This is a genomic window from Brevundimonas sp. FV1ye7S (genome assembly GCF_058680995.1).
Window position 1 is genome coordinate 729581 of the sequence record NZ_CM178726.1, and the last position, 110602, is coordinate 840182.

The 110602-nt window shown below is 68.1% G+C and carries 114 protein-coding genes (2 of these 114 cut by a window edge); 63 read left to right on the forward strand and 51 right to left on the reverse strand.

The genetic code is table 11. From position 1 onward, the window contains the following. On the reverse strand, window positions 1-466 hold the beginning of the coding sequence (locus tag ACW18C_RS03425; RefSeq protein WP_492072799.1) for an FAD/NAD(P)-binding protein. The gene continues 1229 nt to the left of window position 1, outside the view; only the first 466 of its 1695 coding nucleotides appear in the window; it begins with the start codon at window positions 464-466; its stop codon lies off the left edge, out of view. A gap of 94 nt (window positions 467-560) precedes the next feature. Continuing rightward, the gene (locus ACW18C_RS03430; protein WP_492072800.1) at window positions 561-1463 is read right to left on the reverse strand and encodes an EamA family transporter; all 903 of its coding nucleotides are present in this window, start codon (window positions 1461-1463) and stop codon (window positions 561-563) included. 84 nt (window positions 1464-1547) lie between these two features. On the opposite strand from ACW18C_RS03430, the gene ACW18C_RS03435 reads away from it, so the two are divergent. Beyond that, window positions 1548-2030, forward strand: coding sequence for an Lrp/AsnC family transcriptional regulator (locus tag ACW18C_RS03435; protein WP_492072802.1), 483 nt, complete (start codon window positions 1548-1550; stop codon window positions 2028-2030). A 4-nt stretch (window positions 2031-2034) separates the two neighbouring features. Here ACW18C_RS03435 and ACW18C_RS03440 read toward each other — a convergent pair whose 3' ends face one another. Next, window positions 2035-3279, reverse strand: coding sequence for a carbohydrate porin (locus tag ACW18C_RS03440; RefSeq protein ID WP_492072803.1), 1245 nt, complete (start codon window positions 3277-3279; stop codon window positions 2035-2037). Between the two features lie 159 nt (window positions 3280-3438). Between ACW18C_RS03440 and ACW18C_RS03445 the strand changes: the two genes are divergently transcribed. Further along, a complete protein-coding gene (locus ACW18C_RS03445) occupies window positions 3439-5370 on the forward strand; it encodes a HAMP domain-containing methyl-accepting chemotaxis protein (RefSeq protein ID WP_008262143.1) in 1932 nt (643 codons plus the stop codon). A 238-nt stretch (window positions 5371-5608) separates the two neighbouring features. On the opposite strand, the gene ACW18C_RS03450 is transcribed toward ACW18C_RS03445, so the two are convergent. After that, a complete protein-coding gene (locus tag ACW18C_RS03450) occupies window positions 5609-5824 on the reverse strand; it encodes a hypothetical protein (RefSeq protein WP_492072804.1) in 216 nt (71 codons plus the stop codon). A 441-nt stretch (window positions 5825-6265) separates the two neighbouring features. Here ACW18C_RS03450 and cysK point away from each other — a divergent pair, with 441 nt between their 5' ends. The 3 genes from cysK to ACW18C_RS03465 all read left to right on the forward strand — a co-directional run bounded on the left by cysK (window position 6266) and on the right by ACW18C_RS03465 (window position 9096). Then, window positions 6266-7246 carry a cysteine synthase A gene (gene cysK / locus ACW18C_RS03455; protein WP_292150193.1) on the forward strand — a complete coding sequence of 327 codons (981 nt, stop codon included), beginning with the start codon at window positions 6266-6268 and terminating at the stop codon, window positions 7244-7246. 53 nt (window positions 7247-7299) lie between these two features. After that, complete coding sequence (locus tag ACW18C_RS03460; protein WP_035311058.1) at window positions 7300-8517, forward strand: DUF2336 domain-containing protein; 1218 nt, start codon at window positions 7300-7302, stop codon at window positions 8515-8517. Between the two features lie 150 nt (window positions 8518-8667). Then, window positions 8668-9096 (forward strand): Ros/MucR family transcriptional regulator, encoded by a 429-nt coding sequence (locus ACW18C_RS03465; protein ID WP_008260928.1) that lies wholly within the window; start codon window positions 8668-8670, stop codon window positions 9094-9096. 255 nt (window positions 9097-9351) lie between these two features. Here ACW18C_RS03465 and ACW18C_RS03470 read toward each other — a convergent pair whose 3' ends face one another. From ACW18C_RS03470 to ACW18C_RS03505, 8 genes are all read right to left on the reverse strand, one after another. Beyond that, window positions 9352-10467, reverse strand: a complete 1116-nt coding sequence (locus ACW18C_RS03470; RefSeq protein WP_492072806.1) for a DUF2336 domain-containing protein — start codon at window positions 10465-10467, stop codon at window positions 9352-9354. Continuing rightward, window positions 10464-11327 carry a hypothetical protein gene (locus ACW18C_RS03475; RefSeq protein WP_492072808.1) on the reverse strand — a complete coding sequence of 288 codons (864 nt, stop codon included), beginning with the start codon at window positions 11325-11327 and terminating at the stop codon, window positions 10464-10466. The genes ACW18C_RS03470 and ACW18C_RS03475 overlap by 4 nt, the downstream gene beginning before the upstream one ends. A 64-nt stretch (window positions 11328-11391) precedes the next feature. Next, window positions 11392-12147, reverse strand: a complete 756-nt coding sequence (locus tag ACW18C_RS03480) for an ABC transporter permease (protein WP_492072809.1) — start codon at window positions 12145-12147, stop codon at window positions 11392-11394. Continuing rightward, window positions 12144-12905 (reverse strand): ABC transporter ATP-binding protein, encoded by a 762-nt coding sequence (locus ACW18C_RS03485; protein WP_492072810.1) that lies wholly within the window; start codon window positions 12903-12905, stop codon window positions 12144-12146. Before ACW18C_RS03485 ends, ACW18C_RS03480 begins: the two co-directional genes overlap by 4 nt. Next, complete coding sequence (locus ACW18C_RS03490; protein WP_492072811.1) at window positions 12898-13941, reverse strand: ABC transporter substrate-binding protein; 1044 nt, start codon at window positions 13939-13941, stop codon at window positions 12898-12900. Before ACW18C_RS03490 ends, ACW18C_RS03485 begins: the two co-directional genes overlap by 8 nt. A gap of 44 nt (window positions 13942-13985) precedes the next feature. Next, window positions 13986-15173: a TonB family protein gene (locus ACW18C_RS03495; RefSeq protein WP_492072813.1), complete on the reverse strand. Its 1188-nt coding sequence runs from the start codon at window positions 15171-15173 to the stop codon at window positions 13986-13988. Between the two features lie 607 nt (window positions 15174-15780). Then, a complete protein-coding gene (locus tag ACW18C_RS03500) occupies window positions 15781-16761 on the reverse strand; it encodes a sensor histidine kinase (protein WP_492072814.1) in 981 nt (326 codons plus the stop codon). A 91-nt stretch (window positions 16762-16852) separates the two neighbouring features. After that, window positions 16853-17890 carry an alpha/beta hydrolase gene (locus ACW18C_RS03505; protein ID WP_492072815.1) on the reverse strand — a complete coding sequence of 346 codons (1038 nt, stop codon included), beginning with the start codon at window positions 17888-17890 and terminating at the stop codon, window positions 16853-16855. Window positions 17891-17919: 29 nt separating this feature from the next. Here ACW18C_RS03505 and ACW18C_RS03510 point away from each other — a divergent pair, with 29 nt between their 5' ends. After that, complete coding sequence (locus ACW18C_RS03510; protein WP_292150179.1) at window positions 17920-18099, forward strand: hypothetical protein; 180 nt, start codon at window positions 17920-17922, stop codon at window positions 18097-18099. Window positions 18100-18161: 62 nt separating this feature from the next. Here the strand turns inward: ACW18C_RS03510 and ACW18C_RS03515 are convergent, their stop codons facing one another. From ACW18C_RS03515 to ACW18C_RS03525, 3 genes are all read right to left on the reverse strand, one after another. Then, on the reverse strand, window positions 18162-18938 hold the full coding sequence (locus ACW18C_RS03515; RefSeq protein ID WP_492072817.1) for a hypothetical protein: 777 nt from the start codon (window positions 18936-18938) through the stop codon (window positions 18162-18164). After that, a complete protein-coding gene (locus ACW18C_RS03520) occupies window positions 18935-19129 on the reverse strand; it encodes a hypothetical protein (RefSeq protein WP_292150176.1) in 195 nt (64 codons plus the stop codon). The genes ACW18C_RS03515 and ACW18C_RS03520 overlap by 4 nt, the downstream gene beginning before the upstream one ends. A gap of 63 nt (window positions 19130-19192) precedes the next feature. Next, window positions 19193-21010: an ABC-F family ATP-binding cassette domain-containing protein gene (locus ACW18C_RS03525; RefSeq protein ID WP_492072819.1), complete on the reverse strand. Its 1818-nt coding sequence runs from the start codon at window positions 21008-21010 to the stop codon at window positions 19193-19195. Window positions 21011-21093: 83 nt separating this feature from the next. On the opposite strand from ACW18C_RS03525, the gene ACW18C_RS03530 reads away from it, so the two are divergent. From ACW18C_RS03530 to ACW18C_RS03570, 9 genes are all read left to right on the forward strand, one after another. Further along, entirely contained in the window at window positions 21094-21672 is a 579-nt protein-coding gene (locus tag ACW18C_RS03530; protein WP_492072820.1) for a TetR/AcrR family transcriptional regulator, read from the forward strand. After that, window positions 21669-22007: a DMT family transporter gene (locus tag ACW18C_RS03535; protein ID WP_492072821.1), complete on the forward strand. Its 339-nt coding sequence runs from the start codon at window positions 21669-21671 to the stop codon at window positions 22005-22007. Before ACW18C_RS03530 ends, ACW18C_RS03535 begins: the two co-directional genes overlap by 4 nt. 111 nt (window positions 22008-22118) lie before the next feature. Further along, window positions 22119-22592 (forward strand): YcgN family cysteine cluster protein, encoded by a 474-nt coding sequence (locus ACW18C_RS03540; protein ID WP_008259885.1) that lies wholly within the window; start codon window positions 22119-22121, stop codon window positions 22590-22592. Between the two features lie 228 nt (window positions 22593-22820). Next, window positions 22821-23249 (forward strand): hypothetical protein, encoded by a 429-nt coding sequence (locus tag ACW18C_RS03545; RefSeq protein WP_492072822.1) that lies wholly within the window; start codon window positions 22821-22823, stop codon window positions 23247-23249. Then, complete coding sequence (locus ACW18C_RS03550) at window positions 23221-23862, forward strand: terminase large subunit domain-containing protein (RefSeq protein WP_492072824.1); 642 nt, start codon at window positions 23221-23223, stop codon at window positions 23860-23862. The genes ACW18C_RS03545 and ACW18C_RS03550 overlap by 29 nt, the downstream gene beginning before the upstream one ends. 51 nt (window positions 23863-23913) lie before the next feature. Then, window positions 23914-24390, forward strand: a complete 477-nt coding sequence (locus ACW18C_RS03555; protein ID WP_492072825.1) for a phage terminase large subunit family protein — start codon at window positions 23914-23916, stop codon at window positions 24388-24390. A 201-nt stretch (window positions 24391-24591) separates the two neighbouring features. After that, window positions 24592-25761 (forward strand): phage portal protein, encoded by a 1170-nt coding sequence (locus tag ACW18C_RS03560; protein WP_492072827.1) that lies wholly within the window; start codon window positions 24592-24594, stop codon window positions 25759-25761. Beyond that, window positions 25758-25985 (forward strand): hypothetical protein, encoded by a 228-nt coding sequence (locus tag ACW18C_RS03565; RefSeq protein ID WP_008260383.1) that lies wholly within the window; start codon window positions 25758-25760, stop codon window positions 25983-25985. The genes ACW18C_RS03560 and ACW18C_RS03565 overlap by 4 nt, the downstream gene beginning before the upstream one ends. 179 nt (window positions 25986-26164) lie before the next feature. After that, window positions 26165-26566, forward strand: a complete 402-nt coding sequence (locus ACW18C_RS03570; RefSeq protein ID WP_492072828.1) for an HK97 family phage prohead protease — start codon at window positions 26165-26167, stop codon at window positions 26564-26566. 24 nt (window positions 26567-26590) lie between these two features. Here ACW18C_RS03570 and ACW18C_RS03575 read toward each other — a convergent pair whose 3' ends face one another. The 3 genes from ACW18C_RS03575 to ACW18C_RS03585 all read right to left on the reverse strand — a co-directional run bounded on the left by ACW18C_RS03575 (window position 26591) and on the right by ACW18C_RS03585 (window position 28086). Further along, window positions 26591-27031 (reverse strand): hypothetical protein, encoded by a 441-nt coding sequence (locus ACW18C_RS03575; protein ID WP_492072830.1) that lies wholly within the window; start codon window positions 27029-27031, stop codon window positions 26591-26593. A gap of 137 nt (window positions 27032-27168) precedes the next feature. Continuing rightward, complete coding sequence (locus tag ACW18C_RS03580; RefSeq protein ID WP_492072832.1) at window positions 27169-27588, reverse strand: DUF4844 domain-containing protein; 420 nt, start codon at window positions 27586-27588, stop codon at window positions 27169-27171. A 117-nt stretch (window positions 27589-27705) separates the two neighbouring features. Then, the gene (locus tag ACW18C_RS03585) at window positions 27706-28086 is read right to left on the reverse strand and encodes a hypothetical protein (RefSeq protein ID WP_492072833.1); all 381 of its coding nucleotides are present in this window, start codon (window positions 28084-28086) and stop codon (window positions 27706-27708) included. A gap of 125 nt (window positions 28087-28211) precedes the next feature. Between ACW18C_RS03585 and ACW18C_RS03590 the strand changes: the two genes are divergently transcribed. The 8 genes from ACW18C_RS03590 to ACW18C_RS03625 all read left to right on the forward strand — a co-directional run bounded on the left by ACW18C_RS03590 (window position 28212) and on the right by ACW18C_RS03625 (window position 32182). Continuing rightward, entirely contained in the window at window positions 28212-29465 is a 1254-nt protein-coding gene (locus tag ACW18C_RS03590) for a phage major capsid protein (protein WP_492072834.1), read from the forward strand. 173 nt (window positions 29466-29638) lie between these two features. Next, window positions 29639-29905 (forward strand): head-tail connector protein, encoded by a 267-nt coding sequence (locus ACW18C_RS03595; RefSeq protein WP_492072835.1) that lies wholly within the window; start codon window positions 29639-29641, stop codon window positions 29903-29905. A gap of 8 nt (window positions 29906-29913) precedes the next feature. Then, window positions 29914-30210 carry a phage head-tail adapter protein gene (locus tag ACW18C_RS03600; RefSeq protein WP_492072836.1) on the forward strand — a complete coding sequence of 99 codons (297 nt, stop codon included), beginning with the start codon at window positions 29914-29916 and terminating at the stop codon, window positions 30208-30210. After that, a complete protein-coding gene (locus ACW18C_RS03605) occupies window positions 30207-30617 on the forward strand; it encodes a DUF3168 domain-containing protein (protein ID WP_492072837.1) in 411 nt (136 codons plus the stop codon). Before ACW18C_RS03600 ends, ACW18C_RS03605 begins: the two co-directional genes overlap by 4 nt. Window positions 30618-30731: 114 nt before the next feature. Next, on the forward strand, window positions 30732-31142 hold the full coding sequence (locus tag ACW18C_RS03610; protein WP_035311442.1) for a phage major tail protein, TP901-1 family: 411 nt from the start codon (window positions 30732-30734) through the stop codon (window positions 31140-31142). After that, on the forward strand, window positions 31139-31477 hold the full coding sequence (locus tag ACW18C_RS03615) for a GTA-gp10 family protein (RefSeq protein ID WP_492072840.1): 339 nt from the start codon (window positions 31139-31141) through the stop codon (window positions 31475-31477). The genes ACW18C_RS03610 and ACW18C_RS03615 overlap by 4 nt, the downstream gene beginning before the upstream one ends. Beyond that, complete coding sequence (locus ACW18C_RS03620; protein ID WP_492072841.1) at window positions 31474-31662, forward strand: phage tail assembly chaperone; 189 nt, start codon at window positions 31474-31476, stop codon at window positions 31660-31662. The genes ACW18C_RS03615 and ACW18C_RS03620 overlap by 4 nt, the downstream gene beginning before the upstream one ends. Then, window positions 31652-32182 (forward strand): phage tail tape measure protein, encoded by a 531-nt coding sequence (locus tag ACW18C_RS03625; protein WP_372705247.1) that lies wholly within the window; start codon window positions 31652-31654, stop codon window positions 32180-32182. The genes ACW18C_RS03620 and ACW18C_RS03625 overlap by 11 nt, the downstream gene beginning before the upstream one ends. Before the next feature lie 53 nt (window positions 32183-32235). On the opposite strand, the gene ACW18C_RS03630 is transcribed toward ACW18C_RS03625, so the two are convergent. Further along, a complete protein-coding gene (locus tag ACW18C_RS03630; protein ID WP_492072842.1) occupies window positions 32236-32937 on the reverse strand; it encodes a DUF805 domain-containing protein in 702 nt (233 codons plus the stop codon). Between the two features lie 97 nt (window positions 32938-33034). On the opposite strand from ACW18C_RS03630, the gene ACW18C_RS03635 reads away from it, so the two are divergent. The 8 genes from ACW18C_RS03635 to ACW18C_RS03670 all read left to right on the forward strand — a co-directional run bounded on the left by ACW18C_RS03635 (window position 33035) and on the right by ACW18C_RS03670 (window position 43413). Continuing rightward, window positions 33035-33646, forward strand: a complete 612-nt coding sequence (locus tag ACW18C_RS03635) for a phage distal tail protein, Rcc01695 family (protein WP_492072844.1) — start codon at window positions 33035-33037, stop codon at window positions 33644-33646. Between the two features lie 109 nt (window positions 33647-33755). Further along, on the forward strand, window positions 33756-34400 hold the full coding sequence (locus tag ACW18C_RS03640) for a phage/gene transfer agent baseplate hub protein (RefSeq protein ID WP_492072845.1): 645 nt from the start codon (window positions 33756-33758) through the stop codon (window positions 34398-34400). Between the two features lie 179 nt (window positions 34401-34579). Next, entirely contained in the window at window positions 34580-34996 is a 417-nt protein-coding gene (locus ACW18C_RS03645) for an NlpC/P60 family protein (RefSeq protein WP_492072846.1), read from the forward strand. A 167-nt stretch (window positions 34997-35163) separates the two neighbouring features. Then, entirely contained in the window at window positions 35164-38892 is a 3729-nt protein-coding gene (locus tag ACW18C_RS03650; RefSeq protein ID WP_492072847.1) for a baseplate multidomain protein megatron, read from the forward strand. 89 nt (window positions 38893-38981) lie between these two features. Beyond that, window positions 38982-39902 (forward strand): DnaJ C-terminal domain-containing protein, encoded by a 921-nt coding sequence (locus ACW18C_RS03655; RefSeq protein WP_492072849.1) that lies wholly within the window; start codon window positions 38982-38984, stop codon window positions 39900-39902. 45 nt (window positions 39903-39947) lie between these two features. Further along, entirely contained in the window at window positions 39948-41105 is a 1158-nt protein-coding gene (locus ACW18C_RS03660; RefSeq protein WP_492072850.1) for a phosphoserine transaminase, read from the forward strand. Between the two features lie 134 nt (window positions 41106-41239). Next, the gene (locus ACW18C_RS03665; protein ID WP_035310453.1) at window positions 41240-42535 is read left to right on the forward strand and encodes an adenylosuccinate synthase; all 1296 of its coding nucleotides are present in this window, start codon (window positions 41240-41242) and stop codon (window positions 42533-42535) included. A gap of 74 nt (window positions 42536-42609) precedes the next feature. Then, the gene (locus ACW18C_RS03670) at window positions 42610-43413 is read left to right on the forward strand and encodes a response regulator (protein ID WP_008264315.1); all 804 of its coding nucleotides are present in this window, start codon (window positions 42610-42612) and stop codon (window positions 43411-43413) included. Between the two features lie 52 nt (window positions 43414-43465). Here ACW18C_RS03670 and rpoH read toward each other — a convergent pair whose 3' ends face one another. The 4 genes from rpoH to ACW18C_RS03690 all read right to left on the reverse strand — a co-directional run bounded on the left by rpoH (window position 43466) and on the right by ACW18C_RS03690 (window position 46319). After that, complete coding sequence (gene rpoH, locus ACW18C_RS03675; RefSeq protein ID WP_081836252.1) at window positions 43466-44353, reverse strand: RNA polymerase sigma factor RpoH; 888 nt, start codon at window positions 44351-44353, stop codon at window positions 43466-43468. 222 nt (window positions 44354-44575) lie between these two features. Continuing rightward, window positions 44576-44902, reverse strand: a complete 327-nt coding sequence (locus tag ACW18C_RS03680; RefSeq protein ID WP_492072851.1) for a hypothetical protein — start codon at window positions 44900-44902, stop codon at window positions 44576-44578. Window positions 44903-44986: 84 nt separating this feature from the next. Further along, window positions 44987-45292 carry a GNAT family N-acetyltransferase gene (locus ACW18C_RS03685; RefSeq protein ID WP_492072852.1) on the reverse strand — a complete coding sequence of 102 codons (306 nt, stop codon included), beginning with the start codon at window positions 45290-45292 and terminating at the stop codon, window positions 44987-44989. Between the two features lie 7 nt (window positions 45293-45299). Next, window positions 45300-46319 carry an RluA family pseudouridine synthase gene (locus ACW18C_RS03690; protein WP_492072854.1) on the reverse strand — a complete coding sequence of 340 codons (1020 nt, stop codon included), beginning with the start codon at window positions 46317-46319 and terminating at the stop codon, window positions 45300-45302. An 82-nt stretch (window positions 46320-46401) separates the two neighbouring features. Between ACW18C_RS03690 and ACW18C_RS03695 the strand changes: the two genes are divergently transcribed. Beyond that, on the forward strand, window positions 46402-47040 hold the full coding sequence (locus tag ACW18C_RS03695) for a DUF2799 domain-containing protein (protein WP_492072855.1): 639 nt from the start codon (window positions 46402-46404) through the stop codon (window positions 47038-47040). A gap of 4 nt (window positions 47041-47044) precedes the next feature. On the opposite strand, the gene fba is transcribed toward ACW18C_RS03695, so the two are convergent. From fba to gap, 4 genes are all read right to left on the reverse strand, one after another. Then, window positions 47045-48130 carry a class II fructose-bisphosphate aldolase gene (gene fba, locus ACW18C_RS03700; RefSeq protein WP_492072856.1) on the reverse strand — a complete coding sequence of 362 codons (1086 nt, stop codon included), beginning with the start codon at window positions 48128-48130 and terminating at the stop codon, window positions 47045-47047. A gap of 144 nt (window positions 48131-48274) precedes the next feature. Continuing rightward, complete coding sequence (locus ACW18C_RS03705) at window positions 48275-49471, reverse strand: phosphoglycerate kinase (RefSeq protein WP_492072858.1); 1197 nt, start codon at window positions 49469-49471, stop codon at window positions 48275-48277. 23 nt (window positions 49472-49494) lie between these two features. Next, window positions 49495-49788 (reverse strand): hypothetical protein, encoded by a 294-nt coding sequence (locus ACW18C_RS03710; protein WP_492072860.1) that lies wholly within the window; start codon window positions 49786-49788, stop codon window positions 49495-49497. A gap of 22 nt (window positions 49789-49810) precedes the next feature. Continuing rightward, window positions 49811-50818 (reverse strand): type I glyceraldehyde-3-phosphate dehydrogenase, encoded by a 1008-nt coding sequence (gene gap / locus ACW18C_RS03715; RefSeq protein ID WP_292148607.1) that lies wholly within the window; start codon window positions 50816-50818, stop codon window positions 49811-49813. Between the two features lie 249 nt (window positions 50819-51067). On the opposite strand from gap, the gene ACW18C_RS03720 reads away from it, so the two are divergent. The 11 genes from ACW18C_RS03720 to ACW18C_RS03770 all read left to right on the forward strand — a co-directional run bounded on the left by ACW18C_RS03720 (window position 51068) and on the right by ACW18C_RS03770 (window position 62753). Further along, window positions 51068-51220 (forward strand): hypothetical protein, encoded by a 153-nt coding sequence (locus tag ACW18C_RS03720; RefSeq protein ID WP_154725852.1) that lies wholly within the window; start codon window positions 51068-51070, stop codon window positions 51218-51220. Between the two features lie 90 nt (window positions 51221-51310). Further along, window positions 51311-53050, forward strand: a complete 1740-nt coding sequence (gene ilvD / locus ACW18C_RS03725) for a dihydroxy-acid dehydratase (RefSeq protein ID WP_492072862.1) — start codon at window positions 51311-51313, stop codon at window positions 53048-53050. Window positions 53051-53056: 6 nt separating this feature from the next. Continuing rightward, complete coding sequence (gene ilvC / locus ACW18C_RS03730; protein WP_492072863.1) at window positions 53057-54070, forward strand: ketol-acid reductoisomerase; 1014 nt, start codon at window positions 53057-53059, stop codon at window positions 54068-54070. Between the two features lie 19 nt (window positions 54071-54089). Next, complete coding sequence (ilvG, locus tag ACW18C_RS03735; protein WP_492072865.1) at window positions 54090-55802, forward strand: acetolactate synthase 2 catalytic subunit; 1713 nt, start codon at window positions 54090-54092, stop codon at window positions 55800-55802. Between the two features lies 1 nt (window position 55803). Continuing rightward, complete coding sequence (locus ACW18C_RS03740) at window positions 55804-56067, forward strand: ACT domain-containing protein (RefSeq protein ID WP_183196082.1); 264 nt, start codon at window positions 55804-55806, stop codon at window positions 56065-56067. Further along, window positions 56067-57314, forward strand: coding sequence for a 2-isopropylmalate synthase (locus ACW18C_RS03745; RefSeq protein WP_492072866.1), 1248 nt, complete (start codon window positions 56067-56069; stop codon window positions 57312-57314). The genes ACW18C_RS03740 and ACW18C_RS03745 overlap by 1 nt, the downstream gene beginning before the upstream one ends. Beyond that, window positions 57307-58719 (forward strand): 3-isopropylmalate dehydratase large subunit, encoded by a 1413-nt coding sequence (gene leuC / locus ACW18C_RS03750; protein WP_492072868.1) that lies wholly within the window; start codon window positions 57307-57309, stop codon window positions 58717-58719. The genes ACW18C_RS03745 and leuC overlap by 8 nt, the downstream gene beginning before the upstream one ends. Further along, a complete protein-coding gene (gene leuD, locus ACW18C_RS03755; RefSeq protein ID WP_492072870.1) occupies window positions 58712-59296 on the forward strand; it encodes a 3-isopropylmalate dehydratase small subunit in 585 nt (194 codons plus the stop codon). The genes leuC and leuD overlap by 8 nt, the downstream gene beginning before the upstream one ends. After that, window positions 59296-60402: a 3-isopropylmalate dehydrogenase gene (gene leuB / locus ACW18C_RS03760; protein ID WP_008264195.1), complete on the forward strand. Its 1107-nt coding sequence runs from the start codon at window positions 59296-59298 to the stop codon at window positions 60400-60402. Before leuD ends, leuB begins: the two co-directional genes overlap by 1 nt. A 215-nt stretch (window positions 60403-60617) precedes the next feature. Continuing rightward, a complete protein-coding gene (locus ACW18C_RS03765) occupies window positions 60618-61967 on the forward strand; it encodes an ammonium transporter (protein ID WP_292148622.1) in 1350 nt (449 codons plus the stop codon). A gap of 90 nt (window positions 61968-62057) precedes the next feature. After that, complete coding sequence (locus ACW18C_RS03770; protein ID WP_008259480.1) at window positions 62058-62753, forward strand: TorF family putative porin; 696 nt, start codon at window positions 62058-62060, stop codon at window positions 62751-62753. Window positions 62754-62804: 51 nt separating this feature from the next. On the opposite strand, the gene ACW18C_RS03775 is transcribed toward ACW18C_RS03770, so the two are convergent. From ACW18C_RS03775 to ACW18C_RS03785, 3 genes are all read right to left on the reverse strand, one after another. Continuing rightward, window positions 62805-65174, reverse strand: coding sequence for a glucan 1,4-alpha-glucosidase (locus ACW18C_RS03775; protein WP_492072872.1), 2370 nt, complete (start codon window positions 65172-65174; stop codon window positions 62805-62807). A gap of 9 nt (window positions 65175-65183) precedes the next feature. After that, the gene (locus ACW18C_RS03780; RefSeq protein ID WP_492072874.1) at window positions 65184-66719 is read right to left on the reverse strand and encodes an MFS transporter; all 1536 of its coding nucleotides are present in this window, start codon (window positions 66717-66719) and stop codon (window positions 65184-65186) included. 166 nt (window positions 66720-66885) lie between these two features. Further along, complete coding sequence (locus ACW18C_RS03785) at window positions 66886-68952, reverse strand: glycoside hydrolase family 97 protein (protein WP_492072876.1); 2067 nt, start codon at window positions 68950-68952, stop codon at window positions 66886-66888. 64 nt (window positions 68953-69016) lie between these two features. On the opposite strand from ACW18C_RS03785, the gene ACW18C_RS03790 reads away from it, so the two are divergent. Further along, window positions 69017-70069 (forward strand): LacI family DNA-binding transcriptional regulator, encoded by a 1053-nt coding sequence (locus ACW18C_RS03790; protein WP_232216275.1) that lies wholly within the window; start codon window positions 69017-69019, stop codon window positions 70067-70069. A 5-nt stretch (window positions 70070-70074) separates the two neighbouring features. On the opposite strand, the gene ACW18C_RS03795 is transcribed toward ACW18C_RS03790, so the two are convergent. After that, window positions 70075-71715, reverse strand: coding sequence for an alpha-amylase family glycosyl hydrolase (locus ACW18C_RS03795; protein WP_492072877.1), 1641 nt, complete (start codon window positions 71713-71715; stop codon window positions 70075-70077). Next, window positions 71712-73532 carry an alpha-amylase family glycosyl hydrolase gene (locus ACW18C_RS03800; protein ID WP_492072879.1) on the reverse strand — a complete coding sequence of 607 codons (1821 nt, stop codon included), beginning with the start codon at window positions 73530-73532 and terminating at the stop codon, window positions 71712-71714. The genes ACW18C_RS03795 and ACW18C_RS03800 overlap by 4 nt, the downstream gene beginning before the upstream one ends. A gap of 285 nt (window positions 73533-73817) precedes the next feature. On the opposite strand from ACW18C_RS03800, the gene ACW18C_RS03805 reads away from it, so the two are divergent. Together ACW18C_RS03805 and ACW18C_RS03810 are read left to right on the forward strand one after the other, a co-directional pair. Beyond that, window positions 73818-76628 carry a TonB-dependent receptor gene (locus ACW18C_RS03805; RefSeq protein ID WP_492072881.1) on the forward strand — a complete coding sequence of 937 codons (2811 nt, stop codon included), beginning with the start codon at window positions 73818-73820 and terminating at the stop codon, window positions 76626-76628. Window positions 76629-76843: 215 nt separating this feature from the next. Continuing rightward, the gene (locus ACW18C_RS03810) at window positions 76844-78118 is read left to right on the forward strand and encodes a sugar MFS transporter (protein ID WP_492072883.1); all 1275 of its coding nucleotides are present in this window, start codon (window positions 76844-76846) and stop codon (window positions 78116-78118) included. 71 nt (window positions 78119-78189) lie between these two features. Here the strand turns inward: ACW18C_RS03810 and ACW18C_RS03815 are convergent, their stop codons facing one another. Beyond that, the gene (locus ACW18C_RS03815) at window positions 78190-78654 is read right to left on the reverse strand and encodes a TetR/AcrR family transcriptional regulator (RefSeq protein WP_035306540.1); all 465 of its coding nucleotides are present in this window, start codon (window positions 78652-78654) and stop codon (window positions 78190-78192) included. Window positions 78655-78930: 276 nt separating this feature from the next. Between ACW18C_RS03815 and ACW18C_RS03820 the strand changes: the two genes are divergently transcribed. From ACW18C_RS03820 to ACW18C_RS03835, 4 genes are all read left to right on the forward strand, one after another. After that, entirely contained in the window at window positions 78931-80136 is a 1206-nt protein-coding gene (locus ACW18C_RS03820) for an efflux RND transporter periplasmic adaptor subunit (RefSeq protein ID WP_008260475.1), read from the forward strand. A 3-nt stretch (window positions 80137-80139) separates the two neighbouring features. After that, window positions 80140-83412, forward strand: coding sequence for an efflux RND transporter permease subunit (locus ACW18C_RS03825; protein WP_492072886.1), 3273 nt, complete (start codon window positions 80140-80142; stop codon window positions 83410-83412). Then, a complete protein-coding gene (locus ACW18C_RS03830) occupies window positions 83412-84845 on the forward strand; it encodes an efflux transporter outer membrane subunit (RefSeq protein WP_492072888.1) in 1434 nt (477 codons plus the stop codon). Before ACW18C_RS03825 ends, ACW18C_RS03830 begins: the two co-directional genes overlap by 1 nt. A gap of 211 nt (window positions 84846-85056) precedes the next feature. Further along, on the forward strand, window positions 85057-85260 hold the full coding sequence (locus ACW18C_RS03835; RefSeq protein WP_231492465.1) for a hypothetical protein: 204 nt from the start codon (window positions 85057-85059) through the stop codon (window positions 85258-85260). Window positions 85261-85280: 20 nt separating this feature from the next. On the opposite strand, the gene ACW18C_RS03840 is transcribed toward ACW18C_RS03835, so the two are convergent. The 7 genes from ACW18C_RS03840 to ACW18C_RS03870 all read right to left on the reverse strand — a co-directional run bounded on the left by ACW18C_RS03840 (window position 85281) and on the right by ACW18C_RS03870 (window position 93986). Beyond that, window positions 85281-85457: a hypothetical protein gene (locus ACW18C_RS03840; RefSeq protein ID WP_183196064.1), complete on the reverse strand. Its 177-nt coding sequence runs from the start codon at window positions 85455-85457 to the stop codon at window positions 85281-85283. A 50-nt stretch (window positions 85458-85507) separates the two neighbouring features. After that, entirely contained in the window at window positions 85508-86602 is a 1095-nt protein-coding gene (locus ACW18C_RS03845; RefSeq protein WP_492072891.1) for an HlyD family secretion protein, read from the reverse strand. A gap of 25 nt (window positions 86603-86627) precedes the next feature. Beyond that, window positions 86628-88352, reverse strand: coding sequence for an MFS transporter (locus ACW18C_RS03850; protein WP_492072893.1), 1725 nt, complete (start codon window positions 88350-88352; stop codon window positions 86628-86630). Next, the gene (locus ACW18C_RS03855; protein WP_492072895.1) at window positions 88352-88927 is read right to left on the reverse strand and encodes a TetR/AcrR family transcriptional regulator; all 576 of its coding nucleotides are present in this window, start codon (window positions 88925-88927) and stop codon (window positions 88352-88354) included. The genes ACW18C_RS03850 and ACW18C_RS03855 overlap by 1 nt, the downstream gene beginning before the upstream one ends. A 208-nt stretch (window positions 88928-89135) precedes the next feature. Beyond that, window positions 89136-89645 (reverse strand): GNAT family N-acetyltransferase, encoded by a 510-nt coding sequence (locus tag ACW18C_RS03860; RefSeq protein ID WP_492072897.1) that lies wholly within the window; start codon window positions 89643-89645, stop codon window positions 89136-89138. After that, the gene (locus tag ACW18C_RS03865) at window positions 89642-91711 is read right to left on the reverse strand and encodes a S46 family peptidase (RefSeq protein ID WP_492072899.1); all 2070 of its coding nucleotides are present in this window, start codon (window positions 91709-91711) and stop codon (window positions 89642-89644) included. The genes ACW18C_RS03860 and ACW18C_RS03865 overlap by 4 nt, the downstream gene beginning before the upstream one ends. Window positions 91712-91892: 181 nt before the next feature. Further along, a complete protein-coding gene (locus ACW18C_RS03870; protein ID WP_492072900.1) occupies window positions 91893-93986 on the reverse strand; it encodes a S46 family peptidase in 2094 nt (697 codons plus the stop codon). A gap of 209 nt (window positions 93987-94195) precedes the next feature. Here ACW18C_RS03870 and ACW18C_RS03875 point away from each other — a divergent pair, with 209 nt between their 5' ends. Genes ACW18C_RS03875 through ACW18C_RS03885 form a run of 3 tightly spaced genes read left to right on the forward strand, consistent with a single transcriptional unit; the run spans window position 94196 to window position 97158 of the window. Beyond that, window positions 94196-95365 (forward strand): ABC transporter permease, encoded by a 1170-nt coding sequence (locus ACW18C_RS03875; RefSeq protein ID WP_035309573.1) that lies wholly within the window; start codon window positions 94196-94198, stop codon window positions 95363-95365. Further along, the gene (locus tag ACW18C_RS03880; protein ID WP_035309575.1) at window positions 95362-96117 is read left to right on the forward strand and encodes an ABC transporter ATP-binding protein; all 756 of its coding nucleotides are present in this window, start codon (window positions 95362-95364) and stop codon (window positions 96115-96117) included. Before ACW18C_RS03875 ends, ACW18C_RS03880 begins: the two co-directional genes overlap by 4 nt. Window positions 96118-96144: 27 nt before the next feature. Then, window positions 96145-97158, forward strand: coding sequence for an HlyD family secretion protein (locus ACW18C_RS03885; protein WP_426026650.1), 1014 nt, complete (start codon window positions 96145-96147; stop codon window positions 97156-97158). 9 nt (window positions 97159-97167) lie between these two features. Here ACW18C_RS03885 and ACW18C_RS03890 read toward each other — a convergent pair whose 3' ends face one another. Both ACW18C_RS03890 and ACW18C_RS03895 read right to left on the reverse strand, forming a co-directional pair. Beyond that, window positions 97168-97965: a crotonase/enoyl-CoA hydratase family protein gene (locus ACW18C_RS03890; protein ID WP_492072903.1), complete on the reverse strand. Its 798-nt coding sequence runs from the start codon at window positions 97963-97965 to the stop codon at window positions 97168-97170. Between the two features lie 116 nt (window positions 97966-98081). Then, entirely contained in the window at window positions 98082-98234 is a 153-nt protein-coding gene (locus ACW18C_RS03895) for a hypothetical protein (RefSeq protein ID WP_492072905.1), read from the reverse strand. Between the two features lie 156 nt (window positions 98235-98390). Between ACW18C_RS03895 and ACW18C_RS03900 the strand changes: the two genes are divergently transcribed. Further along, complete coding sequence (locus ACW18C_RS03900; protein WP_492072907.1) at window positions 98391-98609, forward strand: DUF1289 domain-containing protein; 219 nt, start codon at window positions 98391-98393, stop codon at window positions 98607-98609. 75 nt (window positions 98610-98684) lie between these two features. Continuing rightward, complete coding sequence (locus ACW18C_RS03905) at window positions 98685-99200, forward strand: retropepsin-like aspartic protease family protein (protein ID WP_492072908.1); 516 nt, start codon at window positions 98685-98687, stop codon at window positions 99198-99200. Here the strand turns inward: ACW18C_RS03905 and pgsA are convergent. From pgsA to ACW18C_RS03925, 4 genes are read right to left on the reverse strand one after another with little or no spacing between them, the layout of a single operon-like run. Then, window positions 99197-99844: a CDP-diacylglycerol--glycerol-3-phosphate 3-phosphatidyltransferase gene (pgsA, locus tag ACW18C_RS03910; protein WP_008262640.1), complete on the reverse strand. Its 648-nt coding sequence runs from the start codon at window positions 99842-99844 to the stop codon at window positions 99197-99199. The genes ACW18C_RS03905 and pgsA overlap by 4 nt on opposite strands. Next, complete coding sequence (locus ACW18C_RS03915) at window positions 99841-100296, reverse strand: PIN domain-containing protein (protein ID WP_492072909.1); 456 nt, start codon at window positions 100294-100296, stop codon at window positions 99841-99843. The genes pgsA and ACW18C_RS03915 overlap by 4 nt, the downstream gene beginning before the upstream one ends. Beyond that, window positions 100293-100538 carry a type II toxin-antitoxin system Phd/YefM family antitoxin gene (locus ACW18C_RS03920; protein ID WP_372705215.1) on the reverse strand — a complete coding sequence of 82 codons (246 nt, stop codon included), beginning with the start codon at window positions 100536-100538 and terminating at the stop codon, window positions 100293-100295. Before ACW18C_RS03920 ends, ACW18C_RS03915 begins: the two co-directional genes overlap by 4 nt. Window positions 100539-100574: 36 nt before the next feature. After that, complete coding sequence (locus ACW18C_RS03925; protein ID WP_492072910.1) at window positions 100575-101195, reverse strand: carbonic anhydrase; 621 nt, start codon at window positions 101193-101195, stop codon at window positions 100575-100577. A gap of 68 nt (window positions 101196-101263) precedes the next feature. On the opposite strand from ACW18C_RS03925, the gene ACW18C_RS03930 reads away from it, so the two are divergent. Beyond that, the gene (locus tag ACW18C_RS03930) at window positions 101264-101500 is read left to right on the forward strand and encodes an antitoxin (protein WP_428156326.1); all 237 of its coding nucleotides are present in this window, start codon (window positions 101264-101266) and stop codon (window positions 101498-101500) included. A 9-nt stretch (window positions 101501-101509) separates the two neighbouring features. Continuing rightward, entirely contained in the window at window positions 101510-101881 is a 372-nt protein-coding gene (locus tag ACW18C_RS03935) for a PIN domain-containing protein (protein ID WP_492072911.1), read from the forward strand. Window positions 101882-101887: 6 nt separating this feature from the next. Here the strand turns inward: ACW18C_RS03935 and uvrC are convergent, their stop codons facing one another. The 5 genes from uvrC to ACW18C_RS03960 form a co-directional block, all read right to left on the reverse strand. Then, window positions 101888-103753 (reverse strand): excinuclease ABC subunit UvrC, encoded by a 1866-nt coding sequence (gene uvrC / locus ACW18C_RS03940; RefSeq protein WP_492072913.1) that lies wholly within the window; start codon window positions 103751-103753, stop codon window positions 101888-101890. A 16-nt stretch (window positions 103754-103769) separates the two neighbouring features. Beyond that, window positions 103770-104216, reverse strand: a complete 447-nt coding sequence (locus ACW18C_RS03945; RefSeq protein ID WP_372706011.1) for a DMT family transporter — start codon at window positions 104214-104216, stop codon at window positions 103770-103772. Between the two features lie 31 nt (window positions 104217-104247). After that, window positions 104248-105102 carry an alpha/beta hydrolase gene (locus ACW18C_RS03950; RefSeq protein ID WP_492072915.1) on the reverse strand — a complete coding sequence of 285 codons (855 nt, stop codon included), beginning with the start codon at window positions 105100-105102 and terminating at the stop codon, window positions 104248-104250. Window positions 105103-105154: 52 nt separating this feature from the next. Continuing rightward, window positions 105155-105625: an NUDIX domain-containing protein gene (locus ACW18C_RS03955; RefSeq protein ID WP_492072916.1), complete on the reverse strand. Its 471-nt coding sequence runs from the start codon at window positions 105623-105625 to the stop codon at window positions 105155-105157. 254 nt (window positions 105626-105879) lie between these two features. After that, entirely contained in the window at window positions 105880-106242 is a 363-nt protein-coding gene (locus ACW18C_RS03960; RefSeq protein WP_492042514.1) for a winged helix-turn-helix transcriptional regulator, read from the reverse strand. Between the two features lie 102 nt (window positions 106243-106344). Here ACW18C_RS03960 and ACW18C_RS03965 point away from each other — a divergent pair, with 102 nt between their 5' ends. The 6 genes from ACW18C_RS03965 to ACW18C_RS03990 all read left to right on the forward strand — a co-directional run. Then, window positions 106345-107166 (forward strand): SDR family oxidoreductase, encoded by an 822-nt coding sequence (locus ACW18C_RS03965; protein WP_492042515.1) that lies wholly within the window; start codon window positions 106345-106347, stop codon window positions 107164-107166. An 82-nt stretch (window positions 107167-107248) separates the two neighbouring features. After that, the gene (locus ACW18C_RS03970; protein ID WP_492042516.1) at window positions 107249-107659 is read left to right on the forward strand and encodes an ester cyclase; all 411 of its coding nucleotides are present in this window, start codon (window positions 107249-107251) and stop codon (window positions 107657-107659) included. A gap of 428 nt (window positions 107660-108087) precedes the next feature. Continuing rightward, window positions 108088-108855 carry an SDR family oxidoreductase gene (locus ACW18C_RS03975; protein ID WP_492072917.1) on the forward strand — a complete coding sequence of 256 codons (768 nt, stop codon included), beginning with the start codon at window positions 108088-108090 and terminating at the stop codon, window positions 108853-108855. A gap of 3 nt (window positions 108856-108858) precedes the next feature. Then, complete coding sequence (folB, locus tag ACW18C_RS03980) at window positions 108859-109257, forward strand: dihydroneopterin aldolase (protein WP_008259843.1); 399 nt, start codon at window positions 108859-108861, stop codon at window positions 109255-109257. Window positions 109258-109329: 72 nt separating this feature from the next. Continuing rightward, entirely contained in the window at window positions 109330-110418 is a 1089-nt protein-coding gene (gene murG, locus ACW18C_RS03985) for an undecaprenyldiphospho-muramoylpentapeptide beta-N-acetylglucosaminyltransferase (protein WP_492072918.1), read from the forward strand. Window positions 110419-110473: 55 nt separating this feature from the next. Continuing rightward, a protein-coding gene (locus tag ACW18C_RS03990; RefSeq protein WP_492072920.1) for a mechanosensitive ion channel family protein crosses the window boundary here: on the forward strand, window positions 110474-110602 show its 5' portion. Its footprint extends 1023 nt past the window's final position; 129 of the gene's 1152 nt are visible here — the first part of the coding sequence; the start codon lies at window positions 110474-110476; the stop codon falls past the right edge of the window.

A 110602-nucleotide genomic window follows, 5' to 3' on the forward strand; every position in this document is an offset into this window, starting at 1 on the left:
GGGCGGGCGACTGGGGCACGGCGACCGTCAGGCGGATTCCCGCTTCCAGGATCGCCGCGTCGATGACGCGGGCGCCCGTCAGGATCTCGACCTCGGCGCCCCTCTCCCGCAGGCCCTGGGCCAGGACGGCGAACTGGTCGCGGAAATAGGCGCCCAGGGCCACGCGCGGGACAAAGGTCCGCTCATCGGCCGTGTCGGGGTCCAGGCCGAGGGCGTCGCACTCGAGCCGGGGTAAACGACGCAGCCAGGACAGCAGGGTTTCACCGACGGGAGGGATTTCGATGCTGGCGATGTTCGACAGCATGGCGGCGTCGTTCCAGCCGGGACGATAGGGGCTGCCGAACCCGGCCGTCGCCGCCTCTTCGAAGACGGTTATCTCCAGTCCCGGCCGGGCCGCGGGCAACAGCGCCGCCAGGGTGTAGAGGGTGGTCGGACCGGCGCCGACGAACGCAATCGATAACGTCATTCGACCCAAATGCGCTTGCCGGAATATGGCGCCGCGCTCGTCGTGTTTTATTTCAAACCGGCGGACCCAGGAGCCGGATTTGTTTGAGTAAACCTCAGGCCGGTTCGAGACGAACCCGCTCCTCCCGCGTCGTCGCGATGGCCCCGACCGAGGCGACGACGATGGCCGCGATGGCGAGCCACTGCTGGCCGGTCAGGTGTTCGTGCAGCACGATCAGACCCGCCAGGGCGCCGACCGCCGGCTCGGCGCTGAGCACCACGCCGAAGGTGCGTTTGGGTATGCCGCGCAGGGCCACCATCTCCAGCGAATAGGGCAGGGCGCTGGAGAAGATCGCCACCGCCACGCCGGCCAGGATGATGGCCGGGTTCAGCAGGGCCGCGCCGGCATGGGCCACGCCGAAAGGCACGACGACCAGGGCCGCAACGCTCATGCCCAGGGCCACGGACTGGCCCGCATGGATATGCGACAGCCGCTTGCCGAACACGATGTAGAGGGCCCAGCACAGGCCGGCGAAGGCGGCCAGGGCCATGCCGACCGGATCCAGCGCACCCGTTCCGGCCTTCAGCGGCAGCAGCAGGCCCAGGCCCAGGACCGCAAAGCCGACGCAGACGAAATGGATCGGCTTTCTCGAATGGATCAGGGCCAGGCTCAGCGGCCCCATGAACTCGATGGCGATGGCCAGGCCCAGCGGAATGGTCCGCAGCGACATATAGAAGCTGAGGTTCATCGCCCCCAGCACGACGCCGTACAGCGCGATGGCCCCCAGATCCGCGCGGCTCAGCCGGAATCGCCAGGGGCGGAACACCGCCACCAGCAGAACCGCTGAAATCCCGACGCGATAGGCCGATGTCCCCTGCGCCCCGATGAGCGGGAACAGGGTCTTGGCGAAGGAGGTGCCGCCCGCCAGCGTCACCATGCCCGCGAACAGCGCCAGATAGGGGATCAGGCGCATCGCCAGCGGCGAGGTCAGGTGCTGTTTCAGGGCCACGGAGGTCATGGCCTGAAGCTATTGCAATTCAGCTTGCGCTTCCCGGCGATTTTCGGCTTTCATGCGCCGGATTTCGTCATGAAAGGCCATAAAATGACGAATTTCGTCACCCTTGACGATTTCGACCATAGGCTGTTGGCGCGCGTCCGGCGCAACAATCTTGAGCCGGCGCGGGTGACGGCCGAGGCGGTGGGCCTGTCGGAATCCGCCGTGCTGCGCCGCCTGCGTCGGCTGCGGGCCGAGGGCGTCATCGTCGCCGACGTCGCCGTGATTGATCCCGCTCGCGTCGAGCCGCGCATCGTCCTCCATGTCCAGGTCGAGATGAACACCCAGGACCGCAAGGTGATGGAGGCCTTCCAGCACGCCATGAGGGCCAGTCCCGAGGTCCAGGGCGCCTGGGACGTGACGGGCGAAACCGACTATCTGCTGACCGTCGCCGTGCGCTCGATGCAGGATTACGAAGCCTTCGGCATCCGCGAACTGATCCCCGAAAAGGGCGTGCGCGGCTTCAAGAGCATGATCGTGATCCGCGAGGTCGTCGGCTTCGATCCCGCCCGCGTGGTGCTGCAACCCTAGAGGTTCAGAACAGCGGCGTGATCACCCGCAGCGACACCACCACCACGTCATCGACGTCCTTCAGGCCGCCGGGATCGCGGATCAGCTGGATGTCGGGCTGGATCGTGAAACGGCCGATGCGGTCGGCGTAGGTCAGCTCCAGACCCTCTTCGTAGCGGGCGGGGTCGGCGGGCGTGTCGGTCAGGTTGGCGCGGGCCTTGTCGGACAGCCAGCCCTGGTGAAGGCCGAAGGACAGCTGGCTGTCGGGGCGGGCGGCGAAGACCTGGCGCACCAGGACGCCGGCCTGCCAGCCGCCCTTGAAGTCGGTGGTGTCGCCGTCGGACACGCCCAGGCGGGCGAAGGCGTCGACCTGGGGGCCGTCGGGGGCGGCGGCGCCCCAGACCTGACCCTCGGCCAGGACGTAGGCGCCCTGGGCGATGCTGTGGGCGGGGTCGCCGTCGGGGGTCAGGTCGCGGATGTCGTCCTGACGCTGGTTGTAGCGCCAGACGCCGAAGGCGTAGCGGACGGGGCCGGAGGGGAGTGGGGCGTGGCTGCCGAACTCGGCGATGGCCAGGACGCCGTGGTCCAGGTCCGTGTCCACCCCGCCGTGATCGCCGAAGGTGCGGGCGTCGGCGTTGACGACGGCGGCTTGGACATAGGTTCCGTCGGTGTCGCCGACCCGTAGCCGCGCGGCCAGGGACGAGGAGGGGAAGATGGCCGGGCCGTTCGGGCCGGTCGAGGCCAGTTCGGAGCCGATGCCGAACGGCGGCGAGATCAGCAGGCCCGAGGCCTCGGTGGCGTAGAATTCGCTGTTGAGGTCGTACAGGCCGGCCAGAAGCGTCGCCGATCCGCCCAGATCCTGTTCGATCCAGGCCTCGAACAGGCGGGCGCCCTGGGCCGCCACCTCGATATTGTCGACGCCCTGCAGGGTTCCGGCCAGGGCGTTGGGCTCGCCCCCGCCGTTATAGAGGCCGGACATATGCAGTCGCGCGCCGCGCCAGCCCCAGGCCTGTTCCAGATCGCCGTCCAGTTCGACGCTCAGATTGTCCAGATACCGGCCCGCCCGTTTCGCGCCGCCTGACACCACGCCCGAGACATCGGCCGTATATTCCGCCGACAGGGTCCAGTCCGGGTCCGCCGCGCGGGCCTGATCCTGGGCCTGGTCTTGGGCCTGGGCCGGGGCGGCGCCCATTGCGGCGCCCATTGCGGCGCAGGCAGCGGCGACCGCCGCGACGAGGGGTTTGAAAACCGAGGGCTTAGCGTTCTGCATGGCCATACGTCCGTTCTGTTCAAAGAGCGGCGTAATCCCGGCGGAATGAAAATCGTCCTTAAGCGACCACGAGGAAACGACGTAGGCGGCCGAAAATCTTGCATTAACCAGAATTCGTGTACCGCGGTTCGAAGGAATGTCAGGTTGGCGGGAGCGGTCATGATCTGGACGATAGGCAAGAAGGTCACGGCCACGGGGATCATCGTCCTGCTGCTTTCCGTGGGCACGGCGGGCGTCGGTCTGGTGATGAACGCCAAGCTGGCCGGGGCGCTGGAGCGGGCGTCGGTGTCGTCGAGCGTGCTGCGCAACCACATGCAGGCCGACATGATGCATGACGCCCTGCGCTCCGATGTGTTCGGCGCCATGCTGGCCAAGGATCCCGCCAACGGCGTCGATATTGATGCGGTGACGGCCGATCTGGCCGAGCACCGCGAAATCTTCGAACAGGCCATTGCGGAAAACAACGCCCTGGCGACGGACCCGGAGATCCAGGCGGCCCTGAAGGCGGTCGAGGCGCCGCTTCAGGCCTATATCGCGGCGGCGGCCCGTATGGTCGAACTCGCCGCCAACGATCCGGTCGCGGCCCAGGGCGGCATGACCGACTTCCTGACCCAGTTCACGGCCCTGGAGACCGCCATGAGCGCGGCGGCCGACAGGATCGAAGCCGCGGCCGAGAAGAACCGCGCCGCCGCCGAGGCTGAGGCCAGGACCGGACAGATGGTGATGATGGCCGCCGTGCTCGCCAGCCTGCTGATCAGCATCAGCCTGATCCTGGCGGGGTCGCGCGGCCTGGTGGCGCCGATCCGCCGCCTGACCGGGGGCCTGCGCGCCATGGCCCAGGGCCAGACCGAGGTGAAGCTGGGCGAGGCCCGCCGCAAGGACGAGATCGGGGACATCGCCCGCGCCGTCGTCGACATCCAGGCCCTGATCGTCGCCCGCGCCGAGGCCGAGGCGGCCGAGGCCGGCCGGCGCCGGGCGAAGGAGGAAGAGGACCGCGCGGTCGGCGACCAGTCGCGCGAGGCCGCCGCCCGTGAGCAGGCGATCGTCGTCACCGGACTGACCCGCGGGCTGGACTCCCTGGCCCAGGCCGACCTGACGGTGCGCATCACCGACGCCTTCCCGCCCGCCTACGAACAGCTGCGGACTAATTTCAACGCCGCCGTCGAGGGGTTGCAGGAGGCCATCGGCACCATCGCCGCCAATACGGGCGCGATCAACGCCGGCGCCGCCGAGATCGCCAAGGCCGCCGACGACCTGTCGCGCCGCACCGAACAACAGGCGGCCAGTCTGGAAGAGACCGCCGCCGCCCTGGACGAGGTCACAGCGACCGTCAAAGCCACCGCTGCTGGGGCGATCCAGGCCGCCGGCGCGGTCCAGGCGGCGCGCGACGACGCCGACAAGAGCGGCGCGGTGGTGCGCGACGCCGTCGCCGCCATGGGAGAGATCGAACGCTCGTCGGCCCAGATCAACCAGATCATCGGCGTCATCGACGAGATCGCCTTCCAGACCAATCTGCTGGCCCTGAACGCCGGGGTCGAGGCGGCGCGGGCGGGCGAAAGCGGCCGGGGCTTCGCCGTGGTGGCGTCGGAAGTGCGGGCTCTGGCCGAACGTTCGGCCGAGGCGGCCAAGGAGATCAAGGGTTTGATCACCCAATCGACCGTGCAGGTCGGGTCGGGCGTGAAACTGGTGACCGAAACCGGTCAGGCGCTGGACCGGATCGTGGCCCATGTCGCCCAGATCGAAGGCCTGGTGACTGAGATCTCCTCGTCCGCCGCCGAACAGGCGACAGGGCTGCAGCAGGTCAATACGGCGGTCAATCAGATGGACCAGATGACGCAGCAGAATGCGGCCATGGTCGAACAGTCCACCGCCGCCAGCCACTCCCTGTCCCAGGAGGCCGATGGTCTGGCCGCCGCCGTGTCCCGTTTCCGTGTCGGCGCGCGCCCCGCCGCCTCAGCCCCCGCTCCGGCTCCGGCCCGGCCCGCCGCCTCTCCCGCCCGCACCGTGGCCGCCCTGAAGACCGTCGGCCGCGGCGGCGCGGCCCTGGCGCCTGCGTCGGAGCCCGACGCGGACGGGTGGGAGTCCTTCTAGAGACTTCCTCCCGGGCCCGCCGTCGGCGACAGGGTCTGACTGAAGAAGCGGATGATTTCGCGGTTGAAGCCGACCTGTTCGCCCTCCTGACGACCGACCCCGCGTGGACGGCTTCACCGGTCTCACTGCGGAGAGCTTGGTCGAAGTAGCGCAGGCGATAGCGCTTACGATAGAATCTGGCTCAAGGAGACGGCAGAACGACGAAAGGCCCGCCCTCCCAAGAGAGCGGGCCGCGAGGTCAGGATTTAATCTCGGCCTCAAGTTCCATACAGCGAGTGTATTCGAAGTATGCGGCATTTTCGCAACCTATAGTGGTCGCTATATCATCCGAGCCGCATTGCGCCAAAGCTGCGCCGAGTGCGAACGAACAGGAGAGAGGGCTGGCGTTAGCGACCGGAACGCCGATCAACATTGAACCTGCGAAGGTGGCAGCGACGATGAGCTTCTTGATCATGTAGTCCTCCAAGCGGGAGATGATCCCCCGTTCACATGACGGCATTCATGCTAGTTTGGCGCAACCTTAAATAATCGTAAACACACTTCAAAATTGCGTGAACGGCGACTAGGTCCTGGACGAACGCTACTCCCGATAGAGGAGCCCTTGGGTTCGACGCTCACGACCCCGTCGTTGGGTTGGACGAATATCCAGCAAGTCGTCCGACCGCCTCCTTATGATCGTCCCCGGTCTTGGCGCTTTCGCCGCCGGTGTTTCATTCGTCGGCATCGTCGTCCTGTTCGGCATCGCGATGTTCGGGGTTTTCTTCGGCTAGGCCGGTCGTAAGCGGCGCCGGATCTGAAGACGGGCGACAGAAATCATCGCGCTCGCCCCCTTGCGGATCGATCTCGCCGCCTGTCTGTTACGGACCCTGAACGACCCGACCTTACCGGAGCCCCCATGTCCGACTTCAGCTACGACGCGTCCCGCCATCTGAAGAAGGGGCGGGGCAAGGTCTATGACTCGATCATCGACACCATCGGCGACACCCCCCTGGTGCGGCTGCCGCGCCTGTCGGCCGAATACGGGGCCAAGGCCACCGTGCTGGCCAAGCTGGAGTTCTTCAACCCCATCGCCTCGGTCAAGGACCGGATCGGGGTGGCCATGGTCGAGGCGCTGGAGGATGCGGGCAGGATCAAGGCCGACACGGTGCTGATCGAACCGACCAGCGGCAACACCGGCATCGCCCTGGCCTTCGTCGCCGCCGCCAAGGGTCTGAAACTGATCCTGTGCATGCCCGAGAGCATGTCGATCGAGCGGCGCAAGATGCTGGCCCTGCTGGGCGCCCAGCTGGAGCTGACCCCGGCCGAGAAGGGGATGAAGGGCGCCATCGCCCGCGCCCAGGAACTGCTGGAGACCACCCCCAATGCGGTGATCCCGTCGCAGTTCGAGAACCTGGCCAATCCCGCCATTCACCGCGCGACCACAGCCGAGGAGATCTGGAACGACACCGACGGCGTCGTGGACATGGTGGTGGCCGGGGTCGGCACCGGCGGCACCATCTCGGGCGTCGGTCAGGCGCTGAAGGCCCGCAAGGCCTCGATCCGGATGATCGCGGTCGAGCCCGAGGCTTCGCCGGTCCTGTCGGGCGGCGCGCCCGGCCCGCACAAGATCCAGGGCATAGGCGCGGGCTTCACCCCCGCCATCTATGACGCCTCGGTCGTGGACGGGATCGAACAGGTGTCGAACGACGAGAGTTTCGACATGGCCCGCAAGGCGGCCCGCGTCGAGGGAATCCCGGTCGGCATCAGCTCGGGCGCGGCCCTGACGGCGGCCTTCCGCCTGGCCGCCCGCGACGAGAATGCGGGCAAGACCATCGTGGTCATCATCCCGTCCTTCGCCGAACGCTATCTGTCGACGGCGCTTTTCGAGGGCCTGTAAAGCCGAGCGTCGCTGATACGTCGGGTTAACTCTGAGACCCTAGTCTTGGCGCCATGACCCAGGCGTCGGCCCTGAATGACGAAGAGGCGGCTCCGCCGTCGCTGAAGGCGCGCCATGCGTTGCTGAAGCGGCTGGCCGACGTCGTCTCCCTACCGGCCAGCCGGATCAACGCTTTCGAACGGGCCGTGACCGGCGACCTGCTGGTCGAGATGCTGCGGCTGGGATCGACGGAGGAGCGTCGGCGCGTGGCGGCGCGGCTGGCGCCCCTGGCCGAACTGCCCAGCAGCGTCGCGCGGCTGCTGCTGCGCGACGAGCCCGAGGTCGCCCGTCTGCTGATCGAACAGTGCGCGTCCCTGAGCGACGCGGATCTGGTCGGGTGTGCGCGGGACGCGGGACCCGAGCATCGGCTGATCATGGCCGAGCGTCGCGGTCTGTCCGAGATCGTCACCGAAACCCTGTTCGGCTTCGGCGAGATGGAGGTGATGGAGGCGGTGCTGCGCAACCCCACCGCCCGCCTGTCCCAGGTCGGGGTCGAGGCCGTGGTCGGCCTCAGCCGGACGCATCCGAAACTGTCCGGCCTGCTGCTGAAACGGCCCGAGCTGAGACCGGCCGGCGCCTATGTGATGTTCTGGTGGTGCGGCCCGGACGACCGGCGCACCATCCTGCAGCGGTTCGCCGTGTCGCGCGAGGTGATGCAGGAGGTGTCCGAGGACGTCTTCGCCATGGCCGCGGCCGAGGGCTGGTCGGACCCCGTCGCGCGCAAGGCCCTGCAGTTCATCGAGCGACGCCAGCGCAACCGCGCGGCCATCGACAAGAGCCCCTTTGACGGGCTGGAACACGCCCTGTCGGTGGCGGCGCAAGACGGCCTGTCGCGCGAGACGGCGTCGGAGATCGCCTTCCTGGCGGGCGTCAAACCCTTGACCGGCGCAAAGATCCTGGGGGATCCGGGCGGCGAACCCCTGGCGATCCTGTGCAAGGCGACGGGTCTGTCGCGTGCGGACCTGCTGAATCTGTGGCGCTCGATGCGTCGGCCGGAGACGACGGCCGACGGCGGCCTGCATCCTGACCTTGAACGTGTGCAGATCACGTATGAAATGTTGGCCGTGGATCGGGCGCAGACCGTATTGCGTTACTGGAACTGGTCTCTGTCATCGGCCCTGACACCCAGTCTCCTGCGTGCGATTCGGGAGGGCGAGGATGAGGTGATCGATGAATATTCGGCGCCGGAACGTGCAGCCATGATGGTCCTGACCGAAGACTTGAAACGCTAGGTCAGCATGACCACAAGTGTGGTTATATAGAGCCTTGTCGTTCGCATAACGCCCGGATTGCTTTTGCAGTCAAACAACCCTAAGAGCCGGAAGGGTAGGTTCGGCTGGCGTTTCAGTCGAAGCAAATAGATTATGAAAGAGACGCCGCGAATGGACGAGAAGCCCGAACTGCTGGAAATGACCGCTGACATCGTGTCGGCCTATGTCGGCAACAACACGGTGACGGCGGAAGCCCTGCCGGCGCTGATCGCCAATATTCACGCCGCTCTGTCGGGCGTCTCCAACGGTCCCGTGGAGGTTCCGCCGGAACCCAAGGAACCGGCCGTGCCGATCCGCAAGTCGATCAACGCCGACTTCCTGATCTGTCTGGAGGACGGTCGCAAGTTCAAGTCGCTGAAGCGCCACCTGCGCACCAAGTACGACATGAGCCCCGAAGATTACCGCGCCAAATGGGGTCTGCCGAAAGACTATCCCATGGTCGCCCCGAACTACGCCAAGGCCCGTTCGGAACTGGCCAAGCAGATGGGCCTGGGCCAGGGCGGCCGCAAGCCGGCCCGCGTCGCCCGCGCCAAGAAGTAAGCCCGGTCCTTACCGGTGGAAAGCGCCCGCCTCCGCAAGGAGGCGGGCGTTTTTGTTTGATCTCCCTCCCCCTGCGGGGGAGGGGGGGCGTAGCGGAGCGAAGCCGGGTGGGCCGGGCCGGGCGACGCGAGGCAGATCGATTCAGACTGGGACGGGTGGGGCCTGCATTAAGACGCGCGCGCTTTTGCCTGGCCGCCCCCGCCCCGTCGCTGGCGCGACGCCCTCCCCCGCAGGGGGAGGGAGAAATCGTGCGTTTTAGGCCGCCTGGGCGACGCGGCGCATGCGCCAGAAGCGCAGGGTGCGCTGGGCGGCGTCGCGGGTCAGTTCGCCGTACATCCGGCCATAGGCGGCGGCCCGGCCCATCGGATTGGAATCCCCGCCCAGAAGCGACACGGCGTAGGTCAGGAAGATCGCCCGATCGATGTCGGCCGCCTTGCAGATGATCGACAGGGCGTCCAGGTCGCGCCGGTCCACAATGTTGCGGGCGGTGTGGAAATCGACGTCCGAAAGGCGCGACAGGGCGACCAGGAAGGCCGTGCGGCCCTTGGAGCGCAGGAAGCGGATCAGCACCTGCGGGGTCAGCTGGTTGGCGGCGTGCAACTCGTCGACATAGGCCAGGCTTTCGGCGTAGTCGGCCGGCAGGGCGCCGTCGTCGGTGGCGACACGGGTGCGCCCGGCGGCCAGGGCGGCCTCCAGCAGGTCCGGGTCCATCTGGGCGTTCTGTTCCAGGATCTGGTGACGCAGCCGGGCCTCGACGACGAAATACATGTCGTTCAGCAGGTCGGCGGGCAGGCTCTTGCGCTCGACCGCCGGGGCGTGGAGGTCGGGGTTGTTCTTGGCGCGCTCGACCGCAGTCTCGGACGCGGCGCGCGACAGCTGGGCGCCGTCGTTGCGCAGCAGGACGCCCAGGGTGTGGTCGTCGCCGCGTTCGACGATGATCTCGGACACGGCCTCGGACACCTCGGTACGGCCGGAGACGGCGCGCATGTGGTCCTGGCCCTGGCGGCTGACCACGTCGATCAGGTCTGCGTCGGTCAGGACGGTCGAGGCGCGCAGGACCGGCCCGGCGACGTCGATCTGATCCTCGGCCAGGCGCCGGATCAGGCTGGCCGGGGCGTTGGGCGCCTCGGCGAAACGGGCGGCCAGTTCCGCGCGGACGGCCGTCTCCATCTCCTCCGACAGGGTTTCGAGGACGGAGCCGTAAAGCTCGGTCTCGGCCACGCTGTGCTCGACGCCGCCCAGGAAGTGGTCGGTCAGTTCGCGCAGCAGCAGCCGGCGCTTCTCGCTGGAGGCCTCGTTGGCCAGGGCGATCAGATCGGGCAGGCGCGAGCCCATGATGATGGCCCGTTCTTCGGCGGAGGGTTCGGTCATGGCAGGTCGTCCCCCGTGGTCTGGGGCATGGCCCGGACTGAGCCGTCGCTGTTGCGCTGCAGGGCGGGCGGACCGTCGGGTTGCGCCAGGTCGGCGGACGACGGGGTCTGGGTCATCTCCACCGGCAGGGCGTCGAGATAGATGGGCTGGACCGGGTTGATCCGGTCCGGCTGATGGCCGGCCTGACGATGGACCGAATAGAAGCGCGCGCCCTGGACCGGGGCGAGGGCCGCTTGGAGCATGGCGGGCGGCGCGGCGGAGGCGGTCTCAGCCCCGGTCTCACCCTTGGTCCCGCCCTGGGCCTGGGCCGCAGTTTCGGGCGCGGTCTGGGCGGTCGTCTGGCGCTGGAGGCGGAAGATCGGCGCGTCGCGTCGCGGGGCCATCGGATCGAAGGCGGGCTCAGGCGCGGCTTCGGCCTGGGCCTGAGTCTGGGTGTGTGGCTGGGCCTGGACCGGCGACTGTGCGGGCGCCGGGGCCTGGGCTGCGACGACGGTTTCGGCCTGAACAGGGGGCGGCGCGGCGACATAGTGCTGGGGCGTCGTCGCCATCGTCGGCACGGGCGCGATCCAGTCGCTGGCCGGCGTCAGGCCACGATGCGGCGTGGGCTTCGACGCCGGCGCCGGGGTCGGCAGACGGGCCGGCGGGATGAAGCTGACGGGCGTATCGACGGCGGCGACGACCGGGGTCGGCTGCGGGATGCGGCGCAGCGTCGGCGCAGCGCCCTGCGCCACCGGCGGCTTGCCCGGCCAGGACAGGTAGCGCAGGCCGCCTGCGCCGCTCGCCGAAGATTGAGCCATGGCGGCGCCCGACGCCGCGCAGGCGGCGATCAGGGCGGTCGACAGGATCAGGGCGTGTCGCAAGGGGCGGGTCTCGCACGAACAAAAAGACAACCCCCAGCCTAGGCGGATATCGCTTAACCCGTCGCTAACGGCGCAACAGGAATCGTCCGATCACCCCGACAGCGGCGTTCAGCACCAGGCCCAGCAGGGTCAGACACAGGACGCCGGCCAGCATTTCCGCCGTGCGCAGGCGGTTGCCCGCCTCCAGCAGCCGCCAGGCCAGACCCTGTGTCGCGCCCGAGCCCGAGACGAATTCGGCCACCACGGCGCCGATGACCGCAAGGCCCGCCGCGACCCGCAGACCCTCCAGCGCGAACGGAAGGGCCGAGGGCAGGCGCAGCCGCCACAGTCTTTGCAGGGGCGTGGCGCCATACAGGTCGAACAGCCGCTCCAGGTCGGGATCGGCCGACTTCAGCCCGGTCAGAATTCCCGAGAACAGCGGGAAGAAGGCGACGACGGCCGCCAGGGCCACCACGGCCCGGTCGGCGTGGTCCAGCCCGGCCCAGATCAGCACCAGGGGGGCGACGGCCACGACCGGCGTGACCTGAAGCGCCACGGCCAGAGGCCGCACGGCCCGCTCCGCCGCCGGGTGCAGGGACACCGCCAGGGCCAGGCCCCCGCCGACCAGCCCGGCCAGGACCAGGGCCTGAACCGCCATGCCGAAGGTGATCCAGGCCGAGGCGGCCAGACGCGGCCCCGCCTCGGCCAGGGCCACGGCCACCGCGCTGGGCGGCGGCAGGAAATAGACGGGCAGGTCCAGCAGGCGACAGGCCGCCTCCCACACCGCCAGCAGCAGGACGGCCAGAAGCAGGGGCGGCCCCAGTTCCGCCAGGCGTCTCATGTCGTCGTCTCAAGGCGCATGGCCGCCTCCAGCGCGTCTGCGATCGCCTCGACCGTCTGGCGATAGGCGGGATCGGCGCGCCAGCGGGCGGGGCGGGGCAGGGGGCCGGGCGTCGGCAGGTCCGCGACGGGCCGCCCGGTCGCGGCGGCCAGCACCACGACCCGCTGGGCCAGATAGACGGCCTCCTCGACATCATGGGTGACGAAGACCATGGCGGGCCGGGGCTCGGCGGCTGCCCAAAGGGCGTGCAGATCCTCGATCAGGCGGCGGCGGGTGACGCTGTCCAGGGCGGCGAAGGGTTCGTCCAGCAACAGCAGGTCGGGGGCGGTGATCAGGGCGCGGGCCAGGGCGACGCGCATCGCCATGCCGCCGGACAGCTGCGACGGCCGGGCGTCCGGCCGGTCGCCCAGGCCGACGGCGCCCAGGGCCTGGGCCGCGCGTGAACGGGCCTGGGGTCGGGCCACGCCCGCCAGCTCCAGCGGCAGGGCGACATTGGTCAGGGCCTCGGCCCAGGGCATCAGGGTCGGGCTCTGGAAGACGAAGCCGGTGCGGCCGACCCCCAGGGCGCGGATCACCTCGCCCCGGCTGGGCGTCTGAAGCCCGGCCAGCAGGCGCAGGGTGGTGGACTTGCCGGCGCCCGAGGCCCCGACCAGGGCGACGATCTCGCCCCGCGCCACGCTCAGGTCGATGGGGCCAAGCGGGGCGCGGCCGGCAAGATCGACCGTCACCCCCCGCAGCGCGGCGATGGGATCAGCCACGGCCCGGCAGATAGTTGTCGGTGAAGGCCTCGCGCCAGTTCAGGCCGGGGTCGAACACCCCCGCCTGGCTGACCACCTCGAAGAAGGCCTGCCAGCGGTCGGCCGTCATGGCGCCCAGGCCGTATAGGGCGGCGTCGCCCCCGTCGACGATGGCGTTGTCGCGCAGCTTCTGCCGGGCCTGGTCCAGGATGGCCTGGGTCATTTCCGGATTGTCCTTGCGGATCAGGGCGTCGCCCGGCGCCGCATCGCCGCGCAGATAGTCGCGCCAGCCCTCGGCCGAGGCGGCGATGAAGCTGCGCAGGGCCGTGGCGTTGTCCCGCGCGAAGGCGTTGGGCGCCAGGATCATGGCGGCGTAGGAGGGATAGCCTTCGTCGGCCAGCAGGAAGACCTTGGGCTCGAACCCCGCCTCCTGCTCGATGGTGTAGGGTTCGCTGGTCAGATAGCCCTGCTGCACCGCCCGCTCGTCGGCCAGGAAGGGCGCCAGGTTGAAGGTGTATTTGCGCACCTGGTCGTCGGTGAAGCCGTATTTGGCCTTCAGCCAGACCCAGAAGGCGTTGATCGAGGCGTCGGCCAGAAGGAAGGGCCGGCCCTTCAGATCGGCGATGGTCTCCAGCGCGGGGTCCGGGTGGGCGATCAGGACCTGGGGATCCTTCTGGAAGAAGGCGGCGACGGCCTTAACGGGCGCCCCGGCCGCGACCAGGTTCATCGGGATGAAGCTGTTGGACCCCATGCCCAGTTCGACGGCGCCCGAGGCCAGCAGTTGCGGCACGTTCACGCCCGGCCCGCCCTGGACGATCTGGACGTTCAGGCCGCGCTTCTCATAGGCGCCGGTCGCCAGGGCCTGATAGAAGCCGCCCTGTTCGGCCTGAGCCCGCCAGTCGGTGGCGAAACGCAGCCGCACCCGGCCCTGTTCGTCCACCGGCGCCTCTGATCGATCGCAGGCGCGCAAGCCCAGCGCCGCCCCTCCGACCACGGCCGCGCCGCCCGCGAGCAGGGCGCGGCGACGGGTCAGCAGGCGATTCCCAAGCTGGATCATGGCCCTGCTTTACGAGGGGATGCAGGCCTTGGGAAGGCGGGGGTTCAGTTCTGATCCACGTCGGTCGCGGCCGTCTCGTCCTGCAGCTTGTAGCGGACGGGAACAACGCACCGGACGCCGGCCTCGAACCCCGGCGTGGCCTGGCTGGACTGCACCAGCCGCAGGGCGTCGACGCCGAAGGTGGCGGCCGGCTGGGCCTCGATCACCGAGACGTTGCCGATCTGGCCCCAGGGAGCGATGTCGAAGCGGATCAACGCCCAGCCCTCGATGGAGCGCTCGTTGAAGACGGTCGGAAATACGGGATTGGCCCGAACGGCGAACCGGTCTGCGACGGCCGGCGGGCATTGCTGCAGCGGGTCTTCACGCTGATCTTCCGGCGTCAGCGGCGGAGCCGCCAGGGTCCCGCCCGAGCGATAGAGATTGTAGACACAGCCGGTCCGGGCCGGTCCGGGCTGCATCCGGGTCTCGGCCGCCGCACGGCGAGCCTCGGAGTCCAGGTCTACGTCGCCGGACGAGCCGAGAGTCTCGACGTCGGTCGCGCGGCCATCGGCGTCGATGTTCCAGCGGGTCACGGACCAACTGCGGCCGCCGGGCGGGGGCTTGCGCCCTTTTTCAAAGTCGGGAAACACAACCGTGTCCGGTCGGCGGCCGCCGAACCGGTCGCCGCAGTCGGCGCCCTGTCCGCCCAGGCGTTTCGCCACGGCGTCGCGCAGGGCCCCGGTGGTCCGGGTGACGGCGAAATAGTTCAGCAGGTCCGGGACTTCCGCCTCGTCCAGTCGAACGCTGCGCCAGCGGATCGTCAGGCGGCAATCCTTGCGCGCTTGGGCGGGAAACCGCCAGGCGGCGAGGCCAGCCTGCAGGGTGTCGAAGGCTGCGGGGGCTGCGTCGGCGGGACGGATATCCATCGTGCGCCCATCCGACGCGACCGAGAAGGCCAGGATCGTCTCTGCGTCGGACACACCTCGTCGCGCGGACTGCTGCGCCGGCAGGGCTTCGCTGTAGAGGGGCTGAACCGCGAGGCCTTCGCACGTCGCTTCGGCCTGTGGCAGCTGCAGGATGGTGTTCTCGACCGACGGGGCCGGCCCGATCAGGGCGCCGGACCTGACGCTGATGGGCGAGGGCGTCGGTGGGGGCGGCCCCGCGTCCTGCAGCCGTGGGTCGGCCTTCGCCGAACCGGCCGTCGTTACGGCGCCGGCGGCCAGGATGCACAGGGCGGTCTGTAATGCGCGCATGACGATCTCCAACTGCACGGCATGGGTGCAGATGGGGCGGCGTCTGTCTAGCGTAAGTCTGTGAATTCGGCCCCAATTGAGCGAGGGGACGAAGCGTTCGGGAAACCCGTCGACTTCGTCCCCTCGCCAAGTCCGGGTTGGACTTGGCCGGCTGGGTCGGACCCTGGCCTCAGCGCCGTTTCGAGCGAACCCGAAAGGGCGGTCGGCTGTATCCTGTCGCGCTCCGGGTCTCTGGCGTTCCACGGCCTTGCGGCCGCGTCGTCCGTCGATCCCGATCCGGTTCCCCCGTCTTCGTCGATCCTGAGACCGTCAAAAGACCGGGGCCGTGGATCCCGCCTGACGCACGTTACGATCCGAAGATCGCCCGATCACGCCGGGTCGGAGAGCCGGGCCGGTTCGCTTGAGGCCGGGGTCTCCCCCGATTTCCGCGCCGCCGTGTCCCTCGGCCCGTTGACGTTCTCGCGAAACCCGGTATGAGGCAAGCGCCCGAACTCGCCCCGATGTGCACGATTGGCCCGGCGGCGGTGGACAAGCCTGTGAACATCGGTGGACGGATCAAATTCGCCTTGGCGTATCAGCGGTTTGTGTTGTCCACAGAAACGCGACGTCAGTGCGCGGCGGGCTTTGGGTAGCTGAGAACGCACAGGGCGCCGGGGGCGGCGTCGACGATGCTGAAGCGGCCGTGAAGCTGATCCGTCAGGCCGAGGACGATGCGCAGGCCCAGGCTGCGTCCCTTGGCGGGATCGAAGCCCGGCGGCGGTCCGGCGCCGTCGTCGCGCACCTCCAGGCGGCGTTCCGCCCCCTGCTCATACAGGCGGACGTGGATGCGGCCGGGACGGTCGGGGAAGGCGTGTTCCAGGGCGTTGTTGACGCATTCCAGCAGGATCAGGACGACCGGCGTGGCCTCGTCCGCCGTCAGGGCGTGCCGGGCTTCCTCGACCACGACGGCCACGTCGGTGCGGCCGGCGGCGTTCAGGGCGTCGCAGACCAGCCGGCGCGCCAGGTCGTCGAATGGCGCCGCCGCGCCGTCGGCGTCGAGCAGGCTGCGCTGCACATTGGCGATCATGGCGGTGCGCGCCGAGGCGTCGGAGAGGGCGCGACGGGCGGCGGGATCCTTCGACATCCCGGCTTCGAGCCGCAGCAGTGCGCTGACCACCTGGATATTGTTGGAGACGCGGTGCTGGACCTCTTTCAGCAGCAGGTCGCGGCTCTCGGCCAGGGCGGCGTTGCGCGCCACCTCGCGCCGCAGATTGTCGGTCGCGGAGTTCATGCCGATGATGAAGAAGATGTCGACGGCGATGACGAAGACGTAAAAAGCCAGGGCCATCCCCGTCGCCAAGCTCAAGTCGAAACCGGGCGCGCCGATCCAGAACCACCAGGCGCTGAGACCTGACAGGACGGCAGTCAGGATCGCGGGCCACAGTCCGGCGAAATAGGCCACGACCACCACGGCCGGGAAGAAGGTCAGATAGGGGAAGCCGGGCGGGAACCAGTCGGCCAGGGCCATGCGGATCCCGAGCGCCGTCAGCCAGATGCAGATCGCCAGACCATAGCCAAAGGGGGGGCGACGAAACAGGTCCGGGTTCAAAGGCTTACTTCTCCCCCAATGCCCGCATCACGCGGCGCTCAAGTCTCTGGAGGTAGGTGAAATCCCTCAGTCCTACAATCGGGAATTTTCCTTATGACTTCAGGCGTCCGTTGAGCCAGGCGCGGACGGCCCCCCGCGCCCCCCGCGCGGCCGGGCCGCCGAAATGCAGGAAGCCGTGGGGGACTTCCGGCACGCGGATCAGGTCGGCCTCGGACGCCTCGCCCCAGCGGGTCGCCATCAACAGGCTGTCCTCGAACAGCGGGTCGTATTCGCCGGCCAGGAACAGGGCGGGCGGCATGCCGGTCAGGTCGGCGTACAGGGGCGAGACGTCGGAACGGCGCAGGCCCGCCTCGTCGCGCTCGGGCGCCAGGCGGGCCAGGTCGGCCTGCATCGTGGGACCGTTGAACAGCAGGGTGTCGGGGTCGGCCGAGCGGACGCTTTCCGTGCCCGACAGGTCGAAGACGCCGTAGGTGAAGACGCAGCCCTTGACCAGGTCGATCAGCCCCTGGTCGCGCAGGGCCACGGCGGTCAGGGCCGCCAGATGGGCGCCGGCGGATTCGCCGGTCAGGAAGACGGTCGCCGCGCCCAGCCGGTCCACATTGGTCACGGTCCAGTGGGCGGCGGCCAGACAGTCGGATATGGCGGCCTCGATATAGATTCCGCGCCGCTCGGACAGCAGGCGATAGTCCACCGAGACGACGCAGAAGCCGTGGCGGGCCAGATGGGCGTTCAGCCGGTCGTTCAGCCCGGCGCTGCCCAGCACCCAGCCGCCGCCATGGATGTCCAGGATGACGGCGCGAGGCGGACCTTCGGGCCGCAGGATGCGCAAAGGGACGGGCTGGTCGCCTTCCGTCTGCACGATCTCGACCGTGACGCCGCGCTTGCGCAGGCGCGGCACGGTGATCGCCCCGGCCGCCGCGTCCAGCCACAGCGACAGCCGCTGCCCGGCGTCGATCCGCCAGGCGTCGGTGCGCAGGCGCGGCGCCCGGGCCAGGACAGCGTTGATCCGCCGCACGGCCGCCTGCTGGGCGGGGGCGAAATCGACGACATGGGTGCGCAGGGTCATGTCAGTGGAGTGGGTGACGGCGGGATTGGTTTCAAGAGGCGCCGGCGCCGGCCAACTCGCCAAACGCTGAAATCCGCCATAAGGTCGACGCCATGAAAAAGCTCACTCCGTTCGGCGTGCTTCTGATCTTCGGGCTGATCGGCCTGTTGACCAAGGATTTCGGCCTGTGGTTCGCCTTCGGCCTCGTCGCCTTCATCGCCGTGGGCGTCATGCAGAACCGCCGCAAGGGGCCTAAGCTCCCTACTGAAATGGATAGAGAGACGGAAGTATAGGCTGCGGTCTTCAATCCGCCAGAGGCGTATGCTTGGCTAGGATATAAAGGTCTTTGAGGATGCTACGGCTTCTGCTGGAAGACAACCTGAAGCGCCACGTTCTTGATCTGTGACCGATCAATCATGAGCAACGGAATGGCGGCCGCCCGAGCGATCACTTGGTGGTTGAGGTTGTCCTTGGTCGGTTGGAGTTTGAACGCCTGACAATTGCGTAGGGTCAGCGCCACGATCTGTTTGTCGGTATCCAAGGCGACGCCCTCGACTTCGCCTTCGTAGCCGATCCAGCCTTTCTCAGCCTCCATATCCGTCACGATATAGGCGGCGAGGTGTTTATCGTAATCTGGCTCGGGACTTAACTGGGTCAGAATGGCGGCCCAGCTTCCATAGAGAAACCGAAAAAGGGGCGTGGGCGGCTCAGGCGGATCGAGACGTCTTCGCTTGACGCTGACCTTCTCATCTTGATCGACCGTGTGACGAACTGCGGCATAGGCGGCGGCTGAGAGCGAAAGTAGCAGGGCTAGAAGGAAGCAGATTTCTAGGCCGAGATAGCGGTCCACCGCAGGGCGGGCCGATAGGAAATAGGCGTAGGGATTGGGATTCCAAGGAACTTCCAAAGGACTCCAAAACAGGCTGATGACGTCGTTCAGGGCGAATAGGCCTGCGCCTACGGCATGGGCCGCCAAGGCGCCGAAAATGACGACTGATAAGGCCGTGAACGAATTGGGCGCGGGTGGCGCTGGCGAGACCACCCCACCGTCGGACGTGTAGAGGGCGGCGAAGACAGCAAGCCCCGGCGCGAGAATGAACAGCGCCCAGGCTATGCCCAGAGTTATGGTCAAGCGTCAGCCGACGTCTTGATTTCCATCTTTACAGGGTCGGGCGTAGGGGCAGGAGAGGGCGGTGGAAGCACCACTACGCCGTCTGCGCGTCGATCACCCTTGGCGATGGCCGCAGACCAACTGCCATATTGTTCGATGATCTTCCGACCGGCCTGCAAAGTCTGTTCGGAAGCGATCTGCATCGACGACATGTCACTCTCCTCTGCTGGCAAGTCTACCATGATATGAGGGCGTGAGCACTGTATTTCCAGCCCTCACCCCGCCAGCGCCGCCTTCTTTTCTTCCAGCTCCAGCCATTCCAGTTCGGCGGATTCCAGGTCGGCGCGGGCCTTGTCGGCGGCCTTCATGGCGGCGTCGAAGGCCTTGGGATCGCGGGCGTAGAGGCCGGGGTCGGCCAGCGTCGCGTCGTGTTTGGCGATCTGGCCGGGCAGGGCGTCGATCAGGGCCTCCAGCTCCTTCAGGCGGTGGGCGTCCTTGAAGGTCAGCTTGCCGACCTTCTTGGCGGCGACGGCGGGGGGCGGGGCCTCGGCGGCGCGCTGGGCGGCGGCCTTGTCCTGAGGGCGGGGATTGGCGCCGGGGCGCAGGAAGCCGGGGTTCTGGCGGATGAAGTCGGTCCAGCCGCCGGGGGTCTCGACGATGTCGCCGCGGCCGTTGAGGGCCAGGGTCGAGGTGGACAGCCGGTCGATGAAGTCGCGGTCGTGGCTGACCAGGATCAGGGTGCCGTCATAGTTCTCGAGCAGCTCTTCCAGCTTGTCGAGCGTGTCCATGTCCAGGTCGTTGGTCGGTTCGTCGAGGATCAGCAGATTGGCCGGCTTGGCCAGGGCGCGGGCCAGCAGCAGGCGGTTGCGCTCGCCGCCCGACAGGGTCGAGATCGGCTGGCGCAGCTGGGCCTCTGAAAACAGGAAGTCCTTGGCGTAGGCGGCGACGTGTTTGGACACGCCGCGCACCAGGATGCTGTCGCCGCCGCCCGGCGTCAGGGCGTCCCACAGGGTCATGTCCGACTTCAGCCCCTCGCGCGACTGGTCCAGATAGACGGATTCCAGATTGGAGCCCATGCGGACGGTGCCCTCGTCCGGGGCCAGTTCGCCCAGCAGGGTCTTGACCAGGGTGGTCTTGCCCGCGCCGTTGGGGCCGACGACGCCCAGGCGGTCGCCGCGCATGATGCGGGTGGTCAGGTCCTTGAACAGGGTGCGGCCGGCGAAACCCTTGGACACGCCCTTGATCTCGGCGACCAGCTTGCCCGACGTGCCGCCGGAATCGACGCCCAGATACAGTTCGCGCGGGGCGTCCTTCATCTTTTCGGCGCGTTCGGCGCGCAGGGCGTCCAGCGAGCGGGCGCGGCCCTCGTTGCGGCTGCGGCGGGCGGTGATGGAGCTGTAGAAGGTGACGGTCTCGCGCTCGATGGTCTTGGTCAGGCGGCGCAGGGCCTCGGCTTCCTCGTCCTGCACCTTGGTCGACCATTCGTCGAACTCGACGAAGCCCTTGTTCAGGGTGCGGACGCGGCGGTTCTCCAGCCAGTGGACCGTATTGGTGACACGGTTCAGGAAGGCGCGGTCGTGGCTGACGACCAGCAGGGCGAACCGGGCCTGGATCAGCTCGTTCTCCAGCAGTTCGATGGCCAGGATGTCGAGGTGGTTGGTCGGCTCGTCCAGCAGCAGCAGGTCGGGCTCTTCGGCGAAGGCCTTGGCCAGGGCGGCGCGGCGGGTCTCGCCGCCGGACAGGCCTTGGGTGGATTTCTCGGGATCCAGGCCGAAGGTGGCCAGCCAGCTCTCGGCCGTCCAGGTCTCGGCCTCGCCGGACGAGGCGTAGTCCAGAAGGGTTTCGCCGGTGATGTCCGGTTCCTGCGGCACATAGGCGAAACGGACGGCGGACTGGACCGAACGGTCGCCGCTGTCGGGCTCGATCAGGCCCATGACCACCTTCATCAGGGTGGACTTGCCGGCGCCGTTGCGGCCGACGAGGGCCGCGCGGCTGCGCGGTTCGACCGCGAGGTCGACGCCGTCGAAGAGGGGGCGCTGGCCGTCCTGAAGGCGGACGTCCTTGAGTGCGACGAGGGGGGGTCTGGCTGCCATTGGCGGCCATATAGAGGAGGGACGGTCGATCCGCCACGGCCTTTGGGATTTGACAGATACCGTCCAGACGGTATGTAGCAGTCATGGACACCACGACACGCCGCCGCGCCCCCGACGACACCCGGGCCGAAATCATCGAAAAGGCGCTGGAAGTCGCCGCCGAACTGGGGGCGTCGGGCTTCACCCTGGATGCGGTGGCGGCGCGGACGACGGTCAGCAAGGGGGCCTTGCTGCACCATTTCCCCAGCAAGATCGCCTTGCTGGAGGGGATGATCGACCATCTGGGGGAAATGCACACTGACAGCGTCCTGGCCGAGGCGGCCCGGGACCCGGAGCCCTATGGCCGGAATGCGCGGGCCTATCTGCGGGCCACGGTGATCGAGCCCTTCACGCCTCAGGACATCAGCATCGGACGGGTTGTCATGGCCGCCTGCGCCATCGAACCCACACTGGTGCAACGCTGGAACGGCTGGATCGCCAAGGTGAAGATCGACGATCCCAGCGACCCGGTCGGCGCGGACGACGCATTGATGCTGAGGCTTATCGCGGACGGACTGTGGATGTCGGACATCTTCGGCACGCATGCGGTGTCGCTGGACCAGCGGCGGGCCCTGCTGTCGCTGCTGACGCCCGGCCATCTGATCACGGCCAACGAGGCGTGAGCCCCATAACCTGGGCCGCCCTGCTGGGGGCCATCGGGCTGGAGGTCGTGGGCACGACCCTGTTGCAGCAGAGCCAGCAGTTCACCCGGGTCTGGCCGACGGCGGGGATGGCGGTCTGCTACGGCCTAGCCTTCTATCTGCTGTCGGTCGCGCTGAAACAGATGCCGGTGGGGATCGCCTATGCGATCTGGAGCGGTCTGGGGGTGGTGGCGATCTCGGTGATCGGGGCGGTCGCGTTCCGCCAGAGGCTGGATTGGCCGGCGATCGCGGGCCTGGCGATGATCATCGGCGGGGTGGTGGTGATCAACCTGTTCTCAAAGACCGTCGGTCACTGAGCCGGGGGCCGTGGGCGAACGGAGAGACCTGTCGAAACAGGGATGCTATGGGCCGGTCCAAGTCGCGGCCGCCATCTGATCGCCGCATCCACCGATTAGGCGCGCCGTCCCATGATCCCCGTTCCGTCCCCGCTTCAGCCCTATTGGGAAACCAAGACCCTGGTCGAGATGTCCACGGCCGAGTGGGAGGGACTGTGCGACGGGTGCGGCCTGTGCTGCGTGATCCGGTTCGAGGACGAGGATTCGGGCGCGGTGATCCCGACGCGGGTCCACTGCAAACTGTTCGATTCCGCCGCCTGTACCTGCGCCGACTATGCGAACCGCAAGGCCCAGGTGCCGGACTGCATCAAGCTGACGCCGCACAATATCCAGGCCCTGGCGTGGATGCCCAAGTCCTGCGCCTATCGCCGGCTGCACGAGGGGCGGCCGCTGGCGGCCTGGCATCCGCTGGTCTCGGGCGATCCGGAGACGGTGCATACGGCCGGGGTGTCGGTGCGGGGGCAGACGATCTCGGAACTGTCGCTGGCCGAGCCGGAGGATGCGCTGGATTTCGAGGCGCCGGAGTGGGCGGTCGAACGCGGGTAGAGGCTTTTTGCTGGCCTATCGCGCTTCGCGCTGCTTGAGGCCGCGCTTCTGGGCCTATCGCGCTTTGCGCTGCTTGAGGCCACGTTTCTGGGCCTACCGCGCTTCGCGCTGCTTGAGGCCGGTTATGTCAGGCTTTCGGCGTCAACTGTTACAATGACGCTGGTCCAAATCGCTTAAATACAAACGCTTATGCTTTTCTCGGGGCGAGTTTCCAGCCTGAGGACGCTGGTGCGCTATGGTTTGGGCATGGCGGGAAAAGGCGAAGAGACGGGAACGGGCGGCCGCTGGCTGGCGGCCCTGTTCGAACGGCTGAAGACGGCGGTCGAGCGTGCGACCGACATGATCTGCAGCGAGGAACCCGAGACCCTGGATGAGGCGGAAAAGCTGGCGCGTCGCGCCGGGGTGATCGCGCGCGCCGCCAAGCTGGTGGATGCGATCCGGCCGCGCGTCGAGGCCGAAGACAGCGAAGAGGACGAGATGGGTGGACGGATCTACGACCCCGAAGAGGACGAGCGACTGCGACGCGAGTTGGCCGCTAACTGCGATCGGATCGAAGCGATCATCGAGAGCAAGCGAGATCGACAAGCTGGATGGGGCCATACTGAGACGGGAGGCCCGCAAGGCTCTGGTGAACGATCACCAGATCGAACCGCCTAAGCCCGGCTGGTCCACCTGGCTTTTGCTGGGCGGGCGGGGATCGGGGAAGACCTTCGCCGGGTCGGTCTGGATCGACACCCTGGCGCGCAAGTCCAAGGTCGATCTGGCCCTGGTCGGCCCCGCCCTGCACGATGTGCGCGAGGTGATGGTCGAGGGCGTATCAGGGATCAAGGCCCTGGCCGAACCGGGCGACCGGCCGCGCTGGGAGGCGGGGCGGCGGCGCTTGCTGTGGAAGAACGGATCGGCCGCCTACGCCTTTTCGGCGGAGGATCCGGACAGTCTGCGCGGGCCGCAATTCCACGCCGCCTGGGCCGACGAGTTCTGCGCCTGGCGCAAGCCCGAGGCGGTGCTGTCGAACCTGAGATTCGGCCTGCGTCTGGGCGATGATCCCAGGCTGGCGGTGACGACGACGCCCCGGCCGATCCCGGCGCTGCGGCGGCTGATGGCCGAGGCGGGGACGCGGGTGGATCGGGCGGCCACGGCCCTGAACGCCAAGAATCTGCCGCCGGGCTTTCTGGCCCATCTGACCGATGTGTACGGCGGGACCCGGCTGGCGGCGCAGGAGCTGGAGGGGCAGGTGGTCGAAGGCGAGGGCGCCCTGTTCGGGGTCTAGGATCTGAAACGGGCGCGGGGAAGCCGGCCAGCCGAGCTGGACCGGGTGATCGTGGCGGTCGATCCGCCGGCGAGCGCGCACGGCGACGCCTGCGGCATCGTGGTGGCGGGACGCAAGGACCGACGGGCCTTCATCCTGGCCGACCGGACGGTGCGGGGACTGTCGCCCGGCGGCTGGGCGGCGGCGGTGTGTCGGGCGGCGCGGGATTTCGACGCGCAGGAGGTGGCGGCCGAGGCCAACCAGGGCGGGGAGATGGTGCGCAACGTCCTGAGACAATCCGACTGTCCGGCGCCGGTCGAACTGCTGCACGCCTCGCGGTCCAAGGCCGCGCGGGCCGAGCCGGTGGCCCTGCTCTATGAGCAGGGGCGGGTGGTGCATTGCGGGGACTTCCCGGCCCTGGAGGAGGAGATGCTGGCCCTGGGGTGCGACGGCGGGCCGAGCCCGGACCGGGCCGACGCCCTGGTATGGGCGGTGTCGCGGCTGATGCTGGGGAAGGCGGCGGAGGGGCCGAGGATCCGGCGGTTGTGAGGCGTTGGTTTCTCCCTCCCCCTGCGGGGGAGGGGGGCGGCGAAGCCGCCGGGTGGGAGCGGCAGGGGACGATGGGATGGCGTGGGGGATGCGGTGCGCGGCCCTTCCCACCCGGTCTCGCCTCCGGCTCGACCCCCCTCCCCCGAGAGGGAGGGAGAGTCAGCGTGTGTCGGCATGACGCCGCTTTTCAGGGAGAGTGTGATGGTTTCGATCCGGTGGCCGTTCGGCCAGGGCGGGCGCGGGCGTGCGCCAAATCGGGGGGCGCCTGAAGAGAAGGCCAGTCGGGCGGCGGTGCTGCTGTCGGGCGTGGGGCGGGCGCGGTGGACGCCCAACGACTACGCCAGCCTGGCGCGCGAGGGGTATCAGAAGAATGCGGTGGCCTATCGCTGTATCCGGATGATCGCGGAGGCGGCGGCCTCGGCGCCCTTTGCGGTCTTTGTCGAGGGGGTGCGGGACGAGGCCCATCCGTTGGCGCGGCTGATCCGCCGGCCCAATCCCGAACAGTCGGGGGCGGAGCTGATGGAGGCGGTCTATGGCGCGCTGCAGGTGTCGGGCAACGCCTGGGTCGAGGCGGTCGGGGACGAGGCCCCGGAGGAGCTGTGGGCGCTGCGGTCGGACCGGGTGAAGGTGGTTCCCGGCCGGTCGGGCTGGCCCGAGGCGTGGGAGTATTGCGTCGACGGGCGGTCGGCGCGGATCGGGCGGGCCGCCGACGGCTGGGCGCCGGTGATGCAGCTGAAGCTGTGGCATCCGCTGGACGACTGGTACGGGCTGTCGCCGCTGGAGGCGGCGGCGCAGGGGGTGGACGCGCACAATGCGGCGGGGGCCTGGAACAAGGCCCTGCTGGACAATGCGGCGCGGCCGTCGGGCGCGCTGGTCTATGGGGCGCAGAAGGGCGAGCGGCTGACGGACGGGCAGTTCGAGGCGCTGAAGGATCAGCTGTCGTCCGCCTATTCCGGAACCGAGAACGCCGGGCGGCCGATCCTGCTGGAGGGCGGGATGGACTGGAAACCGCTGAGCCTGACGCCGGCCGAGATGGATTTCGTCGCCGGCAAACATGCGGCGGCGCGCGAGATCGCCCTGGCCTTCGGGGTTCCGCCGCAGCTGCTGGGGATACCGGGCGACGCGACCTACGCCAACTATCGCGAGGCCAACACCGCCTTCTGGCGACAGACGGTCGTGCCTCTGGTGCGCAAGGCGGCGGGGGCGATGACGGGCTGGCTGGGCGGGCGGTTCCCCGGCTGCGAGGTGCGGGCTGACCTTGAGGCCGTGCCGGCCCTTCAGGCCGAACGCGACAGTCTGTGGGCGCGGCTGGAGGCGGCGAGTTTTCTGACGAACGAGGAGCGGCGACGGATGGCGGGGGTAGGCGAATGAGCGATGCGGTGAAGAAGGCCGTCGCGGCCCTGATCGCCGCCCTGGCGGTGCAGACGGTCGGGGGGCTGGTCTGGGCGGGGGGCGCGGCGGCGCGGATCGCGACCCTGGAACAGAGGGTGGGGGAGCAGAGGCTGGTGGCCGAACGGCTGGCGCGGCTGGAGACGCAAGGGGAGGCGACGGCGGCGGCGGTGGAGCGGATCGAGCGGAGGCTGGAGGGCGGATGAGAAGTGAGAGGGGGTTTCTCCCTCCCCCTGCGGGGGAGGGGGGTCGCGAAGCGACCGGGTGGGGACGGCAGGGCAAGGCCGCACAGACGGGGAATGCATCGCCTGGCCCTTCCCACCCGGTCTCGCCTGCGGCTCGCCCCCCCTCCCCCGCGGGGGGAGGGAGAGGCGGCGGGTCGCTGGTGATCGAAGGCTACGCCTCGCTGTGGGGCGTGGCGGATCTGAACGGGGATGTGGTGCAGGCGGGGGCGTTTGCGGACAGTCTGGCGAAGACGGGCGCCGAGGGGGTGCGGATGCTGAGCCAGCACGACGCGCGGGCGCCGGTCGGGACCTGGGACACGATCATCGAGGACGCGCGCGGCCTGTTCGTGCGCGGACGGATCGCGGACTGGTCGCCCGAAGCCCGCTTCGCCGCCGCCTTGAGCCGGGCGGGGGCGATGGACGGGTTGTCGATCGGATACCGGACGGCGCGGGCGCGGCGTCAGGGCCGGCTGCGGGTGCTGAGCGGGGTGGAACTGTGGGAGGTGTCGCTGGTGACCTTCCCGATGCTGCCGGGCGCGCGGTTTAGGGCGGTGGGCCCATGACGGGGTTCGACCCGTTGCGGACATTTAGAAATGCCAGCGGCTATTCCAGTTTCCGCCTGCCACAAAAGCCTTTCGTCCACTAGGAAGCACGGTCCAGCGACCGAAGAGATAGGCTTCGGTGTCCAGCGGCTCACGATCAAAAGTACCTGTGCAGCTGGTTTCAGTCGCATAGACAGGTGTCGCCTCCGATGCGCCGGGCAGAAATGCTGCGCCAATAAGGCTTTGACCTAACAGGTGTGAATATTCATTCACAATATAGCGCTGTTCAAGTCTAAATTGCTCCACTTCCGGACCGTGATTTCGAAAGCGAACTTCGAGAATTTCGAAGTCATCGAGACCTATGGGGACAGGGCGTTCTTCGAAGATGACCGTATCGTGCCCGATGCGACAAGCGTCCGCCACGCCGGGAACCGCTACGAGAAACGGTATGGCGACAATGATGGAGAGCAGATGGTCGCGTCGCATCGAACGAATTTCGCACAGGCTACTTCCGCAAACCACCCCTAGCGGTCGATGGCGACGATCGCTTTCCGGCTCCGCGTTAAAGGGCTCCTTCCGGCGCCGAGGCCCATGGCCGAAATCGACCCGTTGCGGACCTCGCCCTAGCGCGGCTGGATCAACGGATCACCTTCAAACCCCAATGTGTTCCATACCTGCCTTATGTAGCGATAAGCCCTCTCGCGGTCTTCTGTGGCGAACAGATCAACTTCGTTGATAGCTTTCGCGACGAGTCCTCGAACCTCGCCGTCACTTACCGGACCATCGGGTCGAGCAAGAAGCGCGTCGATGAGGTTATTCACGGCGGCATTGAGGGGGGCGACGTCCTCAGGCAGATCGGCGCCCGTGTAGCCAGACAGCAGGTCCGGTTGGAATTTGTTCTGCGCGCGAAGTTCGACCAGCTCAGCGCGGTTGTCATGGGTTAAGCTGTGCGGCTCATCAGCGACTGCAGCTTGGCATGCCAACAGTGAGATGCTGCACAACGTGGCAGCCAATAAATGGAGCGTTTGAATGATCGTTGCCATCGGGAGACGATAACACGGGAATGTCCCCTTCCCACCCCTCTCAGACATTCCGGGTGTCCGGGGGGCTAGGGTCACGGTCGTTCGCGGCGGACGACGGCCTGGGGCGACTCGGCGGCTTCAGCTTTCGGGCGCGGCGGCTTCGATTTCGGTCTGGAGCGCCTGCATCTCGGCGGTGATGGCCTGCATTTCCGCAGTGCATTCGTCGGATGAGATGGTGGCGGCGCGCGGGGACGCCTTGCCCTTGTCATAGGCGTCCCGGAAGAAGGCCGCTGCGGCCTTCTTGTCCGGGTCGTCGGTCTCGGCGGTCATCGAGGCGCGGATCCGAGCCCCGATTTCGGGCGGGAACTGACGTTCGCACGTCCCCAGGGTTTCGAACATGCGGGTCATGCCGGCGAAGACCTTGCTGACCTGCGCGGCCTGTTCGGGCGGCAGGGTGGAGACGTCCGGCGGGGTTTGAAACGCCAGAGCGCCGGAAAAGGCCAGAACAAGACTGAACATGCGTGAAACTCCCCGATCTGACCGGGGCGTAGCATGCTTTTTGACGGGCGGCAGCCGTCAATCACAGGTTTCGGGCGAGCCCGGATCACAAGGCGCCGACGACGGGCGCATTCAACGGAGACATCATGAAAGAGACCAAACAGGCTTCCGGCTCGCCCATTCTTGCGGGTTCTGGGGCGCAGGCTGTCGTGCGCGAGATGATGGCGGCGTTCGAGGCGTTCAAAGGGGCGAACGACGCCCGGCTGGGCGAGATCGAGAAGAAGGCGGCGGCCGATGTGCTGCTGGAGGAGAAGGTGGCGCGCATCGACCAGGCGGTGGCGTCGGCGCAGGCGCGGCTGGATCGGGTGATGAGCCAGACCAGGCGTCCGACTATCGGCGGCGAGCCGGTCGAGCCGGCGAGCGCGCCGGAGGCGAAGGCGGCGTGGGACGGGTATCTGAAGACCGGCCACTCGCCTCAACTGGCTGGCGCGCTGGAGGTCAAGGCGGGGCTGTCGGGCGGGGCGACCTCGGGCGGCTATGTGGCGCCGTATGAGACCGAGCGGGCCATCGAGCGACGGCTGATGGCGGCCTCGCCGATGCGCGAGATCGCCACGGTGCGGACAGTGGCGGCGGGTGTGTTCAGAAAGCCGGTGTCGACGGCGGGCGTGGCCTGCGGCTGGGTGGCGGAGACGGCGGCGCGGCCCGAGACGGACCCGGCGACCCTGGCCCTGCTGGAGTTCCCCTCGGCCGATCTGTACGCCAATCCGGCGGCGACCCAGGCGTTGCTTGACGACGCCATGGTCGATCTGGACGAATGGCTGGCGGCCGAGGTCGAGGACGCCTTTGCGGCCCAGGAGACCCAGGCCTTCGTCAACGGCGACGGGGTGAACAAGCCCAAGGGCTTCCTGACCTATCCGACCGTGGCGGACGGGGACCAGACCTGGGGTCAGATCGGTTCTGTGGCGTCGGGCGCGGCGGGCGGGTTCGCCCCGACCAGTCCGGCGGACCGGCTGATCGACCTGGTCTATGCACCCAAGGCCCAGTACCGGCCGAACGGGCGGTTCGTGATGAACCGCAAGACGGTCTCGGCCGTGCGCAAGTTCAAGGACGCGGACGGCAACTACATCTGGCAGCCGGCGACGCGGCTGGGCGAGACGGCGTCGCTGCTGGGCTATCCGGTCACCGAGATCGAGACCATGCCGGATGTGGCGGCCAACAGCCTGTCCATCGCGTTCGGGGACTTCCAGCGGGGGTATCTGATCGTGGACCGGGCGGGGGTGCGGGTGCTGAGGGACCCCTATTCGGCCAAGCCCTATGTGCTGTTCTACACCACCAAGCGCGTCGGCGGCGGGGTGCAGAACTTCGACGCGGTGAAGGTGATGAAGTTCAGCGCGGGGTGATCGTGACGCTCGTTTCTCCCTCCCCCTGCGGGGGAGGGCAGGCCGCGTGAGCGGCCGGGTGGGGGCGGCGGGGAAACCGAGTCCGGGTCGCCTGGCCCGCCCCACCCCGTCGCTGCGCGACGCCCCTCCCCCGTGGGGGAGGGAGAGTTCTGAATTCGAAGGGGGAGATCTGCATGGCGCAGCCGGTGACGGTGGCGGAGGCGAAGCTGTTTTTGCGGGTCGAGCACGAGGCGGAGGATGGTCTGATCCAGACCCTGATCGCGGCGGCCCAGGCGCGAGTGGAGGGGGATGTGGGGCTGAGCCTGACCTCCACCTCGCCGGCGGGGTTGCGGCTGGCGATCCTGATGCTGGTGCTGCGGGCCTATGAGCGGGGGGACGCCGAGATTCAGGTGGAGCCGGTCGATGACTGGGTCGCGCCGTATCGCGTGGTGCGGCTGTGAGCGCCGGCATGAGGACGCTGGCGGGGCTGTTCCAGCCCGTCGAGGCGGAGACGCCTTACGGCGGGCGGAGCGTGACGTTCGAGGCGGTCGGGTCGGCCTGGCTGAAATGCGGGGCGCGGCGGCGGAGCGAACGGGGCGAGGGGGATCAGAGGCGGGCGGTCGAGACCCTGGAGGCCGAGGCGCGGAGCGATGGGCGGCTGACGGTCGGGCGGGTGCTGCGGTTCGGCGGGGCGGACTGGGCCGTGGTCTCGGTTCAGGACCTGCGGCCGGGGCGGGTGAAGCTGGGGCTGGAGCGGCGCCGATGAGGGATCATGAAAGCGCGCTGCAGAAGGCGGTGCTGGCAGCGCTGAAGGGGGATGCGGCGGTTGTGGCCCTGGTGGGCGGGCGGGTGTTCGACCAGGCGCCGGAGGGAGCGGAGCATCCGCATCTGGTGATCGGCCGGTGCGAGAGCCGACCGGTGGCGGCGGACGGGGGCGGGGTCGAACAGCGGCTGACCCTGACAGGGGTGTCGCGGTTCGCCGGATCGGAAGAAGCCAAGGCGGTGGCGGCGGCGGTGCGGGCGTGTCTGCACGAGACGACGCTGGAAGCCGACGGGGTGCGGACGGCGACGCTGAGGGCGAATTTCGCCGACGTGTTCCGGGCGGGGGACGGGCGGCGGACCTATGCGGTGGTGCGGCTGAGGGCGGTGACCGAGGAAGTGGCGAGTGGTTAGTGGCGAGTGGCGAGCTGGGTTCGGGAGGCGGACGCATCGGGGGACCCGCTGCGACGATTTTCCTCGCCACTCGTCACTCGCCACTCGCCACTCAAGAGCAAAGCGAGGACGAAAATGACCGCACAGGCGGGCAAGGACATGCTGCTGAAGATCGAGGGCGCGCCGGGCGTGTTCACGACGGTGGCGGGGTTGAGGGCGCGGACGATTTCGCTGAATGCGCGGACGGTGGATGCGACCGACGGCGACAGCGCCGGGCGGTGGCGCGAGCTGCTGGCGGGGGCTGGGGTCAAGTCGGCCGCGGTGTCGGGGCAGGGGATCTTCCGCGATGCGGCTTCGGACGCCCTGGTGCGCGAAGCCTTCTTCGATCAGGCGGCGAAACGGTGGCGGCTGGTGGTGCCGGACTTCGGCGTGCTGGAGGGGCCGTTCCTGGTGGCGGCGCTGGAATACGCCGGCGAGCACGAGGGGGAGGCGACCTTTGCGCTGAGTTTGGCCAGCGCCGGAGAGATCGGGTTTTCTGCGACATGAGCGGCGGGGACTGGCCCCCCTCGGGCCGCGGGGCGGCCCTCTCCCCCCAAGGGGGGGAGATTGGCGCGCGCGGGGAGGGGGCGGTGGTGCTGGGCGGGGTGCGGCGCAGGGTGTGTCTGACCCTGGGCGCGTTGGCGGAGATCGAGACCGGGCTGGGGGTCGAGGGACTGGCGGCGGCGGCGGAGCGGATGAAGGCCCTGTCGGCGCGGGATCTGATGGTGGTGCTGGCGGCGGTGTTGCGCGGGGGCGGAGAGACGGCGCCGGATGTGGCCGGGGTCGAGCCGCGCGAGGCGGCGCGGGCGGTGGCGGCGGCGTTCGAGGCGGCGGCGCGGTGACGTCTGCACAGACACCGTGGGGCGAGATGCTGCGGGCGGCGATGCGGATGGGAATAGCGCCCGAAGCCTTCTGGCGGCTGTCGCTGAAGGAGTGGCGGATGCTGACCGCGGCGCCGCGCGGAACGGCGCCGATGGGTCGGGCGGGGCTGACGAAACTGATGGAGGACTGGCCGGATGACGGATGAATTCGGGCGCGGCGGGATCGAGGATCTGCCGCTGAAGACCGCCGAGGCCGGGGCGGCGCTGGAGGCGTTGAAAGGCCCGGCCGAGGATGCGGCCAACGCCATCGAGGCGGCGTTCGGCCGGGCGGGCGACAGTCTGACCCGGTCGCTGGCGCGGGCGGCGGCGGACGGGGAGGTGTCGCTGTCGGAACTGGCGAAGGCGGTGCTGGATGCGGTGAACGCGGCGGCGGGGTCGGGCGGATCGGGCGGCGGACTGAGCGCGGCGATCCAGGCGGCGATGAGCAGTTTCGGCGGGGCGAGGGCCGACGGGGGGCCGGTGCTGGGCGGTGCAGCCTATCTGGTCGGAGAGCGCGGGCCGGAGGTGTTTCGGCCGGCTACCGGCGGCGAGGTCGGCCCCGTCTCTGGCGGCGGAGTGACGGTCAATGTGGCGGTGGACGGCGGGGCCCCGGCCCTGCTGCGCTCCGAGGCCCAGATCGCCCAGATGCTGGCGCGGGCGGTCAGCCTGGGGGCGCGGCGGATGTAGAAACGCCGCCCCGTCGAGGACGGGGCGGCGCTGAAGTCACTCAGGCAATGAGGCTATTCGCTCTTGGGGTTCGGGCCGAAGCGGTTGTCGCCCTGATCGCCTTCCACCAGGCCGATCCACAGCAGGAAGGCCAGGGGGACCAGGGCGGCGAGGACGAAGGCGCCCACGGCCGGTCCCATCATGGCGAAGAGAGCGGCGGGATTGTTCTCGTAATAGTCGGCGCCCACGCCGCCGGCGATGGCGGCGCCCATCACCATGAAGAAGCCGATGATCAGGAAGACGGTCGATGCGACCCAGGGGATGGCGACCAGCCAGCCGGTCTTGCCCATGTCGTGCAGGCGCTTCACCGAAATGGCGAGGTTCGGCCAGATCAGCACGAAGCCGAGCAGGTTGATGACGGGGATCCAGCTGATGACCACATTGACGCCCAGCAGGACCAGCCAGCCGATCCAGAAATGGCTACGACGGACGCGGCCCTCGAACGACAGGAACAGCTTCTGCCAGTCAAAGCCGGCGACGGTGGTGTCGGTCGAGGCGGACAGACCGCCGGCGACGCCGACGGTCGAGGGGGCGCCGGCCAGGATCAGGATCTGTGTCGCCTCTTCGCCTTCGGGCACGAAGTCGACGCGGACGCCGGCGGCGGGCACGGCCGGCGACTGAAGGCTGGATGAGACGAAACTGTAGCGCGCGCCGTCGTCGCCGCTGATCAGGCCGGCTCCGGCCGTGGTGTCATAGCTGAGGATTTCGCCGCGCAAGTCTTCGCTCCCGTCTCGATACGGCCATTGCGACCGCGATGGGGCGAGCATGGACGAGCGGCGCTCTGCGAACAAGTGAAACAGGGGACAGGTTCGGATGGACTTCCATGAGGTGCGGCTGCCCGCGCGGCTGGCCTTCGGCTCGACCGGCGGGGTCGAGCGAAGGACGGAGATCACCACCCTGGGCTCCGGATTCGAGCGGCGGTCCAGCCCCTGGGCGATGGGGCGTCGGCGGTACCTGATCGGGGCGAACCTGAGGTCGCTGGACGACATGGCGGCGCTGATCGCCTTCTTCGAGGCGCGGCGGGGGCGGCTGTACGGGTTCCGGTTCAAGGACTTCGCCGATTTCAAGTCGTGCGCGCCCAGCGGGACGGTCTCGGCGGGGGATCAGGCGCTGGGCGTCGGCGACGGGGTGCGGACGGTGTTCCCGCTGATCAAGGCCTATGGCGACGTGGAGCGGTCGATCGTCAAGCCGGTCGAGGGGACGGTCAGGGTCGCGGTCGGGGGCGTCGAGACTTCGGGCTTTGCGGTGGACGCGGCGACCGGGGCGGTGAGCCTGGCGGTCCCGCCGGCGGCGGGCGCTGCGGTGACGGCGGGCTTTCAGTTCGACACCCCGGTGCGGTTCGACACGGACCGGATCGAGACGACCCTGGAGAGTTTCGACGCCGGGCGGATGGCGGCGGTTCCGCTGATCGAGGTGCGGGTCTGAAGCGGGTGAATGGTGAGTGGTGAATGGTGAGGAGAGGGGCGGCGTGGCTCGGCAGGCCGCCGCTCACGATTCACGATTCACGAGTCAAGCCCTCACGACAGAGGTGACGATGAGAGACATACCGGACGAAATGGCCGCCCGCATCGAGAGCGGGGCGGCGAGGCTTTGTCATGTCTGGCGGCTGGAGCGGGCCGACGGGGCGGTGACGGGGTTCACCGATCACGACCGGGATTTGGTGGTGGACGGGGTGGTCTGTCGGGCCGGGAGCGGCTGGACCGCCGGGGCGGCTGAGAGCGCCGTGGGTCTGGCGGCGGGCGCTGTTTCGGCGGCGGGCGCGCTGGATGACGCGGCGATCACCGAGGCGGATGTGGCGGCGGGCCTGTTCGACGGGGCGAAGGTCGAGCTGTGGCGGGTGGACTGGTCGGAGCCAGATTTGAAGGTTCGGCTGTGGGCCGGGACCCTGGCGCGGATGCGGCGCGAGGAGGGGCGGTTCCTGGCCGATCTGGAAGGGCCGCTGTCGAAGCTGGAGCGGGTGGTCGGGCGAACCTATGGCCGGATGTGCGACGCGCGGCTGGGGGATGAACGGTGCGGGATCGCGGCGGCGGGGCGGCGCTGTGACAAGCGGTGGGAGACCTGTGTCGGGACGTTCGGGAATGGGGTGAATTTCCGGGGGTTCGCGGACGTGCCGGGGGATGACTTCCTGACGGCCTATCCGGCGGGAGGCGCGCGGAACGACGGCGGGAGCCGGCGGTGAGGGGGGCGACGACGGTGATTTCTCCCTCCCTCTGCGGGGGAGGGGCGTCAGCGCGCAGCGATGACGGGGTGGGGGCGGCAGGGGCAGCGGGCGCGGGTCGCCTGGCCCTTCCCACCCGGTCTCGCCTCCGGCTCGCCCCCCCTCCCCCGCAGGGGGAGGGAGAGGCGCGTGCGGCGGCGGTGGTTGTTGCGCGGGCCTGGCTGGGGACGCCGTATCGGCATCAGGCCAGCATGAAGGGCGTGGGGGCGGACTGTCTGGGGCTGGTGCGCGGGGTGTGGCGCGAAGTGGTGGGCGAGGAGCCGGAGGGGCTGCCCGCCTATTCGCCGGACTGGGCCGAGACCGGCGGGCGCGAGACCCTGCTGGAGGCGGCGGGGCGGTGGCTGAAGCCGGTTCCGGTCGAGGCGATGCGGGCGGGGGACGTGCTGTTGTTCCGGATGTCGGCGGGGGCGGCGGTGAAACACTGCGCCATCCTGAGCGACTGCGGCGGGCCGGAGCCGAGGATGGTCCACGCCTATTGGGGACGGGCGGTGGTGGAGAGCTGGATGGGGATGTGGTGGCGTAGGCGTTTGGCGGCGGTGTTCCGGTTTCCGGATTGAATATCTCCCTCCCCGACCGGGGAGGGCAGGCGAGCCGTAGGCGAGACCGGGTGGGGCGGGCAAGGCGATACACGCTCGGTCCGTGCGGCCTTGCCGGGCCGCCCCCACCCGGCCGCTGCGCGGCCCCCCTCCCCCGCGGGGGAGGGAGACGATTTGAGGAGGCGTAGATGGCGCAAGTCGTACTGAGCGCGGTGGGGCAGTCGGTCGGGGGGCCGGTCGGGCGGGTGATCGGGGCGACGATCGGGCGGGCGATCGACAATCGGGTGGTCGGGTCGCTGTCGCCGGCGCGGCAGGTCGGGCCGAGGCTGGAGACCCTGAAGGTGCAGGGGACGGCGGAAGGGGCGCCGATGGCCTGTGTGTTCGGGCGGGCGCGGGTGACGGGGCAGGTGATCTGGGCGGCGCGGTTCCTGGAGGACAAGGCCAAGGGACGGGCGGGCAAGGGCGGGCCGAAGACGGTCGACTATGTCTATTCGCTGAGCTTCGCCGTGGCCCTGTGCGAGGGGGAGATCGACGGGATCGGCCGGGTCTGGGCCGACGGGCGGTTGATGGACCTGAACGGCGTGGCGATGCGGGTGTATCGCGGGGGCGAGGACCAGACGCCCGATCCGCTGATCGAGGCGGTCGAAGGGGCGGCGCCCGCCTATCGGGGCACGGCCTATGTGGTGTTCGAGGACCTGCCGTTGGGGCCGTTCGGGGACCGGGTTCCGCAGTTGAGTTTCGAGGTGTTCCGGCGACCGCGCGGGGAACGGGCGCGGCTGGAGGATATGCTGGAGGGGGTGTGTCTGATCCCCGGCGCGGGGGAGTTCGCCCTGGCGACCGAGGCGGTGATGCGGCGCGAGGGGTTGACGCGGACGGCGGCGGAGAATGTCCACAACGGCGAGGGCCGGGCGGACCTGGTCGTGTCGCTGGACCAGCTGCAGGCGCAGCTGCCGAATCTGAAACGGGTCAGTCTGGTGACAGGTTGGTTCGGGGATGATCTGCGGGCCGGGCGTTGCCGGGTGCGGCCGGGGGTGGAGCGGCGCGACAAGCCGACCGAACCGATGGACTGGTCGGTGGCGGGCGTGGAAAGGCATGAGGCGTACGAGGTCAGTCGGGCCCCTTCCGTCGGCTTCGCCGACACCTCCCCCAGCGGGGGAGGATCTGCCCCGGCCTATGGCGGGACGCCGTCGGACGAGAGCGTGCGGCAGGCGATCCGCGAGCTGAAGGCGCGGGGGCTGGAGGTGACGCTGTATCCGTTCGTCTTCATGGATTGCCCCGGCTATCCGTGGCGCGGACGGGTGGCGGGTGTGGACGGGGCGGGGGCGACGGCGGAGATCGCGGCCCTGTTCGGCGGGGCGGACGATTGGGGGCTGCGGCGGATGGCGCTGCACTATGCCCGGATCGCGGCCGAGGAAGGGGCGGACGGCCTGTTGATCGGGTCGGAGATGCGGGGCGTGACCTGGACGCGGGATGCGGCCGGGGCCTTTCCGGCGGTGGCGCAGTTCCGGGCGCTGGCGGCGGAGTGCCGGGCGGTGGTCGGGCCGGGGGTGAAGCTGTCCTATGCGGCCGACTGGAGCGAATATTTCGGGCGGCAGTCGGGCGGGGAGGTGGTGTTTCACCTGGACCCGCTGTGGGCCGATACGAATATCGATCATGTGTCGATCGACTGGTATCCGCCGTTGACCGACTGGCGCGAGGGCGACGGCGGGGTGGATTCCGCGGTGTTCGATGGGGCGGCGGACCCGGCCTATCTGGCGGCGGGCGTCGCGGGCGGCGAGGGGTTCGACTGGTTCTATGCAGGCGCGACCGACCGGGCGGCGCAGGCCAGGACGCCCATCGTCGATACGGCGCACGGCGAGGACTGGCTGTTCCGACCCAAGGACCTGAAGGGGTGGTGGTCGAACTTCCATCATGATCGGCCGGGCGGCGCGCGGTCGGCGACGCCGACGGCCTGGATTCCCGGCATGAAGCCGGTGCGGTTGTCGGAGTTCGGCTGTGCGGCGGTGGACCGGGGCGGCAATGCGCCGAACCTGTTTCAGGACCCCAAGAGCAGCGAGAGCCGTCTGCCGCCGGGATCGACCGGCGCGCGCGACGACGCGGTGCAGCGGGCGGCGCTGGAGGCGGTGCTGGGGCATTATGCGGCGGCGGAGAACAATCCGGTGTCGGCGGTCTATGGCGGGCGGATGCTGGCGGGGGCGGACGCCTGGTGCTGGGACGCGCGGCCCTATCCGGCCTTTCCGGCGCGGGGGGACGTCTGGGCGGATGCCGGGGCGTGGCGGGCCGGGCACTGGCTGAACGGACGGCTGGCGGGGGACGGGCGCGACCTGATCGCGGCGGTGCTGGCGTGGGGCGGTCTGGCGGCTGATGAAATGTCGGTGGAGGGCGTCGAGGGGGCGGCGGCCGGCTATGTGATCGACCGGCCGATGCGGACGCGCGATGCGCTGGAGCCGCTGCTGGCGGCGTTCGATGCGGTGGCGGCCGAGCGGGACGGGCGGGTGGCGGTGCTGGGGCGGACGGCGACCTGCGCCGATCTGGCGCGCAAGGCCCTGGCTCTGCCGGAACAGGGGGCGGCGGAGACGGCGACGCGCGCGCTGGAGCCGCGGCCCGGCGAGGCGAGGGTGCGGTTTATCGACGAGACGGCCGACTATCAGACCGGCGCGGTGGTCGTGCGGACGGACATCGGTGAGCCCGCGACCGGCGGCGGGGTGGATCTGGATCTGCCGCTGGCGTGTGGCGGCGGTCTGGCGCGGGCGGCGGCGGAGCGGGCCCTGGACGGGGCTGGGGCGGAGACGACGACCCTGGCGCTGGGGCCGCTGGAGGCCTTGCGGCTGGAGCCGGGAGATGTGGTGCGGCTGGAGGGCCGCGAGGGCGACTGGCGGGTGACGCGGACGACGGCGGACGAGACGCCGTCGGCGGTGCTGGAGCCGGTCGGGGTCCGGCGGACCTTTGAGGATCAGGCCGGCGGGCGCGGCGGCGAGGCGCCGGCCGTGGTCGGGGCGCCCTTCGTGCGGGTGATGGACCTGCCGCCCCTGATGGGGGGCGAGGACGACGGGCGGCCGGTCGTGGCGGCGGCGGCTGAGCCGTGGCGGCCGATGCGGCTGCACGCCGGGGTCGGGGCGGAGACTCTGACGGCGCGGGGCGACTTGGAGACGGCGGCGACGGTCGGGGTTCTGGTCCAGCCGCTGGGGCCGGGGGTTCGCCATCGCTGGGACGAGGTTCAGGCGCTGACGGTGCGGGTCGAGGGGGCGGCGCCGCAGAGCGCCTCGGCGCTGGCGGTGCTGGGCGGGGCCAACGCCCTGGCGGTCGAGACGGCGGCGGGGTGGGAGGTGGTGCAATATCGGTCGGCGACCCTGGTCGGGGCGGACACCTGGCGGCTGACGGGCCTGTTGCGCGGACAGCAGGGCACCGAGGTCGAGATGCAGGCCGGGGCGGCGGCGGGATCGGTGGCGGTGTTTCTGGACGAACGGCTGGCGCGGGCCGAAATCGGGCGCAATGAACGGGGTCTGCCGCTGATCTGTCGCGTCGGACCGGCGGGGGCGGCGCCGGGCGGGGCGGGGTTTCGCGAGGCCGGCTTCACCTTGCAGGGCCTGTACGCCCGGCCGTGGTCGCCGGCGGGGCTGATTGTGGAGGCCGGTGCGGAAGGATGGACGGTGCGGTGGACGCCGCGCGTGCGCCTGTATGGGGACGGATGGGACGGGGAGCCTGCGGGGGTGGATCCGATGCGGTTCCGGGTGCGGGTGACGGACGCCGAAGACGTGCGGCGAACGATGGAGGTCGAAGGGACGACGCTCCTGTATTCCGCAGCCGATATGGGGGCGGACTTTCCTGGGGGCGTGACGCCGACGGCGCGGATCGGCATTGCGCAGTGGGGCGAGGGGTTCGGCTGGGGCGTGGAGGCGGAAATCGGCCTGATCTGAGCAAATATGCCGGGTCCGGCCCTTTGCGGGGGCGGGAGCATGGCTTAACTGACGGCCTCTTGGTGTTTTCAGTTGGAGCGGCAACGCACGTGGCAGGCGATCCCTACAAGGAACTGGGCGTTTCGAAGGGCGCGAGCGCGGACGAGATCAAGAAGGCGTTCCGCAAGCTGGCCAAGGAGCTGCACCCCGACAAGAACCCCGGCGACAAGATCACCGAGGACAAGTTCAAGCGGGTGACGGCGGCCTTCGACATTCTGGGCGACGCCGAGAAACGCGCCAAGTTTGACGCTGGCCAGTTGGATAACGACGGCAACGAGCAATATCGCGGCTTCAGCGGCGGCGCGCGGCCGGGCGGGAGCCCGTTCGGCGGCGCGGGCGGCGGGTTCGGCGGCGGGCCGGGCGGCCGGGCCAATTTCGAAGGCGTCGATCTGGACGAACTGTTCGGCATGTTCGGGGGCGGCGGACGCCAGCGGGGCGCGCGGGACTTCACCGCGCGCGGCCAGGACGTCAAGGCGACGCTGGACATCAGTCTGGAAGACGCCATCGCCGGGGCGACCAAGCGAATCCAGTTCTCGGACGGCCGGACCCTGGATGTGACCATTCCCAAGGGGGCGGCGGACGGCCAGACCATTCGCCTGCGCGGACAGGGATCGCCCGGACGCGGGGCCGAGAACGGCGACGCCCTGATCGAGCTGAAGATCGAGCCGCATCCGATCTACAAGCGCGACGGGGCGGACCTGACCATGGACCTGCCGGTGTCGGTGCCCGATGCGGTGCTGGGCGCCAAGGTGCGGGTGCCGACGCCCGAGGGCGCGGTGCAGATGACGATTCCGGCCGGCTCCAACTCGGGCAAGCTGCTGCGGCTGAAAGGGCGCGGGGCCTTCGCCCAGGGGCGGCGCGGGGATCTGCTGGCGCGGCTGGTCGTGACCCTGCCGGACGAGCCAGACGCGGCCCTGACTAAATTCGCCGAAGACTGGCGCGCCAAGCGGCCGTATACGCCGGGGCGTTGAGCCGCGCCCAAGCCGCATGAAGCGCGGTCGCGCAAGGGGAGAGCCATGATCGCAAAGCCTGATGTGAAGCCGGCGCGGCCGTGGTTTTCGGCCGGGCCGACGGCCAAACGGCCCGGCTATAGTCTGGCGGGCCTGCCGCAGGACCTGTTGGGGCGGGGCATTCGCGCGCCGGAGGTGGTGGAGCGGTTCGCCCATGGCCTGCGGCTGACGCGGGCGGTGCTGGAAGTCCCGGAGAGCCATGTGCTGGTCTATACGCCCGGGTCCGACACCGGGGCGGTCGAGGCGGCCCTGTGGGGCATGCTGGGGGCGCGGCCGGTGCAGGTGGTGGCGTTCGAGAATTTCGGCCTGACCTGGCTGGCGGACGTGAAGGACCATCTGGGGCTGGAGCCGGAGGCGCTGACGGCGCCCTGGGGCGAACTGCCGGACCTGAGCCAGGCCGACTGGTCCAAGGACGTGGTGTTTCCGTGGAACGGCACGACCTCGGGCGTGCGGGTGCCGGACGCCGACTGGATCGCCGACGACCGGGAGGGGCTGGCCATCTGCGACGCCACCTCGGCCGCCTTCGCCATGGCCTTGCCGTGGGAGAAGCTGGATGTCGTGACCTTCAGCTTCCAGAAGGCGCTGGGCGGAGAGGCGGGCATCGGCGTGATGGCCCTGTCGCCGCGCGCGGTGGCGCGGCTGGACACGTACCGGCCGGATCGGGCTATTCCCAAACTGCTGCGGCTGACGGACGGCAAGGGGTTCGACCGGGCCCTGGGGCAGGGGGTGGCGATCAACACCTTCTCGATCCTGACCATCGAGGACTGGATCGACGCCCTGGAGTGGGCGCAGGGGATCGGGGGCTTGAGCGAATTGATCCGGCGAACGGACGCGAACTACGCCGCCCTGGCCGAATGGGTGGCGCGGACCGACTGGATCGATTTCCTGCCTGAACGGCCCGAGATCCGCTCAACCACCTCGGTCTGTCTGAAGTTCACCGACCCACGCATAGCCGTTCTGGACGCCAAGGCGCAGAAGGCCTTCGTCATGCGGTTCAAGGCCCTGCTGGAAGGCGAGGCGGCCGTGTTCGACATGGAGCCCCACCGCAACGCGCCGCCGGGACTGAGGCTGTGGTGCGGCTGCACGGTCGAGGTCGCGGATGTGGTCACGGCGACGCCGTGGCTGGAGTGGGCGTTCGAGGCGGCGGTGGGGGAACTGTCGTAAAATACGACGGTTCGGGACGACATCGGATGATTCCCTCGCTATAGGCTGCGCCCGCATTCAGATCGTCGCGATGAGGCGGCGCCAGCTGGTTTTGACGCGGTCTCCGAGGAGAACGCTAAGGCGGAGTACGGACTTTGGCGAACGTAGCGGTGGTCGGCGCCCAGTGGGGCGACGAGGGCAAGGGCAAGATCGTGGACTGGCTGTCCAACCGCGCCGACATGGTCGTGCGGTTCCAGGGCGGTCACAATGCGGGCCATACGCTGGTCGTGGACGGCAAGGTCTACAAGCTGGCTCTGCTGCCCAGCGGCGTGGTGCAGGGCAAGCCGTCGATCATCGGCAACGGCGTGGTCGTGGATCCCTGGCACCTGGTGGGCGAGATCGAGAAGATCGAGGCCCAGGGCGTGGCCATCAGCCCCGATATCCTGACCATCGCCGACAACGCCTGTCTTATCCTGCCCATCCATCCGGCCCTGGACGTGGCGCGCGAGGCGGCGGCCAGTGCGCCGGGGGCCAAGATCGGCACGACCGGGCGCGGCATCGGCCCAGCCTATGAGGACAAGGTCGGTCGGCGCGCCATCCGGGTGTGCGACCTGGCCAATGAAGACGACCTGAAGGTCAAGATCGAGCGTCTGCGCTCGCACCATGACCCGCTGCGGGCGGGCCTGGGGCTGGAGCCGATCGACCCGGAGGCGCTGCTGGCGTCGCTGCTGGAGATCGCGCCCAAGATCCTGCCCTATGTGAAGCCGGCCTGGCGCGTGCTGGACCAGGCGCAGAAGGACGGCAAGCGGGTGCTGTTCGAAGGCGCGCAGGGCGCCTTCCTGGACGTCGATCACGGCACCTACCCTTACGTGACCAGCTCCAACACCGTGGCCGGACAGGCGGCGGCGGGGTCGGGCGTCGGGCCGCGCGGCGTCGGCTATGTGCTGGGCATCGTGAAGGCCTATACGACCCGCGTCGGCGAAGGCCCGTTCGCCTGCGAGCTGGATGACGAGGTCGGACAGCATCTCGCGACTGTCGGCCGCGAGGTCGGGGTGAATACGGGCCGGGCGCGGCGCTGCGGCTGGTTCGACGCCGTGCTGGTGCGCCAGTCGGTGGCGATCAACGGCATCGACGGCATCGCCCTGACCAAGCTGGACGTGCTGGACGGGTTGAAGACGCTGAAGATCTGCGTCGGCTACAAGGTCGATGGCGAAGTTCTGGATTATCTGCCGTCCAGCCTGAAGGCCCAGGCCGCCGCCGAGCCGGTGTTCGAGGAACTGGAAGGCTGGAGCGAAAGCACCGCCGGGGTCCGCAGCTTCAAGGACATCAACGCCAACGCCATCAAATATGTGCGTCGGATCGAGGAACTGATCGGCGCGCCGGTGGCCCTGCTGTCGACCAGCCCGGAACGGGACGACACAATCCTGATGCGAGATCCCTTCCAGGGCTGAGGGCAAACGACCCCCGATTCAACGGGCCTTAACCAGCAACCGGTAAGCCTGCGGGTGAAACCGGAGCAGAAGCCTTGTTCACCGCCGACGCCAGAACCCTGAGCCGTCTCGAACCCGCTGTGCGGCGGATCGTGATCGTCGAACCGAACGCGGCGTCGGCGCGGTTGCTGTCCGACATCATGAAGGGGTTGGGCGCGCGCGAGGTCTATACCGAGAGCGATGAAGAACGGGCGTTGGAGCTGCTGCGCGACGTCGAGCCGGGCGTCATCTTCACCGAACGTTCGGGCGAGGCCTTGAATGGGGAAACCCTGACGCGGCGCGTACGTCGGTCGTCGATGAGCTGCCGTATGGCGCCGGTCATCATGGTGACGGGCGAGGCGACCGCCGCCGCCATCAAGGGCGCGCGCGACGCCGGGGTGCATGAGTTTCTGCGCAAACCCTATACGACCGGCGACCTGTTCAAACGGGTCGAGAACGTCGCATTGAAGTCACGGCCCTGGGTCGAGGCGGTCGGCTATGTCGGGCCGGATCGGCGCCGGTTCAACTCGGGCGAATATTCAGGCGCACGCAAGCGCCGGGCCGACGGATCGACAGACGGGCCTGTCGACGTCAAGGATCAGGCGTTGCGCATCCTGGTGGCGGCGATGAGCCAGTTTGATCAGGACCCGGCTCAGGCCATGCGCGCCATTCGCCAACAGGCCCAGACGCTGAAGACCGTGGCGGTCAAGACCGGCGACGCCAAGCTGGCGATCGCGGCGGGCGGGCTGGAAGCCTTCATGGGCGCCGGCGCCGTCACAAAGGGCGGTCTGGCCCAGCCCATCGGGGCGATCATGGCCCTGGTTCAGCCGGCGCCGGCGCAGATGGCGCGAGCGTCCTGAGAAATCCTATCGCGCCCCCCGCCGCTTGAGCGGGAGGCGCGACAGCCGTGTGTCAGGCGTCGACCAGGTTCCGTTCCTCGGCGGCGGCGCGCATGGCTTTCTGCAGCTTCTCGAAAGCGCGGACCTCGATCTGACGGACGCGCTCGCGCGAGACGCCGTACTGGCCGGCCAGTTCTTCCAGAGTGACGGGATCGTCCTTGAGGCGGCGTTCCGTCAGAATGTGTTTCTCGCGGTCCGTCAGCTCTTCCATGGCCTCTTGCAGGAGGCTCATGCGGATGCCCTTTTCCTCGTCGTCGGCCAGCTGGGTCTCCTGGGAGACAGCCGTGTCGTCCGCCAGCCAGTCCTGCCATTCGCTTTCGCCGTCGGCGCGCAGCGGCGCGTTCAGCGAGGCGTCGCCGCCGAGGCGGCGGTTCATGTTGGTGACCTCTTCCTCGCTGACGCCCAGTTTGGTGGCGATGGCGGCGAGGTGTTCGGGGTGCAGGTCGCCTTCCTCGAAGGCCGAGATCTGGCTCTTGGCCTTGCGCAGGTTGAAGAACAGCTTCTTCTGGGCGGCGGTGGTGCCCATCTTCACCAGCGACCAGCTGCGCAGGATGTATTCCTGGATCGAGGCCCGGATCCACCACATGGCGTAGGTGGCCAGGCGGAAGCCCTTGTCGGGATCGAATTTCTTGACGGCCTGCATCAGGCCGACATTGCCCTCGGAAATCACTTCGCCGATCGGCAGGCCGTAGCCGCGATACCCCATGGCGATCTTGGCCACGAGACGAAGGTGCGAGGTCACGAGACGGTGGGCGGCTTCGGGATCCTGGTGTTCCGACCAACGCTTGGCGAGCATGAACTCCTCGTCCTTGGTCAGCATCGGGAATTTGCGGATTTCCGTCAGATAACGCGACAGGCCTTGTTCAGGCGACATCACCGCGAGCGTACTATTGGCAGCCATATGGTCCCTCCGACCGTCAAAACGAGCGGGCGCTTCGACACCGGCCACCCATGTGCGCCGACGTCTCACCCCTCAACCGATGAAGTAGCGATGGGTTGCCGCCGTTTTTAGGGGCGGGCGGTCACACGAAAGCGTGACCGTGGCCCGGGCGCCACTCGTGCCGGCCAGAGCTCGATATAGAAACGTGTCAGTTGCTATTCAAGACGCTCCTGCGGGGCGGCGTCACGTCCCATTCAAAGTCACGGTCTGTTGCCGGCGAAGCTGGTCGGCGGCGAGCGCGCGCTCTTCCGGCGTCAGATCTGCAGGCCGGCAACGCCGGACAGGGAAGCGCGATCCAAGGACGGTCTCGTTCCGGCAGACCAGAGGTCGTCCGGCGCGACGTTCCTCCGCCTTCGTTCCGTTCGTGCGGGCGGCGGTCGTGGTGGCTTGGTCAGCTTCCTGCGCCATGGCTTCGCCAGCTTCCTGAATCGAAACAGGCGCCGATCCGGTGGGAAGCGGCAGAGTCGTAGCTTGACCGGAGAGCGCGAGGAGGGAAGCGAGAATAATCATGTGTGAAATCCCCTTGTATACTTACGGTATGTCGGAATGGCCCGATTTGACAACCCATGGACGCAGGAAGAGGCTTTGGCCTCATCAAATTCCGAGCAAGCCTCGATAGGTTGGATGGACGACGTCCGCGTATTCGGGATGCTTCTGAAGATAGGCGGAGAAGAAGGGGCAGACCGGCAGGATCAGCAGGTCGCGGGCCCTGGCGTCGGCGAGGACGTGCTTCGCCAGGCGGCTGGCGATGCCCTGGCCCTCAAGACATTCTGGGACCAGGGTCTCCGTGATCATCAGGTTCGGCGGAGACAGGTTGTAGGTGACGACCGCCAACTCGCCATCGACGGGCAGTTCGTAACGGTTGAGCTCGGCGTTGTCGCGGATGTCCGGGTCGAGCATGGGGGCCTCAGAGGTCGGAGAGCAGGGCTTCGAGCCGCGCCATGTCGGCGGGCGGCGGGGTCTCGAAGCGGAGGGTTTCGCCGGTGACCGGATGAACGAAGCCCAGGACAGCCGCGTGCAGGGCCTGGCGGGCCAGGCCGGCGTCGGCGACCGCAGCCCGGACGGCGGCGGCGGGGCTGCCCGAGCCATAGGTCGCGTCTCCAAGTATGGGCGAACCCTTGGACGATAGGTGAACGCGGATCTGGTGCGTGCGGCCGGTGTGCAGGGTGCAGGCGACGCGGGCGGCGAGGGGCGCGCCGCTCGCTTTGGCCGGTTCGCCGAAAGTCGCCTGGACGACATAGTCGGTGATCGCCTCGCGTCCTCCAGCTTTCAGCACGGCCATCTTCTTGCGGTCGCCGGTCGAGCGTCCGATGCGGGTTTCGATCCGGCCTCTGGACGGAGACGGGGCGCCGCGCGTCAGGGCGATATAGGTGCGTTCGATGTCGTGGGTCGCGAACAGGGCGGACAGGCCCTGATGGGCGCGGTCGGTCTTGGCGGCGACCATGACGCCGGACGTGTCCTTGTCCAGGCGATGGACGATGCCGGGGCGGGCGACGCCGCCGATGCCCGACAGGCTGTCGCCGCAGTGGGCCAAGAGGGCGTTGACCAGGGTGCCTGTCTCGCAGCCCGGCGCCGGGTGGGCGGCCATGCCGGCGGGCTTGTCGATGACGATCAGATCCGTGTCCTCGTAGAGGACGGTCAGGGGGATGGCTTCGGGCTGAGGCGTGGCCGGGGCCACGGGCGGCAGGGCGACGACATAGAGACCGGGTTGGGCCTTGGCGGAGCCGGCGGTCAGGACCAGGCCGTCGCGACGGACGGCGCCTTCCGCGAGCAGGGCCTGGAGACGGGCGCGGGACAGCGTTGGGAAGACGTCTGCCAACGCCTTGTCCAGCCGAACCCCGGGCGCGTTGAGGCGGGCTTCCAGCACCTCCGTGGAGGCGGGAGGCGGGGGCAGGTCTTCTTCGTCGATCAGATCAGGGTCGGACACCGGGGCTCCCTAGCACGGCGCGCGGCTTGCGCGAGGCCCCGTCGTCGGTCGATAGTGAAGCTTGGGGGCGTAGGGGAATCCGATGAAGCGTTTTCTGATCACGGGCGGCGGGATCGCCGCAGCGGCGCTGCTGGGCAGTTGCTCGACCATGAGCAAGGACGAATGTCTGGCGGGCGCCTGGAGTGAAAAGGGCTATGCCGACGGGGCGGCAGGCTATCCGATGAGCCGGCTGGACGATCATGCCGAGGCCTGCGAAAAATATCAGGTGGGGCCCAATCCGGCGGCCTATGGATCGGCGCGCGAGGACGGGCTCAGGACCTATTGCACCTTCCAGCGGGGCTGGACCGAGGGGCGGGCGGGCAACACCTATTACGGCGTCTGCCGACCCGAGGAGGAGGCGGAGTTTCTGCCTGCCTACAATGACGGGCGCAGGCTGCACGAGGTCGAGGCGGCGGTTGCAAGCGCCGAAAGCGCGCTGAGCAGCGCCGAGGCTCGCATCGAGGACCGGGAGGACAAGCTGGACGCCAAGCAGCGCGAACTCCGGTCGGACGGCCTGACGGATGACGAGAAACAGCGAATTCGCGACCGGATCGACGAGGTGCGCGGGGAAATCCGCAGCGCGCGCCGCAACGCCCGTGAGGCGCGCGACGCGCTGGATCGCGCAGAGTGGGACCTGCGCCAGGTGCGCGGCGAACTGAGCGGCCGCTACCCGGTCTTCTGATCGATCAGGCGGCCTTGACGGCGGCGCCGCGGAAGGACGGGTCCAGGTCGCCCGAGGCATAGCGCGTAGCCATCTGAGCAGTCGACAGCGGGCGGATGCGCGATGCCTGACCTTCGCAGCCGAACTGCTGATACCGCTCCATGCAGAGCTTCTTCATCGCGGCCTTGGCGGGCTTCAGATAGGCGCGCGGATCGAACTCCCGCGGGTTTTCCATCAGAGCCTTACGGATGGCGCCGGTGATGGCCATGCGGTTGTCCGTGTCGATATTGACCTTGCGCACGCCGTGCTTGATGCCGCGCTGGATCTCCTCGACCGGCACGCCCCAGGTCTGGGGCATTTCGCCGCCGTACTGGTTGATGATGTCCTGCAGATCCTGCGGCACGGAAGAACTGCCGTGCATCACCAGGTGGGTGTTGGGCAGGCGGCGGTGGATGTCCTCGATCACATTCATGGCCAGGATGTCGCCGTCCGGCTTCTTGCTGAACTTATAGGCGCCGTGGCTGGTGCCCATGGCGATGGCCAGGGCGTCGACCTTGGTCGCGGCGACGAAGTCGACGGCCTGATCCGGGTCGGTCAGCAGTTGCGAATGATCGAGCTTGCCCTCGAAGCCGTGGCCGTCTTCCGCCTCGCCCATGCCAGTCTCCAGCGATCCCAGCACGCCCAGCTCTCCCTCGACCGAGACGCCGCAGGCGTGGGCCATTTCGGTGACGCGGCGGGTGACCTCGACATTGTATTCGTAGGAGGCGGGGGTCTTGGCGTCCTCTTCCAGCGAGCCGTCCATCATCACCGAGGTGAAGCCGTACTGGATGGCGGTGGCGCAGGTTGCCGGGCCGTTGCCGTGGTCCTGGTGCATGCAGACCGGGATATCGGGATAGAGTTCGGCCAGGGCGTCGATCAGCTTGGCCAGAACCACGTCGTTGGCGTAGTTGCGGGCGCCGCGCGAGGCCTGGATGATGACCGGGGCGTTGACCTCGTGGGCCGCCTCCATGATCGCCAGACCCTGCTCCATATTGTTGATGTTGTAGGCGGGCAGGCCGTAGTCGTTCTCTGCCGCGTGGTCGAGCAGCTGTCGCAGCGTGATGCGCGCCATGGATAGTCTCCTGAGCCGAATAGTCTTTTTTGATTGGGCAAGAGACTAGCGGCGAGGCGTGACGAAGTCACGCCGCGTTACAGCCGTTTCAGCGCGAATTCGGAAGGCCGGGATGCAGGCGTGATCCGCCTGCACCGCCGCCGATCAGACGCGCAGGGCTTCGACGCCGGGCAGGGGCTTGCCCTCCATCCATTCCAGGAAGGCGCCGCCGGCGGTGGAGACGAAGGTCATGTCGTCCGATACGCCGGCGTGGTTCAGGGCTGCGACCGTGTCGCCGCCGCCGCCGACCGCGACCAGAAGCCCGGCCTTGGCCAGGGCCGCCGCATGACGGGCGACGGTCACGGTGGCGGCGTCGAAGGGCGGCACCTCGAACACGCCCAGAGGGCCGTTCCAGATCAGGGTCTTCGAAGCGGTCAGGGCCTCCAGCAGCCGCGCGACCGTGGCGGGGCCGGCGTCGAGGATCTTGTCATCGGGCGACAGAGCGGCGCCGGCGACGACGGGGCGTGACGTGGCGCCGGGCTTGACCTCGGTCGCGACCACGAAATCGACGGGTAGCAGCAGTTTGCAGCCCTTCGCCTCGGCCTCGGCCGTGATCTCGCGCGCCGTGTCGGCCATGTCGCGTTCAGCCAGCGAGCCGCCGATGTCGATGCCCTGGGCGAACAGGAAGGTGTTGGCCATGCCGCCGCCGATGGCCAGCCGGTCCAGCTTGCCGACGAGGTTCTTCAGCAGGTCCAGCTTGGTCGAGACCTTGGCCCCGCCGACGATGCCCAGGACCGGCTTCTGCGGATTGCCCAAGGCGGCGTCCAAAGCGTCCAATTCGCGGCGCATGGATTCGCCGGCGTAGGCGGGCAGGTGGTGCGCGATGCCTTCTGTCGAGGCGTGGGCGCGGTGGGCGGCCGAGAAGGCGTCGTTGACATAGAGGTCGCCCAGGTCCGCCAGCTTCTGGGCGAAGACCGGATCATTGGCCTCTTCCGCCGCGTGGAAGCGGACGTTCTCCAGCAGGACCACGCCGCCGGCGTCCAGGTCGCGGATGGCGTCCACGGCGTCCGGGCCTATGCAGTCGTCGGCGAAGCGGACAGGGGCGCCGAGCAGGTTCTCCAGATCGTCCACGACCGGCTTCAGGCTCATCGACGGGACGCGCTGGCCCTTGGGACGGTCGAAATGGGCCAGCAGCGCGACCTTGGCGCCGGCGTCGCGCAAGCGCTGGATCGTCGGCAGGGCGACCCGCAGCCGGGTGTCGTCCGTGACCTTGCCGTCCTCCATCGGGACGTTGAAGTCCACGCGGACCAGGGCCGTCTTGCCGGCGAGGTCTTTGGCGTCGTCGAGGGTGCGGAAGGTCATGGCTATTGTGTCAGGTCCAGATTTCAAGTGGGCGCGATCAGGTTACGCGCTCCCAAGAGGGCTATAAAAATCAGTGCATTGATGATGGCTTGCCAGAGAACGAAGTTAAGGCTCGGTCCCATTACGCTATCGACGAAGCGGCGCTCTGCTTCTTCGTCCGCTAATCCCATTTCCTTCATCCGGTTTAGGACGCGCCCGTTGCCGGAGAAGGCGATGAAGAGTGCGACGACGGGCGGGACAAAGAGCCAAAGCCACCAACCGAGCCAGCCTGTGATGGCTGACACGATCCATTCGGCAAAAAGCACCAGTCCCGCCATCAGAGCCCCCGCTCTTAGATTTTTACAGGAACTTCGCCATCACCAGGGCGGTGTCCGCCATGCGGGTCGCGAAGCCCCATTCGTTGTCGTACCAGCTGAGCACGCGGGCCAGCTTGCCGTCGACGACCTGGGTCTGCGGCAGGGCGGCGGTGGACGAGGCGGCGATGTGGTTCAGGTCGCTGGAGACCAGCGGATCGGTCGTCGTGAACAGGACGCCCTTCATCGGGCCGTCGGCGGCGGCCTGAAGCGCGGCGTTGATCTCGTCGGCCGAGGTGTCGCGACCGGAGACGACCTTCAGATCGACGACCGAGACGTTCGGGGTGGGGACGCGGATGGACGAGCCGTCCAGCTTGCCCTTCAGTTCCGGCAGAACCAGACCCAGGGCCTTGGCGGCGCCGGTCGAGGTCGGGATCATCGACAGGGCGGCGGCGCGGGCGCGGTACAGGTCCTTGTGCATCGTATCCAGCGTCGGCTGGTCGCCGGTGTAGGAGTGGATGGTGGTCATGTAGCCGCGCTCGATGCCGAACAGGTCGTTCAGCACCTTGGCGACGGGGGCCAGGGCGTTGGTGGTGCACGAGCCGTTCGACACGACGATGTCGTCGGCGGTCAGGGTGTCGTGGTTGACCTTGAAGACGATGGTCTTGTCGGCGCCCTCGGCGGGGGCCGAGACCAGCACACGCTTGGCGCCGGCCTTCAGGTGGGCGCTGGCCTTGTCCTTGGCGGTGAAGATGCCGGTGCATTCGAAGGCGATGTCCACCTTCAGTTCGGCGTGCGGCAGGTTTGCCGGGTCGCGCTCGGCCGTGACCTTGATCTTGCCCGTGCCGACGTCGATCCAGTCTTCGCCCGAGGTCACCGTGCCGGGGAAGCGACCGTGCACCGAGTCATAGCGGAACAGGTGGGCGTTGGTCTCGACCGGACCCAGATCGTTGATCGCCACCACTTCGATGTCCGTGCGGCCGTGCTCGATGATCGAGCGAAGGACGAGACGGCCGATGCGGCCGAAACCATTGATGGCGACGCGAACGGTCATGGGGAGGCTCCTCTGAACGATTATGTTGTTGGCGTCTCAATGGAACTGTCGCGCCCCGGTTTCAACCCCGCCGCCGCGCCTTAGCCCTAACATGGCGTGAGCAAGCGTTACGGTTTGGGTTGGCGGGACCGTGTCAGGCAAGAAACACCCCTGTCGGGGCGGTTTCGTCCTTGGTGAGCAAAATTTTTGCGACAGGGGTTGTGCGACTCCGGCCGGTATGGTTTCTTGGCGTCAGAACAGGGAGCCCCCGTGGCCACGATGACGCGCGACATGATGAAGGGATGCACCGCTCAGGCGGCAGCGACCGTTCGCGCGCCGATCGGTCTGGAAAGCCCTGTATTCCTCATTCTCCTCGTACTTCTCGGCCTGCTTACGCAAGCGGCGTGGATGCACGCGACCTGACCTAGACACACTCAGGATCGCCTCGCACCACCCCGCTCCCGAAAGGAAGCGGGGTTTTTCGTGCTTGGCGGTTCAAAAAGAACCGGACCGATGACGCAAGATTCTACCTCAGAGCCCAACAAGCCCAATGCGCGCAGCGCGGCGGTGACGCATGGCCCGAACCGGGCCGCCGCCCGCTCGTATCTGCGCGCCGCCGGCATGCAGGACGCCGACTTCGACAAGCCGATGATCGGCATCGTCAACACCTGGTCGACGGTCACGCCGTGCAACATGCACCTGGACCGCCTGGCCAAGGATGTGCGCGCCGGCATCATCGCGGCAGGCGGCTGGCCGGTCGATTTCAACACCATCGTCGTCACCGACGGCATCTCGATGGGCACGGCGGGCATGAAGGCCTCGCTGATCAGCCGCGAGGTCGTCGCTGACTCCATCGAGCTGGCCATCGAGGGCCATCAACTGGACGGCGTGGTCTGCATCGTCGGCTGCGACAAGACCATTCCCGCGGCGGCCATGGCTCTGGCCCGGATGGATATCCCCGGCCTGGTCTATTACGGCGGCACGATCATGCCCGGCGTGATCGGGGCCAGGGAGGTCTCGGTCCAGGAGGTGTTCGAGGCCATCGGCGCCCATTCGGCCGGGACGCTGGACGACGCGGGGCTGAAGGCGGTCGAGAGCGCAGTCTGCCCCGGCGCCGGCGCCTGCGGCGGCCAGTTCACGGCCAACACAATGGCCATGGCCCTGTCGGTCATGGGCATCTCGCCCATGGGCGCCAATGACGTGCCGGCGGTCGATCCGGGCAAGGCGGCCCAGGGCGAGCGCTGCGGTCGCCTGATCGTCGAGCGGGTGTTCGCCGGCGACACCGCCCGCAAATACATCACCCGCGCCAGCCTGAAGAACGCCGCCGTCGCCGTTTCCGCCTCGGGCGGTTCGACCAACGCCGTCATGCACCTGACGGCCATCGCGGCGGAGGCCGGCGTCGATTTCGGCGTCGAGGACTGCCACCAGGCCTGTGTCGAGGCGCCGGTCATCTGCGACCTGAAGCCGGGCGGCCGCTTCCTGGCCTCGCACCTGTTCGCCGCCGGCGGCACCCGTCTGGTCACGCAGCGCATGGCCGAGGCCGGCAAGATCGTGAACACCCCGACCGTCAGCGGCCGCAGCCTGTTCGCCGAAGCCGCAGAGGCCGAGGAGACCCCCGGCCAGGTGGTGGTGACGACCTTCGACGCGCCGGTCATGGAGCGCGGCAGCTTCGCCGTCATCTATGGCGACGTCGCCCCGGAAGGCGCGGTCATCAAGCTGACGGGCCACAAGGTCGACAGGTTCGAAGGTCCGGCCTGCGTCTTCGACAGCGAGGAAGACGCCTTCCACGCCGTCCAGGACGGTTCGGTCGGCGAGGGCGACGTCATCATCATCCGCTACGAAGGGCCCAAGGGCGGTCCGGGCATGCGCGAGATGCTGCAGGTCACCGCCGCCCTGAAGGGCCGCAAGATCGACAATGTCGCCCTGCTGACCGACGGCCGCTTCTCGGGCGCCAGCTACGGCTTCGTCGCCGGCCACGTCTCGCCGGAAGCCGCCGTCGGCGGCCCGATCGCTCTCATTCGCGATGGTGACCGCATCACCATCGACGTCACCAACCGCCGCATCGACGTCGACGTCGATCTGGCGACGCGCCGGGCGGGCTTTACGCCCCACGTGGTCCGTCCGGCGCGAGGTGTCTTCGCCAAATACCGCGCCTCGGTCGCCTCGGCGGCCCAGGGCGCGGTCACCATTCCCAACCCGCCGCCGGCTCAAGTTCCGGCGTCTCACAAATCCGCTGCTGCTCAGGACGCCTGATCCACCATGGCCATCACCATCTACACCAACGAAGACATCAAGCCGGGCGCCATCGCCGGCCAGCGCATCGCCATCATCGGCTATGGCTCGCAGGGTCGCGCCCATGCGCAGAACCTGAAGGACAGCGGCCATGACGTGGTCGCCGGCGTCCGCCACGGCGGCACGGGCTGGAAACACGCCACCGAGGACGGCGTCCCGACCGCCGAGCCGGCCGAGGCCGTCAAGGGCGCCGACATCATCGCCATCCTGACCCCCGACATGGTCCAGGGCGACGTCTATCGCGACATCATCGAGCCGAACGCCAAGGAAGGCTCGGCCCTGCTGTTCGCTCACGGCTTCTCGATCATCTACGAGCGCATCACCCCGCGCGCCGACATGGACGTGATCCTGGTTGCGCCCAAGGGACCCGGCGATCTGGTCCGTCGCGAGTTCCAGCGCGGCCGCGGCGTGCCCAGCCTGTTCGCCATCGAGAAGGACGTGACCGGCAAGGCCCGCGACCGGGCCATGGGCTACGCCAAGGGCAATGGCGGCGCGACCGGCGGCCTGCTGGAAACCACCTTCCGCGAAGAGACCGAGACCGATCTGTTCGGCGAACAGGCCGTCCTGTGCGGCGGCGCCAAGGAACTGGTCATGCAGGGGTTCAACACCCTGGTCGAGGCCGGCTACCAGCCCGAGATCGCCTATTTCGAATGCCTGCACGAGCTGAAGCTGATCGTGGACCTGTTCTACGAAGGCGGCATCTCGAAGATGCACCACTTCATCTCCGAGACGGCCAAATACGGCGCCGTCGCCAGCGGCCCGCGCGTCGTCAACGAAGAGACCAAGGCCCGCATGAAGACCATCCTGGAAGAGATCCAGGACGGCACCTTCGCGCGCAACTGGATCGCCGAGAACGAGGCCGGCAAGCCGCAGTACGAAGCCTGGCTGAAGGCGGACCGCGAAAGCCAGATCGAACAGGTCGGCGCCCGTCTGCGCGAGCGCATGGCCTGGCTGAACACCCCCAAGTCCGAAGCGGCCTGAGCCGTAAGCGATAGACCGGATGACCCTGATGACCGCCGCCGCCTTCAAATCCTCAGCCGAGGCCGCCCCGCAATCGGGGGCGCGCCTGCTGGTCTCCACCCTGGAGCGGCTGGGCGTGGAGGTGGTGTTCGGTTATCCGGGCGGCGCCATCATGCCGGTCTATGACGCCCTGGCCGGATCCAGGCTGAAACACATCCTGGTCCGCCACGAGCAGGGCGCGGCCTTCGCCGCCGACGCCTATGCGAGGAAGAGCGGCAAGGTCGGGGTGTGCATGGCCACCTCCGGCCCGGGCGCCACCAATCTGATCACCGGCATCGCCAATGCGATGATGGATTCGGTGCCGATGGTCTGCATCACCGGCAATGTCGCTCAGGGGCTGATGGGCACAGACGCCTTTCAGGAGATCGACATCCTGGGCGTCACCCTGCCGATCGTGAAACACTCGATCCTGGTCCGCGACGCGGCCGAGGTTCCGGCCGCCATCGAGGAGGCCTTCCATATCGCCGCCTCGGGCCGTCCGGGACCGGTCCTGGTCGATCTGCCCAAGGACGTGCAGTTCGCCACGACCAGCGACGACTACGGCTTCCACATTCCCAACGAGACGCCGCGCATCGATCACGACGCCATCGCCGCCGCCGAGGCCGCAATCCGCGCCGCCAAGAAGCCGCTGGTCTATATCGGCGGCGGGGTGAAGATCGGCCGCGCGACCGAGGCCCTGCGCGCCTTCGTCGCCGCGACCGGCATTCCGCAGGTCTCGACCCTGAACGCCCTGGGCACCATCCCGACCGATGCGCCGGGCATGCTGGGCATGCTGGGCATGCACGGCGCCCGCGCCGCCAATCATGCGGTCCAGGACAGCGATCTGTTGATCGTCGTCGGCGCCCGGTTCGACGACCGCGCCACGGGCAAGCTGGCCGAGTTCGCGCCCAACGCCCGCATCGTCCATTTCGACATCGACGCCTCGGAAGTCGGCAAGCTGCGGGCGGCCAATGTCGCCGTCGTCGGCGAGCTGAAGGACGGGGTCGAGGCCCTGACGGCGCGCATGGCCGGCGGCCCGGCCCTGGACATCCAGCCGTGGGCCGTTGAATGCGCCCAGGCCGCCGCGACCCACGCCTATCGCTATGACGCGCCGGGCGAGGGGGTCTATGCCCCGGCCCTGCTGAAAGAGGTTTCGGAAGCGGCGGGGGATGATTTCGTCGCCGCCTGCGACGTGGGTCAGCACCAGATGTGGGCGGCCATGCACTGCCGTTTCTCCCGGCCCGAAGCCCACATCACCTCGGGCGGCCTGGGCGCCATGGGCTTCGGCCTGCCGGCCGGCATCGGCGCCAAGCTGGCCGATCCGTCCGCGACCGTCGTCACCATCGCCGGCGACGGCGGCTTCATGATGAACATCCAGGAGCTGGCGACGCTGAAGCGTTACGGCATCCCGCTGAAGATCGTGCTGATCGACAATTCCTCGCTGGGCCTGGTGCGCCAGTGGCAGGAGCTGTTCTTCGCCGAGAACTATTCCGAGATCGACCTGTCCGACAATCCGGACTTCGTGAAGGTGGCCGAGGCCTTTGGCATCGAGGCCTTCCGTATCGATCGCCGCGATCAGGTGTCCGACGGCATCCAGCGCCTGCTGGCCGCCGAAGGCCCCTGCCTGGCCCATGTGGTCATCGATCCCCGAGACAATGTCTGGCCGCTGGTTCCGCCGGGCAAGAGCAACGCCGAAATGATGGAGGGCTCCTGAGATGAGCGACACGATCCACATCCAGATCGACCGTGCAGACGGTTCGCTTCAGCGTCTCATCGGCCTTGTGGAGCGCCGGGGCTTCCACATCGACGGCATGAACATGGCCGACGTTCCAGGTTCGGGGGGAGCCTTCCGCCACATCGCCCTGACCGTGCGCGGCCGCGACGCCGGTCGGTGCATGGAGAATCTGGGCCGCCAGATCGACCGCCTGTTCGGCGTGCGCCGCATCGGCAACGACATTATTCAATCCGAGGCCGCGTAATGACCGCCGAAAAAGTACGAGTATCCGGCGTATCCCGAACTGAGGAGATCGCCGCCGACCCCAACCGAGTCATCATCTTCGACACGACGATGCGGGACGGGGAACAGGCGCCCGGCTTCTCCATGAGCGCCCAAGCCAAGGTGAAGATGGCCCAGGTCCTGAAGGACCTGGGCGTCGACGTTATCGAGGCCGGCTTCGCCGCCGCCTCGCCGGGCGACGAAGACTGCATCCGGCGCGTGGCCGGCGAGATCGAGGGGCCCATCTTCTGCTCCCTGTCGCGCTCGAACGAAAAGGACATCGACGCCAGTTTCCGAGCCCTGGCTCCAGCGCCCAAGTCGCATCGTCGCTGCCACATCTTTTTGGCCACCAGCCCGATCCACCGGGCAGCCAAGCTGAAGATGTCCACCAACGAGGTGCTGTCGACGGCGGTGCGTTCGGTGGAATACGCCCGCAGCCTGTTCGACGACGTCGAGTTCTCGGCCGAGGACGCCTTCCGCACCGAGCCGGAGTTCCTGGCCGATGTGATGGAGGCCGCCGCCGACGCCGGCGCCCGGACCCTGAACGTGCCCGACACCGTCGGTTACGCCACCCCGGAAGAGGTGCGCGAGACCTTCCGCGCCCTGGCGGCGCGGATCCACAAGCGCCATCCGCACGTGATCTTCTCGGCCCACTGCCACGACGACCTGGGCATGGCGGTCGCCAACTCCCTGGCCGCCGTCGAGGGCGGTGCGCGTCAGGTCGAGGGCGCGATCAACGGCATCGGCGAACGGGCCGGCAACGCCTCGATCGAAGAGGTCGTCATGGCCCTGAAGGTCCGCGAGGACCGTTACGGCGTCACGACCGGCGCCGACAGTCGCCACCTGGTGCGCGCCTCCAAGATCCTGTGCGAAATCACCGAGACGGTCATCGCCCGCAACAAGTCGGTGGTCGGCATCAACGCCTTCGCCCACGAGGCGGGCATCCACCAGCACGGCATGCTGGCCGACAGCCGCACCTATGAGATCATGCGGCCCCAGGACGTGGGCTTCGAGGGCAGCTGGTTCGTGCTGGGCAAGCATTCGGGCCGTCACGCCATCGCCAAACGCGCCGAGACCATCGGCCGTCCCATTGAGGGCGAGCGTCTGGTCGCGGTGGTCGCCGGCTTCAAGCAGCGCGCCGACCAGATCGGCGAGATCAACGACGCGGAGCTGATCGCCATCATCGACGCCGTGGACGGCGTGTCGGAGACGGTGGCCCAGTATGCCTGATCCCAAAACCCTGTTCGACAAGGTCTGGGACGCCCACGTCGTGCGGAACGAGACGGTCGACACGCCCGGGGTTCTGTATATCGACCTGCACCTGGTCCATGAGGTCACCAGCCCTCAGGCCTTCAGCGAGATCGAGGCGCGCGGACTGAAGGTGCGCCGTCCCGACCGGACCTACGCCACCCTGGACCATTCGACCCCGACCCTGCCGGCGGGGCTGAACGGGCTGAAACCCTATGTCACCGCCCAGGCCGAGGCCCAGGTGCATCGGCTGGAGAAGAACTGCGCCGCTCATGGGGTGCCGCTGGCGGGCTGGGGCTCCGAAGACCGGGGCGTGGTCCATGTCATGGGGCCGGAGCTGGGCCTGACCCAGCCGGGCATGACCGTGGTCTGCGGCGACAGCCATACCGCCACACACGGCGCCTTCGGGGCTTTGGCCTTCGGCATCGGCACGTCCGAGGTCGGCCATGTGCTGGCGACCCAGTGCCTGTTGCAGCGCAAGGCCAAGGCCATGCGGGTGACGGTGACCGGCCAACTGCAGCCCGGCGTCTCGGGCAAGGATGTCGCCCTGGCCGTCATCGCCGCCATCGGCTTCGGCGGGGGCACCGGCTATGTCATTGAATACGCAGGCGAGGCGGTGCGGGCGCTGGACATGGAAGGGCGGATGACCCTGTGCAACATGTCCATCGAGGCCGGCGCCCGCGCGGGCATGATCGCCCCGGACCAGACCACCATCGACTGGCTGCGCGGCCGTAAACACGTCCCTGCGGACTATGAGGCGGCGACGGCCGAATGGCTGAAACTGTCCAGCGATCCGGGCGCGGTCTTCGACAAGGAAGTCGTCATCGACGGCGCCGCCATCCGTCCGATGGCGACCTGGGGCACGACGCCGGACGCCGGCGCGCCCATCGGCACGCCCGTGCCGCAACCCCAGTCAGACTCCGACCGCAAGGCCATCGCCTATATGGGCTTCACCGCCGGCGAGGCGACGACCAGCCAGCCGGTGGACGTGGTCTTCATCGGCTCCTGCACCAACGGCCGTCTGCCCGATCTGCGCGCCGCCGCCGAGGTGCTGCGCGGCCGCAAGGTCAAGCCCGGTCTGCGGATGCTGGTGGTGCCGGGTTCCGAGGCCGTGCGTCGCGACGCCGAGGCGGAAGGCCTGCACGAGGTCTTCATCGCCGCCGGGGCCGAATGGCGTATTCCGGGCTGTTCGATGTGTATCGCCATGAACGGTGATTTCGTCGCGCCGGGTCAGCTGGCCGTCTCGACCTCGAACCGCAATTTCGAAGGCCGCCAGGGCAAGGACGCCCGCACCATCCTGGCCAGTCCGGCGACGGCGGCGGCGACGGCTGTGGCCGGGGTGCTGACCGATCCCCGCGTCTATCTGAATGAGGTGGAGCATGTCTGAGCCCTTTCAGGTCCTGACCTCCCGCACGGTGACGCTCAGCCAGGCCAATATCGACACCGACCAGATCATCCCCGCGCGCTTCCTGACGACGACGTCGCGCGAGGGGCTGGGCAAGGCGGCCTTTTATGACTGGCGCTATGAGACGGACGGATCGGAGAAGCCCGAGGCCATCCTGAACCGCATCGATCCGGCCGAGCATCGCATCCTGCTGGCGGGCAAGAATTTCGCCTGCGGCTCGTCGCGCGAACACGCCCCCTGGGCCCTGTACGACTATGGGTTCCGCGCAGTGATCTCGACCGAAATCGCTGACATTTTTACATCTAACGCGTTGAAAAACGGCCTGCTGCCCATCGTCGTCAGCCAGGATGTCTGGGACGATCTGGCGTCCCAACCGGACCAGCCGGTCACGATTGACCTTCAGGCCAGCCAGATCCGGCGCGGCAATGCTCAGCCCGTGTCGTTTAAGGTCGAATCCTTCGCGCGCGAATGCCTGCTGAACGGGGTGGACACCCTGGGCTGGCTGCAATCAAACCTGCCTGAGATCGAAGCCTATGAGCGTTCGAGAGAGACCGTCTGATGCCCAACACCGCCCCCAAGACCTATAATATCGTCCTGTTGCCCGGCGACGGCGTCGGACCGGAAGTGACGCGCGCCGCGCGCGACGTCCTGGCGGTGATCGGCGACTTCTATGGCCACAGCTTCAACTTCTCCGAACATCTGATCGGCGGCGCCGCCATCGACGAGACGGGCGAGCCCCTGCCAGAGGCGACCCGCGCCGCCTGCGTCGCCGCCGACGCGGTTCTGCTGGGCGCTGTCGGCGGTCCCAAATGGGACGGCGGCAAGCGCCGGCCCGAGGAAGGCCTGTTGGCGATCCGCAAGGCCATGGGCCTGTTCGCCAATCTGCGGCCGTTGCAGGTGTCCCCGGTGATGGCGCACCGTTCGCCGCTGAAGAAGGAGATCGTCGAGGGCGTCGATCTGATCGTCTTCCGCGAACTGACCGGCGGCGTCTATTTCGGCGAGAAGACCCGCACCGCCGACCGCGCCACGGACCTGTGCGAATATACGGTGCCGGAGATCGAGCGCGTCACCCGCGCCGCCTTCCAGACCGCCCGCCAGCGGCGCGGCAAGGTGACCTCGGTCGACAAGGCCAATGTCATGGAGACCAGCCGCCTGTGGCGCGAGGTGGTGACCCGTATCCACGCCGAGGAATTCCCCGAGATCGCGCTGGAGCACGCCCTGGTCGATTCCATGGCCATGCACCTGATCCGCAAGCCGCGCGAATACGACGTCATCCTGACCGAGAACATGTTCGGCGACATCCTGTCGGACGAGATCTCGGTGCTGGGCGGTTCGATCGGTCTGCTGCCGTCGGCCTCGCTGGGGACCGAAGGGCCGGGCCTGTTCGAGCCGATCCACGGCTCGGCGCCGGACATCGCCGGACAGGATCTGGCCAACCCGGTCGGAACCATCCTGTCGGCGGCCCTGCTGCTGCGCCACAGTCTGAAGCTGGAGGACGAGGCCGATTCCATCGAGGCCGCCGTCGCCGCGGTCCTGGCGGCCGGCGCCGTCACCGCCGACCTGGGCGGCGCCCTGGGCACGCGCGCGGCGACCGAGGCCGTGATCGACGCCATCCGCGCCATCCACTGGGCGGCGGCGCATCGGGTGCAGATGCACTGGGCCTGACCTGATCGGGCTGCGAAATTCGTACCGCGAACATCGTTACAGAGAACAAGATTTTGATATTTTGGTCTCGCATGATGCAACGATCATGCGAGACTTAACTTTTGTTCAATGACCGTTGCAAGAAAGTTGCACCGTTTACGGTCAAGCCCCTTGCGTAAGACGCGATTGCAGTAAAACCTTCGCATCTGCGAGATTGCTAAGGGGGATTTTTGCTCATGTCGCGTGTCTGGAATCGACTTCCGGGAGCCGTCGCGCTCCTGTGTCTGACCATTGGTCTCTTCTATGCGGGCGGGGCCTTCGCCCAGACGCCCGAGGCGGCGCCGGCCCTGCTGGCGCACCAGTCGGTGCTGGAACTGGACGGCGCCGGCACGGCCTGGCTGGGCACCTCGACCGCTCTGGTCCTGTTGATGACCCTGCCGGGTCTGGCCCTGTTCTACGGCGGCATGGTGCGCCGCAAGAACGTCATCGCCACCATCACCCAGTCGGTCGGCGTCTTCGCCGTCGTCTCGCTGGTCTGGTTCATCGCCGGCTACAGCATCGCCTTCGGCGCCAACCCTGACGCCGCGCTTCAGCCCTATGTGGGCGGCCTGGACATGCTGTTCCTGAACGGCGTGACCCTGGGCACGGCGAACACCCTGCTGACCGGCATTCCCGAATATCTGTTCATCGCCTTCCAGATGACCTTCGCCATCATCACCCCGGCCCTGGTCACCGGCGCCTTCGCCGAACGGATGAAATATTCGGGTCTGCTGCTGTTCACGGCCCTGTGGTCGCTGCTGGTCTATTCGCCCATCTGCCACTGGGTCTGGGGCGGCGGCTTCCTGGGCGCCGCCGGCGTGCTGGACTTTGCCGGCGGCGCGGTCGTTCACGTCAACTCGGGCGTCGCCGGTCTGGTCTGCGCGATCTTCCTGGGTCGCCGCAAGGGCTATGGCGCCGAGCCGATCATCGCCCACAACCCGGTGCTGACCATGATCGGCGCCTCGCTGCTGCTGGTCGGCTGGATCGGCTTCAACGCCGGCTCGGCGGGCGCGGCGAACGAACTGATGGGCGTGGCCCTGCTGAACACCGTCCTGGCCGCCGCCGCCGCCGCCCTGACCTGGAAGATCATCGAACTGATCGAGAAGAAGAAGGTCTCGCTGATCGGCATGCTGTCGGGCGTGGTCGCCGGTCTGGTGGCCATCACCCCGGCCGCCGGTTTCGTCGATCCCAAGGGCGCGGTCATCATCGGCCTGATCGCCGGACCGGTCTGCTATATCTCGTCGGTCTGGATCAAGAAGCTGCTGCGCTACGACGACTCCCTGGACGCCTTCGGCATCCACGGCGCCGGCGGTCTGATCGGCGCCCTGCTGACCGGCGTGTTCGCGACCACCGCGATCAACAGCCTGTCGGAAGGCGCTACTGTCGGCGCCCAGGCCTTGGGCCTGGCCTGGACCATCGCCTACAGCGCGGTCGGCACCTTCGTCATCCTCATCATCTGCAAGTTCACCACGGGCCTGCGCGTGAGCGAGGCGGAAGAAGCCGCCGGTCTGGACACCTCGCTGCATGGCGAGAGCTTGGATCACTGACGAAATCGGGACGCGGCTCCGCCGGCCGCGTCCCGTCCGCCGGGCCTGTCCCGGCTCTATAGAAACAAATATAATCAAGGGGATATGACTATGAAGTTTGGATTCTTCCGTTCCGCCGCTGCGGCCGCTCTCGCCACCGGCCTGATCGGTCTGGCCGCGCCCGCCTCGGCGCAAAGCGACATCGACGTCGCGTTCAACGCCGGTATCGTCACTGACTATGTGTTCCGTGGCTTCAGCCAGACGGGCGAAGATCCGGCCATCCAGGGCGGCGTCGATCTGACGGCCGGCAGTTTCTACGCCGGCGCCTGGGCCTCGAACGTGGACTTCGGCGACGACACCGATGCTGAGTTCGACATCTACGGGGGCTATCGCACCGAAGCGGCCGGCTTCGCCCTCGACTTCGGCGTGATCGGCTATCTGTATGCTGGCACGCCCGACGGAGCCGACTACAACTACGCAGAGTTCAAGGCGGCCGCCTCGCGCGCCGTCGGACCCGCCACGGTCGGCGCCGCCGTCTATTACTCGCCCGACTTCTTCGGGGTCGACGAAGCGGCGACCTATGCAGAAATCAACGGCGCCTTCAGCCCGGCTGACAAATGGACGATCTCGGGTGCTGTCGGCCAGCAATGGCTGGACGTCAGCGACGACTATGTGACTTGGAACGCCGGCGTCGCCTATGCCCTGACCGACAATCTGGCTCTCGACGTGCGCTACTACGACACCGACGTGGACGGCGTGCCTAACGCCGAGGACCGCGTGGTCGGCTCGGTCAAGCTGGTCTTCTGAATCCTAGTACATCGAGTAGGGCCCCGGAGAGTGATCTCCGGGGCCTTTTTTTTAACGGGCGTAGCGGCTTTCGACCGGATCGTACCGGTCCCAGACCTTGCCGTCGGCCAGCGACCGCAGCAGCTTCAGATATTCGGCGTGGGTCCAGGCCAGGGGGGTGGCCGAATCCGTGTTCTGACCCAGGGTGTAGTCGTGGGCCGTGGGGGCGCCGACCCCGTCCCACACCTGTTCGGCCAGCATCAGGCCGTCGTTGGCGAACCGCTCCATGCCGCGCACATAGGTCTGGCGGATGGCGTCGATGTCGGCGGGGGAGGGGGCGCCGTTCAGGCTGACGCGGGCCAGTTCATAATGGCCGCGCTCGCCCGTGAAAAAGGGCCAGACCCGGCCGCGCTGGCCGGGGCTCATCTCGCCGCCGACGCCGTAGTTGGCGCCGGTGAGGTGATCCTCGCCATAGCCGTCGACGCCGTAGCGGCGCCAGCCCGGCGTCTTGTCGCCCTCGGGACCGAAGTCGTAACGGACGCGGTAGAGGGGCTCCAGCGACTGGTCGTCATAGACGGGCAGGGTCGAGACGATGTGGGCGTCGTCCGCCTTGCGCACGCCGTAGCGGACCAACTCCAGGAAGCCGCCGTCCACCACCCGGTCCTCGGCCGGGGCGATCTGACCGTTGGCGGCGCCGATCGGGGCCTTGTCGTTCGGGTTCTCGTTCTGGCTGATGCGGATGTAGTAGCGGCCTTCGCCGAAGTCGCCGTTGGTGGTGAACATCCGCTCCTCGATCTTGGAGGCGTAGCTGTCGGCGGCCATCTGATAGCGGACGGCGCCGGCCGCATCGCCCGATGCGCGCGCCATATCCGCGGCGACCGTAAGGCCGGCGACCACGGCGGCGGTGCTGGACGGTGAATACCCCTGCTGCTCTTCCCAACGTTCCTGTTGGGTGAAGGGCGGCTTGATCTCGGCGTCGTTCCACAACAGGCCGACCTTGCCGCCGTCCACCAGGAAGTCGGCCGCCGGCTTCAGCATGGATCGATAGTGGTCGGCCATTTCCGCATCGGACAGCCAGCCCATCTTCCACAGGCGATAACCCAGCATGATCGGCATGGCCGTCTGGTCCAGCTGGACCGCGACCCATTCCAGTTCGCCATCGACGTGGGTCTTCTGCAGGAACCAGCCGCCGACGCCGGTGTTGCCCGGCGTGTCCGGCCCGACCTGGACCTGGGGCAGATAGTTGAAGGCCGCCAGCGGCGTCTCCCTGTCGCCCAGGGCCGCCAGGGCCATGGCCACCTGATAGAAGTCGCGCGGCCAGACCGCCTTGTAGCCGGTCGAGGATTTCGACGCGTCCACCGTGTCGCCCCACGGGTTCGACAGCGAGGCGATCAGGGCGCCGGCGTGGGTGCGATCCTCCTGCACCTTCAGCATCAGGGCCGAGGCATAGGCCAGCTTGCCCCCGTCGGTCGCCTGTTCGGCGATGCGCGGCAGCTCGCTCAGCGAGGCGACATAATCCTCCCAACCCGCGCGCTCGCCCTCGCCGTTGAAGCGCGCCAGCACCTCGTCCAGTCCGGTCGCGAAGGCGCCGTCCGCCGCCGCCTGGGCCGCCGCCTCGCTGTCGCCGAAGCCGATGACGAAGTCGCGGCTGACGCTTTGCCCCATACGGATGGTCGGCAGGGCGCCGGTCATCATCGTGTTGCCGCCCGTCTCGCCGGTCGAGGCGTAGGTCCAGTCCAGCTTGCTGTCCTTCAGATCGGTCAGGCCGTCGGAGGCGCCGACGAAGCCGACGCTGGCGGCGGCGAAGGCCTCGCTGGGCTTCAGCACCAGGTGCGTGTCGCCTTCCCAGGCGTGGAAGCCTTCGCGTGTGACCTGGCCGCGATCATCGACGCCGGTATTGGCGATGTGCGGCTCGAGCAGCAGATAGGGCGTCGCCTCGCCGCTCAGGGCGGTGATCTGAACCCGCAGCACCAGGGCGTTGCGGTCGGGGTCGGTGAAGATGCGCTTCTCGATCTCGAACCGGCCGGCCTTGTCGCGGGTCGTGACCTTGTAGGCGGGGGACAGGGGGCGCCCCTCGGCGTCCACGTGCAGGTATTCGGTCTTGGCCGTGGTGTCGTCGCCTTCCAGCGCCAGACCGTCCGGTGTGATGACGGCGAAGCGCAGGGCCTTGATCTGGGCCTCGTGGATCAGGCCGTACATGGTCTCGGTCAGGACGCCGTCGGCGATGGAGAACCAGACCTTGGACACCGCCCCGGTCGGGCCGCCGTCGCGATATTGGCCGTCGACATAGGACTCGTAGGACGCGCCGGCGCCGGTCTTGGCGGCGCTGGACCAGGTCGGCAGATCGCCCGGCGCACCGGGTGCGACCGACTGTGCGGACGCGGCGGAGGCGACGGCCAGACCGGCGGCGCCGGCTAGGCAGAGGGTTTTGAACTTACGCATGGAGAAGCCTCACGGGTTGGGCGTGGGGGAGGGGGAATGTTCGCGCACCAGCAGGGCGCTCGCCGCCGCCAGCACAAAGGAGACGGCGCCGAGCACCAGGGCCCAGATGGCCTGGCCGTCGAACAGGGTCTTCAGGATCAGGCCCAGGACGGTGGCGGCCAGCAGCTGGGGCACGACGATGAAGATGTTGAAGACGCCCATATAGACGCCCATCTTCCGGTCCGGCACCGCCGCCGACAGTATGGCGTAGGGCATGGAGACGATCGAGGCCCAGGCGAAGCCGACGCCGATCATCGGCAGCCACAGCAGGCCCGGATCGCGGATGACGAAGACCCCGAACAGGCCCGCCGCGCCCAGCAACAGCATCAGGGCGTGGGTCGCCTTTCTGCCGATACGCCTAGCCAGGACCGGCAGGGTGAAGGCCGCCAGGGCCGCCACGCCGTTATAGACTCCGAACAGCACCCCGACCCAGTCGGCCCCGGCGGCATAGGCGGCCGAGGTGGTGTCGGTCGTGCCGTAATGGACACGGGTGACGGCGGCGGTGGTGTAGATCCACATGGCGAACAGGGCGAACCAGCTGAAGAACTGGACCACCGCGAGACCCCGCATCGTCTCGGGCATGCGGAAGATGTCGTTCAGGATCTCGGTCGCGGCGTTGACGATGCGGCGGCGTTGCATCATGCCGACCGCGATCTGCAGCAGCCCAAAACCGGCGAAGAAGCCGGCCAGAACCAGCAGTTCCTTCTCCAGGTTCAGCGCGCCGATCAGCACGAAGCCCAGACCCCCCAGCACGGCGCAGACCAGGCCCGACGTCATCCAGCCCTGCACGCTGCGCGCCGGCGCCTCGGGGCCGTCGTCGGCAGGCGCGCCCAGGGCCGCCTGTTTGGCCCGTTCGAAGGCGGCGATCTGTTCGGGGCTGTATTCGCGGGTGCTCAGCACGGTCCACAGCACGGCCGAGAACAAGCCGGCGGCGCCGACATAGAAGGCGATCTTGACCGACATGGGCACGACGCCGGCCTCGGCCGTCGAGGCGATGTTAAAGACGTTCGACAGCAGCCACGGCAGGACTGAGGCGAACACCGCGCCGGCGCCGATGAAGAAGCTCTGCATCGCATAGCCGGCGGTGCGTTGTTCTTCCGGCAGATTGTCGCCGACGAAGGCGCGGAACGGCTCCATGGTGATATTGATCGAGGCGTCCATGATCCAAAGCATGGCCGCGGCGAACCACAGGCCGGGGCTGTTGGGCATGGCGATCAGGGCCAGGGTGGTGGCTATGGCGCCGACCAGGAAATAGGGACGCCGACGCCCGAACCGGGTCCAGGTCCGGTCGCTGAAATGGCCGATGATCGGCTGGACCAGCAGTCCGGTCAGCGGCGCGGCGATCCAGAGGATCGCCAGCGAATCCACCTCGGCGCCCAGGGTCTGGAAGATCCGGCTGGTGTTGGCGTTCTGCAGGCCGAAGCCGATCTGGATGCCGAAGAAGCCGACGCACATGTTCCAGATCGCCAGGCCGGACAGGCGCGGACGGTGGGCGAGGATTGTCATGACCTTCCCCCGCTTGCGGGGGAAGTGTCAGGCCGTGGCGCGAAGCGACACGCCTGACGATGGGGGAAGTGTCCTCTTTCATCAGAAGACTTCCCTCTCCGACCCTGGATCGCTTCGCGATCGACGGGCCACCTCTCCCGCAAGCGGGAGAGGGTCTGAATGCCGCTCATCGACGACGGCTCCGGCCCAGCGGCACGAAGCGGATCGCCTGGCCGCCGCCGGGCGCGAGCGCCAGGGTCAGGACGTCCACCGACGTGACCTCGCGCTGCTCGACGACGATGTCCTCGCGCTTGCCGCGATAGTCGGCCTCCGGCCCGTCCCGGTAGATCTCCGCGCGATAGCGGCGACCATCGTCCAGGAAGTCGAGGTGGGCGGTCAAGACGCGCGGATGCTCGTCGGTGATGGCGCCCAGGGCCCAGACATCCGACGCCCGGTCCTTGCGCGCAATGGCGACATAGTCGCCGATCTCGGCCGCCAGCACGCGGGTCTCGGCCCAGTCGCAGGGCACGTCCTTGATGAACTGGAACGGGCCGGGATTGGCCTCGTAATTGACCAGCAGGTCGGCCGCCATCTGGATCGGGCTGTAGATGACGACATAGAGGGCCAGCTGTTTGGCCCAGGTCGTCTGCACCCCGCCGGGGCTGCGCGTCTCCATGCCGAAGATGCCGGGGGTATAGTCCATCGGTCCGGCCAGCAGGCGGGTGAAGACCAGGTTCGGCTCATGCTCGGGCGGATTGCCGGGGTTGCCCCAGGCCGAATATTCCATGCCGCGCTGGCCTTCGCGGCTGATGATGTTCGGATAGGTGCGGCGCAGGCCGGTGTCCTTGAACGGCTCGTGGGCGTTGATCGCCACCTTGTGCCGGGCGCCCGCCTCGACGACCTTCATGTGGTGCTGAGCCATCGCCTGGCTCTCGTGCCAGGCCATCAGCATCTGGCCGTCCGGTCCGGCGACGCGCGCGCCTTGCGCGTCCGCCACATAGCCGGTCTTCACCGAATGGACGCCGAGGCGTTCATACAGGGCCATCGCCGGTTCGAGCTGCTGCTCATAGTGGAATGCGTTGCCGCCCGTCTCGTGGTGGCCGATCAGTTGCACGCCCTTGGAGCGGGCGTGGGCGCAGACCGTCTCGATGTCGAAATCGGGATAGGCCTCGGTGAAGCTGAAGTCCGAACCATTGGCGAACCACTGGCCGTCCCAGCCCTTGTTCCAGCCCTCGACCAGAACCCCGCCGAAGCCATGCTTGGCCGCGAAGTCGATGTGTTTGATCGCATTCTCGGTGGTGGCGCCGTGTTTGGGGCCGGAGTTCCAGCTCTTCAGCTCCAGGTGCATCTCCCACCACACGCCGACGTATTTCATCGGCTTGAACCACGACACGTCGCCCAGCCTGTTGGGTTCGTTCAGGTTCAGGATCAGGCTGGACTCGATCAGACCGGCCGCGCTGTCTGACACCTGCAGCGTCCGCCAAGGCGTGTTGAAGGGCGCCTGGCGCACCACGGCGGCGTTGGTCAGGCCGGGCGTCAGCTGGGCCCGGAACTTCGTCTCCTCCGACCGCCGCAGGTTCATCCCGGCGTAGTCGATGCAGGCGGCCTCGTGGATCGAGACGTGCAGCCCCGACTGGCCCTTGACGGTCATCGGCGTCTGGGCGCTGCCGACCGCGCTGATCGGGGTGCGGCTATAGAGGTATTCCTCGCGGTTCCATTCCCAGGCCGGGCACCAGAGGGCCTCGCCGTCCTCGGCCAGGTTGAACTCGGTGATCTCCGATCCGATGCGGACCGTCTTCAGCGCGGCCTGGTCCGGGAATTCGTAGCGGAAGCCCAGGCCGTCGTCATACAGGCGGAACACCACGTCCACGCGGCGTTGCAGGCCGGCGGTCTCGGCGTAGCTGACCCGCCATTCGTTGTAGTGGTTGCGGATGAAGCGGCGCTCGCCCCACGGCTGCTCCCAGGTCTCGTCCGCCGTCACGGGCTGGCCGGCGGTCAGGGCAAGACCGCGCTCCAGCGCCGGGGCGTCGGTCAGCAGGAAGCCCAGCTTCGACGGCGCGACCACCATCCGCCCCTGACGCAGGACGGCGTACATCGGCCGGCCGTCGTTGTCGGTGAAGGCCTCGACCGTTAGGACGCCGCCGGGCGAGCTGGCGCGGGCGTGGGTCGGCGTGGTCTGGGCGCGAACGCCCGTCGCGCCGAAGGCCAGAATCGAGGCGCCGCCGAGGGCCAGGAAGGATCTGCGCTGCATCATGTGAACTCCGTTACGCCGCCTCTTGCCAACCGCTGCGAACGGTGGCTGAAATGTTTGCAGAAAAATTTGCAGTCAGAACAGGCTGTGCTGGGGACCCGCGACCTTGAGCCGCAAGACCACTCGACTTGAAGACATTGCGCGCCTGGCCGGGGTGTCGGTCGCCACCACCTCGCGGGCGCTGAACGACAGCCCCGCCGTCAACGACCGCACCAAGCAACTGATCTGGAAGCTGGCGAAGGAGCACGACTATCCGTTCCGCCGCTACATGCCTGCCGGCCCGATCGGGGCCCAGGGCACGATCGCCCTGGTGACGCCGCGACCCCAGGGGCGGGAGGGCCGGATCTCCGATCCCTTCTTCCTGGAACTGCTGGCCGGAGTGGGCGAGGCGGCGCGCGAACGCGGCTGCGACCTTCTGATGAGCCATATCTCGCCCGCCACCTATGACGAGCTGGCGGCGGCGATGAACACCAGCCGCGCCGACGGCGTGATCTTCCTGGGCCAGTCCAGCCTGCATGGCGCCTTCAACCGGCTGGCGGCGGGCGACCATAGGTTCGTGGTCTGGGGCGCCGACCTGCCGGAACAGGACTATTGCTCCATCGGCTCCGACAACTTCTCGGGCGGTCGTCGAGCGACCGCGCATCTGGCGCGGCTGGGACGCACGCGGATCGTGTTTCTGGGCGACCTCGATCCGCCCGAAGCCATGCAGCGGCACCGGGGCTATCTGGAGGCGCTGGAGACGGCGGGCCTGTCGGTTGACGCCGAATTGATCGTGCCCGCCCATTTCGAGGTCGAATCCGCCGAGGCGGCCGTGGACGCCCTGGTGCGTCGGGGCGTGCGGTTTGACGGCGTGGTGGCCGCTTCCGACCAGATCGCCCTGGGCGCGGTGCGCGCGCTGGAGCATGCCGGACTGACCGTGCCGGGCGACGTCTCGGTGATCGGTTTCGACAATGTGCCCTTCAGCCGCTATTCGCGCCCGGCCCTGTCCACCATCGCCCAGGACACGATGAAGGCCGGCCGGCTGATGGTGTCCAAACTGCTGGACCACGGGGGCGCGACCGCCGGTCGGTCGGAACGCGTTCCCACCGACCTGATCGTTCGCGAGACCTGTGGCGGCTGACCGGTTCATGCCAGTCTGAAGACCAGGCCGGCGAGCGGGGGCAGGGTGGCGCCGTCGGCCTCAGTCCAGTTGATCGCCTCGATCCGCGTCGCGTCGACGGGCGGACGCCATTCGACCGGATCGTGGCCCAGGTTGAAGACGCAAAGAAGCCGCTCTCCGCTCCCGCCGCGCTCCTGCCGTTCGAACACCAGCAGGTGCGAGGTCTCGATCGGCGCCATGCCGCCGTAGCGCAAGGCCGGATGCTGATGACGCAGCCGGATCATCCGGCGCGCCACCTGCAGGGTCGAGGCCGGATCGGCCTCCTGCGCATCCACCGCCAGCGGCAGGTGGCGGGCGTCGACCGGCAGCCAGGGCTCGACGGTGGAAAAGCCGGCGTTCGTCTGGCCCGCATGCCAGGGCATGGGGGTGCGGGCGCCGTCGCGGCCCAGGGTCTCGGGCCAGTTGGCGATGGCCTCGGGGTCGACCAGCCGCTCGAACGGCACCTCGGCCTGGGGCAGGCCCAGCTCCTCGCCCTGATAGACGAAGACATTGCCGCGCAGGCACACCAGCAGCAGCAGGGCCATCTCGGCGAAGGCCTTGCGGTCCCGCCCCTGGGCCCAGCGCGACACGGCGCGCGGCGCGTCGTGGTTCGAGAAGGTCCAGGACGGCCAGCCCTCGCCCTGCTGATCCGGCCACATGGTCTCGCCCTGGGCGACCAGTTCGCTCTTCAGCGTGTCGGCGTACAGATACAGGAAGCCATAGGCGGAATGCAGACGGTCGGTCCCGGCCGTATATTCCTTCATCTCGCGGTCGGCATGGTCGCCGCCCACCTCGGCGACGGTGAACCGGCCCTCGTAGCTGTCGGTCAGGGCGCGGATTCGGTTCAGGAAGCCGATGATCTCGGGCTGGCTCTGATTGTTGATCTTGTCCTGGAAGTCGAACGGGCGGGTGCGTTTCTTGCCGTCGTTGATCGGCGGATTATCGGTCAGCTTCAGATCGTGGATGGAGAAGTTGATGGCGTCCAGCCGGAACCCGTCCACCCCCCGATCCAGCCAGAAGCGCGCCGCCTCGATCAGGGCGTCCTGCACCTCGGGGTTCCGCACGTTCAACTGCGGCTGGGAGGCCAGGAAGTTGTGCATATAGTACTGGCCGCGCCGGGCGTTCCAGGTCCAGGCCGGACCGCCGAACACCGACTGCCAGTTCGACGGCGGCGATCCGTCCGGTTTGGCGTCGGCCCAGACGTACCAGTCGGCGTGCGGCCCGCTGCGCGACGCGCGGCTGTCCAGGAACCAGGGGTGTTCGTCCGAGGTGTGCGAGAAGACCTGGTCGATCACCACCTTCAGGCCCAGCGCATGGGCGCGGGCCACCAGGGCGTCGAAATCGGCCAGGGTCCCGAAGATCGGATCGACGTCGCAATAGTCGGCGACGTCATAGCCGAAGTCCTTCATCGGCGAGGTGAAGAAGGGTGACAGCCAGATCCCGTCCACGCCCAGCGAGGCGACATGGTCCAGATGCTGGGTGATCCCCTTCAGGTCGCCGACGCCGTCGTCGTTCGCATCGGCGAAACTGCGCGGATAGATCTGGTACAGCACCGCACCCCGCCACCATTCAGTGTGGGCGGTCGCCGGCCGGGCGGCGGTCGCGAGATCGAGGGTATGGGCGTTCACTGGGGCGTGCTCTTGCAGATCAGATAGTCGAGAGGGGCGATGCGGACGGCGTAGCTGGCTGGGGCCGAAACCTCGGCCGCGCAGTCGCCGCGAACAGCTTGCCACCGCCGCGAGCCGGGCTCCACCTCGACCTGGGCCGTGACTTCGGCGGTCGAGGTGTTGAACAGAACCAGGGTCTCCCCGCCGGCCTCGTCCATGCGGGACATGGCGAACAGGCCCGGCGCGTCGTCGGCGGCGCGGACGACCTGACGCCCGCGGCGCAGCGCCGGTTCGGCGGCGCGGATCCGGGCCATCTCGGCGATGGCCGTATAGAGAGGGGCTTCGGTCGAATAGGCCGGCTGGCGACCGCCGATGGGCTGCTCCGCCGCATAGACAGCTGTCTGGCTGGCGAACATGTCCTGTCGCGAGTTCCCATAGCCGCCGGCCCCGGCGAAGCCCTGTTCATCGCCGTAGTACAGGGTCGGCACGCCGCGGCTGAACATCATCAGGGCGTGGGCCAGGTTCACCCGCGCCAGGATCTCGGCCTCGTCGGCCTCCGGATTGGCCTGTTTCACGAAGAAGCCGACCCGGCCCATGTCGTGGTTGCCCAGGAAGGTCGGCAGGATGGCGGCCGTCTCCGCCCCCTTGGCGTAGATTGCGTCGGCGGCGAACAACTTGGCCAGGGCGTCGGTCCCCGCCTTGCCCGAGGCGACGTCGACCGCGGTCTTCTGGAACGGGAAATCCAGCACGGCCGGATAGGCGTCCACCCGCGTGAACCGCGCCGTGACCGCCGGGTCAGGGTCATAGACCTCGCCGAAGATGTGGAAGTTCGGGATCCCCTTGGCCCGCGCCCGCGCCAGCATGGCGGGGATGAAGGCCTGCCAGAACTCGGGGTTCACGTGGCGGGCGGTGTCGATGCGGTAGCCGTCGATCCCGTACTTGTCGATCCAGCCGCCGAAGATGTCGATCATGCCCTGGATCACGGCCGGATCCTCGGTCAGCAGGTCGTCCAGACCGGCGAAATCCCCGTCCAGCGAGCTTTCGCCCGCAAAGGTGCTGTCGCCCCGGTTATGATAGCGGATCGGGTCGTTCAGCCAGGCCGGAACCTTGGCTGTCTCTTCGCTCGCCGGGACATAGGGCGTATAGGCGTAGTCGGGTCGGGTCAGGCGCGAGAAGTCGCGCCCATCGAAGCCCTCGTTGATCGCCGCCCCGTCTAGCCCGCCGCGACGGGTGTAGGGATAGTCGGCCCGACTGCGGTATTCGCAGGGCCGGTCGGGACACTCGCGATAGCGGATCACGTCGGCCGTGTGGTTGGCGACGATGTCCAGATAGACCTTCATGCCCCGCGCATGGGCCGCATCGACCAGGGCGCGCATCGCCGCCTCGTCGCCGAAATGCGGATCGACGGCCGTGAAGTCGGTGATCCAGTAACCGTGATGCGCCGCGCCCGTGTAGTTCCCGTGGGTCTGGACCGGCTTGTTCTTGAAGACGGGCGCCAGCCACACGGCGGTGGCGCCCAGGCGCTGGATATAGTCCAGCCGCTGGGTCACGCCGGCCAGATCGCCGCCGTGATAGAAGTCGGTGTCGGACGGGTCGAAGCCGCTCTTCAGCCGCTCGGGCGCATAGCCGCCGTGGTCGTTCGAGGGATCGCCGTTGGCGAACCGGTCGGGCAGCAGGAAATAGATGACCTCGTCCTGGGGCGGGCGCTGGCGCAGGGCGGTCAGGACGTCCGGCGCGGCCGACTGGGCCTGGACGGGCAGGGGGGGAGTCGAGGCGAACAGCGCCGCCGCCGCGATCATGGCGCGCGCCGGCGTCTTCCATTGTCGGGCGAGGATCATCCTGTCGTTCTCCCTGTCCAGAAAGTGCAAAGCCTTCCAGATCGATTTGCAAGATTTTGCAGTCCGGGCGGCCCCTGTCAACGCGGATTAGAATGCTGCATTGCAGCAAGTAGTCGGCATGACTCTCCCGCCGAGCTAAGGTTTTCGGGCTGTTTGCGGTGGTTCGGGTGCGGCGAAATTACGCCCCTCGCATTAACTGCTTGCAAGAATGCCAGATGTTTGCATATTTTTGCGAAGGCTTCGGCTGCGACATTCAGAATCGCGGCAGCCCCAGGGAGGATGACAATGTCTCAACGTCTTAATCGGCGCGTGCGCCTGCTGTCGGGCGCCGCATTCGGCGCCGCCGCGCTCGTGGCCGTCAGCAGCGCCCAGGCGCAAACCGCCGCGGCGACGACCCAGGCCGACGAACAGCCTGCGGAAGTCGGCGAAATCGTCGTCACCGGCATTCGTCGCTCGATCGAGGCTTCGATCTCGGCCAAGGCCAACAACACCTCTATCGTGGAAGTCATTTCGGCCGAGGACATCGGCAAGCTGCCGGACGTCTCTATCGCCGAATCCCTGGCCCGCTTGCCGGGCGTGACCATGCAGCGCCTCGACGGCCGCAGCCAGCAGATCTCCATCCGCGGCCTGGGCCCGGACTTCACCACCGCCCTTCTGAACGGACGCGAACTGGTCACCACCGGCGACAATCGCGGCGTCGAGTTCGACCAATTCCCGTCGGAACTGCTGGGCAGCGTGGTCGTCTACAAGACCCCGGATTCGGCCCTGGTCGGCCAGGGCCTGGCCGGCACCGTCGACCTGCGCACCGTCCGGCCCCTGGCCTACGGCCGTCAGGCCATCGCGGTGAATTATCGCCACGAATGGAACGACATCGGCGCCCTGAACTCGGGCACGACCGACAGCGGCGACCGCTACACCGTCTCCTATATCGACCAGTTCATGGACGGGACCCTGGGCGTCGCCCTGGGCTACGCCCACATGAGCTCGCCCTATCAGTCGGAGCGGTTCAACGCCTGGGGCTATCCGAACTACAGCGACGGCAATCTGCTGACCGGCGGCGTCAAACCCTATGTCATGTCGTCGGAGTTGGAGCGCGACGGCTATATGGGCGTGCTGGAATGGCGCCCGAACGATCGTATCCATTCGACGATCGACGCCTTCTATTCCGAGTTCAAGAACACCCAGGTCCTGCGCGGCATCGAATTCCCGCTGGCCTGGGGCGGTTCGGCTGAGGCTGCGTCGGGCGCCTGCGCCGCGGGCGGCAATGTTCAAAGCGCCGTCTGCCGTCCTGGCCCGTCGCTGCGCCCCGGCTATACGGTCGAGGACGGCCTGATCGTCGCCGGCACCTGGGACAACATCAAGGGCGTCGTCCGCAACGACCTGAACAAGCGTGACAGCAACATCACGGCCCTGGGCTGGAACACCGAGTTCGTCGCCAACGACGACTGGACCCTGGCGCTCGACGTCAACTATTCGAAGGTCGAGCGGAACGACATCATCCTCGAAACCAACGGGGGGACGGGCCGTAACATCAACGGCGCGCTGGACACCCTCGGCTTCGAACTGACCGACGACGGCGTCACCCGCTTCACCAGCCAGCTCGACTACGCCGACCCGACCCTGATCCGCATCACCAGCGCCCAGGGCTGGGGCTCGGACGTCATTACCGGCGGCCAAGTCGGCTATATGAACACCCCGTCCATTGAGGACGAGATCAAAGCCGCCCGTCTCACCGCAAACCGCACCCTGCACCAGAGCCCGTTCAAGTCGATCGACTTCGGCGTGAACTACTCGGAACGCAGCAAGAGCTTCGTCAACGATCAGTATTACCTCGGCGTCCCGGGCGGCGGGGACCTGTTCGTGCCGTCGGAATATCTGCTGGCGCCGACCGACCTGGGCTATCTCGGCATCTCTCAGGTGCTCAGCTATGACGCCCTGGGCCTGGTCAACAGCGGTCTGCTGGAACTGGTCCGCAACCCGAACGCCGACGTCGCCGCCGGCAACTGGGAAGTGACGGAAAAGGTGTCGACCGCCTATGTCCGCGCCAACATCGACCACAATCTGTTCGGTCTGCCGCTGACCGGCAACGTCGGCATGCAGTTCGTCTACACCGATCAGCAGGGGCAAGGCTTCGAGGCCCAGCAGATCAGCCAGGGCGTGGCCGCCGTCGCAAAGCTCACCGGCGGCGCGGAATATCTGGAAATCCTGCCCAGCTCGAACTTCATCCTGGAAGTCGGCGACGACATGTTCGCCCGCTTCGCTGTCGCCCGCACCCTGGCGCGTCCGCGGATGGACGACATGCGCGCCTCGCGGAATTTCTCGTTCAATGCGGGCAACAACAACGCAAATGCGACGCCCACCCGGAACTCGCCGTGGGGCGGCGGCCGCGGCAATCCCGAGCTGAAGCCCTTCATCGCCGATGTGGTCGACGTCTCGTTCGAGAAGTATTTCGCCAACCGCAAGGGCTATGTCTCGCTGGCGGCCTTCTACAAAAACCTGGAAAGCTACGTCTACACGCGCAGCGTGCTGTTCGATTTCACCGGCTATCCGACCGGCGGCGTCACGCCCGTGATCAATGAAGGTGTTCTCACCACGCCTGAGAATGGCGACGGCGGCTGGATCAAGGGCCTGGAATTCTCGGTCTCCGCGCCGTTTGACATCTTCCACCCGGCGCTGGAAGGCTTCGGCGGCGTGTTCAGCGCCTCGCAGACGGACAGCGAGGTCCAGCCGGATCCCGCCAACCCGCCCACCACCCTGCCGGGTCTGTCGGAGACGGTCATGAACGGCACGCTCTATTATGAGCGCTACGGCTTCCAGGGCCGCGTCTCGGCCCGTTACCGTTCGGACTTCCTGGGCGAGGTCGCCGGCTTCGGCAACGGCCGCACCCTGCGTTCAGTGGCCGAGGAAACCGTCGTCGACGCCCAGGTCGGCTACGAGTTCCAGTCCGGCCCGCTGGAAGGCCTGTCCATCCTGGCCCAGGTCAACAACCTGACCGACGAGCCGTTCAAGACCTTCGAGAACGGCGATGAACGCCGGACCATCGATTATCAGAGCTACGGCCGGACCTTCGCGGTGGGCATGAACTACCGCTTCTGATTTCTCCCCTGAGCAAACTTGGGCCGCCCCGGAAACGAGGCGGCCCTTTCTTTTTGGCCCTAGCCTATCGCCGCCGCCGCTGGTCGCCGCCGCCCAAGTTTGGTTACAGCCTGTGTTTTTCCGCTGGACGGCGCGTCCGCGATGCCCGAACCAAGGCGACCAGAACCGCGCGGGGAAAGCGCGGCCGTCCTTAGTTCTATCCGCAGGGGGAATTCATGTCCGCTCCAGAGGCCGCCAAGCGCCAGGGTACGACCCTGGCCTTCGCCTATGTCACCACGCTCTTCTTCGCCTGGGGCTTCGCCACCTCGCTGATCGATCCGCTGATCGCGGCGGTGAAGCGGGTGTTCGATCTGAACAACGCCGAGGCCTTTCTGACCACCTTCGCCTGGTTCATCGCCTATGGGCTGATGTCCCTGCCGGCGGCGGCGGTGCTGGGCCGGCTGGGCTACAGCCGTTCGATCATCGGCGCCCTGGTGGTCATGGTGGCGGGCTGTCTGATCGTGCCGGCCGCCACGGCCGCCGACTGGTACCCCGGCGTGCTGATCGCCCTGTTCGTGATCGCCTCGGGCGTCACCCTGCTTCAGGTCGCGGCCAATCCGCTGGTCGCCGAACTGGGCAGCCGCAAGGGCGCATCCAGCCGTCTGAACCTGTCGCAGGCCTTCAACTCCCTGGGCACCACGGTCGGGCCGTGGCTGGGGTCGCACGTGCTGCTGACGGGGGGCGTCTTCGCCGCGGGCGCCGTGGTCACGGCCGCGACCCGCACCCAGTCGCTGCGCAGCATCGACATGGCCTTCCTGGGCATGGGCGCCTTCTTCGCCGTCGTGGCCTTCTTCATCTTCACGGCCCGCAAGAAGATCAATGTGGCGGCCCCGGCCGCGACCGAGGCGGTCTCGCCGCTGAAGGCCCTGTCCTCGCCCTGGGCGATCTTCGGCGCCCTGGCGATCTTCCTCTATGTCGGTTCGGAAGTGGCCATCGGCGGCATGCTGACCAACTTCCTGGAAAGCCCCGACATCCTGAACGCCCCGATCGAGACCGCGGGCAAGATGGTCGCCCTCTACTGGGGCGGCGCCATGGTCGGCCGGTTCATCGGCTCATGGGTGCTGTCGCGCGTGTCGCCCGGCGTGGTCCTGGCCTGCTGCACCGTCGCTGCGGCCGCGCTCTGCCTGCTGGTCAGCCAGATCGGCGGACCGACGGCGGCCTATGCGGTCCTGTCGATCGGCCTGTTCAACTCGATCATGTTCCCGACCATCTTCACCCTGACGCTGGAGCGGTCCACGGCGCCGACATCGGCGACGTCGGGCCTGCTGGTCTTCGGCATCATCGGCGGCGCCCTGCTGCCGCAGGTGGCGGCGCGCATCGCCGACGCCGCCGGCGCCCTTCAGCCGGCCTTCCTGGTGCCGATGGCGGGCTATATCGGCCTGACCGTCTTCGCCATCGCCTGCGCGCGCACCAAGGCCAAGGCGGAAGTGACCACGGTCGCCTCGCACTAAGGGCCGGTCGTCGGACAAGACAAAGGGCGCGGAGGGCGACCTCCGCGCCCTTCTTCATTTCGGGGGCGTGATCAGCCGTCGATCAGGGACTGAAGGATCGGCGCCAGCCGGTCTCGCATCGCCTCGCATTCGGCCGGCTCGATGTTGAAACTGCCGCCGCCCAGTTCGCGGCTGACCGACATGCCCATGATGAATCCCGCCAGCAGCCGCGCCCGCACCGTGGCGTCCGGGCCGCTGAGCCAGTCTTCCAGGGGGCCAAAGAAACGGGCCGTGCAGGTGGTCTGCACCATGTCCGCCGCCTTGGCCGAGCCGATGGAGCGCAGCATGATCGACATGCCCTTGAGCTTCTCGGCCTTCTTGGGTTCGAACACGATCTCATGGGCCACGCGCCGGCCGAAATCGGATTTCTCGCCCGACATCAGGGCGCTGCCGTCGCCGCAGCTGTCCAGCGCCGCCAGGAACAGATCGTCCTTGGATCCGAAATACCGGCTGATCAGGGCCGCATCGACGCCGACGTCGCGGGCGATGTCGCGCATGCCCACGTCGTCATAGCTCTCGGCCGCGAATCTTTCGCGTGCTGCGTCGAGAATGGCCGTGCGCGTCGCAGCGGCGTTCCTCGGGCGTGGGCCGGGACATAACAAGGGGATGACACTCCACAGAACAATAACCGTAGACACCATATGGCTTTGTCAACGCGTGTTGACAAGCGTCACGACGCCCATCATTAAGTCACCACGCGTTGACAACGGCCGACTCCCCATCGGCCTCTGTCCGCACGACAGGGATTTACCTCCGACAGGGAGATTGCGCAGATGCGCGGGCTGAAGATTGCGGCCGTGTCCGTCATGGTGACGGGCGCGCTATATGGATGTTCCCCCAAGGCCGAAGGCCAGGCGCCCGGCGCACCGCCGGTGACGGTGGCCACGCCGCTGCAGCAGAAGGTGGTGGACTGGGACGAGTTTACGGGCCGCTTCGAGGCGGTTGAGAGCGTCGACGTGCGGGCGCGGGTCGGCGGCTATGTCCAGGCCGTCCACTTCCGCGACGGCCAGATGGTCCAGAAGGGGCAACTGCTGTTCACCCTGGACCCGCGTCCGGCCCAGGCCGCTCTGGCCCAGGCCCAGGCCCAGGTCGCTCAGATGCAGTCGCAACTGACCCTGGCCCGCGCCAACCTGGCCCGCAGCGAGACCCTGCTGGCCTCGCAGGCGGTGTCCAAGGCCGAATATGATTCCAACAAGGCCGCCGTCGATGCAGCCGCCGCCAATATCGCCGCCGCCAACGCCGCCGTGCGCACGGCGCGGCTGAATCTGGAATATACGCGGGTCACCGCGCCGACCTCGGGCCGCGTTTCCGATCGCCGCGTCGATCCCGGCAACCTGATCGCCGGCGGCTCCTCGGCGGGCGACATCCTGACCACCATCATTTCGGGCGGCCCGATCCACTTCGTCTTCGACGGGTCGGAAGCGGTCCTGCTGAAATATCTGCGTGACGGCGGCGCCGCCAACGGCGCCCCGGTCCGCATCCGCCTGCAGGACGAGAGCGGCTTCACCCGCACCGGTCGCCTGGACTTCTCGGACAATGCGCTGGACACCTCGTCAGGCGTTATCCGCATGCGCGCCATCGTGCCGAACGGCGACGGTTTCCTGCGTCCCGGCCTGTTCGGCCGCGCCCAGGTCGCGGGCGCCGGCTCCTACGACGCCCTGCTGGTGCCGGACACCGCCATCGGCACCGATCAGTCGCGCCGCGTCGTCTCGGTCGTCAACGCCGACGGCTCGGTCACGGCCAAGGCCGTCCAGCTGGGTCCGATCGTCCAGGGTCTGCGCGTGATCAAGTCGGGTCTGGCCCCGACCGACCGCGTGATCATCGCCGGTCTCCAGCGCGCCGCCCAGCCGGGTTCGAAGGTCACGCCCAAGAACGGCCGCATCGCTCCCGTCGCCGAACAGGCATCGGACGCCCCGGTCACTCAGGCGGCTCCGGCCTCGACCGGCTCGTTCGCCAACAGCCTCTCCACCGGCGACTAAGCCATGAACATATCCCGCTTCTTCATCGACCGGCCGATCTTCGCGGCCGTGATTGCGGTGGTGATCACCATCATCGGCGTCTTCGCCTATCCGCTGCTGCCCCTGTCGCAGTATCCGGAGATCGCGCCGCCGACGATCACCATCAACGCCGCCTATCCCGGCGCCTCGGCCGAGACCCTGGCCGAAACCGTCGCCGCCCCCATCGAGCAGGAGGTGAACGGCGTCGAGGACATGCTCTACATCACCTCCTCGTCCACCTCGGACGGCGCGGTGGCCATCACCGTCACCTTCCAACCCGGCACCGATCTCGACGCCGCCCAGGTGCTGGTCCAGAACCGCGTCTCCCTGGCTGAACCCCGTCTTCCCGACGCGGTCCGCCAGACCGGCGTCGTGGTCACCAAGGCCGAGAGCGGCTTCCTGATGGTGCTGGGTCTGACCTCGCCCGACGGCTCGCTCAGCAACGACTATGTCGGCAACTACGGCAATTCGACGCTGCGGGACCGTCTGCTGCGGCTCGAGGGCGTGGGTGCGGTCCAGGTCTTCGGCGGCGGCAACTATTCGATGCGGATCTGGATCGACCCGGCCAAGGCGGCCGAGCGCGGCCTGACCGGCCCGGATATCGTCGCCGCCCTGCGGGCCCAGAACGTCCAGGCCGCCGCCGGCTCGATCGGCCAGCCGCCGTTCCCCAACAGCGCCTCGGCCTTCCAACTGCCGATTCAGGTTGAAGGTCGTCTGACCGATCCCGACCAGTTCTCCAATGTCGTCCTGAAAACCGACAGCCAGGGCCGCGTCACCTATCTGCGCGACGTGGCTCGGATCGAACTGGGCGCCCAGGATTACGGCATCCGCGGCTTCTTTGACGGCCAACGCGGCGTCGGCCTGGCCGTCGTCCAGCAACCGGGGGCCAACGCCCTGGGCACCGCCGAACGCGTCCTGGCCGAGGTCGAGGCCGTCAAGGCCGAACTTCCCGCAGGCATGGACCTGTCCGTGCCCTATAATCCGACCGAGTTCGTCGCCGCCTCGGTGGAGTCGGTTCAGCATACGCTGATCGAGGCCGTCATCCTGGTCGTGATCGTGGTCATGATCTTCCTTCAGACCTGGCGCGCGGCGATCATCCCGATCGTGGCCATCCCGGTCGCCCTGGTCGGCACCTTCGCGGTGCAACTGGCCCTGGGCTATTCGATCAACTCCCTGTCCCTGTTCGCGCTCGTCCTCGCCGTCGGCATCGTCGTCGATGACGCCATCGTCGTGGTCGAGAATGTGGAGCGGGCCATAGGCGAGGGGCTGACTCCCAAGGAGGCCGCTTACCGCTCGATGCAGGAGGTTTCCGGCGCCCTTATCGCCATCGGCCTGGTGCTGATCTCGGTGTTCATTCCGACGATGTTCGTGCCCGGCATCCCCGGCATCTTCTATCGCCAGTTCGCCGTGGTCATCGCCTCGGCCTCGGTGATCTCGCTGTTCGTGTCGCTGACCCTGTCGCCGGCCATGGCCGCCCTGCTGCTGAAGCCGCACAGGAAGGACCACGAGAACGACCGCAAGCCGGGCGTCCTGGGTTCGGTCGTCTATTACGGCGGCTGGGCCGGGCGTAAGTTCAACGAGGGCTTCGACTGGCTGTCGGATCGCTACGGCCGTCTGACGGCGCGCCTGGTGCGCACCGTGGGTCTGGTTCTGATCATCTACGCCGGTCTGCTGGGCCTGACCGCCTGGCGTCTGGTCGACACGCCCTCAGGCTTCATCCCCGAGCAGGATCAGGGCTTCCTGATCGGCGTCATCCAGCTTCCGGCCGGCGCCTCGCTGGATCGCACCGAGGCGATCATGCAACGCGCCAGTCAGATCATCCGCGACACCAACGGCGTGGACGGCACTGTGGCCTTCGCGGGTCTCGACGGCGCCAGCTTCTCATTCGGCTCCAACGCCGCCACCATCTTCGTGCGTCTGAGCCCGTTCGAGGACCGGACCAAGGAAGAGGCCGCCGCCGCCCTGGCCGGGGCCATCACCCAGGCCACGGGTCAGATCGAGGACGCGCAGATCTTCGTCATCGCTCCGCCGGCGGTCCAGGGTCTGGGCAACGGCAACGGCTTCAAGATGATGATCCAGGACACCTCGGGCGCCGGCTACCGCGCGCTGGAGGGGGCGACCTTCGCCATGATGGGCGCCGCCGCCCAGGCCCCGGATCAGGTGAGCCAGGTCTTCTCGACCTACAACACCGGCTCGCCGCGCATCTCGGCCGACGTCGATCGTGACAAGGCGCTGATGATGGGCGTCCAGCCCGGCGCGGTGTTCGACACCCTGGGGGTCTATCTGGGCTCGTCCTATGTGAACGACTTCAACATGCTGGGCCGCACCTATCGGGTGACGGCGCAGGCTGAGCCCCAGTACCGCGACGACATCGCCGACATCGCCAACCTGAAGACCCGCTCGTCCAGCGGGGCCATGGTGCCGATCGGTTCGGTGGCGAACCTGGTCAATGACTCGGGTCCGTCCCGGATCGTCCGCTACAACCTGTTCCCGGCGTCCGAGCTTCAGGGCAACCCGGCCATGGGCGTGTCTTCCGGCCAGGCGCTGGGCGTCATGGAGCAGATGGCGACCAGCACCCTGCCGCAAGGCTTCAGCTACGAGTGGACCGAACTGGCCTACCAGCAGAAGGCGGCGGGTTCCGGCACGACCATGATCTTCCTGATGGCCGTGGTCTTCGTCTTCCTGGTGCTGGCGGCCCAGTATGAGGCCTTCACGCTTCCGCTGGCGGTCATCCTGATCGTGCCCATGTGCCTGCTGGCGGCCATGATCGGGGTGAACCTGCGGGGCCTGGACAACAACATCCTGGTCCAGATCGGTCTGGTGGTCCTGATCGCCCTTGCGGCCAAGAACGCCATCCTGATCGTCGAGTTCGCCAAACAGGCGGAAGAGGACGAGGGCATGAACCGGTTCGATGCAGCCGTGGCTGCGGCCCGGACCCGCCTGCGTCCGATCCTGATGACCTCCTTCGCCTTCATCCTCGGCGTCGTGCCGCTGATGCTGGCGACCGGGCCGGGCGCCGAAATGCGCCAGTCGCTCGGCACGGCGGTCTTCTCCGGCATGTTGGGCGTGACCTTCTTCGGCCTGATCTTCACGCCGGTCTTCTATGTCGTGACCCGCTGGCTGTCGTCCAAACTGCCGCAAGGCAAGAAGCCGACGCCGAAGTCGAACGTCACCGAAGCCGTCCGCTACGATCAAACTTCCAGCCTGACCGATCCCGATGCGCTGGCTCCGGCCGCCGGGCGGGGAGGGGACTTCTGATGACCCGCACCAAGACCCTCAGCTTCCTGACCGTCGCAGCATCCGGCGCCCTGCTGGCCGCCTGCGCGGTCGGGCCCCAGGCGCCTGCCGCCGATCTGCCTGTGGCCGGGACGGGCGCCTTCATCGGCTCCGCCTCGACCACGGTCTCGACCGCCCAGGCGCGAGACGACTGGTGGCGGCTGTACGACGATCCGACCCTGGACGGCCTGATCCGTCAGGCCTTCGCCGAGAACAACGAGCTGGAGGCGGCCTTCGCCAACCTGCGCGCGGTTCGGGCGTCGCTGTCCGAGGCGCGCGTGGGCCGGTTCCCGACCACGACCACCAGCGCCCAGGCCCAGCGCAGCCGCGCCTCGGCCGCCACCTCCTCGGTTCTGGAGGCGGACGGCAAGGCGCCCGAGATCGACACCTATGACGTCGGTCTGTCGGCCAGCTACGAGGTCGATCTGTTCGGCCGGGTGGAATCGACCATCCGCGCCGCCCGCGCCGACGCCCGCGCGGCCGAGGCCGCCCTGGCCACGGTCCAGGTCTCGGTCGCGGCCGAGACCGCCCGCGCCTATGCCGACGCCTGCTCGGCCAACGCCCAGATCGCGGTGGCCGAACGGACGCTGGGGCTGCAACGCAATACGGCTCAGCTGACACAGACCCTGCTCGACGGCGGGGCGGGCACCGGCCTGGACGTGGCCAGCGCCCGCGCGGCCCTGGCCCAGACGGCGGCGACCCTGCCGACGCTTCGCGCCTCGCGCAACGAGGCCCTGTACCGTCTGGCGACCCTGACGGGCGTGACACCGGCCGAGGCCAGCCAGGCCGCCGCCGCCTGCGTCCGGCCGCCGCAACTCAGCCAGCCGATCCCGGTCGGCGACGGCGCCGCCCTGCTGGCGCGTCGTCCCGACGTGCGCCAGGCCGAGGCGAACCTGGCCGCCGCTGCGGCCCGCGTGAACGTGGCGACCGCCAATCTGTATCCGCAGATCAGCCTGGGCGGCTCTCTCGGCTCGACGGCCCAGGACTCGGGCGAATTGGGCGACGACCAGAACTTCCGGTTCAGCTTCGGTCCGCTGATCAGCTGGTCCTTCCCCAACGTCTTCGCCGCCCGCGCCCAGATCAAGGCCGCCGACGCCCGCTCCGACGCGGCCCTAGCCACCTTCGACCAGACGGTGCTGACGGCCCTGCAGGAGACCGAGACGGCGCTCAGCAACTACGCCAACGAACTGGACCGCCGCGCGGCCCTGACCGAGGCGCGCGATCAGGCCGCCCGCGCCGCCAACCTGTCGCGTCAGCGCTTCAACGCCGGCGCCGACAGCTTCCTGCTGGTGCTGGACGCCGAACGGACCCAGGCCGCCGCCGACGCCGCCCTGGCCCAGTCGGACGCCCTGGTCACCACCTACCAGATCGCCCTGTTCCGCGCCCTCGCCGGCGGCTGGCAGGCCGACAGCTGATCGACCCCCGTCCCCCGCCCGGGCGGGGGACGGCTTCGACTATGACAAACGCCGGCGGCCTCACGGTCGCCGGCGTTCGTCTGAGCATGAGGCGCCGAGCCCGGCGGCCGTGACTGCGGTCGTCCACAGCTGTGATGCGTCAGTGTGTTCGTGATTTGTTCCATTCGTGCTTTAACCGATGGCGGCGGTCGGTGGCGTGACGGAGGAACAGATGAACGACGGAGTCCTGGCCGATATGATGGCCGAACTGGATGCGGAACTGGCGCGGGCGGAGGCGTCTCTGCCGGAACATCCCGAACAGACGCGCCAGACCGAGGTGATGCGCGCTCTTGCCCTGGGCCTGGGCAATTTCGAGCGGATGCGGGCCCACGACGTGCATCTGCTGGCGGCCCGTTTGTCGCCCCGCCGGGGGTGAGAGCCGCGCGCGGCGGCGGTTCAGGGCTTGCGCTTGAAGGTGTCGCCGATCTCCGCCGCGTCCGGACCGTCCGGTCCCGCGCTGCGGCGCTCCTGCTGACCGACCTTCTTCACATCGGCGTCGGAGGTCAGGCCGTCGGGCTTGCCCGCCGGGTCCGCGCCGTTCTTCTCCCGGCCCTTGGTCTGTTCACGGTCCATCAGGATCTCCCTTGCTGGGAGAGGAGCGCGGGGGGAGGGGGAGCGTTCCGTCAGCCGCCCGTATCCACCTTCGCCACCACCGACATCCCCGGCGCGAGACGCTCCACGCCCGCCTGCCCCGGCTCGATGCGGATGCGGACCGGGATGCGTTGGGCGACCTTGGTGAAGTTGCCGGTGGCGTTGTCGGGGCGGATGACGCTGAACTCGCTGCCGGCGGCGGGGGCGATGCGTTCGACGCGCCCGCGCAGGGTCCGGCCGCCCAGGGAATCGACCGCGATCTCGACCGGCTGGCCGATGCGGATGTCGCGCATCTGGGTCTCCTTCATATTGGCCGTGACCCAGACGACGTCGGGCACCAGGCCCATCAGCTGGGTTCCGGCGGTGACATACTGGCCCTGGCGCACGCCGACCTCGCCCAGGCGGCCGGGGCGGGGGGCGGTGATCCGGGTGTTGGCCAGGTCGATCTGGGCCAGGCGGACGGCGGCCTGGGCGTTCTCGACGGCGGCGGCCAGACTGTCGCGGTTGACCACGGCCGAGGTGACGCCCGTCTGGGCCACGCCTTCGCCGGCCTGGGCCTGGGCCAGCTGGGCCTGGGCGCTGCGCAGGGCGGCGACGGCGATGTCCACATTGGATTGCGACACCCAGCCCCCGGCCTTCAGGGTGCGGGCGCGGTCGGCGTCGGCCTGGGCGCGGGTCAGGGCGGCCTGGGCGGCGGCGATGCCGGCGCGCTGTTGCGCCACCGCGCCGCGGGCCGAGGCCTGGCTCTGGGTCGAGTTGGACAGGGCCGCCTGGGCGGAATGCAGCGCCGCCTCGGCCTGCTCCAGCTTCTGGCGATAGGTGCGGTCGTCCACCTGGGCCAGCAGCTGGCCCTGCTGAACGGCCTGGAAGTCCTGGACCGGGACCTGGACCACATAGCCGCTGACCTGGGGGCTGATGATCGTCACCTGGCCGCGGACGTAGGCGTTGTCGGTCCGCTGCACATGGCCGGTGAAGGGCGGCAACTGCCAGGCGTACAGCACCAGGCCCACGGCGAAGACCGCGACCACCGCGGCGATCACGGCCCAGAGGACGCGTTTGTCCGGCTCGGGCGGCGACGCAGGCGAAGGCGCAGGTTGAGCGGATTGGGGGGATGTCGTGTCGGTCATCGGCGTGCGGGGGACTTTCAGGGGATCAGTCGGCGGTCGGGGCGGCGGTCGGGGCGGCGGCGGGTGCTGGGCCGGCGGTCATGGAACGGGCGGCGCGCTTCGCCTGGCGGCGCGCCTCGAAACGCGGATGCAGATGGACGGCCGTGACCCAGGCGCAGCCCAGACCGGCGGCCGCGGCGATGATCAGGAAGACGTCGTTATAGGCCAGGATATTGGCCTGTTGCGTCACCTGACGGGTCAGCATGGCCACGCCCTCGGCGTTCAGCAGGGCCGGGTCGGTGATGGTCGAGGCATAGGCGCCGGACAGCTGGCGCAGGCGCAGAACCACCTCGGGATTCAGGCTGGTGATGTCGGCGGACAGCTGGTTCGAATGGAATTTTTCGCGCACCACCTGGATCGTGCCGATCAGGGCGCTGCCGGCCAGGCCGCCCAGGTTCTGAAGCACGCTGAACATGACGATGAAGCTGATGATGTTGCGCGCCCCCTGTTGCAGCACCTTGCCGACGCCGATCAGCAGGGCCGGGCCGACGAACATGGCCGAGGCGAAGGCGATCATGGCCTGGCTGACATACAGCTGGGCCGGACGGGTCAGAACGGTGGCGTGGCTGTCGATGAAGGCGCCGACGGCGATGAGGCCCAGGGCGATGGCGATGGGCTTGTTCAGCTTGGCCATGTTCAGGGTCAGGGCGCTGACCGCCGTGCCGGCGATCATGGCCAGCAGGATCAGCAGGAAGAGGCCGTGCAACTGGTCCGGACCCAGGCCGACTACGGTCAGGAAGCCCACGGCGCCCGAGGTCTGTTCCGACAGGGTGATGCGGATCAGCAGGATGGCGCCGAACAGGCGCAGGATGTCCGGGCCGGTCAGCCAGCGGACGTTGATCAGCGGATTCCGCCGATCATACTCGATCATCAGGGCCGCAGTCAGCAGCAGGATGGCGCCGGCCAGGGCCCAGCCGATCCAGGCGGCCTCGGTCCACCAGACGATCCGGCCCAGACCCAGGACGGCGGCCAGCAGGGCCACGCCCGGCGCGAACAGGGCGAAGGTGACGAAGTCCAGCGGCTCGAACAGCTTCAGCCGCTCGGACGGGGGCAGGCGCAGCACCTGGACGGCGGCCCAGGCCAGAAGCGCCATGCCCAGCTCGAAGGTGTAGAAGGCGCGCCAGTCGTTCATCTCCAGCAGGCTGGGCATGATCAGGCGGGCGATGGGGACGGCGAAGCTGGACAGGCCGATGCCGATCACCAGTCCCTTCAGGCGGTGCTGGGCCGGGAAGGCCTGGATCATATAGAGGAAGCCCAGGGTGCTGAGCCCCACCGCCGCCATGCCTGCGACGGCGCGGACGAACAGGGTGGACTCATAGTTGTCGACCGCCAGGTGGGCGGCGCAGGTGACGACGAAGGCGGTCAGGCAGATCTGGGTGAACAGGCGCAGGCCGTATTGCTGGCGGAACTTGAACAGGATCAGGTTCATGCAGGCGTTGGTCATGACGAAGACGACCGGCAGCCAGGCCGCCTCGGTGATCGTGATTCCCAACGAGCCCTGAAGACTGGTCAGATTGGCGGTGACGGCCGCATTGCCCAGGCTGCCGACCAGGGCCACCAAGACCCCGGTCAGGGCGTACTGCAACCGCAGCCAGGCCGTATGGTCGGGCGTGGCCGGCGAGCCGGGCAGGGTGGGTCGCTCGTGCGGCTTCAGGGTGGCGAGATACTGCTCCCAGGGCAGATGCCAGTTGTGATCGGCGCGACGAGCCATCAGGACGCCTCCGGCCTGGGCTTCAGCCCGTCCAGAATGATGACGCGGGTGCGCTGGGACACGGCCTGACGCTCGGCCTCGTCGGCGCCCTGGAAGCCGGCGCCCAGCAGGGTGGCGATCAGGCGGATGTCCATCGGCCGCAGATCCTTTCGCACCAGACCGGCCGCCTGGGCCCGTTCGAGGGGGGCGGCGCCCGCCTCCATCAAGCTCTGCCGCAGGGGGGTAAGCGCATCGGGCGACCTCACGTTCCGGACCAACCCCGCCAGGCCGGCGTTGCGGATCATGTCTTCCGCCAGCCGGTCCAGAAACCAGAAGAAGGCTTCCGGGCCGTCGCCCTGTTCGGCGGTGCGTCGGCCCAGGTCGGCGACATCGGCCTCGAGCACGGCCAGGGCCAGTTCGGTGCGGTCGGCGAAATGACGATACAGGGTGCCGCGACCGACGCCGGCCTTTTCCGCGATCAGGTCCAGCGGCGCGTCCAGACCCTGGTCGGCGAAGACCGCGCGCGCGGCCTCAAGCAGGGCGGCGTGGTTGTGGACGACGTCCTTACGGACATGTTTGGGGGCGGGGCGCGACATGATGACGCGCATAAATGGACATGGGTGTCCGTTTTGCAAGGGGCCGTTCGAAGATCCCTCTCCCAGCGGGGAGGGCTTGAGCGTCTGAGAGCATAGCGATCAGTCTTGCGCGCAAGGGTGAGGGGCACGGTGGTGCGAGCTGGCCCACCGGCGGGCCCTCATCCGGCCCTTCGGGCCACCTTCTCCCAACGGGAGAAGGAAGGGGAGTTTACAGCCCCTTCTCCAGCACCACGAAATCCAGCTCGGGCCGAGGCGGATCGACGGGGAAGGGGCGGGTCTCGCCGGTGGGGTGGTAGCCGCGCCGTTCGTACCAGGCGATCAGTTCCGCGCGGCGGTGGATGACGGTCATCTCCATGCGGCGGGCCGCGAACCGGGCGACGGCCTCGGTCTCCGCGGCGGCCAGCAGGCGGCGGCCCAGGCCGGAGGCCTGCAGGGTCGGATCGACGGTCAGCAGGCCGAGGTAGGTCCGGTCGTCGCCGACGCGGGCGACCTGGACGCAGCCGATCAGGGCGCCGTCCTTATGGGCCAGCAGAATGACCCGGTCGGGATCGGCGATCAGGGCCGACAATTCTTCGGCGCTGGTGCGGGTGTCGAACAGCAGGTCCGCCTCGTGCGTCCAGCCGGCCTTGGCCGTCTCGCCGCGATAGGCGCGCTCGATCAGGGGATGGAGCGTGGCGACGTCGGCGAGTGTCGCCGCGCGAAAGGCGATGTCGCTCACCTGGAAACGCCCAGCTCCTGCACCAGATGGTCCATGCCATAGACGTCGCGCAGAGCGACGGTCACGGCCTGGGTGGTGACGATGACGCTGCGGTTGACGGCGCGGTCGTAGCCGTAGGCGTTGCGCTGGGTCAGGACGGTGGAGTCGAAATTGGCGCCAATGATCTCGCCCTTCGCATTGATGGCGGGGGAGCCGGACGAGCCGCCGATGGTGTCGGTCGAGACGGCCATGTCCATCACCGCGTTCGGGTCGATCCGGTCCTTGGCCGCCAGCAGTTTGGGCGCGACGGCGAAGGGCTCGGCGCCGGTGGCCCGGTCCCACAGGCCGGCGAAGGTTGTGAAGGCGCCGAACCTCTGACCCGGAACGTCCGAGCCTTCGACCTGGCCATAGGTCAGGCGAAGCGTGCCGGTGGCGTCGGGATAGACGTCGTCGCCATAGGCGGCGAAACGGGCGGCGGCCAGCTGTTCCGAGGCGCGGTCGGTCGGGGCCTGGACGCGGGTCTCCCAGGCGTCGCGGACGGCGCGAGCGTCGGCGTCGATGGCCAGGGCGTATTGGATCATCGGGTCGGTCGAGGCCTGGACGGCGGCGAGACCGCCGGTCCACAGGGCGCGGCGCACGGCCGGGTCAGCCAGGGTCGTGCCGGCGACGACGCGGGCGGACAGGGTCTCGGGGCTCTCCTTGCCCAGCAGGGTGCGGACCGAAGGGTTGTCGACCGTCAGCCATTCGCGGGTCTTGGACAGCCACCATTCCAGCCGGATCTGCTCCAGCTCGGGATAGGTGGGGCGTTCGGCGAACAGGCGGGATTCGACGCTCGACAGGCGGCTGTCGGCGAACTCGGGCAGGCGCTGGTCCGACGGCTTGGCGCGTTCCTGGGCGCCGCGCACCAGGGTGCGGGCCCAGGCGAACAGCTGCGACCCGCCGGCGACCGAGGTCGTGCCCAGGCCCGTGCCGCCTTCCAGCAGGGCCATGGACGGATAGAGTTCGCGGGCGACGGGCTGGACCGTGCTGAGCGTGGACCAGGGATCGACGCCGGACCCTGCGGCGCGGGCGCGGAAGTCGGCTTCCTGCTCGGCCTTGCGGGCCATGAAGGCCGGGTCGATCAGGGCCGCCATCCGGCCCCGGCCGCGCTTGTAGGTGTTCTCAAGGCTGACGATGGGGTCCATGGCGATGAAGGCCTGGTCCTCGCCCTCTTCGGAATAGCGGATCAACCGGCCGCGCAGTTCGGAGGCGATCAACTGGTCCAGCGGCAGGACCACGTCGCGGATGGTGGTCAACTGGTCCATGGTCAGCAGGCGCTGGGTCGAACCGGGATTGCCGGAGATGAAGACGGCCTCGCCCTCGGTCGGCTTGTTCGGATTCCAGGCGAAATGGGTCGATGTGACCGCAGGCTCACCATCCTCGTACAGGCGGATGAAGGCGGCATCGATGGCGAAGCGGGGGAAGGAGAAGTTGTCCAGATCCCCGCCGAAGGTGGCGGCCCGGTCCTCGGGCGCCCAGGCCAGGCGGACGTCGGAATATTTGCGGTACTTGTAGAGTTTGAACTGGCCGCCCCGGTACAGGCTGACGACCTGGCAGCGGATCTTGGGATCGTTTCCGCAGGCTTCGTTCTCGATCCGGCCGGCCTCGGCGTCGCGGGCCTGGGTGAAGGCCTGGCCTTCAAGGCCGGCGCCGGCCTTGTGCATCCGCTCGGTCACGTCGGTGATGTCGGTCAGGATCTCGGCGGTGGCGCCGGGGCATTTCAGCTCTTCGTCGCGCGACTTCGGCGTAAAGCCGGTCTCGGCGTAGTTGATCTGGGGTGTGGACAGGTTGGCGACGCAGGTGGCGACGCAGTGGTTGTTGGTCATGACCAGGCCCTGGCCCGAGACCACGCCCGCCGAACAGCCGCCGAACTTCACCGACGACAGGCGGACACGGTCCAGGAAGGCTTGGTCGATGTCGGTTCCCAGCGCCTGGTTGGCGCGGGCGACGGGGAAGTTGTCGTAGGTCCACATGCCTTCTTCGGCGCTGGCCGAGGAGGCGGCGGCGACGGCGAGGACGGCGGCGGAGGCGAGAAGGGCGAGGCGCATGGGGGGACTCCATAACTCTCCCTCCCCGTCCGGGGAGGGTGGCCGGCGCGCAGCGCCGGACGGGTGGGGGCGGCAGGGCGACAAGGGCGCGGTCCTGTGACGGATCGCCGAGCCCTTCCCACCCGGTCGCTTCGCGACCCCCCTCCCCCGAGGGGGAGGGAGAGGCGCTTATGCGTCGGTCTTACCGCCGAACGCCCAGTTCGCGCAGCAGGCGGGGCTGGTTGTAGACGTTGCGCAGGGCCTCGGTGATGGCGGCGGTCGAGACCGTCACCGTGCGATTCAGTTCGCCGTCGTAGCCGAAGCTGCCGCCCAGCGAGTGGATGTTGCCGTCGAAGGCGGCGCCGATGACTTCACCCTTGGCGTTGATCACGGGTGAGCCCGAGTTGCCGCCGATGATGTCGTTGGTCGAGACGAAGTCATAGACCGTCGACTTGTTGACCTTGCCCTCGGCCGCCATCCAGTCCTCGGCGGCGTTGAAGGGCTCGGCGCCGGTGTTGCGCTCGTACAGGCCGCCGATCTCGGTGAAGGGCGTCACCGTCACGCCGCGATAGGTCCAGCCCTTCACCTGGCCATAGGACAGGCGCAGGCTGAAGGTGGCGTCGGGATACAGGTTGGTGCCGTAAACCGCGAACCGGGCCTGGGCGATCTTTTCGCCGGCGCGGCTGGTCGGGCCGGACACGGCCGATTCCCACTGGGTGCGGATCGCCTGGGCCGCATCGTCATTGGCCAGGACGAAGGCGATCAGCGGGTCGCCCGAGGCGGCCAGCTGTTCCGGCGTCATGGCCAGGGCCTGGGCGCGGAAGGCCGGGTCGGCCAGGCGGGTGCCGTCCACCAGACGTTCGGCGATCTGCTCCGGGCTTTCCTTGCCCAGCAGGGCCTTCACGTCGGTATTGTCGACGGTCAGATATTCGCGGGTCTTCGACAGCCAGAAGTCCAGATAGATCTTCTCCAGATCGTTCGAGATCGGCGTCTCCGTCGCCAGGCGGCGGCCCAGCGAGGCGATGTCGGCGTCCGAATAGCCGGCGCGGCGTTCGGCGACCGGCTTGGCGCGCTCCTTGGCCGCGCGGACGATGGACTTGGCGTAGCTGTACAGCGACGAGCGTTGGCCGGCGGCGGCTTCCAGCTGGCGGTAGGGCAGGTAGAGGTCGCGCTGGGCGGCGGCGACGCGCTCCAGTTCGGCCCACGGGTCGCCGATGCGCTGGGCCAGGGCCGGGTCGGCGGCGACGCGCTGGCGCAGTTCCTGTTCGGCCGTCCGCTTCGTCGCCATGAAGGCCGGGTCGGTCAGGGCGCCCTGTTGGCCGTAATAGACCTTGAAGCCATTCTCCAGGCCGAAGATCGGATCGACCGAGACGCGCTTGGCCTCTTCACCCGTCGTCGAATATTCCAGCAGGCGACCGCGCAGTTCCGAGGTCTGGATCAGGGTCAGCGGCAGTTGCTGGTCCCGCAGGGCTTCCAACTGGGCCATGGTCAGCAGGCGCGAGGTCGAGCCGGGGTTGCCGGCGACGAAGGTGACGTCGCCTTCCTTGGGCGCATTGGGGTTCCAGGCCAGGTGGTTCGGCGTGGCGACCGGCTTGCCGTCCTCGTAGATGCGCAGGAAACCGGCATCCAGGGCGTAGCGCGGGAAGTTGAAATTGTCCGGGTCGCCGCCGAAGAAGGCCGCCTGGAACTCCGGCGCGAAGACCAGGCGCACGTCGTCATACTTGCGGAACTTGTACAGCTTGTACTGGCCGCCGCGGTACAGGCTGATGACCTGGCAGGTCAGCTTCTGGTCGTCGCCGCAGACCTCCTTCTGGATCTTGTCGATCTCGGCGGCCCGGGCCTGGACGAAGGCGGCGCCCTCAAGCCCGGCGCCGGCGCCGACGACCCGGTCGGTCACATCGGTGATGTCGGTCAGGATCTCGGCCGTCTGGCCGGGGCATTTCTTCTCTTCCTCGCGGGTGGCGGGCATCCAGCCGTTCTTGACGTAGTCGTTCTCGGCGCTGGACAGGTCCTGGACGCAGCCCACGACACAGTGGTGATTGGTCAGGATCAGGCCTTCGCCCGAGACCAGCGAGGCCGAGCAACCCTGCAGGCGGACGGCGGCGTTGCGCACGCGGTCCAGCCAGGCCTGGTCGATGTTGGTGCCGTACTTCTCGTTCACCGTGGCGATGGGGAAGTTGTCGAAGGTCCACATGCCCTCGTCGGCGCGGGCCGAGGTCGCGGGGGCGGACAGGACGACGGTCGCGGCGCCGAGGGCGGCCAGCGAGGCGGTGAGACGAAGGGACGGCAGGGACATGCGGGGTTTCCTACAGAGGGCGGAGCGAGGATGATCCGCCTGTTAACTTGTAACTAGCGCCGTTTCGGCGACGCCGCCAAGAGGCGAGACAGCCTTTGCCCTACGGCCCGTGGTCGCACGGGTCAAAAGCAAGCCTTACCCCGATTTAACTTGGCCGTGATGCCGCGCTCGCTCAGATAGACGGACGTATCGGGGATTTATCGACAACCATGTCGCTTGCGCTATCAACCTTGCTCTACGAGTGGCGTCGCTACATGGCGGCCGTCGTGGCGCTCGCCTTCTCGGGATTGCTCGTCCTGGCCCAGGTCGGCATGTTCATGGGCATCGGCAAGGCCTTCACGGCCCAGATCGATCGGGCCCGCGCCGACATCATGATTCTGAGCCCGGGCGCGACCGCCCTGTTCAACGGCGGCCCCTCAGGCGTGCCGCGGCGAATCATGCCGGTGGTCTACCAGCATCCGGAAGTCCTGGCCGTGGCCGATCTGGACGGTTCCGGCGGTCGTTGGCAGAACATCGTCAAGGATAAGGAGCCCGGCGGCGACCCGGCCGCGCCCGGCGCCAAGAAGATGGAGTTCGTCAACGTCACCACCATCGACGCCGTGCCTGGCGCGGTGACGGTGCCGGTCGACTATTCCGACGACCTGGTCGAGGCTTTGCGTCAGCCCTATGCGGTGGCGGTGGACCAGACGGCTTTGGGGCGATTGGGCGTCAAACTGGGGGATCAGGCCAGCTACAACGGCAAGACTGTCCGGGTCGCGGCTGTGACCCAGGGCTATCCCAACATGATGCAGGCGACGGTCGTCATGTCGCGCGACACCCTGCGGATGCTGGGCGAGGCCAACACCGGCGAACGGGTCGGACCGCTGATGGTGCAGATCAAGGATCCGGCGCGCGCGCCCATCGTGGTCGCCCAGCTGAACTCTATCTCGAACGGTCAGTTCAAGGCCTGGACGCGTCAGGATCTGGCCAAGGCCAATGAAGGGGCGATGATGAAGGAGAGCTTCATCGCCATCATGCTGGGCTTTTCGCTGTTCCTAGGCGTGCTGATCGGGGTGGCGATCACCTGGCAGACGCTGCGCGGCGCCATCATGGCCAATATCAAGGAGTTCGCCTCGCTGCGCGCCCTGGGCGTCGCCATGGGGTCGCTGCGCTGGATCGTGCTGGAGCTCAGCTTCTGGGTCGGGATCGCCGGGGTGCTGGCGGCCTTCGTCCTGACCTGGGGGGTCAGCCTGCTGGCGGCCGGTTCGGGCCTGACCATGTCCTTCCCGCCCATGATGGTGATGATGGTGTCGCTGATGCTGATCGTCATCGCCCTGCTGTCCGGTCTGTTGTCGCTGGGCGTCCTCAAGAACAGCCAGCCGGCGGACCTGCTGCGATGAATACTCATACGAAAGTGCACGGCAAACACGGCGACTTCGCCATCGAAGCCAAGGGCCTGGTCAAACGGTTCAAGACGGGCCGCAGCTGGGTCGAAGTCCTGAAGGGCGTCGATTTCGATGCGCGGCACGGCGACCTGACCATGGTCATGGGCCCCTCCGGTTCCGGCAAGTCCACCCTGATCGCCAACCTCTCGGGCCTGCTGAAGCCCGAGGAGGGCCGGGTGGACATACTGGACGTCGACGACCTGTGGACCTACGGCTCGGGTCGGATCGACAAGTTCCGCCTGGACCACTGCGGCTTCATCTTCCAGGGGTTCAACCTGTTCCCGTCCCTGACCGCCCTGCAGCAGGTCATGACGGTGCTGAAGTATCAGGGGCTGTCGTCGGCGGACGCGAAGAAGCGCGCCACCACGGCGCTGGAAGAAGTGGGCCTGGGTCATCGTCTGCACCAGAGGCCCAACGCCCTGTCCGGCGGCGAGAAGCAACGCGTCGCGATCGCCCGCGCCCTGGCCAAGGACCCGCAGATCCTGTTCGCCGACGAACCGACTTCGGCGCTCGACGGCGAAAACGGCCAGGTGGTCATCCGCCTGCTGCGCCGGGCCGCAACCGAACACGGCGCCGCCGTGATCTGCGTGACCCACGACCCGCGCCTGGAAGCCTGGGCCGACCGGGTCATTCACATCGAGGACGGCCGGATCCTGGACGATCAGCGCCGCACTCCTGATCCCGACGCCCAGCTGGCGTCCCACTAAGACCCTTTTCCAACGGACTGAACCGTCATGCCCGCCTTCCTCAAAAACAAATGGCTCTGGATCGGCCTGGTCCTGATCATCGTCCTGGTCGTCGGCTTCATGGCCTTCAGCAAGGCCGGGGCGGCCAAGAAGGCCCAGGTCGAGAAAGAATCCGCCCAGAAGATCGACAGCCCCTACGCCGCCATCGCCAACGGCAAGGCCGACGTCGAGGGCGGGGTGATCAAGGTCGCCGCGCGTCGCGGCGGCGTGGTGCGTGAAGTCTTCGTCAACGAGGGCGACCGGGTCGTCACCGGCCAGATCCTGGCGCGGCAGGAGGACGACGAGACCCGTCTGGCGGCGCAGAGCGCGGCTGCGGCTGTGTCGGAGACCCGCGCGCAGCTGGGGCTGACGCGCGTCGAACTGACGGCCGCCCGGCGCGAGTACAACCGGCTGTCGCGGCTGGCCTCGACCAATTTCGTCGCCGCCCAGCGTCTGGATCAGGCCCGCGATCAGATCGCCCAGGCCGAAGCGCGTCTCGCGTCGCAGGAGGCCGCGATCCAGACGGCCCAGTCGCGTCTGGACGAGGCCCGCTATAACCAGGAACTGACGGTGATCCGCGCGCCGATGGACGGTCGGATCGCCCGCCGCTACGCCCAGCCCGGCGCCGGCGCCTCGACCCTGAACGTCACCGCCATGTTCGACCTTGAGCCGGACACCGACCGCATCGTGCGGGCCGAGATCGTCGAGGCGGACCTGCCCAATGTCACGGTCGGTCAGGAGGTCGAACTGACGCCCGAGGGGGATCCGACCAAGATTTCGGTCGGTCGGGTCCTGCGCCGCGCCGCAGTCTTCGGCGCCCGTCAGCTGCAGTCCGAGGATCCCTCGGCCAGGACCGACGAACGGGTGGTCGAAGTGGTGGTCTCGGCCGACAACACCCCCTTCCTGATCGGGCAGCGGGTGCTGGTGAAGTTCATGAAGCCGGGCCAGAAGGCGGGCGTCGCCCGCCCGGCCAGCGCCGGAGTGGGGCCCAACCAGGCCATGCGTTCGGCCGGCCAGTCGTAAGCCGGCGGGTCAGCGGCCGGTGAAGCCTCCCGGCCGCTTCTCCAGCACCGCGTTCACGCCTTCCAGATGGTCCTCGGTCATGTGGGCCAGGGCCTGCATGGCGGCCGACAGCTCCAGGATCTGTTCGAAGGTCTGGTCGCGGCCCTGGCGCATCAGGGTCTTGGCCATGCGCAGGGCCTGGGGCGGCTGGGCGGCGATCTGGCCGGCGGTGATCAGGGCTTCGTCCATCAGCCGGTCGTGCGGCACGACCCGATTGACCAGGCCCCAGCGCTCGGCCGTCTCGGCGTCGATGCTGCGGCCGGTGAACAGCATTTCGGCGGCCCGCGCATAGCCGACGTCGCGCGGCAGCCGCCAGGCCCCGCCGTCGCCGGGAATGATGCCCAGCTTCAGGAAGGGCACGCCGAAGCTGGCGCGTTCGGACGCGATGCGGATGTCGGCGGTGGCGGCGATGCCGCAGCCCAGGCCCATGGCCGGACCGTTGACGGCCGAGACCAGCGGGATCTCCAGATCATAGAGACTGCGGACGATCCGATGGACGACGCGGCGATAGCGGGCGCGGATCTCGGCGCCTGAGCCTTCGAACAGGTCGCGCCGGTCTCGCATGGCGGTCAGGTCGCCGCCGGCCGAGAAGGCGCGCCCGGCGCCCGTCAGGACCACGCATTTGACCGTCATGTCGGCGTTGGCGCGGGCGCAGGCGTCGGCGAATTCGTCGCCGTCGGTCAGGTCGGGCAGGGCGTTCAGCCGGGTCTCGCGGTCCAGCGTCCAGATCAGGATCGCGCCCTGTCTGGTTTCGGCGATCAGGCCCATCGGTCGTCTCCTCGTTCCGCCTCCGTCATCGGACGCCGACGCCGCGTCACGCAAGCCCGGAATTGCAAAAGCCCCGGCGCGGACCGGGGCTGCTGCACGTCAGGCTTTCGAGGCCGTCAGCGTTTCTTGGGCGTATAGGGTACGAAGTTGGACGGATGGCTGACCGCCCGTCCCGAGTTCGACGGCATGTGCCGACTGTTGACCAGCATCCCGCCCCACAGGGCGAAGGACATCATGGCGTGTTGGAGGTTACGCTCCTTATCGTTCATTTTGGCGTCTCCTTTCGCAGAACGATGAAAAGAGACGCGTCGTACCTATGGAATCTCACCATCAGTCGTTTCGCGTCAGAGCCCAAGATAGGCAGTTTCGCGGAAATTGCAAATTTATCGATCAGCAAGCGGAGTATATTTCTTGATGGTGTCACATTGAGCGACGTCCCGCGCCCGGCCGGGCCGCCGAAATCGATCGCCACGCCCTGTGTCATGGTATGCGCCGTCGATGGCGAAAGCGGCCTGTGTCTGGGGTGTTTCCGGACCTTGGGCGAGATCGCCGGCTGGCGCGCGCTCAGCGACGCGGAAAGGGCGGCGGTGATGGCGGATCTGCCGTCCCGGCGGTCTCGGGTGGACCCGGCCAAGCTGGGCTAGGACGGGTCGGGGCTTAAGCTTTCGTCAGCCAAGTCGGTTCACCGCATTCCAACCTGGGTCGGATAGGCAGGGTGCATGATCCGCATCGACCTTCAGTCCGCCGCCGTGCTGAGCGTCGCCCTCATGGCCTCGTTCGCGACAGCTTTCACGATCCGTCATCTGGACGGCGGAGAGACAGCCATGGCGGCTGCCGCCGATGTCGCTGTCGCGGCTTCCGCGTCCGGAACCCCGACCCAGGTGGTCAAGGGGCCGGACGGTCACTACTGGGCCCAGGCCAGGATCGATGGCCGTGCGGTCCAGGTTCTGGTGGATACGGGCGCCAGCGTGGTGGCCCTGACGCGCGCCGATGCACGTCGGCTGGGTGTCGATCCGGCGCCGGAAGCCTTCACCGGCAAGGTCCAGACCGCCTCGGGCGTGGTGCGGGCCGCGCCGGTCGAACTGAAGACGATCTCGGTCGCCGGGGTTCGGGTCGATAAGGTCGAGGCCCTGGTGGTCGAGGAAGGCCTGACCTATTCGCTGCTGGGCATGAGCTATCTGGGTCGGCTGTCCGCTTTCGAGGCGACGCCGGCGGGTCTGACGCTCAGGCCCTAGAGATCCCGCATCTGGCGCTTGGCTTCGCGGAAATACTGCCAGCCGGTCCACAGGGTGATGACGGCGGCGAACCAGATCAGGAAGACGGCGAAGGATTCGAACGCCGGCTGCCACGACAGGGGCGAACCGTCCGGCTCCTGCAGGCCGAAGGCGTTCCACAACAGGGTGAGCTGCAGCGCGGCCAGGGCGACCATCTGCACGGTGGTCTTCCACTTGGCGGCCAGGGTGACGGGCAGTTCGATCCGCCCGGCCATGGTCTCGCGCAGGGCCGAGACCGCGAACTCACGGAACAGGATCAGGCCGCAGGGCAGGGCGATGCCCGGCAGGGAGCCGGAGGCGAGCACGCCCAGGATAGCCCCCGTGATCAACACCTTGTCCGCGATCGGATCCAGGATGGCGCCCCACCGCGTGGTCGAGTTCCAGCGGCGCGCCAGGAAGCCATCGACCCAGTCGGTCGAGGCGGCGATGACGAAGATCCAGAAGGCCCAGATCCCGAACTTGGCCTGGGTGTCCGGCGACAGCCAGGCGTCCAGCGCCCCCGGCGCGGCCCCGGCCATCATGGCGAACATCACCACCCCGGCGAACAGGCGGATGCCGGTCAGGATGTTCGGGATCGGATTGGCGCGGTGCGGATAGGTGGTCATGGCAGGAATTCCAGCAGGGACGCGAGCAGGGGGTGAAGCGTCTCCGCGAACGGATTGGCGATGGTCACGCCTCGATAGACGAAGCCGTCCTGCATGTCTTCGGAAAGCAGAAGGCCGCAGCCCGCTTCGGCGGCGACGGTCAGGATCAGCGCGTCCCAGATCTGCAGATTGAAGAAGGCCGCGGCCTCCAGCGCGGCGTCCATGGTCGTGGCCGAGGCGGCCGTCAGCCCAACGCCCGCGCTCCAGTCCAGCACGATCTTCCTAGCGACCTTCGGCGGGTGTCCGCCCTTGCGTGTCAGGATGTTGTAGAACTCGCCGGCAACCTGGGTCGGGATGACGAGGTTCTGCCTGGCGAGGGTCTTCAGCACCCCTAACGCGCGTTGACGCTTGGGTTCGTCATCACCGATGCCGGCGGCGTAACCCAGGACGTTGGTGTCGAGCGCCAGTTTCAAGCGTAACCGTCTTCACGTGTGATGCGTCCGGGCGCGCGGGCGGGCAGGGCGGCCAAATCGTCCACAAGGGCGTGCAGCCGGGCGACGCGTTCATCGTCTGTCTGCTCGCCGGCGGTTGCAGGCGTAATCCGCACCAGCGGCTTGCCGTGCGCGGTGACGACATAGGACTCGCCAGACGCCACCTCGCGAAAGATGCGCGAGAACTCGCGATTGGCCTCAGTCGCGGTGATCGTCCGTTCCATGGTTCAAGAGTAGTGTTTTCCACTACTTCGTGCAAGTCACGCCAACGGTTCGAACCTCGGCTTGTTCGTCAGGGCGCGCAGGACGCCGTCGGCGATGCCGAAATGCAGGCCGGTCAGGGTCAGTTCGCCGGCCGCCTCGCGCTCGGCGATCCAGGGGAAGGTGCGCAGGTTCTCGATCGACAGGCGGACGACGGCCTCTTCGGCGGCGCCTTCGACCTGGTCTTCGGACACTTCCTCGGCGACGCGGCGGACGACGGCCGAGCCCTGGGCCACCCAGGGGGCGACGAAGTCAGCACAGATGTCGGGCGCGCCGTTCAGCATGGCGTTGACCCCGCCGCAGTGGGCGTGACCCATGACGACGATGCGCTTGACGTTCAGCACCTTGACCCCGAACTCCAGCGCCGCCGACACACCGTGCAGCAGGCCGTCGGGCTCATAGGGCGGCACCAGATTGGCGACGTTGCGGACCACGAACAGCTGGCCGGGCGCGGCGTCGAAGATTAGGGCCGGATCGGCGCGGCTGTCCGAACAGGCGACGATCAGGGTGTGCGGCTTCTGGCCCTGGGCCAGGGCTTCATACTCGGCACGGGCGGCGGGCCAATGCTCGCTGCGGAACCTGCGATAGCCGGCGGTCAGTTCGTCGTTGATGTCGCTCATGAGGCGCCTGTAGCGCTTTGAGCGGCGGCGATAAATCGTGTATACGTGTCTATACGAAGGAGCTCGCCATGGCCGTCACCAGTCGAACATTCCGAAGCGGCAATAGCGACGCCGTGCGCCTGCCCAAGGAAATCTCGTTCGGACCCGGCGTCGAGGTCGAGATCGAGCGCAAGGGCGATGTTGTGACCCTGACACCTAAGCGACCGTCAGTGAAGGAAATGCTGGCCAAGCTGGATGCGCTGCCAAAGCCTTCCAGCATTGGAAAGCGGCCGCCTTTCATCGCGCCGATCCGCAAGGGGCTTTGATCTTTGTTGATGCTGGACACCAGCGTCGCCATCCACCTGCGGGATGGCGATCCGATGATACGTGCGCGGATAGAGGAAGTCGGCGACACCCTGGCTTTCTCCGTCATCACAGTGGTCGAGCTGGAAGCCGGTTTTCTGGACGGGCAGGCGGAAATAAGGCGCGCTCGCCTGTCTGCGCTGCTTGAGACGATCGGTTACAGGGCTTTCGACAGTCGCGACGTCGCCGCATACGGACGGATCATAGCGCGCACTGGATATTCGCGACGCAAGGTGCTGGACCGGATGATCGCCGCCCAGGCCTTGGTTGACGAGGCGATCCTGGTGACCTGCAACGGCGACGACTTTCGCGATATTCCCGGCCTGACCCTGCTGGAGTGGTGAGGCGGTCTACGGCTGCCTGAAGAAGGCGTGGATGCGTTCGGCCAGGGGCTGGTTGATGCCGTCCACCTTGACCAGATCCGACACCGAGGCGCGGCCGACGCCCTTGGCCGAGCCGAAGGCGTGGAGGAGGGCCTTCTTGCGGCCGGGGCCGACGCCTTCGATCTCGTCCAGAGGGTTCTTCTTGATGTCCATCGAGCGGCGCTTGGCGTGGGCGCCGTTGGCGAAGCGGTGGGCCTCGTCGCGCAGCCGCTGGAGGTAGTAGAGGGCCGGGGACTTCAGCGGCAGCATGAAGGGCGGCTTGCCGGGCATGAAGAACTTCTCCATCCCCGCATCGCGGTCCGGCCCCTTGGCGACGCCGACGACGGCGATGTCGTCCAGGCCCAGGTCGGCCATGACGGCCAGCACCTCGGCCAGCTGGCCCGCGCCGCCGTCGATCAGCAGCAGGTCGGGACGGACGGCGTCCTCGCCCTCTTCCTCGTCCTTGACCAGGCGGGCGAAGCGGCGGCGCATCACCTCGCGCATCATGCCGTAGTCGTCGCCGGGCGTCAGATCCTCGCCCCGGATGTTGAACTTGCGATACTGCGACTTCTGGAAGCCGTCGGGACCGGCCACGACCATGCCGCCGACCGCGTTCGTGCCCTGGATATGGGCGTTGTCGTAGATCTCGATCCGCTCGGGCCGGGTCTCCAGGCCGAAGGCCTCGCAGACCTCGTCCAGGATCTTGCCCTGGGCCGAGCTTTCGGCCAGGCGGCGGCCCAGGGCCTCGCGGGCGTTGGTCAGGGCGTGGTCGACCAGGGCCAGTTTCTCGCCGCGCATGGGGCGGACGATCTCGATCCTGCGGTCGGCCTTCATCGAGAAGGCTTCCTCCAGCAGCTCCAGCTCGTGCGGGCGGACGTTGGACAGGATCAGGCGCGGGATCGGCTTGTCCTCATAGAACTGGCCCAGGAAGGCGGCCAGGATCTCCGGATCGGTGTCGGTCTTGTCCACGCGCGGGAAATAGGCGCGGCCGCCCCAGTTCTGGCCGGCGCGATAGAAGAAGACCTGGACGCAGGCCTGGCCGCCGTCGGAGTGCAGGGCGAAGACGTCGCCCTCGGCCACGCTGTCGGCGCTGACGGAGTTCTCCATTGAAATGGCGGACAGGGCGCGGATGCGGTCGCGGACGCGGGCGGCCTGTTCGAAGTCCATGGCGTCGGAGGCGGCCTGCATCTCCTGCGACAGGCGACCGATGACGGCGCGGGACTTGCCGCGCAGGAACTGTTCGGCCTCGGTGACCAGTTCGCCATAGTCCTCGAGCGAGATCAGGCCGGTGCAGGGGGCCGAGCAGCGCTTGATCTGGTGCAGCATGCAGGGCCGCGTCCGGGTCTCGTAGACGCTGTCGGAACAGGAGCGCAGCAGGAAGGCCTTCTGCAGGGTGTTCAGCGTCCGGTTGACCGCCCAGGTCGAGGCGAAGGGGCCGAAATAGTGGCCGGGGGTGGTGTGGGCGCCGCGATGCTTCTTCACCTGGGGCGCGCGGTGGTCGCTGCGGATCATCAGTTCAGCGAAGGACTTGTCGTCGCGCAGCAGGACGTTGAAGCGCGGCTTCAGCTTCTTGATGAAGTTGGATTCCAGCAGCAGGGCCTCGGTCTCGGACGCCGTGACGACCAGCTCCATCGACCGGGTCTGGGCCACCATCAGGCCGATGCGCTGGGTGTGGAACCGACCCTGGGCGTACTGGACGATCCGCTTCTTCAGCGACTTGGCCTTGCCGACATAGAGGCAGGACCCGTCCTCGCCATACATGCGATAGACGCCCGGCTTGTCGGGGGCCCGGCGCGCCTCGTCGGCAATCAGGGCGGCGGCCTTCAGGTTGGAATCGAGCGTCTCCTCGGTCATCCGGGGGGATATAGGCTCAAGACCTGCGAACCAGAAGGACGCCGGCGAGAACAAGCCCCACCCCGGCGATGCGGCCCAGGTTCAGCGGCTGGCGCGGCACGCCCAGGGCGCCGAAATGGTCGAGGATCAGGCTGAGCAGCAGCTGGCCGCCGACCATCAGGGTGATGGTCATGGCCACGCCCAGGCGCGGCACGCCCCAGGCGGCGGCGACCACGAAACAGGCGCCGTAGACCCCGCCCAGCCAGGCGTACCAGGGCAGGGCGCGGGCGGCGGCCATGTCGGGCCGGGTCTGCATCAGGGCGGCGACGATCCCCAGCACCGTCGTGCCGACGGCGAAGGAGATGAAGGCGGCGTTGACCGGCGAGGCGACGGCCGAGGCCAGCCGGGCGTTGGTCGGCGCCTGCAGGGCGGTGGCGCCCCCGGCCAGGACGACGACGAGGATGGCGATCAGCGACGGGTTCATGCGCCTTGGCTAGCATGCCCTCGGCCGTTTGTTAGCCCGAGATGAAGCGGGCGGCGCGTTCGCCCTCGGGGTCGCCGGCGACGCCGAAGCCGCGGTTGATGGTCATATGGCTGTCGTCGGGGGCGGCGACGACCTCGGCCCGGCCGCCGGCGCGGGTCAGGGCCTGAGCCAGATCGCGGCTCTGAGCCGCCGAATCCTGACGCCGCGCGACGTGGAAGATCAGGAAGGGCGGATAGGCGACGCCGGGGCGGACGCGCAATGTCGGCGACAGGGCGGCCGCCTGGTCGCCGAAGGCCTGGTCATAGGTCTGGCCCAGCCACTGGTCGATCCGGCCGTCGCCGCGCGGGGCGGTGGCGTCATAGCCCGCCCCGTCCAGCAGGATGACCCCCGCCAGATCCGACGGCTTCAGCCCGACCGCGCCCAGATAGTCGGGGTCGATCCCGACCAGGGCGGCCAGATGGGCGCCGGCCGAGTGGCCCAGCAGATAGATCGGGCGGCCGGGCAGGCGGCGTTTCAGGTCGGCGACGGCGGCGGCGACATCCATGGCGGACTCGCGGGCGCTGACGGCGGGGGCTAGGCGATAGCTGGTCGAGGCCAGGGTCAGGCCGTGACGTTGGGCGTAGGCGGGCAGTTCGCTGACCATCGCCCGCTCGCCGCGCGACCAGCCGCCGCCGTGGACGAACACCAGGATCGGTCCGGAGCCGTGGTCCGCATAGACGTCATAGGCCTGGAGCGGGTCGGGGCCGAAGGCCCAGGTGTGGACAGGGGCCGCCGCGCTGCCGCCGGTCTGGTCGCGTCGGCGCCCCGAGCGGCGCTGCGCCAGGGCCGGGCCGGCCAGGGTTGAGAGGGTCAGGCCCAGCAGGGCGGCGCGGCGGGAGACGGGCATGGGACATCCTTTCGGGATCCTCAGAATAACGCCGTGCGCCGTCCGGTCCGCCTCACCAATTTGTATCGATTTGTACGCCGTCGAACCATTCGGCCAGCCGCGCGCGACAGCCCCGGTTGACGTCGGCGGGCAGGGCGTCGGGCGCGAACCAGCCGACCTCGGCGATCTCGCCGTGGCTGGTGCGTTCGCCCTGGTCGAAGGCGTCGATGACGAAGACGGCGACATGATCGCCGGGAAAGAACCGCTCGTTGGCATGCAGCGAGACCAGGCGCGGCGCCGCCCGCGCGATCAGCCCGGTCTCCTCGCGCAGCTCGCGCACCACGGCCTCATGGGTGGTCTCGCCCCGGTCCACCCCGCCGCCCGGCAGCCACCAGCCCGCCAGATAGGTGTGCCGGACCATCGCCACCCGCCCGTCCGCATCCACCACCACGGCCCGCACGCCCAGCGTCTTGCCCCGCGACAGCCGCGACCAGGCGAAGAAGACGGGGCGGGTGAAGGGTTCGACGCGCTGACGCCAGTTCATCGATGTATCCGCCCCCGGCCGTGGTGTGTGGCGGGATGTTCGATCATCTTTGGGGGCGTGAGGGAAGGGGGGCTGCATTGCGCCATGAGCGGACCCTAGTTTGCGACCGGAAACGCGACATTGATTCTGACTGCCAGCACCGGAATGTTTGATGCGGGGCACCGTGTCGGCACCCAGCTTTTCCGCATACTGATGGGGCCAAGCGGCGCCATCGTCACCGTGTCTGCCCTCCTTATCGGGATGGCGGGCGATGCTCATGCCAGCGGCTCGGCCTCGCTCAACAGGCGAGTGACTTCGGCCATATTCTCCGTTCCCCAGTCGCAGAGCGGTACAAGGGCCTGCGCCAAGCTGCGACCAAGGGGGGTCAGCGCGTAGTCGACGCGCGGCGGGATCTCCTTGTAATCCGTACGAAGGACAACCCCGTCTTTCTCAAGTTCTTTCAGATGCTGAATGAGCATCTTGTCGCTGACGCCGCGAGCGGCGCGCCTCAACTCACTGTAGCGTTTGGGGCCGGGAAGCAGGAAGTAGACAAGCAAAGGCTTCCACTTGCCAGCGACGATGCGAAGTGCGGCGTCGAGACCGCAGGTTAAATCGAATTTGGACGCGCGAGACCTCATCAATCGACCTTACCAAAAGGTGCATACTAGTCAAAACGTTTAACGACACCTAGCTCCTTTGCGGCGGGCGCGTGACGCCCTGCGGTTCAAGGAACGACAATCATGCCCAAGACAATCCTCATCACCGGCGCCTCGAGCGGTCTTGGCCGTGCAACGGCCAAGCTTTTCCAGCGAGAAGGCTGGAATGTCGTAGCGACCATGCGCAACACTGCCGATGGTGCTGACCTCAGCGCGATGGAACGCCTGTTGGTGACACGGCTCGATGTCGAAGATGACATCTCTATCCGGTCCGCCATCGCTGCGGGGATCGTGGAGTTCGGCCAGCTTGATGTGGTTGTGAACAACGCAGGCTTCGGAGCATTCGGTCCGCTGGAGGCGGCATCGATCGAGACGCTTCGTCGTCAGTTCGAGGTGAATGTCTTCGGCGTGCTGCGAACGATGCAAGCCATTCTGCCCCACTTCCGGGAACGGCAGGCCGGGATCATCGTCAACGTCAGTTCGACCAGCGGGCGCATCACGCTTCCGTTCGGTACCCTCTATCATGCCTCGAAATATGCCGTCGAAGGCGCGACCGAGGCACTGCAATATGAACTCGCTCCACTCGGAATTACGGTGAAGCTGATCGAACCTGGCGCGATCAGAACCGATTTTGCCGGTCGATCGATGGTGTTCAGCAACGATCCCGAGCTCACGGACTACCAGCCGCTGATCGAGGCGGCGATGGGGACCTACGGCAAGATGATGGGCGAGGGGTCAGAACCCGAACAGATCGCCCAATCTATCCTGGAGGCGGCCACGGACGATACGGCGAGGCTGCGCTACGTGGCCGGCGCAGACGCCGCGACGATGCTGAAGGAACGCGCGGCGACAGACGACCCGTCGTTCTTTGCAAGCATCAGGGCGCAGTTCGGGCTGCAGGTCTGAGACCGACGCCGTCGTGCGTCTTTCACGCCGGATTGAACCCTCGGCGCCGCCCTTCGGCGCCGTTCATTAGAAGAAGAAACCGATGGTCCAAGACCTTAGTGATTTCTATCGGCGCTACGTCGCGGCGGCGAACGCACGCGACTTCGCGACAATCGCTAACCTCGTCCATGACGAGGTCACTGTGAACGGAGTGGCTTGCAAGCGAGAAGACGTCCTCAATTCACTGGCGGCATTTATTGAGATAATGCCGGACTTCACGTGGGAAATCGAAGACCTCATCGTTGCAGACGATCGGATAGCCGCAAGATTGCGCGACACCGGTACGCCCGCGACGGAGTGGTTGGGCGTACCGGCCACGGGCGCCGCGATAGAGATCATGGAATTTGCGAGCTACCGCGTCACTGAAAGCGGATTCATTGAAATGTGGTTCCTAATGGACAAAGCGTCTGCGGTGCAACAGCTTCAGAAGCCCCTCCTTGATGGGCTCAGTTAATCGCCTCACCGAGAGAAACGGTATTGGCTCAGCTCATTTTACTCGGGGAACTGGTCAGCCTTTTCGCCGCCTTGGCGGATAAGGCCTGCCTACCCAATTTGATCCTAGCCCTGACGCTCCAGAACGCTTTGGTGTCGGAGGTGCGTTGTTGACGGAATGACGGGTACCCCAAAGATGGAACTGGCTATCTGGTACCAACTGTTCGTCAGAGCCCAGTTCCACCCCCGGCAACCGCGTCGGCACCAAGCGGACCCTCTCAACGTCTCACAAGAGTCAACTTCCGCCCCCCAAACCCGCCCCCGCTTGAACCGCGCCCCGTCCCGCTCTAATCGAAGATCAGACACAGGAGCATCCCATGCTGGCTCTCGGCATCATCTTCGGCTTCGTCGCCGTCATTGCGGCGTTCAACGTCTTCGAGTTCGGTCGGGTTGACTGAAGTCCCGGCGGCGCCCGCCGCCGCCGCCGGCGTCGCCCTGGTCACGGGCGGGGCGCGGCGGATCGGACGGGAGATCTGCCTGACCCTGGCGCGGGCGGGCTTCGACGTGGCGATCCATCATCATGCGTCGGGCGAGGACGCCCGGACCCTGGCCGACGAGATCGCGGGCCTCGGGCGGCGCGCGTGTCTGTTGCAGGCGGACCTGACGGACGAGGCCAAGGTGCGGGCGCTGGCGCCAGCGGCGGTCGAGGCGCTGGGGCCTTTGACGGTGCTGGTCAACAACGCCTCTGTGTTCGAGGACGACCGGGTCGGCGGCCTGACGCGCGACAGCTGGGACCGGCATATCGAGACCAATCTGAGGGCGCCCCTGGTGCTGGCCGAGGCCTTCGCCGCCCAGGCTGTGGAAGGGGCGATCATCAATCTGCTGGACCAGAAGGTGCTGAAGCCGGATCCGCGCTTCTTCTCCTACAGCCTGTCGCGCAACGGCCTGTGGTGGGCGACCCGGACCCTGGCCCAGGCCCTGGCGCCGGGCATCCGGGTCAATGCCGTGGGGCCGGGGCCGACCCTGCCGTCGATCCACCAGACCCCCGAGGAATTCGCCGCCGAGGCGCGCGGCACCCTGTTGCAGACGCCCGGCAGCCCGCAGGCGGTGGCCGAGGCCGTGCTGTGGCTCATTGACGCGCGGATGGTCACGGGCCAGATGATCGCCGTCGACGGGGGCCAGCACCTGGCCTGGCGCACCCCCGACATCCAGGAGTAGCGCGTGGTCCAGTCCTCTCAGGTGACGCCGTTTCCGGCGGACGAGCCGCTGCGTTTCGAGCGGCTGAGCGTCTTCGTGCGCGGGCTGGAGGTCGAGGCCGGGATCGGGGTCTATGACCACGAGCAGGGGCGGCTGCAGCGGCTGGTGATCGATGTGACGCTGGAGCTGGAGCCGCGGCCGATCGAACGGCTGGGCGACACCATCAACTATGAGACCGTGGCCAATGCGGCGCGCGCCATCGCCGCCGAGGGCCATGTGGGCCTGGTCGAGACCTTCGCCGAACGGCTGGCGCGCGCCTGTCTGGAGGACCGGCGGGTGCGGCGGGCGACCGTGCGGATCGAGAAGCCAGGCGCCCTTCAGGCCGTGATTGCGCCGGGCTGCGAGATCGTTCTGGCGCGCTAGGGCGTCGGTGATCCCGCTCCCTGTCGTCCGGGTTTCAGACTATTCAGACGGTGTTTTTCGGAGACCGCACCCATGACCCAGCTCTGCGTCGTCGCCGCCGGCGGCACCGGCGGCCACATGTTCCCGGCCGAGGCCCTGGCGCGGGAACTGGCCGCGCGCGGCTGGCGCGTGGTGCTGGCGACCGATCATCGCGGCGAGCAGTACGCCCACGCCTTTCCGGCCGAAGAGCGGCTGGCCCTGGACGCGGCGACCGGCTCCGGCCCGCTGGGTCTGATCAAGGCGGGGGCTCAGATCTTTAAGGGTGTGATGCAGGCGCGCGCGGCCTTCGACCGGCTGGGCGCGGACGTGGTCGTCGGCTTCGGCGGCTATCCCTCGGCGCCGGCCCTGGTGGCGGCGGTGACGTCGCAGCGGCCGACCGTGATTCACGAACAGAACGCCGTCCTGGGCCGCACCAACCGCATCCTGGCCCCCTATGTCGGCGAAGTGGCCTCGTCCTTCCCGACGCTGGAGCGGGCGCCGGCCAAGGTGCAGGGGCGGTCGCACGTCGTCGGCTCGCCGGTGCGGAGCGAGATCCGCGCCCTGTTCGACCGCGTCTATGCCGCTCCGGTGGAGGGCGGCCCCATCCAGGTGCTGGTGACGGGCGGCAGCCAGGGGGCGCGCATCCTGTCGGAGACCACGCCCCGCGCCCTGGCCGCTCTGCCGGAGGCCTTGCGCCGTCGTCTGAAGGTGCAGCAGCAGTCGCGGCCCGAGACGCTGGAGACCGCCCGCCAGATCTATCTGGAGGCCGGGATCGAGGCCGAGGTCGCGCCCTTCTTCCGCGACATGGCCGAGCGTCTGTCCAAGGCGCATCTGGTCGTCGGCCGTTCGGGCGCCTCGACCTGCGCCGAACTGGCCGTCGCGGCCCTGCCGTCGGTGCTGATTCCGCTGAAGATCGCCATGGATGGCCACCAGCGCCTGAACGCCAAGGCCCTGGTCGACGCCGGGGCGGCGGAGATGGTGCTGGAGGATGATCTGACGGTTCAGGGCCTGACGGCGACGCTGGAGGGACTGCTGTCCGACCCGGCGCGTTTGGCGGCCATGTCGGCGGCGGCGCGTTCGGTCGCCATCCCCGATGCGGCGCAGCGCCTGGCCGATCTGGTGGAGAAGACGGCGAAGGGCTGAACCGCGTTCGCCAAGCTTTGCGGGAACTCATTCGGCGTCAATGCGTCCCTTACGCATGCCTCCTGAAATCACCGCCCTGACCCGCCAGATTCATGACCTGTGGCGCCGGTTCGACTGGCTGCCCGAATGGGCCGTGATCGTGCTGGTGACGGCCGGCTTCGTCGCAGGCGGATGGGTGGCGCAC

Coding starts and splice junctions, on each gene's coding strand:
- ACW18C_RS03845 (WP_492072891.1), bottom strand. CDS start 86,602: ATGACCGACACGACATCCCCCCAATCCGCTCAACCTGCGCCTTCGCCT.
- ACW18C_RS03875 (WP_035309573.1), top strand. CDS start 94,196: ATGTCGCTTGCGCTATCAACCTTGCTCTACGAGTGGCGTCGCTACATG.
- ACW18C_RS03640 (WP_492072845.1), top strand. CDS start 33,756: ATGAGAGACATACCGGACGAAATGGCCGCCCGCATCGAGAGCGGGGCG.
- ACW18C_RS03635 (WP_492072844.1), top strand. CDS start 33,035: ATGGACTTCCATGAGGTGCGGCTGCCCGCGCGGCTGGCCTTCGGCTCG.
- pgsA (WP_008262640.1), bottom strand. CDS start 99,844: ATGACCACCTATCCGCACCGCGCCAATCCGATCCCGAACATCCTGACC.
- ACW18C_RS03575 (WP_492072830.1), bottom strand. CDS start 27,031: ATGCGACGCGACCATCTGCTCTCCATCATTGTCGCCATACCGTTTCTC.
- ACW18C_RS03920 (WP_372705215.1), bottom strand. CDS start 100,538: ATGGAACGGACGATCACCGCGACTGAGGCCAATCGCGAGTTCTCGCGC.
- ACW18C_RS03955 (WP_492072916.1), bottom strand. CDS start 105,625: ATGAACTGGCGTCAGCGCGTCGAACCCTTCACCCGCCCCGTCTTCTTC.
- ACW18C_RS03615 (WP_492072840.1), top strand. CDS start 31,139: ATGAGCGGCGGGGACTGGCCCCCCTCGGGCCGCGGGGCGGCCCTCTCC.
- ACW18C_RS03895 (WP_492072905.1), bottom strand. CDS start 98,234: ATGAACGATAAGGAGCGTAACCTCCAACACGCCATGATGTCCTTCGCC.
- ACW18C_RS03440 (WP_492072803.1), bottom strand. CDS start 3,279: ATGCAGAACGCTAAGCCCTCGGTTTTCAAACCCCTCGTCGCGGCGGTC.
- ilvG (WP_492072865.1), top strand. CDS start 54,090: ATGACCCTGATGACCGCCGCCGCCTTCAAATCCTCAGCCGAGGCCGCC.
- ACW18C_RS03605 (WP_492072837.1), top strand. CDS start 30,207: ATGAGGGATCATGAAAGCGCGCTGCAGAAGGCGGTGCTGGCAGCGCTG.
- ACW18C_RS03770 (WP_008259480.1), top strand. CDS start 62,058: ATGAAGTTTGGATTCTTCCGTTCCGCCGCTGCGGCCGCTCTCGCCACC.
- ACW18C_RS03590 (WP_492072834.1), top strand. CDS start 28,212: ATGAAAGAGACCAAACAGGCTTCCGGCTCGCCCATTCTTGCGGGTTCT.
- ACW18C_RS03840 (WP_183196064.1), bottom strand. CDS start 85,457: ATGGACCGTGAACAGACCAAGGGCCGGGAGAAGAACGGCGCGGACCCG.
- ACW18C_RS03925 (WP_492072910.1), bottom strand. CDS start 101,195: ATGAGCGACATCAACGACGAACTGACCGCCGGCTATCGCAGGTTCCGC.
- ACW18C_RS03660 (WP_492072850.1), top strand. CDS start 39,948: ATGATCGCAAAGCCTGATGTGAAGCCGGCGCGGCCGTGGTTTTCGGCC.
- gap (WP_292148607.1), bottom strand. CDS start 50,818: ATGACCGTTCGCGTCGCCATCAATGGTTTCGGCCGCATCGGCCGTCTC.
- ACW18C_RS03805 (WP_492072881.1), top strand. CDS start 73,818: ATGTCTCAACGTCTTAATCGGCGCGTGCGCCTGCTGTCGGGCGCCGCA.
- ACW18C_RS03810 (WP_492072883.1), top strand. CDS start 76,844: ATGTCCGCTCCAGAGGCCGCCAAGCGCCAGGGTACGACCCTGGCCTTC.
- fba (WP_492072856.1), bottom strand. CDS start 48,130: ATGGCGCGCATCACGCTGCGACAGCTGCTCGACCACGCGGCAGAGAAC.
- ilvC (WP_492072863.1), top strand. CDS start 53,057: ATGGCCATCACCATCTACACCAACGAAGACATCAAGCCGGGCGCCATC.
- ACW18C_RS03450 (WP_492072804.1), bottom strand. CDS start 5,824: ATGATCAAGAAGCTCATCGTCGCTGCCACCTTCGCAGGTTCAATGTTG.
- ACW18C_RS03815 (WP_035306540.1), bottom strand. CDS start 78,654: ATGCGCGACATCGCCCGCGACGTCGGCGTCGATGCGGCCCTGATCAGC.
- ACW18C_RS03585 (WP_492072833.1), bottom strand. CDS start 28,086: ATGTTCAGTCTTGTTCTGGCCTTTTCCGGCGCTCTGGCGTTTCAAACC.
- uvrC (WP_492072913.1), bottom strand. CDS start 103,753: ATGACCGAGGAGACGCTCGATTCCAACCTGAAGGCCGCCGCCCTGATT.
- ACW18C_RS03705 (WP_492072858.1), bottom strand. CDS start 49,471: ATGACCTTCCGCACCCTCGACGACGCCAAAGACCTCGCCGGCAAGACG.
- ACW18C_RS03765 (WP_292148622.1), top strand. CDS start 60,618: ATGTCGCGTGTCTGGAATCGACTTCCGGGAGCCGTCGCGCTCCTGTGT.
- ACW18C_RS03460 (WP_035311058.1), top strand. CDS start 7,300: ATGACCCAGGCGTCGGCCCTGAATGACGAAGAGGCGGCTCCGCCGTCG.
- ACW18C_RS03480 (WP_492072809.1), bottom strand. CDS start 12,147: ATGAGACGCCTGGCGGAACTGGGGCCGCCCCTGCTTCTGGCCGTCCTG.
- ACW18C_RS03625 (WP_372705247.1), top strand. CDS start 31,652: ATGACGGATGAATTCGGGCGCGGCGGGATCGAGGATCTGCCGCTGAAG.
- ACW18C_RS03745 (WP_492072866.1), top strand. CDS start 56,067: ATGACCGCCGAAAAAGTACGAGTATCCGGCGTATCCCGAACTGAGGAG.
- ACW18C_RS03710 (WP_492072860.1), bottom strand. CDS start 49,788: ATGGCGGGACTGGTGCTTTTTGCCGAATGGATCGTGTCAGCCATCACA.
- leuC (WP_492072868.1), top strand. CDS start 57,307: ATGCCTGATCCCAAAACCCTGTTCGACAAGGTCTGGGACGCCCACGTC.
- ACW18C_RS03610 (WP_035311442.1), top strand. CDS start 30,732: ATGACCGCACAGGCGGGCAAGGACATGCTGCTGAAGATCGAGGGCGCG.
- ACW18C_RS03885 (WP_426026650.1), top strand. CDS start 96,145: ATGCCCGCCTTCCTCAAAAACAAATGGCTCTGGATCGGCCTGGTCCTG.
- ACW18C_RS03780 (WP_492072874.1), bottom strand. CDS start 66,719: ATGACAATCCTCGCCCACCGTCCGCGCCTGTCCGGCCTGGCGATCTGG.
- ACW18C_RS03740 (WP_183196082.1), top strand. CDS start 55,804: ATGAGCGACACGATCCACATCCAGATCGACCGTGCAGACGGTTCGCTT.
- ACW18C_RS03510 (WP_292150179.1), top strand. CDS start 17,920: ATGAAAAAGCTCACTCCGTTCGGCGTGCTTCTGATCTTCGGGCTGATC.
- ACW18C_RS03890 (WP_492072903.1), bottom strand. CDS start 97,965: ATGGGCCTGATCGCCGAAACCAGACAGGGCGCGATCCTGATCTGGACG.
- leuD (WP_492072870.1), top strand. CDS start 58,712: ATGTCTGAGCCCTTTCAGGTCCTGACCTCCCGCACGGTGACGCTCAGC.
- ACW18C_RS03685 (WP_492072852.1), bottom strand. CDS start 45,292: ATGCTCGACCCGGACATCCGCGACAACGCCGAGCTCAACCGTTACGAA.
- ACW18C_RS03520 (WP_292150176.1), bottom strand. CDS start 19,129: ATGTCGTCGATGCAGATCGCTTCCGAACAGACTTTGCAGGCCGGTCGG.
- ACW18C_RS03595 (WP_492072835.1), top strand. CDS start 29,639: ATGGCGCAGCCGGTGACGGTGGCGGAGGCGAAGCTGTTTTTGCGGGTC.
- ACW18C_RS03445 (WP_008262143.1), top strand. CDS start 3,439: ATGATCTGGACGATAGGCAAGAAGGTCACGGCCACGGGGATCATCGTC.
- cysK (WP_292150193.1), top strand. CDS start 6,266: ATGTCCGACTTCAGCTACGACGCGTCCCGCCATCTGAAGAAGGGGCGG.
- ACW18C_RS03650 (WP_492072847.1), top strand. CDS start 35,164: ATGGCGCAAGTCGTACTGAGCGCGGTGGGGCAGTCGGTCGGGGGGCCG.
- ACW18C_RS03525 (WP_492072819.1), bottom strand. CDS start 21,010: ATGGCAGCCAGACCCCCCCTCGTCGCACTCAAGGACGTCCGCCTTCAG.
- ACW18C_RS03565 (WP_008260383.1), top strand. CDS start 25,758: ATGAGCGATGCGGTGAAGAAGGCCGTCGCGGCCCTGATCGCCGCCCTG.
- ACW18C_RS03540 (WP_008259885.1), top strand. CDS start 22,119: ATGATCCCCGTTCCGTCCCCGCTTCAGCCCTATTGGGAAACCAAGACC.
- ACW18C_RS03435 (WP_492072802.1), top strand. CDS start 1,548: ATGACGAATTTCGTCACCCTTGACGATTTCGACCATAGGCTGTTGGCG.
- ACW18C_RS03530 (WP_492072820.1), top strand. CDS start 21,094: ATGGACACCACGACACGCCGCCGCGCCCCCGACGACACCCGGGCCGAA.
- ACW18C_RS03935 (WP_492072911.1), top strand. CDS start 101,510: ATGCTGGACACCAGCGTCGCCATCCACCTGCGGGATGGCGATCCGATG.
- ACW18C_RS03880 (WP_035309575.1), top strand. CDS start 95,362: ATGAATACTCATACGAAAGTGCACGGCAAACACGGCGACTTCGCCATC.
- ACW18C_RS03950 (WP_492072915.1), bottom strand. CDS start 105,102: ATGCCCGTCTCCCGCCGCGCCGCCCTGCTGGGCCTGACCCTCTCAACC.
- ACW18C_RS03945 (WP_372706011.1), bottom strand. CDS start 104,216: ATGAACCCGTCGCTGATCGCCATCCTCGTCGTCGTCCTGGCCGGGGGC.
- ilvD (WP_492072862.1), top strand. CDS start 51,311: ATGACGCAAGATTCTACCTCAGAGCCCAACAAGCCCAATGCGCGCAGC.
- ACW18C_RS03930 (WP_428156326.1), top strand. CDS start 101,264: ATGGCCGTCACCAGTCGAACATTCCGAAGCGGCAATAGCGACGCCGTG.
- rpoH (WP_081836252.1), bottom strand. CDS start 44,353: ATGGCTGCCAATAGTACGCTCGCGGTGATGTCGCCTGAACAAGGCCTG.
- ACW18C_RS03680 (WP_492072851.1), bottom strand. CDS start 44,902: ATGATTATTCTCGCTTCCCTCCTCGCGCTCTCCGGTCAAGCTACGACT.
- leuB (WP_008264195.1), top strand. CDS start 59,296: ATGCCCAACACCGCCCCCAAGACCTATAATATCGTCCTGTTGCCCGGC.
- murG (WP_492072918.1), top strand. CDS start 109,330: ATGACCCAGCTCTGCGTCGTCGCCGCCGGCGGCACCGGCGGCCACATG.
- ACW18C_RS03965 (WP_492042515.1), top strand. CDS start 106,345: ATGCCCAAGACAATCCTCATCACCGGCGCCTCGAGCGGTCTTGGCCGT.
- ACW18C_RS03820 (WP_008260475.1), top strand. CDS start 78,931: ATGCGCGGGCTGAAGATTGCGGCCGTGTCCGTCATGGTGACGGGCGCG.
- ACW18C_RS03785 (WP_492072876.1), bottom strand. CDS start 68,952: ATGATGCAGCGCAGATCCTTCCTGGCCCTCGGCGGCGCCTCGATTCTG.
- ACW18C_RS03775 (WP_492072872.1), bottom strand. CDS start 65,174: ATGCGTAAGTTCAAAACCCTCTGCCTAGCCGGCGCCGCCGGTCTGGCC.
- ACW18C_RS03835 (WP_231492465.1), top strand. CDS start 85,057: ATGAACGACGGAGTCCTGGCCGATATGATGGCCGAACTGGATGCGGAA.
- ACW18C_RS03905 (WP_492072908.1), top strand. CDS start 98,685: ATGATCCGCATCGACCTTCAGTCCGCCGCCGTGCTGAGCGTCGCCCTC.
- ACW18C_RS03465 (WP_008260928.1), top strand. CDS start 8,668: ATGGACGAGAAGCCCGAACTGCTGGAAATGACCGCTGACATCGTGTCG.
- ACW18C_RS03855 (WP_492072895.1), bottom strand. CDS start 88,927: ATGTCGCGCCCCGCCCCCAAACATGTCCGTAAGGACGTCGTCCACAAC.
- ACW18C_RS03580 (WP_492072832.1), bottom strand. CDS start 27,588: ATGGCAACGATCATTCAAACGCTCCATTTATTGGCTGCCACGTTGTGC.
- ACW18C_RS03870 (WP_492072900.1), bottom strand. CDS start 93,986: ATGTCCCTGCCGTCCCTTCGTCTCACCGCCTCGCTGGCCGCCCTCGGC.
- ACW18C_RS03560 (WP_492072827.1), top strand. CDS start 24,592: ATGGTTTCGATCCGGTGGCCGTTCGGCCAGGGCGGGCGCGGGCGTGCG.
- ACW18C_RS03830 (WP_492072888.1), top strand. CDS start 83,412: ATGACCCGCACCAAGACCCTCAGCTTCCTGACCGTCGCAGCATCCGGC.
- ACW18C_RS03430 (WP_492072800.1), bottom strand. CDS start 1,463: ATGACCTCCGTGGCCCTGAAACAGCACCTGACCTCGCCGCTGGCGATG.
- ACW18C_RS03695 (WP_492072855.1), top strand. CDS start 46,402: ATGAAGCGTTTTCTGATCACGGGCGGCGGGATCGCCGCAGCGGCGCTG.
- ACW18C_RS03825 (WP_492072886.1), top strand. CDS start 80,140: ATGAACATATCCCGCTTCTTCATCGACCGGCCGATCTTCGCGGCCGTG.
- ACW18C_RS03490 (WP_492072811.1), bottom strand. CDS start 13,941: ATGATCCAGCTTGGGAATCGCCTGCTGACCCGTCGCCGCGCCCTGCTC.
- ACW18C_RS03960 (WP_492042514.1), bottom strand. CDS start 106,242: ATGAGGTCTCGCGCGTCCAAATTCGATTTAACCTGCGGTCTCGACGCC.
- ACW18C_RS03970 (WP_492042516.1), top strand. CDS start 107,249: ATGGTCCAAGACCTTAGTGATTTCTATCGGCGCTACGTCGCGGCGGCG.
- ACW18C_RS03865 (WP_492072899.1), bottom strand. CDS start 91,711: ATGCGCCTCGCCCTTCTCGCCTCCGCCGCCGTCCTCGCCGTCGCCGCC.
- ACW18C_RS03600 (WP_492072836.1), top strand. CDS start 29,914: ATGAGGACGCTGGCGGGGCTGTTCCAGCCCGTCGAGGCGGAGACGCCT.
- ACW18C_RS03495 (WP_492072813.1), bottom strand. CDS start 15,173: ATGCGCGCATTACAGACCGCCCTGTGCATCCTGGCCGCCGGCGCCGTA.
- ACW18C_RS03850 (WP_492072893.1), bottom strand. CDS start 88,352: ATGGCTCGTCGCGCCGATCACAACTGGCATCTGCCCTGGGAGCAGTAT.
- ACW18C_RS03470 (WP_492072806.1), bottom strand. CDS start 10,467: ATGACCGAACCCTCCGCCGAAGAACGGGCCATCATCATGGGCTCGCGC.
- ACW18C_RS03800 (WP_492072879.1), bottom strand. CDS start 73,532: ATGATCCTCGCCCGACAATGGAAGACGCCGGCGCGCGCCATGATCGCG.